Source organism: Bacillus sp. 2B09 (assembly GCF_003946835.1).
Taxonomy (GTDB): domain Bacteria; phylum Bacillota; class Bacilli; order Bacillales; family Bacillaceae; genus Bacillus; species Bacillus altitudinis.
Genome location: NZ_RPSG01000011.1, coordinates 1 through 94,141, shown reverse-complemented (window position 1 = coordinate 94,141; position 94,141 = coordinate 1). Strand labels below are relative to the sequence as shown.

Annotated in this window: 87 protein-coding genes, 7 tRNA genes, 1 rRNA gene and 1 riboswitch; of the genes, 25 read left to right on the top strand and 70 right to left on the bottom strand. The window is 41.0% G+C overall.

Annotated features, from left to right (window positions below):
* Nucleotides 1-253 precede the first annotated feature (253 nt).
* Nucleotides 254-874: a hypothetical protein gene (locus tag EBQ12_RS17410; protein ID WP_125590887.1), complete on the top strand. Its 621-nt coding sequence runs from the start codon at nucleotides 254-256 to the stop codon at nucleotides 872-874.
* Nucleotides 875-1,220: 346 nt separating this feature from the next.
* On the opposite strand, the gene EBQ12_RS17405 is transcribed toward EBQ12_RS17410, so the two are convergent.
* Together EBQ12_RS17405 and EBQ12_RS17400 are read right to left on the bottom strand one after the other, a co-directional pair.
* A complete protein-coding gene (locus EBQ12_RS17405; RefSeq protein WP_007498435.1) occupies nucleotides 1,221-1,703 on the bottom strand; it encodes a DUF2059 domain-containing protein in 483 nt (160 codons plus the stop codon).
* Nucleotides 1,704-1,810: 107 nt separating this feature from the next.
* Nucleotides 1,811-4,477 (bottom strand): S8 family peptidase, encoded by a 2,667-nt coding sequence (locus EBQ12_RS17400; RefSeq protein ID WP_125590885.1) that lies wholly within the window; start codon nucleotides 4,475-4,477, stop codon nucleotides 1,811-1,813.
* Nucleotides 4,478-4,719: 242 nt separating this feature from the next.
* Here EBQ12_RS17400 and EBQ12_RS17395 point away from each other — a divergent pair, with 242 nt between their 5' ends.
* From EBQ12_RS17395 to EBQ12_RS17370, 6 genes are read left to right on the top strand one after another with little or no spacing between them, the layout of a single operon-like run.
* Nucleotides 4,720-5,178, top strand: coding sequence for a PTS sugar transporter subunit IIA (locus EBQ12_RS17395; RefSeq protein ID WP_024719036.1), 459 nt, complete (start codon nucleotides 4,720-4,722; stop codon nucleotides 5,176-5,178).
* A complete protein-coding gene (locus EBQ12_RS17390) occupies nucleotides 5,175-5,504 on the top strand; it encodes a PTS fructose transporter subunit IIB (RefSeq protein WP_007498438.1) in 330 nt (109 codons plus the stop codon). Before EBQ12_RS17395 ends, EBQ12_RS17390 begins: the two co-directional genes overlap by 4 nt.
* A gap of 36 nt (nucleotides 5,505-5,540) precedes the next feature.
* Nucleotides 5,541-6,659, top strand: coding sequence for a PTS fructose transporter subunit IIC (locus EBQ12_RS17385; RefSeq protein ID WP_017358746.1), 1,119 nt, complete (start codon nucleotides 5,541-5,543; stop codon nucleotides 6,657-6,659).
* Nucleotides 6,660-6,687: 28 nt separating this feature from the next.
* The gene (gene mngB / locus EBQ12_RS17380) at nucleotides 6,688-9,351 is read left to right on the top strand and encodes a mannosylglycerate hydrolase (protein ID WP_125590883.1); all 2,664 of its coding nucleotides are present in this window, start codon (nucleotides 6,688-6,690) and stop codon (nucleotides 9,349-9,351) included.
* 57 nt (nucleotides 9,352-9,408) lie between these two features.
* Nucleotides 9,409-10,293: an ROK family protein gene (locus tag EBQ12_RS17375; RefSeq protein ID WP_125590881.1), complete on the top strand. Its 885-nt coding sequence runs from the start codon at nucleotides 9,409-9,411 to the stop codon at nucleotides 10,291-10,293.
* Nucleotides 10,290-12,209, top strand: a complete 1,920-nt coding sequence (locus EBQ12_RS17370; RefSeq protein WP_125590879.1) for a PRD domain-containing protein — start codon at nucleotides 10,290-10,292, stop codon at nucleotides 12,207-12,209. The genes EBQ12_RS17375 and EBQ12_RS17370 overlap by 4 nt, the downstream gene beginning before the upstream one ends.
* 61 nt (nucleotides 12,210-12,270) lie before the next feature.
* Here the strand turns inward: EBQ12_RS17370 and arr are convergent, their stop codons facing one another.
* Nucleotides 12,271-12,687: an NAD(+)--rifampin ADP-ribosyltransferase gene (gene arr, locus EBQ12_RS17365; RefSeq protein ID WP_017358742.1), complete on the bottom strand. Its 417-nt coding sequence runs from the start codon at nucleotides 12,685-12,687 to the stop codon at nucleotides 12,271-12,273.
* 294 nt (nucleotides 12,688-12,981) lie between these two features.
* Here arr and EBQ12_RS17360 point away from each other — a divergent pair, with 294 nt between their 5' ends.
* Complete coding sequence (locus EBQ12_RS17360; protein ID WP_125590877.1) at nucleotides 12,982-13,299, top strand: hypothetical protein; 318 nt, start codon at nucleotides 12,982-12,984, stop codon at nucleotides 13,297-13,299.
* A gap of 22 nt (nucleotides 13,300-13,321) precedes the next feature.
* On the opposite strand, the gene EBQ12_RS17355 is transcribed toward EBQ12_RS17360, so the two are convergent.
* The 3 genes from EBQ12_RS17355 to licT all read right to left on the bottom strand — a co-directional run bounded on the left by EBQ12_RS17355 (nucleotide 13,322) and on the right by licT (nucleotide 17,695).
* On the bottom strand, nucleotides 13,322-14,743 hold the full coding sequence (locus EBQ12_RS17355) for a glycoside hydrolase family 1 protein (RefSeq protein WP_125590875.1): 1,422 nt from the start codon (nucleotides 14,741-14,743) through the stop codon (nucleotides 13,322-13,324).
* 19 nt (nucleotides 14,744-14,762) lie between these two features.
* Nucleotides 14,763-16,622 (bottom strand): beta-glucoside-specific PTS transporter subunit IIABC, encoded by a 1,860-nt coding sequence (locus EBQ12_RS17350; protein ID WP_007498453.1) that lies wholly within the window; start codon nucleotides 16,620-16,622, stop codon nucleotides 14,763-14,765.
* Nucleotides 16,623-16,858: 236 nt separating this feature from the next.
* Nucleotides 16,859-17,695 (bottom strand): BglG family transcription antiterminator LicT, encoded by an 837-nt coding sequence (licT, locus tag EBQ12_RS17345; RefSeq protein WP_008343858.1) that lies wholly within the window; start codon nucleotides 17,693-17,695, stop codon nucleotides 16,859-16,861.
* Nucleotides 17,696-17,880: 185 nt separating this feature from the next.
* Here licT and EBQ12_RS17340 point away from each other — a divergent pair, with 185 nt between their 5' ends.
* The gene (locus tag EBQ12_RS17340; protein WP_008343859.1) at nucleotides 17,881-18,081 is read left to right on the top strand and encodes a hypothetical protein; all 201 of its coding nucleotides are present in this window, start codon (nucleotides 17,881-17,883) and stop codon (nucleotides 18,079-18,081) included.
* 34 nt (nucleotides 18,082-18,115) lie between these two features.
* On the opposite strand, the gene EBQ12_RS17335 is transcribed toward EBQ12_RS17340, so the two are convergent.
* Both EBQ12_RS17335 and trhO read right to left on the bottom strand, forming a co-directional pair.
* On the bottom strand, nucleotides 18,116-19,735 hold the full coding sequence (locus EBQ12_RS17335) for an APC family permease (RefSeq protein WP_008343861.1): 1,620 nt from the start codon (nucleotides 19,733-19,735) through the stop codon (nucleotides 18,116-18,118).
* A gap of 343 nt (nucleotides 19,736-20,078) precedes the next feature.
* Nucleotides 20,079-21,047: an oxygen-dependent tRNA uridine(34) hydroxylase TrhO gene (gene trhO / locus EBQ12_RS17330; RefSeq protein ID WP_007498459.1), complete on the bottom strand. Its 969-nt coding sequence runs from the start codon at nucleotides 21,045-21,047 to the stop codon at nucleotides 20,079-20,081.
* 199 nt (nucleotides 21,048-21,246) lie between these two features.
* Between trhO and EBQ12_RS17325 the strand changes: the two genes are divergently transcribed.
* Nucleotides 21,247-22,329, top strand: a complete 1,083-nt coding sequence (locus tag EBQ12_RS17325; RefSeq protein WP_125590873.1) for an iron-containing alcohol dehydrogenase family protein — start codon at nucleotides 21,247-21,249, stop codon at nucleotides 22,327-22,329.
* A 51-nt stretch (nucleotides 22,330-22,380) separates the two neighbouring features.
* Here the strand turns inward: EBQ12_RS17325 and EBQ12_RS17320 are convergent, their stop codons facing one another.
* From EBQ12_RS17320 to EBQ12_RS17305, 3 genes are all read right to left on the bottom strand, one after another.
* Nucleotides 22,381-23,208 carry an aldo/keto reductase gene (locus tag EBQ12_RS17320; protein WP_125590871.1) on the bottom strand — a complete coding sequence of 276 codons (828 nt, stop codon included), beginning with the start codon at nucleotides 23,206-23,208 and terminating at the stop codon, nucleotides 22,381-22,383.
* Nucleotides 23,209-23,389: 181 nt separating this feature from the next.
* On the bottom strand, nucleotides 23,390-23,851 hold the full coding sequence (locus EBQ12_RS17315) for a 2-thiouracil desulfurase family protein (protein WP_017366522.1): 462 nt from the start codon (nucleotides 23,849-23,851) through the stop codon (nucleotides 23,390-23,392).
* A gap of 348 nt (nucleotides 23,852-24,199) precedes the next feature.
* Nucleotides 24,200-24,658: a MarR family transcriptional regulator gene (locus EBQ12_RS17305; protein WP_125590869.1), complete on the bottom strand. Its 459-nt coding sequence runs from the start codon at nucleotides 24,656-24,658 to the stop codon at nucleotides 24,200-24,202.
* Nucleotides 24,659-24,865: 207 nt separating this feature from the next.
* Here EBQ12_RS17305 and EBQ12_RS17300 point away from each other — a divergent pair, with 207 nt between their 5' ends.
* On the top strand, nucleotides 24,866-25,633 hold the full coding sequence (locus EBQ12_RS17300) for a GNAT family N-acetyltransferase (RefSeq protein ID WP_125590867.1): 768 nt from the start codon (nucleotides 24,866-24,868) through the stop codon (nucleotides 25,631-25,633).
* A 137-nt stretch (nucleotides 25,634-25,770) separates the two neighbouring features.
* Nucleotides 25,771-26,148 (top strand): hotdog domain-containing protein, encoded by a 378-nt coding sequence (locus tag EBQ12_RS17295; protein WP_108611540.1) that lies wholly within the window; start codon nucleotides 25,771-25,773, stop codon nucleotides 26,146-26,148.
* 42 nt (nucleotides 26,149-26,190) lie between these two features.
* Here the strand turns inward: EBQ12_RS17295 and EBQ12_RS17290 are convergent, their stop codons facing one another.
* Nucleotides 26,191-27,363: an MFS transporter gene (locus EBQ12_RS17290; protein ID WP_017358727.1), complete on the bottom strand. Its 1,173-nt coding sequence runs from the start codon at nucleotides 27,361-27,363 to the stop codon at nucleotides 26,191-26,193.
* A 77-nt stretch (nucleotides 27,364-27,440) separates the two neighbouring features.
* A riboswitch (purine riboswitch) is annotated at nucleotides 27,441-27,540 on the bottom strand.
* A gap of 401 nt (nucleotides 27,541-27,941) precedes the next feature.
* On the opposite strand from EBQ12_RS17290, the gene proS reads away from it, so the two are divergent.
* The gene (gene proS / locus EBQ12_RS17285; RefSeq protein ID WP_125590865.1) at nucleotides 27,942-29,375 is read left to right on the top strand and encodes a proline--tRNA ligase; all 1,434 of its coding nucleotides are present in this window, start codon (nucleotides 27,942-27,944) and stop codon (nucleotides 29,373-29,375) included.
* Between the two features lie 175 nt (nucleotides 29,376-29,550).
* Entirely contained in the window at nucleotides 29,551-29,727 is a 177-nt protein-coding gene (locus EBQ12_RS19415) for a hypothetical protein (RefSeq protein WP_017358723.1), read from the top strand.
* Between the two features lie 52 nt (nucleotides 29,728-29,779).
* Here the strand turns inward: EBQ12_RS19415 and EBQ12_RS17280 are convergent, their stop codons facing one another.
* The 10 genes from EBQ12_RS17280 to EBQ12_RS17235 all read right to left on the bottom strand — a co-directional run bounded on the left by EBQ12_RS17280 (nucleotide 29,780) and on the right by EBQ12_RS17235 (nucleotide 35,299).
* On the bottom strand, nucleotides 29,780-30,556 hold the full coding sequence (locus tag EBQ12_RS17280; RefSeq protein WP_125590863.1) for a sulfite exporter TauE/SafE family protein: 777 nt from the start codon (nucleotides 30,554-30,556) through the stop codon (nucleotides 29,780-29,782).
* 58 nt (nucleotides 30,557-30,614) lie between these two features.
* On the bottom strand, nucleotides 30,615-30,845 hold the full coding sequence (locus tag EBQ12_RS17275) for a sulfurtransferase TusA family protein (protein ID WP_008343881.1): 231 nt from the start codon (nucleotides 30,843-30,845) through the stop codon (nucleotides 30,615-30,617).
* 34 nt (nucleotides 30,846-30,879) lie between these two features.
* Nucleotides 30,880-32,007: an MBL fold metallo-hydrolase gene (locus tag EBQ12_RS17270; RefSeq protein ID WP_108611541.1), complete on the bottom strand. Its 1,128-nt coding sequence runs from the start codon at nucleotides 32,005-32,007 to the stop codon at nucleotides 30,880-30,882.
* 15 nt (nucleotides 32,008-32,022) lie between these two features.
* Nucleotides 32,023-32,580 (bottom strand): sulfurtransferase TusA family protein, encoded by a 558-nt coding sequence (locus EBQ12_RS17265; RefSeq protein WP_008343883.1) that lies wholly within the window; start codon nucleotides 32,578-32,580, stop codon nucleotides 32,023-32,025.
* Nucleotides 32,581-32,632: 52 nt separating this feature from the next.
* Nucleotides 32,633-32,989, bottom strand: coding sequence for a rhodanese-like domain-containing protein (locus EBQ12_RS17260; protein WP_035703001.1), 357 nt, complete (start codon nucleotides 32,987-32,989; stop codon nucleotides 32,633-32,635).
* 14 nt (nucleotides 32,990-33,003) lie between these two features.
* A complete protein-coding gene (locus EBQ12_RS17255; protein WP_073415251.1) occupies nucleotides 33,004-33,486 on the bottom strand; it encodes a DsrE/DsrF/DrsH-like family protein in 483 nt (160 codons plus the stop codon).
* 125 nt (nucleotides 33,487-33,611) lie between these two features.
* On the bottom strand, nucleotides 33,612-33,872 hold the full coding sequence (locus EBQ12_RS17250) for a metal-sensitive transcriptional regulator (RefSeq protein WP_003217059.1): 261 nt from the start codon (nucleotides 33,870-33,872) through the stop codon (nucleotides 33,612-33,614).
* 122 nt (nucleotides 33,873-33,994) lie between these two features.
* Nucleotides 33,995-34,459 carry a DMT family transporter gene (locus EBQ12_RS17245; protein WP_035390624.1) on the bottom strand — a complete coding sequence of 155 codons (465 nt, stop codon included), beginning with the start codon at nucleotides 34,457-34,459 and terminating at the stop codon, nucleotides 33,995-33,997.
* Nucleotides 34,460-34,472: 13 nt separating this feature from the next.
* Nucleotides 34,473-34,901 carry a DMT family transporter gene (locus EBQ12_RS17240; protein WP_035390625.1) on the bottom strand — a complete coding sequence of 143 codons (429 nt, stop codon included), beginning with the start codon at nucleotides 34,899-34,901 and terminating at the stop codon, nucleotides 34,473-34,475.
* An 83-nt stretch (nucleotides 34,902-34,984) separates the two neighbouring features.
* On the bottom strand, nucleotides 34,985-35,299 hold the full coding sequence (locus EBQ12_RS17235; RefSeq protein ID WP_008343888.1) for an ArsR/SmtB family transcription factor: 315 nt from the start codon (nucleotides 35,297-35,299) through the stop codon (nucleotides 34,985-34,987).
* 193 nt (nucleotides 35,300-35,492) lie between these two features.
* On the opposite strand from EBQ12_RS17235, the gene EBQ12_RS17230 reads away from it, so the two are divergent.
* The 5 genes from EBQ12_RS17230 (at nucleotide 35,493) to EBQ12_RS17210 (ending at nucleotide 42,110) form a co-directional block, all read left to right on the top strand.
* On the top strand, nucleotides 35,493-36,473 hold the full coding sequence (locus tag EBQ12_RS17230) for a DUF4917 family protein (protein WP_125590861.1): 981 nt from the start codon (nucleotides 35,493-35,495) through the stop codon (nucleotides 36,471-36,473).
* 123 nt (nucleotides 36,474-36,596) lie between these two features.
* Nucleotides 36,597-38,660 carry a DUF255 domain-containing protein gene (locus tag EBQ12_RS19655; protein ID WP_125590859.1) on the top strand — a complete coding sequence of 688 codons (2,064 nt, stop codon included), beginning with the start codon at nucleotides 36,597-36,599 and terminating at the stop codon, nucleotides 38,658-38,660.
* 152 nt (nucleotides 38,661-38,812) lie between these two features.
* The gene (locus EBQ12_RS17220) at nucleotides 38,813-39,583 is read left to right on the top strand and encodes a SurA N-terminal domain-containing protein (RefSeq protein WP_017358711.1); all 771 of its coding nucleotides are present in this window, start codon (nucleotides 38,813-38,815) and stop codon (nucleotides 39,581-39,583) included.
* A gap of 218 nt (nucleotides 39,584-39,801) precedes the next feature.
* Nucleotides 39,802-41,136: a glycerol-3-phosphate transporter gene (gene glpT, locus EBQ12_RS17215; RefSeq protein ID WP_125590857.1), complete on the top strand. Its 1,335-nt coding sequence runs from the start codon at nucleotides 39,802-39,804 to the stop codon at nucleotides 41,134-41,136.
* 92 nt (nucleotides 41,137-41,228) lie between these two features.
* Nucleotides 41,229-42,110 (top strand): glycerophosphodiester phosphodiesterase, encoded by an 882-nt coding sequence (locus EBQ12_RS17210; RefSeq protein ID WP_125590855.1) that lies wholly within the window; start codon nucleotides 41,229-41,231, stop codon nucleotides 42,108-42,110.
* A gap of 40 nt (nucleotides 42,111-42,150) precedes the next feature.
* Here the strand turns inward: EBQ12_RS17210 and EBQ12_RS17205 are convergent, their stop codons facing one another.
* From EBQ12_RS17205 to EBQ12_RS17000, 42 genes are all read right to left on the bottom strand, one after another.
* Nucleotides 42,151-43,539: an amino acid permease gene (locus EBQ12_RS17205; protein WP_125590854.1), complete on the bottom strand. Its 1,389-nt coding sequence runs from the start codon at nucleotides 43,537-43,539 to the stop codon at nucleotides 42,151-42,153.
* Between the two features lie 219 nt (nucleotides 43,540-43,758).
* Nucleotides 43,759-44,517, bottom strand: a complete 759-nt coding sequence (locus EBQ12_RS17200; protein WP_048002341.1) for a DUF4097 family beta strand repeat-containing protein — start codon at nucleotides 44,515-44,517, stop codon at nucleotides 43,759-43,761.
* Between the two features lie 27 nt (nucleotides 44,518-44,544).
* Nucleotides 44,545-45,216 (bottom strand): bacitracin ABC transporter permease, encoded by a 672-nt coding sequence (locus EBQ12_RS17195; protein WP_125590852.1) that lies wholly within the window; start codon nucleotides 45,214-45,216, stop codon nucleotides 44,545-44,547.
* A 28-nt stretch (nucleotides 45,217-45,244) separates the two neighbouring features.
* Complete coding sequence (locus EBQ12_RS17190) at nucleotides 45,245-45,877, bottom strand: TetR/AcrR family transcriptional regulator (protein WP_046342507.1); 633 nt, start codon at nucleotides 45,875-45,877, stop codon at nucleotides 45,245-45,247.
* 127 nt (nucleotides 45,878-46,004) lie between these two features.
* Entirely contained in the window at nucleotides 46,005-46,895 is an 891-nt protein-coding gene (locus EBQ12_RS17185) for a helix-turn-helix domain-containing protein (RefSeq protein WP_125590850.1), read from the bottom strand.
* A gap of 93 nt (nucleotides 46,896-46,988) precedes the next feature.
* A complete protein-coding gene (locus EBQ12_RS17180) occupies nucleotides 46,989-47,933 on the bottom strand; it encodes an alpha/beta fold hydrolase (protein ID WP_125590848.1) in 945 nt (314 codons plus the stop codon).
* A gap of 55 nt (nucleotides 47,934-47,988) precedes the next feature.
* Nucleotides 47,989-48,288 (bottom strand): hypothetical protein, encoded by a 300-nt coding sequence (locus tag EBQ12_RS17175; RefSeq protein ID WP_017366494.1) that lies wholly within the window; start codon nucleotides 48,286-48,288, stop codon nucleotides 47,989-47,991.
* Nucleotides 48,285-48,503: a helix-turn-helix transcriptional regulator gene (locus tag EBQ12_RS17170; RefSeq protein ID WP_017358703.1), complete on the bottom strand. Its 219-nt coding sequence runs from the start codon at nucleotides 48,501-48,503 to the stop codon at nucleotides 48,285-48,287. The genes EBQ12_RS17175 and EBQ12_RS17170 overlap by 4 nt, the downstream gene beginning before the upstream one ends.
* A gap of 184 nt (nucleotides 48,504-48,687) precedes the next feature.
* On the bottom strand, nucleotides 48,688-49,293 hold the full coding sequence (locus tag EBQ12_RS17165) for an ABC-2 transporter permease (RefSeq protein ID WP_008343909.1): 606 nt from the start codon (nucleotides 49,291-49,293) through the stop codon (nucleotides 48,688-48,690).
* Entirely contained in the window at nucleotides 49,277-50,152 is an 876-nt protein-coding gene (locus EBQ12_RS17160) for an ABC transporter ATP-binding protein (protein ID WP_125590846.1), read from the bottom strand. Before EBQ12_RS17160 ends, EBQ12_RS17165 begins: the two co-directional genes overlap by 17 nt.
* Before the next feature lie 5 nt (nucleotides 50,153-50,157).
* On the bottom strand, nucleotides 50,158-50,529 hold the full coding sequence (locus EBQ12_RS17155) for a GntR family transcriptional regulator (RefSeq protein ID WP_008343911.1): 372 nt from the start codon (nucleotides 50,527-50,529) through the stop codon (nucleotides 50,158-50,160).
* A 173-nt stretch (nucleotides 50,530-50,702) separates the two neighbouring features.
* The gene (locus EBQ12_RS17150) at nucleotides 50,703-51,830 is read right to left on the bottom strand and encodes a DUF418 domain-containing protein (RefSeq protein ID WP_125590844.1); all 1,128 of its coding nucleotides are present in this window, start codon (nucleotides 51,828-51,830) and stop codon (nucleotides 50,703-50,705) included.
* 152 nt (nucleotides 51,831-51,982) lie between these two features.
* Nucleotides 51,983-52,174: a hypothetical protein gene (locus EBQ12_RS17145; protein ID WP_125590842.1), complete on the bottom strand. Its 192-nt coding sequence runs from the start codon at nucleotides 52,172-52,174 to the stop codon at nucleotides 51,983-51,985.
* 23 nt (nucleotides 52,175-52,197) lie between these two features.
* Nucleotides 52,198-52,617, bottom strand: coding sequence for a TlpA family protein disulfide reductase (locus tag EBQ12_RS17140; protein WP_017366487.1), 420 nt, complete (start codon nucleotides 52,615-52,617; stop codon nucleotides 52,198-52,200).
* Nucleotides 52,617-53,132 carry a HEAT repeat domain-containing protein gene (locus tag EBQ12_RS17135; protein ID WP_008343915.1) on the bottom strand — a complete coding sequence of 172 codons (516 nt, stop codon included), beginning with the start codon at nucleotides 53,130-53,132 and terminating at the stop codon, nucleotides 52,617-52,619. The genes EBQ12_RS17140 and EBQ12_RS17135 overlap by 1 nt, the downstream gene beginning before the upstream one ends.
* Before the next feature lie 18 nt (nucleotides 53,133-53,150).
* Nucleotides 53,151-54,572, bottom strand: a complete 1,422-nt coding sequence (gene skfF, locus EBQ12_RS17130; protein WP_125590840.1) for a sporulation killing factor system integral membrane protein — start codon at nucleotides 54,570-54,572, stop codon at nucleotides 53,151-53,153.
* Nucleotides 54,565-55,287: an ABC transporter ATP-binding protein gene (locus EBQ12_RS17125; protein ID WP_125590838.1), complete on the bottom strand. Its 723-nt coding sequence runs from the start codon at nucleotides 55,285-55,287 to the stop codon at nucleotides 54,565-54,567. The genes skfF and EBQ12_RS17125 overlap by 8 nt, the downstream gene beginning before the upstream one ends.
* Before the next feature lie 17 nt (nucleotides 55,288-55,304).
* Complete coding sequence (locus EBQ12_RS17120) at nucleotides 55,305-56,795, bottom strand: CPBP family intramembrane glutamic endopeptidase (protein ID WP_057078687.1); 1,491 nt, start codon at nucleotides 56,793-56,795, stop codon at nucleotides 55,305-55,307.
* Entirely contained in the window at nucleotides 56,788-58,023 is a 1,236-nt protein-coding gene (gene skfB / locus EBQ12_RS17115) for a sporulation killing factor system radical SAM maturase (protein ID WP_008343919.1), read from the bottom strand. Before skfB ends, EBQ12_RS17120 begins: the two co-directional genes overlap by 8 nt.
* Before the next feature lie 64 nt (nucleotides 58,024-58,087).
* Nucleotides 58,088-58,255, bottom strand: a complete 168-nt coding sequence (skfA, locus tag EBQ12_RS17110; protein ID WP_017366484.1) for a sporulation killing factor — start codon at nucleotides 58,253-58,255, stop codon at nucleotides 58,088-58,090.
* 251 nt (nucleotides 58,256-58,506) lie between these two features.
* Nucleotides 58,507-58,905, bottom strand: coding sequence for a RidA family protein (locus tag EBQ12_RS17105; protein ID WP_125590836.1), 399 nt, complete (start codon nucleotides 58,903-58,905; stop codon nucleotides 58,507-58,509).
* 126 nt (nucleotides 58,906-59,031) lie between these two features.
* Nucleotides 59,032-59,544 (bottom strand): PadR family transcriptional regulator, encoded by a 513-nt coding sequence (locus EBQ12_RS17100; protein WP_007498534.1) that lies wholly within the window; start codon nucleotides 59,542-59,544, stop codon nucleotides 59,032-59,034.
* A 5-nt stretch (nucleotides 59,545-59,549) separates the two neighbouring features.
* Nucleotides 59,550-62,015 carry an ABC transporter permease gene (locus tag EBQ12_RS17095; RefSeq protein WP_125590834.1) on the bottom strand — a complete coding sequence of 822 codons (2,466 nt, stop codon included), beginning with the start codon at nucleotides 62,013-62,015 and terminating at the stop codon, nucleotides 59,550-59,552.
* Nucleotides 61,984-62,703: an ABC transporter ATP-binding protein gene (locus EBQ12_RS17090; protein ID WP_125590832.1), complete on the bottom strand. Its 720-nt coding sequence runs from the start codon at nucleotides 62,701-62,703 to the stop codon at nucleotides 61,984-61,986. The genes EBQ12_RS17095 and EBQ12_RS17090 overlap by 32 nt, the downstream gene beginning before the upstream one ends.
* A gap of 155 nt (nucleotides 62,704-62,858) precedes the next feature.
* Nucleotides 62,859-63,623 carry an ABC transporter permease gene (locus tag EBQ12_RS17085; RefSeq protein ID WP_050826855.1) on the bottom strand — a complete coding sequence of 255 codons (765 nt, stop codon included), beginning with the start codon at nucleotides 63,621-63,623 and terminating at the stop codon, nucleotides 62,859-62,861.
* A complete protein-coding gene (locus tag EBQ12_RS17080) occupies nucleotides 63,620-64,537 on the bottom strand; it encodes an ATP-binding cassette domain-containing protein (RefSeq protein WP_125590830.1) in 918 nt (305 codons plus the stop codon). Before EBQ12_RS17080 ends, EBQ12_RS17085 begins: the two co-directional genes overlap by 4 nt.
* A gap of 14 nt (nucleotides 64,538-64,551) precedes the next feature.
* Nucleotides 64,552-64,743, bottom strand: a complete 192-nt coding sequence (locus EBQ12_RS17075; RefSeq protein WP_125590828.1) for a PLD nuclease N-terminal domain-containing protein — start codon at nucleotides 64,741-64,743, stop codon at nucleotides 64,552-64,554.
* Nucleotides 64,744-65,128: 385 nt separating this feature from the next.
* On the bottom strand, nucleotides 65,129-66,805 hold the full coding sequence (locus EBQ12_RS17070; RefSeq protein WP_057078697.1) for a TRM11 family methyltransferase: 1,677 nt from the start codon (nucleotides 66,803-66,805) through the stop codon (nucleotides 65,129-65,131).
* A 196-nt stretch (nucleotides 66,806-67,001) separates the two neighbouring features.
* Nucleotides 67,002-69,365: a hypothetical protein gene (locus tag EBQ12_RS17065; protein WP_057078699.1), complete on the bottom strand. Its 2,364-nt coding sequence runs from the start codon at nucleotides 69,363-69,365 to the stop codon at nucleotides 67,002-67,004.
* A 1-nt stretch (nucleotide 69,366) separates the two neighbouring features.
* Nucleotides 69,367-71,922 (bottom strand): ATP-binding protein, encoded by a 2,556-nt coding sequence (locus tag EBQ12_RS17060; protein ID WP_164511665.1) that lies wholly within the window; start codon nucleotides 71,920-71,922, stop codon nucleotides 69,367-69,369.
* Between the two features lie 171 nt (nucleotides 71,923-72,093).
* Nucleotides 72,094-73,896 (bottom strand): glutamine--fructose-6-phosphate transaminase (isomerizing), encoded by a 1,803-nt coding sequence (gene glmS, locus EBQ12_RS17055; RefSeq protein WP_125590824.1) that lies wholly within the window; start codon nucleotides 73,894-73,896, stop codon nucleotides 72,094-72,096.
* A gap of 578 nt (nucleotides 73,897-74,474) precedes the next feature.
* Entirely contained in the window at nucleotides 74,475-75,821 is a 1,347-nt protein-coding gene (glmM, locus tag EBQ12_RS17050; RefSeq protein ID WP_007498543.1) for a phosphoglucosamine mutase, read from the bottom strand.
* Nucleotides 75,822-75,846: 25 nt separating this feature from the next.
* Nucleotides 75,847-77,253 (bottom strand): CdaR family protein, encoded by a 1,407-nt coding sequence (locus EBQ12_RS17045; RefSeq protein ID WP_125590822.1) that lies wholly within the window; start codon nucleotides 77,251-77,253, stop codon nucleotides 75,847-75,849.
* A complete protein-coding gene (cdaA, locus tag EBQ12_RS17040) occupies nucleotides 77,246-78,067 on the bottom strand; it encodes a diadenylate cyclase CdaA (protein WP_008344027.1) in 822 nt (273 codons plus the stop codon). The genes EBQ12_RS17045 and cdaA overlap by 8 nt, the downstream gene beginning before the upstream one ends.
* Before the next feature lie 204 nt (nucleotides 78,068-78,271).
* Nucleotides 78,272-78,898, bottom strand: coding sequence for an anti-sigma-W factor RsiW (gene rsiW, locus EBQ12_RS17035; RefSeq protein ID WP_008344028.1), 627 nt, complete (start codon nucleotides 78,896-78,898; stop codon nucleotides 78,272-78,274).
* A gap of 14 nt (nucleotides 78,899-78,912) precedes the next feature.
* Entirely contained in the window at nucleotides 78,913-79,476 is a 564-nt protein-coding gene (sigW, locus tag EBQ12_RS17030; protein ID WP_007498553.1) for an RNA polymerase sigma factor SigW, read from the bottom strand.
* A gap of 184 nt (nucleotides 79,477-79,660) precedes the next feature.
* Complete coding sequence (rocF, locus tag EBQ12_RS17025) at nucleotides 79,661-80,572, bottom strand: arginase (protein WP_048001374.1); 912 nt, start codon at nucleotides 80,570-80,572, stop codon at nucleotides 79,661-79,663.
* A gap of 137 nt (nucleotides 80,573-80,709) precedes the next feature.
* A tRNA-Gln gene (locus EBQ12_RS17020) sits at nucleotides 80,710-80,781 on the bottom strand.
* A 4-nt stretch (nucleotides 80,782-80,785) separates the two neighbouring features.
* Nucleotides 80,786-80,870, bottom strand: a tRNA-Tyr gene (locus tag EBQ12_RS17015).
* Nucleotides 80,871-80,898: 28 nt separating this feature from the next.
* Nucleotides 80,899-80,971 (bottom strand) — tRNA-Thr (locus EBQ12_RS17010).
* 3 nt (nucleotides 80,972-80,974) lie between these two features.
* Nucleotides 80,975-81,050 (bottom strand) — tRNA-Val (locus EBQ12_RS17005).
* Between the two features lie 6 nt (nucleotides 81,051-81,056).
* Nucleotides 81,057-81,131: transfer RNA gene (locus tag EBQ12_RS17000), tRNA-Glu, on the bottom strand.
* Nucleotides 81,132-81,351: 220 nt separating this feature from the next.
* Between EBQ12_RS17000 and murQ the strand changes: the two genes are divergently transcribed.
* Genes murQ through EBQ12_RS16970 form a run of 6 tightly spaced genes read left to right on the top strand, consistent with a single transcriptional unit; the run spans nucleotide 81,352 to nucleotide 89,081 of the window.
* Nucleotides 81,352-82,263: an N-acetylmuramic acid 6-phosphate etherase gene (murQ, locus tag EBQ12_RS16995; RefSeq protein ID WP_125590819.1), complete on the top strand. Its 912-nt coding sequence runs from the start codon at nucleotides 81,352-81,354 to the stop codon at nucleotides 82,261-82,263.
* A gap of 12 nt (nucleotides 82,264-82,275) precedes the next feature.
* The gene (locus EBQ12_RS16990) at nucleotides 82,276-83,145 is read left to right on the top strand and encodes a MurR/RpiR family transcriptional regulator (RefSeq protein WP_017366475.1); all 870 of its coding nucleotides are present in this window, start codon (nucleotides 82,276-82,278) and stop codon (nucleotides 83,143-83,145) included.
* A complete protein-coding gene (locus EBQ12_RS16985) occupies nucleotides 83,142-84,521 on the top strand; it encodes a PTS transporter subunit EIIC (RefSeq protein WP_008344031.1) in 1,380 nt (459 codons plus the stop codon). The genes EBQ12_RS16990 and EBQ12_RS16985 overlap by 4 nt, the downstream gene beginning before the upstream one ends.
* Before the next feature lie 12 nt (nucleotides 84,522-84,533).
* Nucleotides 84,534-85,889, top strand: a complete 1,356-nt coding sequence (gene pbp4b, locus EBQ12_RS16980; protein ID WP_125590817.1) for a penicillin binding protein PBP4B — start codon at nucleotides 84,534-84,536, stop codon at nucleotides 85,887-85,889.
* Between the two features lie 13 nt (nucleotides 85,890-85,902).
* A complete protein-coding gene (locus EBQ12_RS16975; protein ID WP_125590815.1) occupies nucleotides 85,903-87,822 on the top strand; it encodes a glycoside hydrolase family 3 protein in 1,920 nt (639 codons plus the stop codon).
* Between the two features lie 50 nt (nucleotides 87,823-87,872).
* Entirely contained in the window at nucleotides 87,873-89,081 is a 1,209-nt protein-coding gene (locus EBQ12_RS16970) for an exo-beta-N-acetylmuramidase NamZ family protein (protein WP_430384054.1), read from the top strand.
* Nucleotides 89,082-89,119: 38 nt separating this feature from the next.
* Here the strand turns inward: EBQ12_RS16970 and EBQ12_RS16965 are convergent, their stop codons facing one another.
* The 6 genes from EBQ12_RS16965 to rrf all read right to left on the bottom strand — a co-directional run bounded on the left by EBQ12_RS16965 (nucleotide 89,120) and on the right by rrf (nucleotide 94,132).
* On the bottom strand, nucleotides 89,120-90,085 hold the full coding sequence (locus EBQ12_RS16965) for a bile acid:sodium symporter family protein (RefSeq protein ID WP_035390705.1): 966 nt from the start codon (nucleotides 90,083-90,085) through the stop codon (nucleotides 89,120-89,122).
* Between the two features lie 61 nt (nucleotides 90,086-90,146).
* Nucleotides 90,147-91,586, bottom strand: coding sequence for a SulP family inorganic anion transporter (locus EBQ12_RS16960; protein ID WP_125590810.1), 1,440 nt, complete (start codon nucleotides 91,584-91,586; stop codon nucleotides 90,147-90,149).
* A gap of 328 nt (nucleotides 91,587-91,914) precedes the next feature.
* Complete coding sequence (gene hag / locus EBQ12_RS16955; protein WP_017358869.1) at nucleotides 91,915-92,880, bottom strand: flagellin Hag; 966 nt, start codon at nucleotides 92,878-92,880, stop codon at nucleotides 91,915-91,917.
* Between the two features lie 944 nt (nucleotides 92,881-93,824).
* Nucleotides 93,825-93,897, bottom strand: a tRNA-Thr gene (locus EBQ12_RS16950).
* Nucleotide 93,898: 1 nt separating this feature from the next.
* A tRNA-Asn gene (locus EBQ12_RS16945) sits at nucleotides 93,899-93,973 on the bottom strand.
* A 43-nt stretch (nucleotides 93,974-94,016) separates the two neighbouring features.
* Nucleotides 94,017-94,132 (bottom strand): 5S ribosomal RNA (rrf, locus tag EBQ12_RS16940).
* Nucleotides 94,133-94,141: the final 9 nt, after the last annotated feature.

Genomic DNA, 94,141 nt, shown 5'->3' with positions numbered 1-94,141 from the left:
ACCTAGCAAAGCTATAGGATAGGTGTGTGGGAGGCCTTTTTCATGTTTTTCCTTCAATCTCATCTATCATAATGATGGTGAAAATAAAAAAGATTGTAGAAAAACATGAGTTTCTCTACAATCTGAAAACCTGGTGTATAGCACCAGGTTTTTTGTTTGTTCCAAAAAAGGATATCACTAGCAAAACAAAGACATTTTGGTATATGATAGGAATCTATGATTTTCAGGACGAATCAAGGGAGCTGTTTTTAATATGGAAATGACCATTACAAGAGCATTAAGTGAACTGAAAATGTTAGATAAAAGAATCAGCCGAACGATTGATGAAGCCGTACTCGGTGGCTTGGTCATCGGGAAACATATACAGAACGGATTTCAAAATCAAGAAGAAGTAGAAAAAAAGGCAAAAGCAGATGACCAATCGATTCAAGCATTAATCAAACGCCGAAATGCCATTAAATCAGCCATCGTTGTGTCGAATGCTACGACAACGATTGAGGTGGCGGGTGTTAGCATGACCGTAGCAGAAGCCATTGAACGCAAGACATCCATAGATTACGATATTCGTTATTTACGAAAATTAAAAAAGGTCTACACAGAGCTGGTTGACCGGTCAGAACAAATCAATGAAGATGTGAAAAAGAGACTGGATCAACATTTAGAAACACTATTTGGGAAAGACGGAAAAACACAAGCCGCTGCCAACCAAGAGATCGTCAAGTCATTCCTAGCTGAAAATGAGGCGGCGATCATTGACCCTCTTCGTCTTCGAGTGAAGATTGAACAGCTTTCGAAAGAGATTGAAGATTTCCAAATGGAAGTGGATTTCTCCTTATCAGAAAGCAATACCTTGACAAAAATACAGATCGACTAGTCGATTTTGTTAGTGAGCCGAAAATCGATAGGACTAAACACCTCCGAGGGAAAGGTCATTCCCTCCTCATCTGATGATCATCTTAGGATGATCCATGATAAAAGCTCAAAGCTGAACGTTCAAAGCTGAAAGCTCAAGTATTCAAAGTTCTTACCCATCAAAGCTCAAGATGTAAAGCTCAATGCTCGATCGAATCTGGGAGAAACGGCTCATGAGTGTTTGTTTATCGACTCTTTCGGTTGCCGCCCAGCAGGTTTGCTAACAAAAAGAAAAGGATGTCACTAGCTGACATCCTTTTTTTCTATGAAAACGACAGGAATTTCGCCAAGTCGCCTCTTCTAGCAGATTAGTAACGTGATGTATATGCCAAATGGTACACACTTGTCACATTTGAAGATAGCGTGATGTCGTTTGAAGTGAAAGTCACTGGAACGATATCGTAGTAATGTGTAGACCAGCCTGCATTATTGTATGTACGGTAGCCTGCACCTGCAGGAACTTGAATCGTTAGTGAAAATTGTCCATTCTCGTCTGTTGTGCCTGTCGCTGTTTGAGCATATGATTTGATTGCTGCTTCAAAATAAAGCTGAATTGGCTGATTCGCCATGAGTTGACCACTTGTGTCCTTTAATGTTCCTTTAAAAGTAGCTGGATAATATGAACCTACACGATATTTACTGCCAGAACCGTAATTGACCATACCACCGTCTGCTGCTGTGACGCCTGTTACTTGTACGGATGCTGGTACTGCTCCTGTTTCCTCTGCATGTGCAAAGCTTGGGAAAACGAGAAGCAATGATAGAAAGAAAGCAAACATGATTTTTTTCATCGATAAATCCTCCTTTTTTTTCCTACTATATTACTATCGACAGTTATTGTCATTTTTCCAGCAAAAAACATAAACTTCCCTTTTTATTCAAAAGGGAAGCTGCAAGACTATTTTTTCACAACAACTTTCACTGCTTTACTTTCTCTTTTTCTCACATCTGAAGCCGTCACATACAAGACGGTTTTGGCTTTTTGCGGCTTGATTTTAGCCGTAAATGCGCCTTTGCTATTGGTTTTGACCGTTTGAATGACTTTCTTTGATTTGTTCTTCACCTTGATTGTCAAGCCTGCACCCGCAGTTCCTTTGACCGTTTTACTTTTCACTGTTACTCGATTCACCTTTGGCTTAGCTGGTGCTTTGCCCTTTTTCACGACCGTTTTGAGCGAAGTCGCAGCCTTCCCTTTTGATATCTTGATGTGAAGCACTTTATTTTTGTTTTGATGCTTGATCTTCACACTAAAGGTTCCCTTTTTGCTTGCCGTGCCTTTTCCAAGCAGGGTTTTGCCTCTATACACAGAAATGGCAGCGCCGGCTTTCGCCTTTCCTGTCACCTTTTGATGCTGATCTTCTACTTTGTTAACTGATGCGTTTAATTCAACAGCACTTAACGCGGCAAAAGCATTGAGTCTGCCATGTCCTGTCATCCAATCGATACCCGGAATTTTCGGATCGACAACAGGCTCGTCATTTTCATCATAGAAAACGTCATCTGTTCCATCAACAGCTTTAAATGAAATATCATCCGCTGTATTTTGTAAAATATTTCTCACTTGATTTGGTTTCAGGGTTGGATTTTTAGAAAGCAGTAATCCTGCTGCTGCTGCAACATACGGTGTAGCCATTGATGTCCCGCTCAGGTATGAAACATTCCCATCAGGCATTAAGCTTGGGATATCAGACCCTGGTGCAGACATGCTTAATCCTTTCCCATAGCTTGAGAATTCAGCGGCAATATCCATGCGATTGCTTGCACCAACTGCCATGGCGTACTTGGAAGTCGCAGGATAACCCATTTCTGGAATGCCATCGTTTCCGCTCGCCACTACCACTAATACGTTTTTTTGTGCAGCATAGTTCATCGCATATTCAATGACCTTGCTGTAGTAGCCGCCAAGGCTCATGTTAATGACCTTTGCACCTTTGTCCACTGCATGTTTAATGCCAAGAGCAATATGCTCTGTATCTCCATATCCATACGCATCCAGCACTTTGACTGGGATGATTCCTGTATGTTGATTCAGCCCTGCCATGGAGTAATGATTATCGGCTTTTGCTGCAATGATACCTGCCACATGGGTACCGTGGCCATTGTCATCAATTGCATCTTTATTACGGCCAATCAGATTGGCACCTAAGTCTGTACGAACCGTTCCGCTTAAATCAGACAAACGGCTGTCGACACCTGTATCCACAACAGCGATTAACGTTTGCTTCATTTTGCTTGTACCAATCAATGTATTCATTTGTTCAAACTTCACATCAGCGCCTTTTTTCCCACTGTTTTGGGCGCTGTTTTTCAGCGGCCACTGGTAACCATACTGCGCGTCATTGCTGAGCGCACGATACGTTTGTACAGGCTCTGCAAATTCAACATTCGGCATACTAGAAAGCTTTCTCGCCGTGCTTTTGATCACAGCTTTGCCTGCTTTCAGCGTTTTGCCTGCTGATTCTTTCCCTGCCGGTACATCATAAACATACATTCCTTTAAATAAAGGATTTACTGACTGAGATGTCACACGGTTTTCTTGAATTCCGTAGCTTTTCATTTTCTTTTTTGCGGATTGAAGCGTTTGTCCATCCTTTAATTTAAAGATGATTTTGTTTGTGTTGACCTTTTCTTCTGGAACAAGCTTTTGTTTCTCTAATACATAACCGATCGATTTTCCTTCAAGCTGATCGATTCCTACTTTTTGCCCCACTGCTTCTAATTCCTTTTTTAAATAGGCTGGACTTGCCTCTTTGAGCATATCAAAAAGGGAACGGATCGCCTGTTGCTCTTTCTCTGTGACGATATGACCGCTGAATGCACCATTTTTCTCTACGTCATTCAGCAATGATTTTAATGTCAGCAAATGATTGTACACCGTTTGCTGCTTTTTTTGATTGTTGATGAGTTTAGATTTGAGAAACGGCTTTGTTTTTTGTAGCAGACGTGTCAGCTTCTGACCATCGGCTGTTTCATTGAATCGTTTGTCTTCGATCGTACGAATGGATTGAAGAATTTCACGTCCATGCTTTTTCTCAATAATGATGATCGTTGGCTCTTCTTCTTCAGGGAAAATCGGTTCAGATGGCGGAAGATTCGCACCTTTATACCCGATTGTATATGCTGCATCCTCTTCCTCATCACGGCTGTCTTCCTCTGAACCTAAATACAGCACTTTGACATAGTAAGGACCTGACCATGCATGCGGGAAGTTGATTTCTGTCTCTCCACTTGCTGTGTCCACACGATATCTCGAATAAGTGTCATCCTTTATCGCTCTATCCTTACTTGGGTAGACCGATACAGATAACACTTGTTTGCTTTTGACAGAAATTTGCATATGTGTATGTTTTGCCACATCATCTGCAGATGGCGTAATTTGGTACCATGATTCTTCTTTTTCATTCTGTAATGTACCTGAGATGACTTCACCATCTTTCAACCCAATGGCTTCATTGACACTTGTGCCTTTACTAACAGCTGATGCCTCGTACCCAGGTAATGCAGCCATACATAGAATGATGGCCATGAGTACAACTACACAGGATTTGACCTGCTTTTTAAACATGAAAAGACCCCCTTATCTTTTACAATACCTTGGAAGAATATCACAGAATCCCTTTTAGTAGAATCTATTTTTGACATAATTAAACTCGTTTTAAGCTAGGATTTGAGATATTCAGATGGCTAGTCTAATCGCTTCATAAACTTTTTGCCATTTCAAACGGAAAATGATGCTATTTAACCATATCGAAAAGTACATTACAATCAAATTGTAAGCGCTTAACAAACAAGAGAGAAGGGATCAGCTTGTTCCAAAAAGATCATGTTTTTACACAAGTAAACGGTCGATCAAAGAATGAGATTTTACAATACATTTCCGAGAAAGCTGAAGACCTTCACATTACAAACGATCAGTCAGGGTTATTAACAGATTTGTTGAAACGCGAAGACGAAGTCTCAACAGGACTTCAGCAAGGTTTTGCGATTCCTCATACAAAAAGCTCTGCTGTTCAAACGGCTTCACTTCTCTTTTTAGAACTTGAACAACCCATTGAATGGGGAAGCTTCGACGATTTGCCAACAAGTTATTTATTTACACTGCTCGTTCCACTTGAAGAGGCCAATGTCACACACCTCAAATTACTGTCTGGCATTGCCACAAGTTTAATGGAGCCTGCTTTCATCGAAAAGATTCAACCCGGTCAAACAGCAGACTATTATTACGAAGTCATTGAACAACAATTGAAAGAGGGGATTACACAATGAAAATTGTCGGTGTCACTTCATGCCCAGCAGGGTTAGCTCATACACCAATGGCAGCAAAAGCATTAGAGAATGCGGGTAAACAGCTTGGACACGAGATTAAAATCGAGCAACAAGGAATTATGGGACAGGTGAATGGCATTACAGCAGAGGAAGCCAAGCAGGCAGACCTTTGCATCATTGCCTCCAATCAGCACATTAACGACGCTGAACGCTTCTCAGGTATTCCTACTGTTCGTGTCGAAATCGGACGCGCCCTAAAAAATGCCGAGCAAATCATCACAAAAGCCGTTGCGCTGGTTGAAAAGAAAAAATCTGAATCCCAATAAACAAGAGCAATGCCATATAGAAAGGAGCAAAGCAGAATGAAAGCAAAATTAAAAGTCATTGAAGGCCATCTCATGACCGGTATTTCTTATATTCTTCCGGTGATCATTGGAGCTTCACTTATCGTTGGTTTAGCCAAACTAGTCGGGTTAGGTTTTGGTGTGTCAGATTTAAACGCCTATAAAGATGCAGGCGGGATTTTACATGGTGCCTATTTGATGGAACAGGTTGGCTGGACAGGCATTGGCTTAATGAACGTACTGCTCGCTGGCTTTATTGCCTATTCGATTGCGGATAAATCAGGTCTTGCGGCCGGCTTTATCGGCGGAGCTCTTGCCAGCTCAACAAATGCTGGTTTTATCGGCGCCGTCATTGCAGGTTTCTTTGCCGGGTATGTCGCTCTCTTTGTGAAAAGAAAAATTCAAATTCAAGGCTCTGCAGCTGGACTCGTCCCTCTGCTCATCTTACCGCTCATTACTGTTGGCTTAACCGGACTTCTCATGTCCGTTCTGCTGGGCGGTCCATTAGGGGCTTTGAACACCGCATTAATTGAATGGATCAAAGGCATGGTTGCAGATGGAACAAGTACACTCGCACTTGCTCTCATTCTAGGTGCCATGATTGGCTTTGATCTTGGCGGCCCAGTGAATAAATCAGCTTGGATGGCTGGTAACGCGCTCTTCCTATCAGGTGTCTATCTTCCTGCCATTCTCGTCAATATCGCGATTGTCATTCCTCCGCTTGGATACGGGCTTGCGACATTGATTCGAAAACGCAACTTCTCTCCTACGTTTAGAGAAGCCGGACGAGGCGGTCTTGTGATGGGGATTATCGGGATTACAGAAGGAGCCATTCCCTTTACACTCGTCAATCCTTTGAAATTGATTCCGCTGAATGTCGTCGCTTGTGCTGCTGGAAGCGGGGTTGCTGCCTTATTAGGTGTCCATGACATCATGCCGCCAATTGGCGGACTCTACGGATTCTTCTCAGTAGGAAACTGGTGGGCATATTTAATCGGCGCGCTAACTGGCGCACTTGTTATTGGAATTGGTGCCAACCTACTTGTGAACTTCTCTGAGAAAAAAGAACCCCAAAAGCCAGAACATGATCAGAAGCAGAAAGAAGAAGATGATTTTGACCTTGTGCTAGAAGGATAATTTGAACAAAGAAAGGTGTCGTTACACAATGACTGTCAATGTACATGTGATTCCACATACTCACTGGGACCGGGAATGGTATTTTACCACCTCCCGCTCCCGTATCTACTTAATGAAAAGCGTAATGGACATATTGGACACCCTCGAAACAGATGAACGATTCCATTACTTCATGCTCGATGCGCAAGCATCCTTGCTAGATGATTACTTAAAATGGCGCCCCGAGGATGAAAATCGAATCAAACAGCTCGTCACAGCAAAACGCCTCATCATCGGTCCGTGGTATACACAAACGGATCAGCTCGTGATTTCTGGGGAATCGATTGTACGGAATCTGCAATATGGGATTGAGCGCTGTCAGCAGTTTGGACATGTCATGAAGGTCGGTTATGTCCCTGATTCCTTCGGTCAATCTGCACAAATGCCTCAAATTTATCAAGGCTTTGGAATTGTCGATACAGCCTTTTGGCGCGGCGTTTCTGATCATATGACGAATCACACAGAATTTAATTGGCGCGGGGCGGATGGCAGTGAAGTGTTTGCAGTGAATCTGCCATTTGGCTACTACTACGGAGGAAATATTCCTGAGAAGGATGAAGACCTGCAAGCCTTTCTTTCTGAAAAAATCGGGGCGCTGCAAGCAAAAGCTACGACAAAGAATGTCTATTTCCCAAATGGCTTTGACCAAGCGCCTATTCGTAAAAACCTGCCTGACTTATTAGAAAAAGCCAATGAAATAGATGAGCATAACTATCAAATCAGCAGTTTAGAAGACTACATTGCAGCAGTGAAAAAAGAGCGAACTTCTTTTGAGACATTAGAAGGAGAGCTCATTCATGCCAAGCATATGCGAATTCATAAGTCCATTTTTTCAACAAGAGCAGATTTGAAAATCTTAAACAATCAAATTGAAAACTATCTTGTTAATGTGATGGAGCCGATCCTTACAATCAGCTATTCACTCGGACATGACTATCCGCATGACACGGTGCGTGATATTTGGTACCTCATGTTTGAAAATGCAGCGCATGATAGCATTGGCGGCTGTAACAGTGATACGACGAATCAAGATGTCTTCTTCCGCTATAAACAGGCAAAGGAAATCGCCGAGAATCTTGTGGACTTACACATGCGTCTCATCGCCATCCGGCTGCAAACTGAGCAAGAAATCACGTTCACTTTATTTAATACACTGCCTTCAAAGCGCTCTGAAGTCATTGAAGTCGAAACCTTTATCACAGAACGTCCATTTACACTAAAAGACGTTGATGGACGAACTCTTCACTACACAGTCAAAAGCAAAACCGATGTGACAGATTATGTCTTAGCACAGCAGATTTCACTTAACCCAAGCAAAGAAGTGTACATGCCAAAGCAAGTATGGAAAGCTGTTTTACTCATTGAAGCAGTCGACTTACCATCCGTTGGTTATACACAAGTTAGCATGGTTTTCGATGAATCTAGTGAATCCATTTTGGAAAAAACAGAAGGTCGTGTCATTGAAAATACGTTTTACCGCATTACAGCAAATGACAATGGGTCATTAGAAATTACGGATAAACAGACTGGACGAACGTTCTCTGAGCAAATGATCTTTGAAGACAACGGAGATGATGGGGATTCTTATAACTATTCACCACCGCGTGAGGATCTTTATGTATCATCTAAAGATATCTCATCAGCAGACATCACCGTATCTAAAAGCAGTTTACAGGAAGAGCTCATCATCAAGCTTCAATTGACTGTCCCATATGATTTAGAGGAACGCTCGGAGCAAAAGGTGACGACTTCCCTCCCGATCACAGCGAAGGTGGCTTTAAATAAAGATGAAGCGGTCATCCGTTTTCATGTGAATGTGGACAATCATGCGCTAGACCACCGTCTACGGGTACTCTTTGATACAGGTATTGCATCAAACGTATCACTCAGCGATCAACAGTTTGGCACCATCGAACGTCCAACGGAGCTGACGCAAGAGCTAGAATGGTGGAACAATGAACATTGGGAAGAAAAACCGATTACCATTGAACCCATGCAATCATTTGTTGCACTTCGCGATGAAGCATATGGTGTCTCTCTTTTAACGGACTGCGTCAGAGAATACCAAATCACAGGCGCGGACTACACAACCATTGCTTACACACTCTTCCGCTGTTTCGGAAAAATGGGGAAAGAAAACCTTCTTTACCGTCCCGGCCGGGCTTCTGGAGAAAAAATCGTGGAAACACCTGATGCCCAGCTTCAAGGATCGCTATCATTCTCCTTTGGCATGCACTATAGCCAAGAAGCGGTGAGTGAAGGACACTTGGCTCAGCTTGCTAAACGTTACACCACCCCGGTTCAGTGCTACGAGCGGGCAGACTTTTTAAACGGTCGTTTAATTTTCTCTTTCCGAGATGAAAAAGAAGACTTACAATCTACTTATAGCCTGCTTGACATTGAGACAGACGGGGCCGTTCTAAGCGCTTTGAAAAAAGAAGAGCATGGAACAGGCATTGTCATTCGTCTCTTCAATCCATATTTAACACGTCAAACAGCCGCTTCAATCAATAGTTCATCTCTACAACATGGAGAAACAGCGAATTTAGGCGAAACACCTGAAGGACATATACTGAAAGCACAACATGGATCATTACACATTGAACCGCTCACACCTTGTCAGGTACAAACCTACATTGTAAAGAAAAAATGAACATGTAGGGGCGGGATCCATTTGGATTCCGCCTCTCTTTAATGGAGGGCATTGATCATGCGAATTGGAGGCATCGAAGCAGGCGGTACAAAATTTGTCTGCGGCTACGGAACAACAGACGGAACGATTGAACATATGACTTCCTTTGCAACAGGGAACCCAGAAGAAACATGCCGGCAAGTGATCGAATACTTTACAGAGCATCCAGTTGATGCGATTGGCATAGGCGCATTCGGACCTATCGATGTAAAAGAACACAGCCCCAGCTATGGAACGATTCTCGAAACACCCAAAACAGCTTGGCGCCAATTTCCATTACTCTCAACCTTAAAACAAGCACTCGGTCTCCCTATGAAGCTTGATACGGATGTGAACTGTGCGGCGCTCGGTGAAGCTCGTTTTTCAATGGAAACAGACAGACCAAATTCCTTGATCTATATCACGGTTGGGACGGGAATCGGTGGCGGTGCCTATATTGAAAACCGCCTCATTCACGGACTGCTTCATCCAGAAATGGGACATATCACCGTTCAGCGCCACCCTCATGACACCTATGGGGGCTGCTGCTCGATCCACCATGATTGTTTAGAGGGACTAGCATCTGGACCTGCCATAGAAGGCCGCTATCATACATTGGCACAAATGCTGCCAGAGGAGCATCCAGCCTGGTCACTTCAAGCTTATTATCTCGGGCAAATGACCGCAAATTTATTACTCACCCTTTCACCAGAACGCATTATATTTGGTGGAGGTGTCATGAAACAGCCGGCCTTGCTGCCGCTCATCCTTGAAGAAACAGACAAACGTCTTCATGGTTACTTACAATTACCAAAGCCATTAAATGAAATCGTCACAAAGCCTTCCTTTGACGGATTATCTGGTTTAATGGGAGCCATTGCCCTTGGAGCTGATGCCTTAAAGGAACAAGGAGCGGCGCAATGATGATGACGGCAGATACTCGAACCTACCAGCTCATTCAGCGGCTATTTGAAACGAAAGGGTTCGTGAAACTGGAGGAGCTCACTGCCTCTTTTCGCTTATCTGACCGCTCCATCCGCAATTTAATCAAAGAAGCAAACGAGCTGTTAACACAAGCTGGAGCCATGATCAAGACCATCCGCGGGAAAGGGTATACACTCTTAACAAGTGACCAAGACGCTTTCCTGCTTTGGCTTCATCAGCAAAAGCTTCCTGCCCGCTCTCTCGTACCCGTCATGCCAGAAGAGCGCATACGATTTATGATGAGAAAATTATTGCTTCAATCAGACTACTTAAAAATTGATCAATTAGCAGAAGAATTGTTCATCAGCCGTATGACGGTCAGCAGTGATTTAAAAAAAGGACGGGAGCTGTTAGCCCGTTACGGTATGACCCTTGTCTCAAAGCCTGGATTTGGCTTAAAAGTAGACGGAGACGAATTGCAAAAAAGGACGTGCTACGCAGACTTACTGCTTGAAGAAGAACCCGCCCTATCTCATATAACTGAGCGGGAACAGCTTCATTTCCCTGACATTTCACTTGAAACCATTCGATCCATTGTGCTGACAAATCTATATCAAGAATCACTGCTCATTAAAGATATTGCCCTAAAGAATTTAGTGATTCACTTAGCGATTGCCATTCAGCAAACGCAAAAAAAACAGCGGATACCCGCCAGTACCACTCACACAAAAAGACCGCCAGTGTTAACAAGAATCGCTCAAAAGATCACTCATCAAATAAGTGACACGTTTCACGTCACCTTATCAGAGGATGAAACAGATTACTTGGTGATGCATCTCTTAGCGAATCAAACGTGGAAAGAAATCGATGAGCACCAAATGACAGAAGAAGTGCGTCAGGCGGTGACACAATTTCTCCAGCACATTGAAAAAACAAGCGGTCATCGTTTTGTAGATGACGATATCCTGCGTCAAGATTTGATGCTGCATATGAAGCCATTATTAAATCGAATTCAATACGGCGTGTCTTTACAAAATCCGCTTTTGCATGAGATCAAAACTTCTTATCCTTATCCGTTTGATTTGGCTGTCAGCGGACTCAATGCCTTACAGCTGGTGCGAACGCCAAATGAAGATGAGGCGGCATATGTTGCCTTACATATTGCTGCTTCATTTGAAAGAAGTCATCTTGACACCTCACAAAAAAAGAGGGCCATTATTGTATGCGGGTCTGGACTAGGAACGGCACGGCTGCTTGAAATTAAATTGAAGGCGGCCTTTCAACATGAGCTTGAGATTGTTGAGCTTTATTCTTATCAGGATTACGCTTTTAGCACCACTTTGCCATGTGATGTGATTATTACAACCGTACCTCTCGCACCAAAAGGGAAACCAATCATTCAAGTGAATGCTTTTTTTGAACATCATGATGTCCAGCGTGTGAGTGAGGTCATTCACCTGTTAAACGGACACGGTTCCCCTTCGCAGGAGCTGATGGCTTTTTTCCAAGAACGATTGACCTTGTTGGATGTGAACCTTTCAAGCAAAGAAGAGGTATTAGATACGCTTTGCAGCCGGCTGGAGGCGCATCAGCTTGTTTCATCTTCTTTTCGTTCCTCCGTGCTGGAGCGGGAGCAAATGTCATCAACTTATCTTGGCAAGGGGATTGCGATGCCTCACCCGCTCATCACAAATGAAGGCACCTCCTGCGTGGCAATTGCACGATTGAAACAGCCAATTGATTGGCAGGGAGATCAAGTATCTCTGATTTTCTTGTTAGCCATTCAGAAAGATGACGCTGCCTGCATGAATCAATTTTTTGAACAAGCTGTCGATTTATTAGACAGTCCCGACCGCCTTCACTCCTTGACACATGCAAGAACATTTGATGAGCTGATGCATGTCCTGTTTCAATAGCACATAAGGCCGCCCAAGTGAAATCGGGCGGCCTTTTATTCATCTATTCCTTACATACGAATCAATCGTATATGACATTTTTTCCTTCTTCCCTTAACTTTTTTAACGACGTCAGCATATGATTAATTTCTTCATTGGAGTGTCTTTCCCAAGCGCCTAATTCTGCGACAATTTTCAAAGGGGATGTCGATCGATAAGAACGGGTCGGATTCCCTGGAAACTTTTGATCCGTCAAATTCGGATCATCTTCAAACTCGCCTGTCGGTTCTACAACATAAATTCTCTCTTTGGAATCAGACCGGGCTAATTCAGCTCCCCATTTGGCTGCGTTTAATGTTCCGGTGAAATAGATGTGGTTCGATTGTTTATCCTGATAATTGGATAAATGCAACGGTTCAAGCAGGTCCCCAATCTTCAATTCTGCTTTCGTCCCATGAAAAAACGGCCCAGGATCTAAAACATCTTTCTTGTCATTCATACAGCCACATCCCTTATCGTTTTTGACTTGCGTATAACAGTATACGGGCTGATGCGGGCGGAAAACAGTCTATAAATGAGATGAAATTCGGGGTATAATGATAGTAGAGAGTAAGATGTGATCGGTAAACTCCAGCAAGTTGAAAAAACAGCAAGCATACATACAAAGCAGTCTTCTTGAAAGAGATAAAAAGCTGTTAGACGCCATAAAAGCCAAAGAGACTTTTGACGTTTTATGTGGTTGGCGTGTTGGCACATAATCAATTAAATTCTTCAGGAAGGGTGTAATGAGATAATGAAAGATAGAGATAAGATTTGCCATATATATGCACAAAAAAGTTGGCATATGGATTCTTATATTATTGGTAATCGTGAGGGTTTAATTGAATTAAAGAGTGCTATTGACCAAGCATTGAAAAGTAATGTTGGTCAAGCTGAATTGTTTCCATCAGATTTAGAGGATTATACAACTTACGTTGCTTTAGTTGATGATAAAGAAGAGTTGGATTCACTTATTATGCCTTACACTGATGAGGATAATGATGATGAAAAATTGATACATCCAGTTGATATAGTTACAAGTCATGAAGAGAAAAAAACCCCTAAAAATTAGGGGTTTTTTGAGTGTGAAATTGTTACTTCCCGATGTTCTCTCCATTTTGCTCGATTAATGTTTCATACCAATAAGAGCTCTTTTTCCGAATTCTCTTCAGGTCTTTCAGGTCAAATTCATCACGGTTGACGTAGATAAAACCGTAGCGTTTTGAGCAGCCTTGGTGTGTACTGATTAAGTCGATGGCTGACCACGGGCAGTACCCGAATACCTCAACCCCGTCAGTGATCGCCCATTTGATTTGTTCAATATGTTTTTCTAAATAATCAATTCGATAATCATCCTGAATCGATCCATCCGCTTCTAACTTGTCAAAAGCGCCTAGCCCGTTTTCCGTAATAATAAGAGGCAGCTGATAGCGGTCGTAAATCTCACGCATCGTTGATCGGAAACCGGTAGGGTCAATCTCCCAGCCAAATGCATTTTTACTTAAGAACGGGTTGTTCCCGCCTTTGTAGACGCCATCTTCACCAGATTTTAAATGCTGATCTCCGCCGCGAGCAAATTCATCATTGCCATCTCCTTTACTCGCTTCAACCGTTTGAGATGTGTAGTAGTTAAAGGCAATGAAGTCTGGTTTTGCACTTTTCAAAATATCCATATCTCCCTCTTCAATCACAGGAAGAATGTCTTTTTCCTTCATGTATGCCCATGCAAGGTTGTTATAACGACCGAATACAGCCATATCCAGATATAGCCAGTTGCGGATCGCATTGTAATTAGCCGCTGCAATGATATCCTCAGGTTTTGGAGATGCCGGGTAAATTAGGGCAATGTTTGGCGCTGGTCCGATTTTCGCCTCAGGCAGCAAACGATGACAAAGCGTCATGGCTTTCGCCTGTGCCACAAGCATATGGTGGTTCTGCTGATATAGTTCTTTTTTCGGATTTTCTAAATTTGGATCCAGTGTACCTAATGCTGATCCATGTAAGATCATCATGTTTTGTTCATTAATCGTCAGCCAATATTTTACCTTCTCGCCATACTCCTGGAACAAAACCTCCGCATAACGTTCAAACGCATCGACTGTCGAACGATTTGACCAGCCGCCTTTCACTTGAAGCGCATGAGGTAAATCAAAGTGATACATCGTCACAATTGGTTCAATGTCATAGCGGCGCAATTCATCAATGAGAGAATGGTAGAAGTCAATTCCCTTTTGATTGATCTCCCCTTCTCCATCTGGAATGATACGTGTCCATGCAATGGAGAAACGATAAGCCTTCAAGCCCATTTCTGCAAACATCTTCACGTCCTCTTTATATCGATGATAGTGATCGCTGGCTACCTTAAAATCCGTTGTTCCTTCAGGATAGCTTTCTCTCATATCAATGACTGAAGGTCCCTTGCCATCCTCGTTCCATGCACCTTCTACTTGATAGGCGGAAGTCGATCCGCCCCAGAAAAAGTCTTTTGGAAATGGTGCTAGTGTTGAATATCTCATGATTATGTCCTCCCTTTTCTTAAACTAAGTGTAAAAATGATTGTCCTGGTGTCACTTGTTTTTCTTCTATCTCAATGATATCGCTAAATTCACCGGAATTGGTAATAATCACAGGTGTTGTGACAGAAAGTCCTGCTGCTTGAATGGCCTCAATATCAAACTCCGCAAGCAGTTCACCTTCTGTAATCGTTTGACCCTGCTCAACCTTCGGCGTAAAATGTCGGCCCCCAAGTTGTACAGTATCCAGTCCAATATGAATGAGTACTTCTGCTCCACTTTCAGAGGTGAGACCGTATGCATGTCCTGTTGGAAATACCGTTGTCACGACTCCAGTTACTGGTGCAAACAGCTTGCCTTCTGATGGAATAATGGCTGCACCCTTACCTAATGCGCCAGATGAGAAGGCTTTATCCTGCACCTCTTCTAGCTTGATGACTTCGCCAGATAAAGGACTTTTCACATGAGCTGCTTTGACACCATGTTCATTTTCAGATGCTGGTGCAGAACTAGCTGCAGGAGCATCTTCTTCATCCACAGGATCTTTGAATCCAATCAAATAGGTTAAGACGATTGAAAGGACAAATGAAACGGAAATTCCGATTAAGAATCCTGTAAATCCTTGACCATAGAAGATCGGAAGTGTCAGTAAACTCGGAAGACCTGACGCGATCGCAATACTTTGTGAATAACCGATAATGGCACCACCGACACCGGCAGAGATCACCGCTGCAATAAATGGTTTTTTCAAACGAAGTGTGACGCCGTATACAGCAGGTTCTGTAATTCCAAATACAGCAGAAACCGCTGTCGATCCAGCTAATGATTTCAGCTTTTTGTTCTTTGTTTTCAGCATAACACCGATTGAAGCACCGGCTTGTGAAAATACAGCTGGCGCAGTGGCCGGCTTAATATGATCTTTTCCATGAACCGCAATATTATTTAAAATGACTGGCACAAGCCCCCAATGGATACCGAAGATGACAAGAACCTGCCATGCCATCGCAATTAAAGCACCGGCAAGTGTAGGGCTAAAGGAGAATACTTTCAGCAGGACGGCTGCAATTCCGTTCCCTGCATACACACCAAATGGTCCAAATACGATCAGTGTCAGTGGAACGACCGTGACCAGTAAAATCAGTGGTGTAATAAAGTTTTTCACACTTTCATGAATGACTTTGTTAAAGAAACGTTCGATATATCCCATCACAAACACTGCCAAAATAATCGGGATAACCGTTGATGTATAAGACATTAAGACAACTGGAATGCCGAAGAACGACACATCTCCGCCGCCTTTTGTGAGCTCTTGAATAGTCGGATAGATCAGTGCACCTGCAATCGTCACAGCGACAAATGGATTCGCTTTAAACTTCCTAGCAGAAGTGAATGCGAGCAGCAGCGGCAGGAAGTAGAACAAGCTGTCTGATGCGGCAAATAAAATTTGATACGACGTATCTTCAGGAGATAACCATTTTGCATTGATACAGATGCCTAGAAGTCCTTTTAAAATACCGGCACCCGCCATGACACCTAGAAGCGGTGTGAAAATTCCAGAAACAATGTCGACGAATTTTCCAAAAAGACTTGTACTTTCTTCACTTGATCTAGCAGATGAAGAAGTGGAATCCTCTAATAGATTCGTAAACTCCCCAATCTCTCGATATACCTCTGGTACGGTGTTGCCAATGACCACCTGAAACTGGCCGCCGCTTTCCATGACAGTCACCACACCATTTAATTTTTCAATGGCTGCTTTATCTGCTTTTGATCTGTCATTTAGTGTGAAGCGAAGTCTTGTGGCACAGTGAACCAATGAATGAACATTTTTCTCTGTACCGATATGTTTGATAATGTCTTCTGCTAATTGACGATGACTCATACAAAAACCCCCTTTTTTTCAAAAAAATACGTTTTTAGGCAAAATAAAAACCTAAACGGGCACCAAAAATAGTCGCAACTTGCTATTGCGCTTTTTCAGTGAACGTTTAGGTTTTGCCTGCCGAACAGTCACAATCCTCTAAGACGATCATTGTGAAACCGTATTCTTTTATGTTTATGAGCAAATAGTACCACTCACTTTTTGTGATGTCAACGCTTTCTTTTAAAATTCTATCTTTATTTTTCTCGTTTGATGAGTCGATTCAAATGAATTGATAGATAGAGCATCTCCTCTGATGTCAGATCGCGATGATACGTTTGATACACATATTCCGCGATTTTCTTTGCGCATTCGTACGCCTTCGGATATTTCACTTTAATCAGCTGATATAAATCTTGATCTTCACTGACGAGTAACGTTTCGTTGATGAGACGCTGTACGAAAAAGCGTAAATGTGTGAGAAAACGATAAAAGTTGAGCGAGTCTTCATCAAATTCCATGTTTAGATGATATTTCACAATGGTCAGTATGGCATTCACTTCTTTTGTGATATTGACCGTTGTATTCATGTCTTCATTGAGCTCTGCATTAATAATATGCATGGCAATAAAGCCCGCTTCATCTTCAGGCAGTTCAATATGAAGACGATCTTCAATCATCTCAAGGCATTCCTTCGCCACGAGAAACTCATCTTTGTATAAACGTTTAATCTCCCAAATCAGCGAATTCTCAATCAAGTGGTTTTTCTTTAATCGTTCGATGGCGTAATGAATATGGTCTGCCAGCGATACATGCAGACTTTCGTTTAATCTTCGGTTCAGCTTTGTATGTGCGTATTGGATCATTTCCTCGGTCACCTTGACGACATCATACGGAACCTCTTGAAGCAGCATTTTCATCCGCTCATGTACGGAATGATCCTCTAAGCGGAACACTTTATCAATTAACGCCTCGTCCACCGGGTCGCCGGGACGTCTTTGAAAAGCGATGCCTCTGCCCATGACGACGATTTCTTTTCCTTGTTCATCTATCACACTAATGACATTATTGTTTAGAACCTTTTGAATCTGCATCTCCAAACACCTCCGTCTATAACCAGCCATCTACACTCAAAATATGCTCTCATCTTAACACAACTGTCAAATCACTTGGCGTTTTTATCTGACTTTTGAAATAGATTTCACGATATTTTTACTTCTTTCTTGCTGGTCTGATCCTCCCTCGGCCTGCATACAATACCCCGAGGAGGTGACCTTCGATGAAGGCTTTTTTCTGGTCAGCATCTTTTTTATTCATGTTCATTCTGACTCTCTTTATTCTAGGTATTGTTTTTTGGCTTAGTGGACAAGGCTTAGATCAGCTATGGAGATATGCGCTTATCTGTCTTGTGACAGCCACCGTTCTACACGGCGTTACCACTTGGCTAAAGCAGCATGTCATGGATCATCCATCCAAATAAAAAGGCTGCCCTCAGTATTCAGGCAGCCCTTCCGTTATTCCTTAGATGAGGCGGCTTCTTTCTGAGAAGCACGCAGTTCATCATTGATTTTTTTCGCATCTTCTAAAAACTCTGTTTCAAATCCACTTTTGAGTGCCCACATATAAAATAACAACGCCACAACTGCAATAAGTGCCATATCCCAACCATAATGAATGACGTTATACCCGCCAAATTTATCACTGCCGAGACAGGAAATCGTCATCATCACAAGCAAATACACAACCATCCAAGCACCTGCTTTAAAGTGACGGCCAAAGCCCTTCCACTTCGCTTTTGCTTGATAGTAAAAATAGATTGGCAGACCGATGAGAATAATGAACAGCACCTGACCCGTCAGCGGCCATCTCGCCCAGTACAGTGTCAATGATGCAAAGACAAAACCAAGCGGGGCAATGATGCTGAGTCCTTTAATTCGCAGTGGACGATATAAATCTGTGCCCGTCTTTCTCAGCGTCATCACTGTCACAGGTCCTGTCAAATAGGAAATCAGGGTCGCCACAGAAATAATTTCAGCGAGAACCCCCCAGCCTCTAAACAAAAACAGAAAGATGAACGATACACCCAAATTAAAAAACATCGCTGGACGAGGCACACCGTAAATTGGGTGCAGACGGCCAAGTACACTCGGCATGTACTTGTTTTTTTCCATCCCATAAATCATACGAGACGTCGTCGCCGTATACGTAATCCCTGTGCCAGAAGGAGAAACGAACGCATCTGCATATAAAATAAGGACAAGCCAGTTAATCCCTAGCGCAATGGCAAGGTCAGCAAATGGCGAGTTGAAATTCAAATGCCCCCAGCCATTCACAATCATTGATGGATCGACAGCGCCAATAAAAGCGATTTGCAGCAGCACATAAATGACCGTTGCAATCAAAATCGATCCAACAATGGCGATTGGAATCGAACGCCCTGGATTTTTCGCTTCTCCTGCCATATTAATCGGGCTTTGGAAGCCATTAAAAGCAAACACAATCCCCGATGTTGCCACAGCTGTGAGCACACTCGCCCAGCCGTTCGGCGCAATACTTGTTCCAGAAGTAAAATTCTCACTATGAAAACCTACGAATAAGAGCGCACCAATTGTTAATCCTGGAATGACGATTTTAAAAATCGTAATGAATGTATTCGCCTTTGAAAACAACCCAACTGTCCAATAATTGAGCAGAAAATAAATCACCAGCAGCACACTTGCCACCATGAGCCCCTCAGTCGTCAAAACCCCTTTTGTGACCAAATGGCTTGTCCACTTTGCCCACTCCCAAGGCCATGAGCTCATGTATTGAACGGAGGCAACTGCCTCAACAGGAATCACTGAGACAATGGCGATCCAGTTTGCCCAAGCGGCGATAAATCCAATAAAAGAGCCATGTGAATATTGCGTATATTTGACCATTCCGCCTGCCTCTGGAAACATCGACCCGAGTTCACTATAAGACAATGCGATAAATAAAATAACAACCATCCCGATCAACCATGACAAAATAGCAGCAGGGCCGGCGATTTGAGCAGCCCGCCACGCACCAAAGAGCCATCCTGAACCAATGATTGAGCCAAGACCTACCATCATTAAAGCGAAAGTTCCCATCCTACGATGCAAATGATTCATGTTCATAACACCTTTCGATTAAAATACAGAGCATGTGTCGAGCAAGCGCCTTTCTTTTATAGCAGCTCACCTTTCATTCCATTGGCAAATACTTTCTTATCTGAACTTTTATCTTTGTTCATTTTTTTGCCTGTTATATTATCTCTCAATTCTCCATTTTCTGAAATAGTCGAACATGCTTATTTCAAAAGAAAGCGCTTTTTCAACTGTTCAATCTATTAGACTGATTAACTACCTTTACCCTTATTTTGAAAAAAACAAAACAAAAAAGAAAGAGGAAATGACTTCCTCTTCCCTCTGAACACGTATCATTCAAAGAAAAAAGGATAAAAGGGAAACCCTCTTATCCTTGTGAGATTGCTTGTTCTTTTTCAATGACAGCTAGTCTTTCTTGAACTTCTTCTTCAGACAAATTATGTTGTTTCACATAAAGGTTACGTTCGCTTGTGCGGCATTCATGGCTGCAGCTGCGCATATATTTATGCTCGCTTTCTTCTGTTGCAATCATTTTGCGGTTACATGCAGGGTTCGCACAGTTCACATAACGCTCGCAAGGTTCGCCAGTGAAGAAATCTTTTCCGACCACGACGTGCTCTGTTTGATTGACTGGAACCGTTAGGCGGTTATCAAACACATAACACTGACCGTCCCAAAGCTTTCCTTGAACTTCCGGGTCTTTTCCGTACGTGACAATTCCACCGTCAAGCTGGGATACATCTTCAAAGCCTTCACGCTTTAACCATCCTGAGAATTTCTCACAGCGTACGCCGCCTGTGCAATACGTCAGAATTTTTTTCCCTTCAAGAATCTCTTTGTTGTCACGAATCCACTCAGGTAATTCACGGAATGTCTCAATGTCAGGGCGCACAGCACCTCTGAAGTGACCGACATCAAACTCATAATCATTACGTGCATCAATCACGACCGTATCAGGTGATTGCATTTGCTCGTAAAATTCAACTGGGCTGAGATGTTTCCCCGTTAATTCTAGCGGATTCACATCATCTTCAAGACTTAAATTCACCAATTCATTTCGATGACGGACGTGCATTTTCTTAAACGCATGACCATCCGCTTCGTCAATTTTAATTGGCATGGACGCAAAGCGTGGATCTTCTTTCAATGCTTGCATGTACTTGTCCGTTTGCTCAATGGTACCAGAAACGGTTCCGTTTATGCCTTCAGATGAAACAAGAATACGACCTAACAAACCAAGTTCCTTACAGAATGCTAGATGCTCTGCTGTAAACGTTTCTGGATCCTCAATGGGGACATATTGATAGTAAAGTAATACACGATATTGTTTTTCCATATATATAAACACCTCTTAAATTTAATCAAAACATACCATTTTATATCATACAGGAAATACATACCTTAAGGCAATGTCAGCAGTTCAATTCCATAAAACGGAAGGGTCTATGGTCTCATATTGTCCGATTATTTGACAGAACTTTCTGTAAAATGAGATGATTTAAGAACTAGATGATTTTGTAAAGGAGCATAAGTCCATGATCCAGCCAGAAGAGATCGTCAGAAGCGGTCCTAACCAGTTTATTTCTCAAAAGGGGATTTATCATGAAATCGAGTCACTTGTTACTCCCTTTCAGTCACCAGCTATAGTGACAGGATATGACTCATATCAAGCCTTTTCACAGTACACAAAGCTTCCATCCGAGTGGCCTGTTGTTCAGCATAAAGGTTACAGTTCACCAAATGCGATCACACGAATTGCGGAAGAACTCAAGAGTTCAGATGTGATCATCGGGATCGGTGGCGGCACGATTTTAGATACAGCGAAGTCTGTTGCCGACGCTCTCCAAATTGAAGTGATCATGGTGCCGACGATTCCTGGGACATGTGCGGCTTCTACACCGCTCAGCGTCATTTATGATGACAAGGGAAATTTTATGAGGGTCGACTATCATAAGCGGTCCAGCTATCTCACGTTAATTGATCATACTTTTTTGATTTCATCTCCTCTTTCCTACCTCCAAAGCGGAATTGGGGATACACTGGCAAAATGGTATGAAGCGGAAGCCATTATTCGTAACACAAAAGGCACCTTGCCGCTCATGGTACATGCTGCATTAAAGCAGGCAGTGTACGTTCGTGACATTCTTCTGACTCATAGTGAAGAAGCCGTTAGCAGCTTAAAAACAGGTCAGCTTTCTCAAGCCTTTGCAGATGTAATAGATACGATCATTACGTTAGCCGGAACAGTCGGCGGCTATGGAGGACGTTATGGCAGAATGGCAGGAGCCCATGCCGTTCATAATGGATTAACATTTATTGATGAAACACATCATGTGTTACATGGACAAAAAGTGGCCTATGGCATTCTCGTCCAGCTTGCCGCAGAAAACCGTATGACGGAAGTAGAAGAATTACTTGAGCTCTATCAAACACTCGGATTACCTAGAACGATGCGTGATCTTGGCATCACAGCTCAGCTAGAGGAAGCAGCACATACAGTGGCAAACCATGCTGCACGTAAAGATGAAACCTTTTGTTTGATTGGAGACTATACGAAAGAGCAAATTGTCGACGCCATTCAAATCATTGAGACTTATCAGCCTCAAAAGACGGTCTGAACATAGGGGCAAATAAAAAAGCACAGGCATCCCGCCCGTGCTTTACTTATATTAAAAATCGAAGTTATCTGGGTCTGGACCCGTGCGCTCATCTTCATTGAGCTGATCAATGACACTCATTTCATGGGCGGATAACTCGAAATCAAATACGTTTGTGTTTTCGATGATTCGGCTCTTCGTCACAGATTTCGGAATGGTGATAATGCCATGCTGCAAGTCCCAGCGAAGAATGACTTGCGCCACTGACTTCTCATGTTTTTTCGCAATATCTTGAAGCACCGGATGGTTAAGAAGTTTCCCGCTACCTAATGGCGACCATGCTTCTATATGAATGCCTTTTGCCTTGCAGTAGTCACGTAAAGGCTCCTGCGTCAGCTTCGGATGCAGCTCAATTTGATTGACCATTGGTACCACTTCTGCCTCTTCTAATAAATCTTCTAAATGGTGCTGATGGAAGTTACACACGCCAATTGCCTTAACACGCCCATCCTTATACAGCTTCTCTAGCGCTTTCCACGTTTCTTTATATTTGCCTTCAACCGGCCAATGGATTAAATAAAGATCCAATACATCCAGACCTAGTTTGTTCATACTCGTTTCAAAGGCTTCAAGCGTTGACTCATATCCTTGATCACTATTCCAGACTTTTGTCGTAATGAACAGATCATCGCGAGAGATGCCTGATTGCTGAATGGCTTTGCCAACACCTTCTTCATTTTGATAGGCCGCTGCTGTATCTATACTGCGATAGCCCGCTTCAAGTGCGTCTTTGACTGCATTTACAGCCTCATCCCCATCTTTTACTTGCCATACACCAAAGCCAAGCTTCGGCATTTTCACTCCGTTTGCTAATGTGACTGTATCTGTTAATCCACTCATCAAACAAACCTCCGCTTCATTTTTGCTTACCATGCACTATACCCGAATGTGCGAAAGATCATGCATGAAAATAGACCATGCAAGGGCTACTATGATCTAATTTCATTTTGTCCCATACTAACAATACAAAATTTTTATGTGAATATATTTGTTTTTATATTAAATAGATTTCTACTTATCCCTATACAAACAGCGAGGTCCAATCATCCTCCTCAGAGAATACTTGAATCTCATGCTGTTTCAGCAAGGCAGACGTCACACCGTCCCCAGCCTTTGTCTTCCCGTTAAACTCTCCCCGATAGATCATCCGGCTTCCGCAAGAAGGACTGTACTCTTTTAACACGACGGATGTTGCGCCAAGAGTCTGAACCTGCTTAAGCGTGTCTTGTGCACCTTTTACATACATCTCTGTCACATCTGTTCCATGAACATCAACTACAGAAGCCTGCCCTCGTAAGACATCATGACCATCTCCACCAATAATTTCTGCGGGAGGTCTTGGTGTAGAGAAACCGCCAAGCAGCTCAGGGCAAACTGTTACCGCCTTTCCTTCCTGCACAAGCTCCTCGATACGTTGATCTAATCGATGGCTGCCATTATAACGGACCTTTAATCCCGCAAGACAAGCGCTGACAACGATCATGTATGTTCCTCATTTCTATGTATTGAACGTTTTTTGCTGACTTTAAAATAAATCCATAAAGGCAAACAGAGTATCGTGTACATCAGAAAGGGCAGAGCACAATACAAAACAGCCGCCCACATGGACCCTTCAACTCCTGTCACTCCAAAAAAATAAACAAATAATAGCAAGCTGACAAACAATCCGACGAACGGCATGATAAAAATAGATTTTTTGAAATTTTCCATCATCTCTTTCACCAACACGGCTCCCTCCCTCAAACATCATCACGAATAACGTCAATATATGTTAATTTTACCATAAAAAAACCGAAAGCATCTAGTTTATAGAAAGCTTTCGGTCCGTTTTTTATATCTTTTCCTTCCAAGTCTTTAAGAAGCGCTCGATAACCTGTAGCTCGCCTTCATTAAATTCATGGAGGAATTCTAAATAGGAGGAGACTGCCTGTTCATGAAGCTCATCATGCAGTGCCGCCAGCTGTGTACCTTCCTCTGTCAGTGAATAATAGACGGATTTCTTGTCACCTTGCCGGTGGCAATAGTCGACCATGCCTTTTTCGATGAGCTTTTTCACAGCCTTTGTAATGGCGGGTTTTGATAGTTTTAGTTGTTGTGAAAGAAATGTATTATTGGATTCGTTAGGGTTTGCTTGAATCATAGATAAAATATGAAGCTGTGTAAGTGTCCAATCTTGCTTGAGTGTATCAGTCGTGGTAATCAGTGGATCTGTTGGATCGTTCCGTTTCTTTTCCCTATGCATAATCAAATCTTGAATCGCTTTTAAGACAATCTGCTCTTTTGTTTCCATCTGAACCTCCACTCTTAACTGGTTAATAAAATGGTACTAATAATCAATAAAGGAGTCAAAAGAAATGTGGAGATGAGGAAAAGAACGGGTCATCAGACCTGATAAATAAAAGAACTTTTTTACTAGATTACAAGAGACGGCACAATTTCCTTTTCTTTGCTATCATTTATGATAGGTAACCCTCAATCAAAAAAAGAAGGTGAGAGAATGAAAACAGAGCAGCAAATGGCCATTCGCCAGTTAGAAGAAAAAATAAATTTGTTTTCTTCTGTTGTCAACGGATCGTTCCTATCAACAGAAGATTTCGTTCTATCAAACACGCATATATCAACTGACACGTTCAATTTATTATTACCGATTTCAGCGCACATACAAGATCAACAAAAAGTGGAAGCTGCCATCGAACAAATGCAGCAACAGCAGCTAACATTCAGCACATGGATCACTCAAAGCCTGCTCCACCCCGATTGGTCGAATATCATGCAGAAATATGGGCTTCAAGAAGTGGAACGCAATACCATCATGATGCTTGAACATACAAACGACATCGATCAAAGGACCTCTCAATCGCTTACGATCAAGGAAGTGACTGACGATCAAACTTTTCTCGATTATCAACATTTATTTATCGAACTTTTCGAAGGATCACCTGAGGCAATCGCTTTAAACAGCTATTTCCAGCGCTTTTCGATTGAACGATTACACCCGAGTACCCGCATGTTCGTTGGATATGAACTCAACAAACCGGTCACAACGGGCTTATTGATTGAAACAGCAGAAAGCTACGGTATTTATGATGTCATCACAAAGGCAGAACACCGCGGAAGAGGACTTGGCAGTGACATGTTTCATTACCTTCTGACCCAGACAGATAACAAACAAAAGTGTGTGATGTTACAAGCCTCAAATGACGGCAAACATATCTATCAGCGTGCCGGATTTCAACCAATTGGAGAAATGGTTGTTTTTGAATAGAAGATGACATTTTTCCTGACTTATCAAGGGCAAAGAAAGGTAGCCTGTCTCTTCTTTGCCTCCAACATCTCACCATAAAAATGAATGTACATTCATTCACTCCTTTGGTACATTTAAAAAAAGGAGCTGAAAAACAGATGGTTCGACCAGGCGATCAATTTCAAACAAGCAAAACCTATACGCATGAAGATGTGATTCAATTTGGCGAGATGACAGGTGATCTTGGCAAACATCATACCGAGCTAGACGATCAAGGCAGGCTCATGGTACACGGCTTTCTCACAGCAAGTCTAGCCACGAAGCTTGGCGGTCAGTTTCATTTTATCGGTCAAGAGATGACATGTACCTTCATACGCCCTGTTTATACAGGTGACACCATTACCTGTCAGATGGCCGTCACCAAGGTAGAACCCCTTGAAAAATACCATCGTGTCCACCTTTTTTCCCGTTATATCAACCAGCATGGAAAAGAAGTCATTACTGGTAAAAGCGAAGGTGTGGTTTTAAAAAAATAAAAAGCTGCCTATGATGAGGCAGCTAAACGATCTAATTCTCTTCTATTCAGCATGATGCTGACGATCCATATAAAGCGGCGGTCTCTTTAATGAAATCACTGCACAGCTAAAGGCAATCAGCACAAAAACAGCACCGAATTTAGCCAAATCAACAGATGAACCGGTCATTGTAAACATGACGCCACCCACTGCTGATCCAATGGAAATCCCAATTTGCAAAGCGGATGTATTTAAACTTTGCTGAATATCAGATGTCACAGGGTCTGTTTGAATCAAATAGCTCTGCAAAGCAGGTGTCAGTGCCCAGCTAAGAGCACCCCATAGGACAACCATCACCATAAAGAGCATAAACACTCCCGCTGTATAAGGAAGGATAAACATCACAATGGCAAACGCCATGGTCACAAGCAAAATGGCTTTTCCTGATCCTAGTTTGTCACTCAGCCAGCCGCCAAACCCATTCCCGCCAATCGACGCAAGTCCGAAGACCAAATAACAAATACTAATCCAAAACGGAGTCATATGCAGAACTTCCATCAAAAATGGCGTGAAATAAGAATACAGCATATAATGACCAGCAAGCATGAACAAACTAATCAAATGTGCACTGAAAATTTTCGGATGCCCTAAAGAACGAATTTGTTCTTTAAGCGGCGTGACTTTTTCAACAGGCATTTTCTCCAATAGAAAATAAATGAGTACCATAGATATGGCTGACAGAATACTGATTCCTAAAAACATCACTCTCCAGCCAAAGCTCTCTGTAATAAAAATACCGATCGGTACACCGAGAACAAGTGATGAGCTAATCCCAATAAAAATCAGACCTAATGCTTTCGCTCGATGCGCTGGTTCCACCAGCTTGGCGGTAATCGTCAATGATAGTACCACAACAAGCGCTGTACTCATGGCAATCAAGACCCTAGAGATCATGACAAGGGCAAAGGTGGAACTAAAATATGTGAATACATTGCCTAATGTAAAGACCAATAATGCGATTAAATAAAGACGCTTTCGTTCGATTTTGGCTGTGACGGTCAGTAGCACCGGTGCTGAAATAGCATACACAATCGCAAATACCGTGATCAGCTGCCCAGCTGTCGCAAGAGACACATTGAGATCCTCTGCTAAACTTGGCAGAATGCCCCCGACCACAAGCTCAACTAATCCAACCGCAAAAGTAGAAACAGCTAATAAATAAACTCTCCAGTTCATGTCTAACATCCCTTCTCTATATCATGGCTTTCACTTTTGATACAGGGTGCAGACAAACAAAAAAACCCTGATTACAAAAAAGGAAAGCGCGCTTTTGTAATCAGGATTTATCGGATCCTGGTAGAAACCCTCAAACCATATTATTGAGGTTATACAAGTCTATTTTTTTCTTCAAATATATTAGCATAGCCTTCCATAACGTGCAAGCTGCAAAAACAGAAAATGTCTGCCAATGGCTCAGCAACATAAACGACCTCAGAAGGGCATGAAATGAACTTGCGGACCAACTTGCTTTCTCCCCCATTTACAGGTAAACTGATGAAAAATCAACGAACAAGAATCAACGTAGATCTGGAATAGTAGCTTGAACCGATCTTTACCAGAGAGGGAACGGTGCTGAGAAGTTCCTACTGACATCTTCAAGTGAACCTGCCGATTTAGTTCTGTTTCATACAGCGGTTCATACCGTTATCATGATCGAGTGTAAAGCTGTGCTTTAAATTAGGGTGGTACCACCAGGAATGGTCCCTAACTTAAAGCACAGCTTTTTTGTTTTTTTTAAAAGGAGGAAAAAGACGATGTCAAAGAAACAATTTGTTGAGAAAATTACAAGCATGGAAGACGACTTTGCCCAGTGGTATACAGATGTTGTCACAAAGGCGCGTCTCGTCGATTATTCAAGCGTTAGAGGCAGTATGATCATTCAGCCATACGGTTTTAAAATTTGGGAGAATATTCGCGACGAACTTGATCGTCAAATCAAAGAAACGGGTCACGAGAATGTCTATATGCCGCTCTTTATCCCAGAAAGCCTTCTCCAGCAAGAAAAGGATCATATCGAAGGCTTTGCTCCTGAAGTGGCGTGGGTGACACACGGCGGTGATTCGGAATTACAAGAAAGACTCTGCGTCAGACCAACATCTGAGGTGCTGTTCGCTGAGCATTATAAAAACATCATTCACTCCTATCGTGATTTACCAAAGCTATATAACCAATGGGCCAATGTCGTCCGCTGGGAAAAGACAACACGTCCATTCCTTAGAACCCTTGAATTCCTCTGGCAGGAAGGGCACACTTGTCATGAGACAGAGCAAGAAGCGATTGAAGAAACAGAAAAAATGCTCCATGTCTATGCGTCTATTTGTGAAGAGCTTCTAGCGATCCCTGTCATTAAAGGAAGAAAAACAGAGAAAGAAAAATTCGCTGGCGCCCGCTTCACCTATACGGTTGAAAGCTTGATGCATGACGGAAAAGCCCTGCAAACCGCCACTTCTCACTTCTTCGGCAACGGATTTGCCAAGGCGTTTGGCATTGAATTTTTAAATCGAGAAGGAAAATTAGAGCATGTCCAGCAAACATCATGGGGCTTCACCACAAGAATCATTGGCGCTATGATCATGGTGCATGGCGATGACAGAGGACTAGTCCTGCCGCCAAACATTGCGCCAACCCAAGTACGTGTTGTGCCAATTGCTTCCCATAAAGAAGGTGTCCTCGATCATGCCTATGAATTAAAGGATCGACTCGCCCGCATCGCACGCGCTGACATCGATGCAAGTGATAAACAGCCTGGCTGGAAATTCAACGAATGTGAAATGCAGGGCATCCCATTACGCGTAGAAGTAGGACCAAAGGATATGGAAAAAGGCCAGATCATGCTCGCAAGACGAGACACAGGTGAAAAGCAAGCCGTCACATTAGATGCACTTGAACAAACCATCACGTCCACGCTTGAAGACATTCAGCAGACGATGTACGAAAAAGCAAAAGAACGATTACATGAAAAAACATCAAACGCCCACACAATCGAAGACATCGAGCAGCTTCTTGCCGAAGAAAACAGGTTGATCAAAGCCATGTGGTGCGGCGATGAAGACTGTGAAAACGACATCAAAGAGAGAACAGGGGCGACATCACGCTGTATCCCGTTTGAACAAGAATCCGTTTCTGACACATGTGTCTGCTGCGGGAAACCTGCTTCTGATATGGTGTTCTGGGCAAAAGCCTACTAATCATATTTCAAATTGTTGACAAAGAATGCAAGGGTTTGTCTATACACTGAAGCATCTTATACGATGCTTCTTTTATGTTAAAAAGAGCCAAATATCCATTGACCTCCTTCACACAATCCCCTATAATTCATATTAATATAATCGGTTTTTAAGACTTTAACTGGAGTGGTGATCTATGAAGCGCTGGCTCTCAATATTTAACGAACGTTGTCCAAAATGTAAAACAGCATTAGATGTCTCAAAGTCCAATGCCTTGCAAGGCAAAGTCGTGAAAACATGCCCAAATCTTCATTATCAAAAAGAGTACCACCCTGCACTTGAAACGTATATCGAGCACGATGACATGAAATAAAAAAGACCAACACATGGAAAAGAGCCCTTGCTCTTAGTTGTTGGTCTTTTTTTTATAATAAATCCAGCCAGATTTTAATTGCTGTAGCTGTAATCATCACGGCAAGCGCCCATTGCAAATAAACGGCATTGATTTTCTGACCAATTTTCGCCCCAATCGGCGCAGCAATCAGACTGGCCGCCATTAAGACAAGAGCAGGCATGAACATGACTTGACCAGTCAGCACTTTCCCAGCCGATGCGCCGATCGCAGAGAGAAACGTAATCGCCAGAGACGAGGCAATCGTCATCCGCACAGGGATTTTGAGAATCGATAGCATCACCGGCACTAAAATAAAGGCACCGCCTGCACCTAATACACCCGATACACTTCCAATCACAAAGGCAATACCAGCCGCCAGTCCTTTATGAAAGGTCACCTCTCCATCCGCTTCTGCCCGCTGACCTTTTTTCGGAACAAGCATTAAAATGACAGCGACAATGGCAAGAAGACCATAGACTACATTGATGCCTTTCTCTGGAAGGAAATGTGATAAATAGCTGCCTAATAAACTCCCTGCCAATATACTACTCCCCATATATAAAATTAATGGTCGATGTAAAAATCCGCTTTTTCGATACGCCAGCACACCGCCGAGTGTCGAAAATAGTACTTGAATGGCACCAATCCCTGAAACCTCGTGAGCCGATAATGTCATCACTCCGACAAGAGGCGGGATATAAAGCAGCATGGGATAGTTGATCACCGATCCTCCTATTCCGACCATTCCTGATAAGAAGGAACCAATAAATCCGATGATAAATAAAGTAATGAAAAATGCAAAATCCACGCTGGTCTCCTCCTTTGCAAAAGGAAAAGGGGCTCCCTCATAGATACCCCTCTCCCCTTTAGGACCCTTTTCTCACCCAGAACTTCAGCACATGCCCTTCATCTGTCTGTGTGATCAATTCATGTCCGCTTGACTTAGCCCATGCAGCCAAATCAGCTTTGGCTCCTTTATCTGTTGCATGTATTTCTAATACTTGACCTTCAGCCAAGTCATTCATTTTTTTCTTCGTCCGAATAATTGGCATCGGGCATGCAAGCCCGGTTACGTCTAAAATGTGATCTGATGTCATCTGATCATCCCTCGCTTCTTTATTTTATTGAACATTATCGAATCGCACAACGGTTTGGACCAATTTCCATGTCTCGCTGTGCTTCCTCGTCTGGATGCAGCTTCCCCATATTGGTAGACCGAATGTCTTGATAAGCGTTTGGCTGTGCAGGGAGATCCTGCGTGACCATTTGTCTAAATACGTCTTCATCTTCAATGTTCAGCCCGTGATTTTCTTCAAACAAAGCGCCTAGCTCCTTCCAAACGCTGCCGTCTTCATTAAGCTCCTCCACGATCATAAAATGTGCAGGTAGCACAATCAATTCTGCCGAAAGCGCCGTATATCGTGTATAAAGGGTTTCCCTCAAATCACCTACCCAGTCCTCCGCCATACCGGCTAGATCCGGTCGTCCGATTGAATCAATGAACAAAATATCACCTGAAAGGAGATAACGGTCGTCTACGATAAAAGAGGTTGAACCAATCGTATGGCCTGGTGAATAAAGGGCGTGAATATCAATCTCCGCCGCTCCAATCGTCACACGCTGCCCTTCTTCAAGGTGATTGTACGCAAATGTCACCTCTTCGGCGTCTTTTGGCGGTAGCCAGTAGATGGCGCCAGTCTGTTCAGCCAGCTTTTTCCCGCCAGATATATGGTCCGCATGAAGGTGCGTATCAAACACATGCGTCACTGTGACATGATGCTTTTTAGCAAATTGCGTATAGACCTCCGTCATTCTAGCTGCATCAATAATCGCAGCTTCCCCATTCGACATGATCATATAGGACAAGCAACCCTTGCCCATTCGCACAAATTGGTACAACTCTCCACCGCCAGTTAAATCACCGATCTTCACTGGCTCTAAATGCTCACTCCATGCCTTCATGCCGCCTTGCAAATAATGGACCGTTCTGCCTGCCTCTGACAGCATCTCTGCCACCATAATAGAGGAGCCTTCTTTCGCACAAACGACCAGTACATCTAGGTCATCCGGTATGTTCTCCACCATATCCTCTACGCCATCAAGAAGCTCAAAGTAAGGCACATTTAAATATTCAACGGCTTTCCCTTCAATTTTCCAGTCCTGCACATCTGTTTCGTTTCGTACATCCAACAAAAAGATCGGCTCTTTGTTGATGATCTTTTTTGTTAACTGTTCTGCTGTCATTGCTTTTACAGTCATCGGTTCATTCAGCTCCTATTTTTCAATCTCTCCTGTCCAGCTGTTCATGCCTGGCACTACATTGATCAATTGATGAAATCCTTTTTCTTTTAACTTTTGAGCGGCTAATTCACTTCTTCTGCCTGAATGACAGATGAGGTAAATGAGCGTCTCTCGGTTCAATTCTTCAGCACGTTGTTCCACCTCGCCAAGAGGAATGTGAACAGCTCCTGGAATATGGCCCGCTTCATATTCATCTGGCTCTCGTACATCTAAAATAAACAATGACTGATCTTCTTTTACCTTCTGTTGAAACATGTTCAACGACATTTCCGAAATCATTGACTGCTCTTCCTGTTTCGCTCCGCCTTTACGAATCAAATGATGAAGCACCTGTCCTTCTACTTTTGTGCCTAAAAATTCATGACCGGCGCTTTTTGACCAAGCTGCTAAATCCGCTGTAGACCCTTTGTCAGTTGCTTGCACTTCAAGCACATCTCCTGGCAAGAGCTCATTCATTTGTTTTTTCGTTTTGACAATGGGCATTGGGCATGCCAATCCTTTTGCATCTAGAATTGCTGTTGGTTGCTGCATTGTTTTTCCTCCTTTTATAGGGGTGGGGGTATATTACAAAGCCTATTGATACCTATAATCGCCAAGCATTCATGCCACCCTTGATATTCGTAATGTGGGTAAATCCCTGTTTTTTTAACAATTTAGCCGCCTGCATACTTCTCATCCCGCTTTGGCAGATCACATACACTTCTTTGTCTTTCTCAAGCTCATGCGCTCGATTCCTTAACTGTGGTAAGGGGATATTTTGAAAGCCTTTTATATGATTTGTTTGAAATTCTAAAGGTGATCGCACGTCTATCAGCTGTTGATGCCGACTATGCAATTTAGGCTTCAGATGAGCTGCGTCCATTTGTTTCACACCCCGTACGGGAAGAAAACGGCTCACAAGCAAAGCGATCACCATGATGAGCAAAAGCATTTGAATCATGTATGGACACCCCCCTAGATAAATAAGTTCACATTCCCGATTTCTGCCTCTGCTAAATACGCTGCCACACCGGCATATTGAATGTCTGCTAGTAATTCATCCTCCTGCAGCCCTAAAAGATCCATCGTCATCGTACAGGCCACGAGGTTGATCTCTTGTTCCTTCGCCATATCAATGAGCTGCGGCAGGGTCATGGCATTGTGTTTGTTGATCACATGCTTGATCATCTTCGGCCCCATTCCTGCAAAATTCATCTTTGACAGCCCCATTCGATCAGCGCCGCGCGGCATCATTTTGCCAAACATTTTTTCTAAAAATCCCTTCTTCAGTGGCACCATCTCTTCCTGACGCAAGGCATTCAGCCCCCAAAAAGTATGAAAAATCGTCACCTCGTGATCATAAGCTGCTGCGCCATTTGCAATAATGTAAGCGGCCATCGCTTTATCATAATCTCCACTAAATAAAACAATTGTTGTTCGTTTTTTCTGTTCCTCCATCATGATCCTCCTTATATAAATTACCCATGGGGGTATATTAAAAACAAAAAATATATACACATACCGGTAAGGGTATATTATAACAAGTAAAAAAATTCGTCAACCTCCAAAGGCTGAGGAATTTCTTACCGGCTTTTCACCAAGAGTTCAACCGCTTCTTTGACAAGCCCCTCTGTATCCTTGCCTTGTTCAAGACTTTCACGGACACATTGTTCAAGGTTTGTACTCACAATCACACCCATCGCCCGATCAATGGCATTGCGTGATGCAGATAGCTGCGTCACCACCTCACGGCAATCCTTTCCCTGCTCCATCATGGCAAGAACCCCTTTAATCTGCCCTTCAATCCGGCGAAGACGATTCTTCATCTGCTGATTATACTCCACGTTTAACACTCCTTTCTCTTTTCCCTATGATCAAATAGTATACCCTGACAGGTATTTAGTCAAACATGATGAATCATTACAAAAGAGCTACTGAGAGCAAATGTCGCAGCAGCCCGTTCTCTTTAAGCACTCGCTTCCTCTCTAGAGCGCTTATTTCCTTTGTAAATAAAATAAAGAGCGATCAGCATAAAGAACAATGCCAATATGCGTTTGAGATCAAGTGAAATCATTAGGCTATGGAACCAGCCAAAATGATCGATGACCATTCCAATGACAAGCTGCCCAGCAATCCCCGCAATATTCGCAGCAATGACACCGATTTTTGGAACAGCGACCACTGTCAGGATTAAATAAGCCGTTCCAAGAAAAGCCGCACTCAACTGCCACTTTGGTGCATGCAAGAGATTCAACAGATGTCCGCTCCCAAAGAATAAAATCAGAATGGTCAAAAACATCGTACCCGTTAAAAAGGTCAAAAAGGTCGTTTCAATCGTACCTGCTCTCCTGCTAAACGTACCGTTTATGGAAGATTGCGCACTTAACGTAATGCCTCCGATGAAAGTAAATAAAATTAACAATAATGCCATATCGAGTTTCCTCCTAATGAATAAGAATAAGGGCAATGATCATCGAAATGACCGCAAATACCTTCTCTTTGTTTACTCTCGTTCTCTGACTCCCAAGCCAGCCAAAATGCTCAATCACCATACTCATCATCAGCTGACCAATAATGACAGCAACCATCGTTACCCCCACACCAACGAATGGAACACTCACCACAATTGACGTTAAATACACAACCCCCATCGCTCCGCCAAGTAGCGACCATTTTGGTGCCTTCAACGTATAGGAAAGGTCACCTTTGCCAACAAAGAGCCACAATAAACCCATAATAATTGAACCGACAAAAAAGTTATAAAAACTCGTTTCTAACTGTCCAATTGACTTCCCAAGCTCCGCATAGATGGCTCCTTCAAAACTAAGTGCCGCACCGGCTAATAGTGCAAGCACATAAAAAATTAAACGCATCATCAAATCTCCTTTGATTCAAATATTTATATATCTAGATAAACAGATATATAGAGTAGAAAAAAACAGAAATCACACATCCTTTAGATCTCTGTTTTCATATATTGTCCGATCTGTTGGATAAATTCTTCATTTCGTCTATAGTATGTCCATTGTCCATGCCGTACCGATTCAAGCAGACCAGCCTTTTGCATCAAATGTAAGTAGCTAGAGACCGTTGATTGAGAAATTTGCGCCTTTTCTTGAATATCTCCAACACAAACGCCCCCCTTATAACTAACCTCCTTCGGTAAATGAGCGCCTTGCTTAGGAAAATGCTTCTCAGGTTCCTTGAGCCACTTTAAAATATTCAACCTTGTTTCATTCGATAATGCCTTAAACACATCAATAGGTTCCATGGCAGACATTGTATATCTAGAAATACCGATATGTCAAGTTGTGCTGTTTTGGAAGAAAATAAATCAGAAAATTATTAATAAGAGCTTTATGTTAAAATTCTCGCTATTAGTTTATATGAAATTTTTGGGAATAATTGAAATACTTCTGTTACAATAATAATAAAATTGGCTTCAAAGAAGAGGAGAGTTATCGATGATTGAAAGCTTTCAAGATTTATACGAAACTAAAAGAATAAAAACTGATCACTTACTTATTGGGAATGGTTTTTCAATAGGCATTTGGCAGGACTTTAATTATAAATCACTATATGATAACCAAAAGGAGTCACTCAAAAAACAAGATAGATTATTATTTAGTGAATTAGAAACAACAAACTTTGAGTATGTCTTAGAGAACTTAAAGCGAGCTATAAGTATAAATAAAATATTCAATCATAATAATAAAGAACTTTCGTACAGTTATGAAAATGTTAAACAGGCATTAATAAATGGAGTTGCAAATGTTCACCCCAATAATTTTGATAGACAGTTATATAGTAAAATAGGAGCTAATCATACGTTTAATATATTTAAAAAGAGTATCTTCACAACTAATTATGATCTTATACCTTATTGGTTACATATTAAATTGTCTAAAAAAGAAAGGGCAATCAATGATTTTTTCAGATTGAATGGATTAGATTTCTTAAATTTTGCACCTTCAAAAAATACCAAGTCCTTAAACTTATATTATTTACATGGCGGACTACACATATTTGTTAATAAGGTAGACTTAATTGAAAAAGTTAAAAAAAATAATCAGAACTACCTAATTGATGCAGTCATTGATTCTATGGAAAATAATAATATACCGCTCTATGTTTCAGAGGGCAATTGGGAAGATAAGTTAGAGCAAATTCAGTCAAATAAATATTTAAGGTTTTGTCACGAAGCACTATCAGAAATAGACGGACATCTAACTATTTATGGACATGATTTAAGTGAATCTGCGGACAAACATATAGTAGATGCGATTAACAAATCTAAAGTTGAAGTTATCGCGTATGGTATTTATGAATTAGATAAAAAAGAGTCAATTTCCGAAAGAATTAGAGCGTATTTCCCTGAAAGGAAAATACATTTTTTTGACTCAAACAGTTTTGACAAATCAGTTGAAATTTTAGCTAATATTTAGCTCGATAAAGTAGTTTTAAATTTTATTCCAGAGTTAAAATAATTAAAAACGGTTATAAATGATGTAAATGTACACCTTTTATATCAACAGCACCTTAAATAGTAATGCGAAAGCAGGTGACCCATGCCAAACAACCAAACACCCAACCCACTCATCAATGAAAAATCCCCGTACCTCCTTCAACACGCCCACAACCCAGTTCACTGGTACCCGTGGGGGCAAGAAGCCTTCGACAAAGCGAAACGTGAAAATAAACCGGTGCTTGTCAGCATCGGCTATGCCACTTGCCACTGGTGCCACGTCATGGCACACGAAAGCTTTGAAGATCAACAAGTCGCTGACATCCTAAACGAGCATTTCATTTCAATCAAGGTCGATCGTGAGGAGCGTCCAGACATTGACTCGATGTATATGTCCGTTTGTCAGATGATGACGGGACAAGGAGGCTGGCCGCTCAACGTGTTTGTCACGCCTGATCAAAAGCCTTTTTATGCGGGGACATACTTTCCAAAAAGAAGTGCTTACGGCCGTCCCGGCTTCATTGAAGCACTGACGCAATTGCTGGATGCGTATCACAACGATCGTGATCATATTGAATCATTGGCAGAAAAGGCAACAAATAATTTACGGATCAAGGCAGCAGGGCAGACAGAAAATACGCTCACTCAGGAGTCGATTCACAAAGCCTATTATCAGCTCATGAGCAGCTTTGATACACTGTATGGCGGCTTCGGTTCTGCGCCTAAATTTCCTGCGCCTCATATGCTCACGTTTCTCATGCGCTATTTTGAATGGACAGGGCAAGAAAATGCGTTATATGCTGTCACAAAAACGTTAAACGGCATGGCAAACGGCGGTATTTATGATCATATTGGTTCTGGATTTACTCGATATTCAACCGATGAAAAATGGCTTGTGCCGCATTTCGAAAAGATGCTGTATGATAACGCCTTGCTGATAGATGCCTACACCGAAGCCTATCAAATCACTCAACACCCTGAGTACGAAAAGCTTGTCCAAGGCCTCATTCAATTTATCAAACGAGACATGATGAATCGTGACGGCTCTTTTTATTCGGCAATCGATGCCGATTCAGAAGGAAAGGAAGGGCAATATTACGTTTGGACAAAAAAGGAGATCATGACCCATTTAGGCGATGACCTCGGCACTTTATTTTGTGCGGTCTACCACATCACAGAGGAAGGAAATTTTGAAGGACAGAACATCCCTCATACCATTTCCACCTCATTTGATGACATCAAGGCAGCATATTCAATCGACGACCAAACCCTTTATTCTAAACTGCAATCCGCTCGAAACATCTTACTCACTGTAAGACAGCAGCGACCTGCACCGCTGATCGATGACAAGGTACTCACATCGTGGAATGCGCTGATGATCTCCGCACTTGCCAAAGCAGGGAGTGTCTTTCATGAAAAAGAGGCTATCCGCATAGCAAAACAGGCAATGTCTTTTCTAGAAACACACCTCGTCCAGCAGGAACGGCTCATGGTCCGCTACAGGGAAGGGGACGTAAAGCATCTAGGCTTTATCGAGGATTATGCGCACATGCTCACAGCGTATATGTCTTTATACGAAGCGACCTTTGACCTAGATTGGCTGACAAAAGCCAGAGCCGTTGGTGAAAATATGTTTGAACTATTTTGGGATGAGCAAATCGGGGGCTTTTTCTTCTCAGGCTCAGATGCAGAAGCGCTTATTGTTCGTGAAAAAGAAGTATACGACGGGGCCATGCCGTCTGGTAACAGCACTGCACTCCAACAGCTTCTGAAACTAAGCAGAATGATTGGACGTCAAGACTGGATCGAAACACTAGAGAAGATGTTCAGCGCCTTTTACGTAGATGTCTCTTCCTATCCAAGCGGACATACCGCCTTTTTACAAGGACTATTGAGCCAATATGCCGCAAAACGAGAAATCATTATTCTTGGGAAAAAGGGCGACCCGCAAAAAGAACAGCTTCTACAAGCATTGCAAAAACGATTCATGCCATTTGATCTCATTTTAACTGCCGAAACAGGGCAAGAATTAGCAAGGCTCGCACCTTTTGCAAAAGATTACAAAACGATCAACGACAGTACGACAGTCTATATTTGTGAGAACTACAGTTGCCGCCAGCCGATCACCAATCTCGACGAAGCGATGGAACAATTATTTCAAATTTGAGCTGTCATATGATGACTATGAGAAGACAAAATGAGGACAAACAGATAAAAAAAATGTCAATCCGCTAACAATTCGTCTGTACGGTTTTATTTTTCCTCTAAAACGGTTAGAATGCGCACTAGATGTTCTCATACCGAAGGGAGAGAAAATAATTGAAAAAAGTATCATATACACTCATTGCTTGTCTGTTATCAGTGGGGCTTGCAGCCTGCTCATCAAACGATGCGAAACAGGATAAGCAAAACGATTCAGCCAACAGCAAGGAAACAACACAGGCTGACCAAAAAGAGCAGCAAAAGCAAATGGAAGAGATGCAAAAGAAATTAGACGCACAAAAAATTGATGATCAAAAGGTCGTTGCGACCGTCAACAAAGATAAAATCACAGGAAGTGAATACAATAGCGCCTTATCGACCATTCAAGGTCAGCTTCAGCAGTCAGGACAAGACCCAACATCTAAAGAAGGCGCAAAAGCTGTCAAAAAGCAAACCATTGATGCGCTAGTAGGTCAAGAGCTCATCCTGCAAGATGCTGAGAAGAAGGGCTATAAAGCCTCTGACAAGCAAGTCGATAAGCAGCTAAAAGAAGAAAAGAAACAATTTAAAGACAATGCTCAATTTGAAGAAGCACTCAAAAAGAGCGGACTGACAATGGATCAGCTGAAAAGTGATATTGCCGACAGCATCAAATACAGCCAATATGTCGACAAAGAAATTAAATCAGCCTCTGTGTCTGAAAAAGACGTCAAAGCGTACTATGACCAATACGCCGAACAAATGAAAAAACAAAAACAAAAAGCACCTGATTTCAAAGACGTCAAATCACAAATCAAGAAGCAGTTAGAATCTCAAGAAAAGCAAAAAGAAGTACAAAAAGAAATTGATCAACTAAAGAAATCTGCAAAAATTGATGTATCGATTTAACCACTATTAAAAATCCGCCATTGTGCGGATTTTTTTCATCACTTCATGAACTGTTTTTCCAAAATAATGACAAAAGCCTCATCATAAACATCTACTCCATCCGATATGATGGGAGTACAAAAGAAAGCGTTATCAATTCTTTTGTCTCTGAAAAAGTACAAGATCAAAGACAGACCTCGTACTTTTGTTTCAGTCATATCTACAAGAGGAGGATGTTTATGTTCAAATGGTTTAAACCAGCTCCGCATATCGACAGGCTCGATGATGCCAAAACAGACGAAACCTATAAACGGCTGCGGCTGCAAGTCTTTTTGGGAATCTTTATCGGATATGCGGGCTACTATTTGCTGCGCAAAAATTTCGCATTTGCCATCCCTTATTTACAGGAAGAGGGGTTCACAAAAAGTGAATTAGGCTTTGTACTAGCGGCCGTTTCCATCGCTTATGGCTTTAGTAAATTCATTATGGGGATGATCTCAGACCGATGTAACCCAAGATACTTTTTAGCCGCTGGACTCTTTCTATCAGCTCTTATCAATATTCTATTTGTCTCATTTCCATGGGTGACATCCAGTGTATGGATCATGTTTTTATTCATGTTCTTAAACGGCTGGTTTCAAGGAATGGGGTGGCCGCCATGCGGACGAACGATGGCGCATTGGTTTTCGGTGAGTGAACGTGGAACGAAAATGTCGATTTGGAACGTCGCTCACAATATCGGTGGAGGAATTCTTGCACCGCTTATTACATTAGGAATTGTTTTGTTTGCGACGTGGAAAAGTATCTTTTTCTTCCCTGCCATCATCGCCATTATCGTCTCCTTCGTCATCATTCTTCTCGTACGGGACACCCCGCAATCCGCTGGTCTTCCGCCAATTGAAGAATACCGAAATGACTATCCGGCACAACAATATGAAGATCAAGAAAAAGAATTAACCGTAAAAGAGATTTTGTTTAAATATGTACTCAACAACAAATTCCTTTGGTATATCGCCATTGCCAACGTCTTTGTGTACTTTGTCCGTTATGGGGTCGTAGACTGGGCACCTACCTATTTAACAGAAGCAAAAGGATTCTCACCAGAGCATTCACGCTGGTCTTATTTCCTTTATGAATATGCAGGCATCCCTGGTACATTATTGTGCGGGTGGATTAGTGACCGCTTCTTTAGAAGCCGCCGCGCACCTGCTGGCGTCCTCTTTATGATTGGCGTATTAATTGCGGTTCTTGTGTACTGGTTAAACCCTGCTGGCAATCCAATGGTTGATAACATTGCCCTCATCAGCATCGGGTTTTTAATTTACGGACCCGTCATGCTCATTGGACTGCAAGCCATTGATCTCGCTCCGAAAAAAGCCGCTGGCACTGCTGCCGGGCTGACAGGATTCTTTGGATATATTGGTGGCTCTGCTTTTGCTAATGCCATGATGGGTGTCGTCGTCGATCACTATGACTGGACAGGAGGTTTCATTTTACTAATTGGTTCTTGTATCCTTGCGATTGTGTTCCTCGCCATGACATGGAATACAGGAAAGCGCGTAGAGCAAGCTTAATGAAAATCACATAAAAGATTCATCTCCGCCCAACATGCCCTTTACATCTATTTCTTATGATGGAGGCAGTTACCGTAAAAGGAGGATAAAATATGAAGAAAAGTAGATTACTTGCTTTCGTGTTACTCTCTTTTGCTTTACTGTCTTTTGGTTGGGTGCCGACCACCATATCGGCACATGAACATCTTTTATCTCCAGATCGCATTTTAACCGTTGCACACCGCGGAGCATCAGGGTATGCCCCAGAGCATACCCTAGCTTCCTACAAGCTCGCCACAAAGATGAATGCAGATTACCTCGAACTCGACCTTCAAATGACAAAGGATGGACACCTCATCGTCATGCACGATGAAACGGTTGACCGGACGACAAACGGAACAGGCTGGGTCAAAGACCTCACACTTGCCGAAATCAAACAGCTCGATGCCGGTGCATGGTTTAACGAAGCCAACCCCGACAAACAAAATACCCACTATATTGGACAGCAAGTCCTCACATTAGATGAGGTATTACGCTACTTCGGTAAACGAGAAAATTATTATATTGAAACCAAAAAACCAGACATCTATCCACAAATGGAAGAAAAGCTATTGGCCGTCTTAAAGAAACATCATCTTCTTGGAAAACATACGAGAAAAGGGCAGGTCATCATCCAATCTTTCAGCCAAGAAAGTCTATTAAAATTGCAGAAACTCGCCCCTCGGCTTCCAAAAGTACAGCTTTTAGACAGGGCGCAAATGACATCTATTACAGATGATCAGCTCGACTTCATCAAATCGTATGCAGTGGGGGTCGGACCGAATTTTAGAGCTTTGACACTTGAAAATGTACAGCAGGTCAGAAGCCACGGACTCCTCCTTCACCCATATACAGTAAACAGTGAAGCAGACATGACACGTCTTCTGCAATACGGCGTCACCGGTCTTTTCACCAACTTTCCAGATGTCTTTCAGCGTGTCAAAGCTTCTCTGTAAACGACAAAAGCCTTGCGGGTCCACTCCGCAAGGCTTTTGATTATTTCATCGTTTGATCAGAAGAAGCTGTTTCAATCGGTTTTCGTTTACCAATTCCAAATACAAAAAAGCTAAGCGCTACTAAAATCAAGAACCCAATTGCCACAATAAGAGAAATTCGTGTATCCTGATTAATCAGCATAAACACAAGCACCATCAGCAAGAATCCGATTGTCAAATAGTTAGAAAATGGCGCAAGCGGTAGCTTAAACGGATGCTGATCAAGCGCTGCCCCCTTCGCTTTTCTGAAGCCAATGTGACTAATCAAAATGACAAACCAAGGCACCATACCAGGAAGGACACTCGCGCTATACACATAAACGAAAATGTTTGGCGGAGAAACGTAATTTAAGACCACCCCAACCGCTAAACCAATCAGCACAGCAAATGTCCCAAAATACGGTACACCATTCTTCGAAATTTTTGTAAAGAAAGCAGGTGCCTGTCCATTCACACCTAATGTATAAAGCATACGTCCCGCACTGAAGATTCCACTATTACAGCCGGACATCGCTGCTGTAATGACAACAAAGTTAATAATACCTGCTGCTGCCGTAATTCCAATTTTCGCAAACGTCGCCACAAATGGACTGCCGAGCGTATTCAGCTGATCCCACGGATACACCGTCACGATGACAAAGATCGCACCGATATAGAAAATCAAAATACGCCAGATGATGCTTTTGATGGCATTTGTCAGCGTCTTTTGCGGATTTTGCGCCTCACCTGCAGTAATCCCAATGAGCTCTACCCCTTGATAGGCAGCAATCACTAGGGACAATGCAAACAAGAAACCGCTAAATCCACCTGTAAAGAATCCGCCATGCGCCCAAAGGTTAGACAAACCAATCGCTGTTCCACCATTGCCAAACCCAAAGAAAATAATGCCTAAACCTGCAATGATCATTAAAATAATCGTCACAATCTTGATCATCGCAAACCAGAATTCAAACTCACCGAATGACTTAACCGAAATCAAGTTGGCCGCACCTAAAATGATCATGGCGATTAATCCGGGAATCCACGCCGGTAACTCCGGGAACCAATATTTCATATAAGCGCCTACAGCGATAATCTCAGACATTCCAACAATGACCCACTGGAACCAGTTACTCCAAGCTGTCATATACCCCGCAAGCGGATGAATATATTGATGCCCAAATGTAGCAAACGATCCCGTACTCGGTTCAAGATACAACATTTCTCCCATCGCACGCATAATAAAAAAGATAAAAATACCACACACTGCGTACGCTAGAAGAACCGATGGACCTGTCCATTGAATGGCTTTAGCTGACCCCATAAATAAGCCAACACCAATTGTGCCGCCAAGCGCGATCATTTGAATATGACGAGCACTTAACCCTCTCTTTAATTCCTTTTGAGCCACTTCTATTCCCCCTCATCAACAAACAACATAAAAAATAAAAAATCAGAATTTTCATTCTGATTCAAAATCTTCAATCTTTCGATGTATATTATCATAATAAATCTACCCTTAAAAAACAATTGTTTTTTTGAGGAAAACAATATTAGCAAAATATTCTGACATAAGAAGATATTCAAATTATTTTATATTGATATATCGAATTAGAGGATCAACATCACTTCAATGACCATCACTTAATAGAAAAGAACCGCCCCTTATATCCACCTCAAAGCTTTTCCCTCCATTTTTATAAATCATTTTCTCCTGATCATCAATACATGGAAAGTCAATGTGAAAAGTACCTGATCTTTTCTTCACATAACAAATAAATCCATCATTTTCCGGAATCGCCACTTTGACAGATGATCCAGTTGACGTCGATTTGAGCGAATGTAGCATGGCCTTTGAATGTATCTGTACCCTTCTGCCTATTAAATTCAGATCAATATCTGAAAAAGCACCTACCATCTCCACTTTTGACGAAGTAGTACGCAGGCTCAATGTCTGCGTGTTGAGCTGTTGACTAGAGATAAGTCCACCCACTGTCTGCAAGCGCAGATGCTTGATTTCTCCCGTAAACATGGACTTTCCAGAAATCAATTGGCATTCAGCCTCCTTCACCTTCAGTCCATCCAAGAATAGATTTGCTCCTTTACAATGAATAGACAAGGACTGTAACTGTGCCTGAGGGAGATAAATCTCCAAATTCGTTTGATGAAGATGAAGCCCCAAGCTGATCGCTCGTTTTCTTTTATCTTGAATGACTAGCCTGCCTTCCTGCACTTGATGATGCAGTAAATACCGATGGGGAAAAACGTGATTGGTGGTCTGCTTCATCAATACATAAGGATGTTCATGGTGATAAAGGCGAACATCTCCCACCAGCCAGTTTAACGAAAGTTCCGTTATTGCTTCTTCAATTTGAACCGTATGCTTCACATGCCTCCATCCTTTTCCCATCATGAATTACCTCGTTTGCAGCCGGCCGATGCGGCTCCATAATTCCAAGATCACAATGAGAATTGCCGAGATCATCACTCCTGACAGGACGAGGTTCAATTGATCATTTCCATAAATGGCCAGCGATACATTTCCTAAAACAGCACATAAAACAATTGCAGTCAGGACGGTCATCAAAACAGATTTCTTCCTCAACCCGATTCTCATCGCCATCAAACCAATCGCTTGAACACAAACAATCAACATAAAGAATGTTTTCATCAATTGAAACAGAGCACCTGCCGTCAGCGTATCATGAACAATAGGGAAGAACATTTCAGACACACTAAACACAACAAATGAAGGAACGATGCTGCACATCATCGCAAATGTTGAAAGGCACACCATCCATATCATATGAGAAAGGAATCTCACTGAATTGGATGTGCGTTCCTGATCAACAGTCTTGCCTATACGCCAATACAGCATAGCCGTGATGATAGAAAAAAAGATCATCCATACTGTACTCGTTAACAAATAAATATTCGTATATTGCTGAAAACCCGGTTCGCGTTCAATTTTTGCAGCAAACGCAATAAAATAGATGAATACTAGCAGCACAATACTCGCGATAAAACTAGCTTGAATATACTGCTTCATGTGGCCTTTTCTTAGCTCAACCTTCATAAAATGAATCATACGTCATCCTCCTATCAGTTGGCATTCTTTATCTTTCGGGCAGATCATACCCGCCAATTTCAGCATAGTGCGCTGTCACCTTTTGAATAAATAGATCACTCACAATATCCACGCCAAGACCCTTCATCATCTGCTTTAAAAAACACAAACGCTGGACCGTTTCTTCATGATTGCGTACAAACAATGTGGGATTCAACCATATATTCACAAGAAGCAAAAATACTTCTGCCACTTCACCAGGAAACTTAGTTTCCATCGAACCATCCTCAATCCCTTCAATGATTAACTGTTTGATTCTCAAAGCATCCTGATTGACACCTGTCTTCATGCCTTCAATCACAAATTGCGGATTTTTCATCTGATCAACCAAGATCCCATCAATCGAATGAGACTGAGGGTCTGCCACAAGCTGCTCCAGGATAAGCTGCAGCTTCTCTTTCGCATGAGCTGCCTCCGTATGCTCAATTAACTCCTCAAGCTTCTCGGTTGCATAACGAAACTGCCGATCCATCACGCCGCGTAATATTTCATCCTTCGATTTAAAATGATGATAAATAGCCCCTTTAGACATATTCAACTCATGAATAATATCTTGCAAACTTGTCTTTTCAAATCCCTTTTCCTGAAACAACTTTGTCGACACATCCAAAATTTGCTGCATCGTCTTTTCTGGATACTTATTTCGCGCCAGTTCAAACGCCCCCTTTTACATACCGACCGTCGGTATGTTTATTTATATTTTTCATTATAAACGGTTCATGCAGATTTGTATACAAAAAAAAGACCGCTCACACGGTCTTCTCAAGCTCAAAATGCAAATTCATCGGCACATCTGGCAAAGCCGAGGCCTCCTCCATATTCGTCGTAGGTGTTTTCTCATCCACTTCCTCAAATCGAAAACCGTCAGCCCAGACTGTTCCATGTCCGCTGAGTAGCACTCCAAAATGAATGGATTCACTGCGCGTAGGAATATCTAATACGATGGCATATTGATTCCATTCCGTAGAATCTGTCACAGGTCGATTCTGCATATTATCAAACTGCACCGTATCACCCTTTCCGTCATCTACCCGCATCCAAATTCCTGCTGAAGATACATTCTCTGTTTTCAAGAAAGCAGAGAGCTTCAACCGCTTGCCTACATACTCTTTTGCTTGAAACCCCTGCATCATTGTCGCAAACTGTCCTTCTTGTACGCCTTCTTTAGATGATAAAACACCTGATTGCTTTCCCGTATGGAACTCTGCTGTATCAACACCCATCTCATACATATGCGGATGTGAACCACTCAAACCCCAGCCAGGTACTGCTTCATGTAATGTCATCGAATCTTCCTCCTTTTTCATTTGCATGTCTCTCATCATCGACCTGTACATTCCGGGAGGTAAGGAATACAGATGCTTAAAAGCACGCGTAAAGGCTTCCTGCGATTGGAATTGTAACGAAAAAGCGATGTCTAAAATCCCCTGATCCGTATACAAAAGAAGCTGTGCAGCGGTAGCCAATCTTCGTTTCCGCACATATTCCCCCATCGACAGCCCGGTTTCTCGTTTAAACACACGCAGCAAATGAAATTGTGAATATCCTACTTTCTCATGCACCTGTTTCAGCGACAGCTCATCCATCAAATGCGACTCCAAATAAGAAATCACCTCTTGCGTCACCCGACTATACATCATCTCCCTCACCTCTTCTTGATCATAAAACAAATCAGTTCACTCGTTTTGATCAAAATTGCGATGTTTCATCTGTCCAGCTGAGGAGGAAAAACGCTAACGTGAGCGCTCGTTGTTCGATAGAAACTCCCTCACATCATCTGCGATTTCTTTTGATTTCGTATGATGCAAATAATGCCCGCCTTTGAAAGTAACGACTTTTCCGTGGTCTACATGTTTCAGCAGCTCTTCATGCATTGGTTTCCAGTTTGGTGTTTCTTTCTCCGTTTGATCCGCTAGATAGAAAGCAACAGGGAGTTTCTTAGGGAAATGTAGACGTTGAGCGTTTTTAAAATTGTTTCTAAAGTTTTCTGCCTCACTCGCTTGGCTTTCATCCAAGAAATTTCGGAAAGTCAGCATTTTAATCTGAGCTTTCGTTTGATCATCTACTTTAGGCATCACCAGTTGATCTGGATTCATTTTCACTATCAATCTGTAAAAGCCGGATTGATGAAGCAGCTGTAAGCTGGAGACTGGCAATTCATCCGTTTCCTGTTTAGGAACACTCGTATCAATTCCAACAAAGGCTTGGACTTCTTTTTCATATTGATTCACATATTCTAATCCATAAATGCCAGCAATCGAATGACCCATCAGCGTATATTTTTTAATGTTGAGTTTTTGCAAACATTCATGAATCTCATCCACAATGTTTTGACTTGTCCTTACTTTATCTGTGTCGTCACTTAAACCATAACCAAACGGTTCAATCACAACAACTCTATAATCTGGCGATAACTCCTTGACTAACGGTTCAAAATCCAGCACTGGTGAAGCAGTTCCATAGCCTGGGAGAAGGACAATCGTTTCTTTCCCATCGCCTTGAATGAGCACATTCATCTGCTTCCCATCCACCAAGACCTTTTGCCCATAAGCTTCTATTTTCCCCTGTTCTCTTTCATTACTAATTAGATTCACAACATAAACACTGGCTACAAATACAACCAAGACAGTCAGAATGGTACATAGAGCAATCAGCATTATTTTCAGTAATTTTTTCAATATTTTTTCTTCCCTTCATGATGAAGTACCCTAGCTTGCATCCGCAGATGAAAGATTAGTATTTTCTTTCACAATAGATAATGCCAATGGTATTTGCGCAAACACTTGATACATACATAAACGTAATCGCTATATAAAACCATTCCGTTGGAGATGATAATTCATGAACAAAAGCTTGAATGACAGCCACCAATATATAGGCTAATGCCACACCTACAATTGAAAAACTTCCAGCTTTCGCTAAAATAAATTGACCCCGTTCATCCTGTTTATATTCACGGCTTTTCTTAAATTGAAAGACCGTACTTAAGATAGAAAGGATAATCAGAGAATAAAGTATGATCGTTGTCATCATCGCTGTTGTTCCTCCTTGTCGACCTCTTGAAAAACGTCATATAAATCAACTTCAAATGTTCTCGCAATTTGAAATGCTAGTTTTAAAGACAAAGAATATTTACCATTCTCAATCGCTGCCACAGTTTGACGAGTCACACCTAACTTCTCTGCCAAATCCTTTTGTGTCCAGTCTTTTTCTGCCCGTAATACTTTCATTCTATTTTTAATTTCCATTTCAGATTCCTTTCTTAAAGGATGTTTTATTTAACATAATGTTAAAAATAATTAACATTATGTTAAATAACAATAACCTGTTTTCTTCTGTATGTCAATTTCACCGGATACAAAAAAGAATCATCCATTTTGAAAGGCCTACCTCAAAATGAATGATTCTCTATAAATGATGTGATCATCTGATTTAAAACACTTTCCTCTGGTAAATCGCAGTAGAAAGTCCCCAAGACAGCAAGTAGATGAGCATAATCAGTACAGTTGACCCCGTATATACAATAGGGATCGATAAATTCATGATAAAATCAGTGATCCCACTGAATTGCTCTGCTAAATAGAGAACAACAGGCGGTCCCATAGCAGATAATACGATAAAGCCAATGATCACTGCCGTTGTGATATAACCAGGCTTTAAGATATAAAACAATGGAAACGTACATGCTGCGAACAATAAAAACAACCCGCTGCCAATCGCAATATCTGACAGCGAAAACAGCTTCCCAAACACAAATAATGCAGCACTTGTCAGCACGATCGCAATACTCATATAGAAAATGGCGCCAAGATAACGTGATGCGATAATTTCTTTACGTGTATAGGGCAAGGAATTTAATAGAATATTCGTTTCTGCCTTCTCATCATAAGCATATGTGTTAAATGGAATGAAGACACTAGCGACTAGAAACGTTAATACTGGATGGACATCCATGAAAATGAAAAATAAGATAAACGGAATAAAAATAAGTAACTGCTTCTTTTGCAAAATCACATCACGCTTAATTAAATGAAACATGCGCAACCCCGCCTTTCAAATAAAACATGATATCCTCAAGCGACGCCGGTTCAATCACAACAGCATCCCCAAAAATAAGTTTCACCTCATCAATCCGATCTGTTAATGCTTCAAATCCGGCTGCCGTACGCTGAATATGGATAAACGCCTTTTCTGTGTCTCGATCCAGCAAATCCAGGCTCCCCTTCACCAGCGCATAATTCTCCGCCACCTCATGAATCGACTGTTGAAAGACCAATCTTCCATTTTGTATAAACGCAATATAATCCGCGATGCGATCTAAATCAGTCGTCATATGTGTTGAGAAAAAAATCGTTCGATTCCCATCAATCATCAATTCTTGTAACGTACTGAGCAGCTCTCTTCTAAAGACCGGATCTAGCCCAGCAGTTGGTTCATCCATGATAATCAGCTCGGCATGATGCGACAGCGCAATCGCAAGTGACGCCTTCATCTGCATCCCTTTTGAAAATGTTTTAATCGCTTTATTCAGCGGCAGACCAAACTGTTCAATATATTGAGAAAAAAGCTGGTCATCCCAGCGTTTATAGGCAGGTGCCACAATTCGTTTGATGTCTTTTAAATTCAATCCTGGGAAAAAAACGTTAGCATCGTAAACAAAGCCAATTCGTTCCTTAATCTCTTTTTCATGCGTGCGATAATCTAATCCAAAAATTTTAATCTCACCAGAATCTGGTTTTAACAAATTCATGATCATTTTAATCGTGGTCGACTTACCGGCTCCATTTTCTCCAATAAACCCAGTAACAAAGCCCTTTTTGACCTGTAAATCAAGATTCTGCACAGAAAAGTCTTTGAACCGTTTTGATACTCCTTTGAATTCAATCACGTGCTCCACTCATCTCACTCCTCATACAAGAACTTTAATAACTGCTGCAATTCATCAAAAGATAAGCCTAATTCCTTGCCGTTTGTAACAACCGCTCCAAGCTGTTCCTCAATCACCTTCAATTTTTTCTCTCTCATGACCTCTAGGTTTTGCTCGGCAACAAATGATCCCTTACCGACAATCGAATAAATAAATCCTGCCTTCTCTAACTCTTCATATGCACGTTTTGTTGTGATGACGCTGATTTGTAAATCCTTCGCCAGCTTTCGGATAGACGGCAGTCCCGCACCTTCTGCAAGCTCACCCGTTAAGATCAACGATTTGATTTGCGTCGTAATTTGCTCATAGATAGGCTCCTTAGAATGGTTAGAAATCGTAATTTGCATATAAAAACCTCTTTTTTCTGTACTGGTATTCGCAATGAAATATTGTATATACACCATATATACATTATATACACACTGAAAAAATATTCAACTCCTTTTATGAACTTTTTTGAATGCGATCCAACTAAAAAACCGCACAGCTCTTCAGCCATGCGGTTCCTCAACAAATCAATTTATCTCCAATATACCCATTTTCCAATAAGCCATTCCACAGGCCCTCTTCTCCACTTTTTCAAATAGAGATAGCTGATGAACAGCTGAGCTGTGTAAAGTCCAACAGCAAGTAGCAGTCCAAACATTGAGCCCATTTGTCCGAATAACCCAAGTCCGTAAGAATAGAAAATCGTTGTACAAATAATAGATTGAGCCAAATAGTTTGATAAAGACAATCGGCCAAGTCCTGCAAGCAGACGTTTCAACCCTTGTGCAGCCTTTGAATAGTAAAAGACAATAAAAGCTTGAATATAACCGATCGTCAGGACATAGGCTCCTAACGTCAACACCATTTCACTCCAAGGAGCATCACTGAACGTCGCACATTTTAGCGCGAGCCCGATCAAAATCATCCAGATCCAGCCTTTACGATACGCCATCCCTCGATCTTCTTCTGTCAGATGACCTTTTTTCCCGATGGACATGCCAAGCAGTGCAAATGGCCCCACCATGATCGTACCGAATAGAAAACCTAAGATCGGCATCAACGTAATGGTCACGATCGCCATAATAATGGTCACAATCATCATATCGTCTTCAATCGTCACCCGGCTCAATAAAATCTCACCGTATGCACCCTTCGCATACACATCAGTTAACAAATCATCATTTCCATAAACAAAGGTCATCAGATATGGTAAAACCACTAATGACAAAGCACCTAACACACCTGACCAAATCAGCATTGTTTTGATCCGGCTGCTTAAAAACATCATCAAGAAAAACGTACATGCTCCATAATATAAGAGAATATCACCATTCCAAATGAATATGTAATGCAGCATCCCAAGCACAATGAGACCAAAGCCGCGGCGGACGACGATAGCATTCGTATTCAACCCCTTTGCCTTTGTGGATTCAATCAACTTGATAAAAGAATACCCAAACAAAAAGGAGAAAATCGGATAAAATGACCCCTGGAACAAGATCTCCGTCACATATACCCCAAACTCCTGTCCCCATATGCTCGGATCAAACATCTTCTCAAAATCATAATCATATTGAAAATTAAGCATATTCACAATCAAAATACCTAATAAACTAAAACCACGTAAACTATCAATAAACTCAACCCTAGATCCCTTCAACACGACAGCTCCTTCGGAAAATATAAAAATAAAGCATATTTATCCTACCACACTTTTAAAAAATTGGATCTCATCCCCATGTGAAAAATCATGTTTTAAGGTAAATTTAATAAAAAAACCTAGAATTTATATTCTAGGTAACCTACTTATGATTAATGACTCTTTTCATCCTTCCAAAGCACACGCTTCACATAAAACAAAATCCCCAATCCAAACAAAATCAACGGCAACTCCCAGTCTGCAGAAACCGGCAGCCATGTCAACATCATGAGAATCAGCAAAACAGCTCCCACACCTGCATAAAAGACCATCGTTTTTTTTAATTCTTGGTTTGATTGAAACAAAACGCTCTCCTCCATAACTCTAATTATGATCGTTTTTCTAGTTTTTTTAATATCTTTTCCCAGCCGGTATCTCCCATTTTCCGATCAATTAATTGTCCCTCTTTATCTATGAGGCAAAAACTTGGCAATCCTTGAATTTTATATTTTGTGACAATCTCATAATCTTGATCCAACACAATGGGAGCAATGAGATTCTTTTCCTCCGCATATTTCGAAACAACCTCTATCGATTTTTCTTCTTCCGTATATGGAACATGGACACAGGTTAAATGGATACTCAACTGATCCACACTATGTAGAATGTGGTCGGTTAATTCTTCACAATGCGGACAGTTAACTGACCAAAAATAAAGAAGCTGAGTATGCCCTTCAGGTAAACACCGCTGATGTGAAGAATGAATCCAAGGAAGGTGCTCAGGCCATTTAAGTATTTGCGTTTCCACTACTCATCCCCCTTTTCTTTTAATTGAAAAGCGATGATTTTTCCTAGTGCCTCTTCTGCGGCAAAAGGGGCCACATTTCCTGATGGATTCTCTTGTTCCTGTTTTAGGCACTCGTACATATTTTTTTCGATTTTTGATGGGTCAATCCAAGAGATACACCACGATGCCCAAAAACAAGTAGGACCCTCATAACGCTTTGCCAAAGACAGAAGAAATGGCAAACTAGGCTGACCAATTCTCATGAGTGAGATCGCAGCCGCCATTCTTGTCTCCTCTTCTTCACTTTCTAACAGTTTAGCAAGAGCTTCTGCTGCATCCCCTGCATCTGCTCCAAATTCACCAAGAACCGCTGCTGCAATATTCCGCAAAGAACCCTCTTCTTTTAAGGCTTCAACAAGCACTGGCACTGCCTCTTTTCCTGATTTCCTTAATTCCCCCATGGCTTGAACGATTGTTACTTCATTCGTATTGACTAAACGTTGAACCGATTGGGATAGCTTATCTTCTGGTTTCATGACAATCAACTCCTCTTTTTAATGAGTCCCACGGCATCGATAACAAATCACATAACATACACATCCAGCAAATACACATGTCATCGTTGTAAACCAGCCCTCAGTGAACAGATGAATCCCAATGATGACCGCAGCACTTATGACAGATCCGATGAGCAATGATCGATAATAGATGCCCAAAGAAAGACTCGCTTCTCGTCTCAAAGGCTGCGTAAAGGCAAAGAGCCGTATGGTCAAAAACCAAATATAAACCCCTACCCCATAAATGGCCCAATACAATACATCATGAATCTCTAACAAGATAAGAGAAATCAAGTAGACACCATACAACCAAAAGGTTTGAAACACTTCCAATAGAAGAATTTTTTGATATAAAGCACCCGGAAAAAGATACAGCAATCCCGTTTGCCCGTGTCTTACAATCCCCGCGTAATATGAACTGAGAAGGACAGATGCACCAATGACCAGAAAGAATAGAGTCAACCAATTTGAAAAATAAGAACTGACGACATAGTAAGTACCGATCAACAGCATGGTAGATAACAGATGGAAGGTAGCATACTTTTTGATCATCAATATTTCTAGCCAAAGGAAAGCCCAGATGCCCGTTAATGATGAAAGCCCCCACCACGTCTTGCTTTTCTTTGGACTTATTGGATTTACATGAACCTGTTTCCCCTCAAATTCCTCCCAAAATGCCGCCTCTTTGACTAACGACTCCATCATCTCTATACGATGACTCGACCTGTACATCATCATGAAAGATAAAATCATCATTCCAAGTAATATCAATACAGAAATGAATGAAAACTCCACTATCATGCGTCCGACTTGATACATAAAAGAAGCAGATATCTCCATCATTGACGACTGTTTCAATATCAATTGATTCATAATAAGCAATGAAAGACAACCAAACATCAGTATAAAACCAATGAAGAGCACTCGCTTATATACTTGAATGGTTCTTGCACAAGATACCGCAATCATCCATGTTTCGATCATACATAACAGCGCTGTTAACAGGAGTGATTTACCAAGTAGAAAAAAGTACTGCTTCGTTAAACAAAGAAGGAGGATATCAGCCATCACAGCAGAAACAATGAGAAGAGCACATCGCCAAAAAATGTGATATACCCATACACTCATCACAACCGTCCATAAGGAAGCACCACTTCCATACAACCACATGATATCGTTCATCTGACTAGGCAATCGATTCGAAAACAAACCAAAGCCAGTATAAAGAACAAATAAAACGACAATGAACCATCCAGCTGTACTCGCATTCCAATCGCCCATACTTGAGACTGCGCTCAGCTGAAAACCAATGGCAGCCATCATAAGCAGCAAGATCAAAAAGGGCATTTTCTTTTCTTGATTTTTACTGATCAAGCGCCTTTGGGATTTCATCCATAAAAGGGAAAGCGTGTTATTCACTAGACCACTCCCCTAGAAGTTGAATGACTTCTGCCCGCCACTTCATTTGTTCTTCCTGCCGCTTAGGAACAGCGATACTTTTCATGATGGCACCGTCTCGAATCAATATCACCCTACTAGCCGTATCAAGAACAAACTCTAGACTATGAGTGGACACAAGAACCGAACCACCTTGAAGGCTCTTCTGTATCAGCCAATCTGACAGCCATTGTTTTGAAGGAATGTCTAATCCAATAGTCGGCTCATCTAAAATAAAAAGGGAGGCATCTTGCACAATGGCCCCTGCTAAGACGACACGCTGTTTTTGACCTCTTGAAAGCCTTCCGCACAATTCGTTCATCTTCATTTCGATATGTACTTCTTTCAACGCCTCAAATACCTTTTCTTTGATCTGTTTTAAACCTTTATGATAGCCTCTTGCACGGAATTGAACATGTTCAGCAACCGTTAAATCTGGGTACAAATATGGCTGATCTGGAATAAGAGCTACTTGTTTTTGGACATGGGAATGACCAGGAGGAAATCCCTCTATGAGTATTTCCCCTTGATCAGGTTGATAGAGACCTGTTAAACATCGAATGGTTGTCGTCTTCCCCGCACCATTAGGCCCAAGCAGCGCCACAACCTCCCCTGCTTCAACGGAAAATGAAAGACCCTCTATCCCATCACCATTGCTATATCGTTTGCTTACATTCTGAACCTCCATGAATGGCATCAAATCTCTCCCTTTTATTAGAGTGATGTATGCTGAGGCTTTTTGGTATGTAGATATCTTTGAAGTTTAAATTGCCATAAGGGCATACAAACGAGCACAAAATTGTGAATAAAATGTGCCGCCAGTACACAAATAAATCCATAATGCATAAAAAGAAAACCAAGAAAACATCCAAAAACAAAAAGATGCGCCCAGCGAATCCATCTTGGATCATACCCAGTGACCTGATGCATAATTGCCCATAAAAAAGATGATATTAAAATGGACAATATCGCATTCCCACTAAACCAAAATATAAGAGAAATCATTAAGAGTCGGTATATTACTTCTTCCCCTATAGAACTTTGCAGACTCATATTAAGCCCTTGTCTTAAAGTAAATCCAGATAAAAACATACTTCTATTTGATAGTTCCGGAGAAATACGTAATTTATTCATTCTCTCTAAAAGGTAAAAGACCAGTGATGTGATGCCTAGACTAATTAACCCAGCGCTAAGACCAATAAAAGTTTGCCCAACGATTTCATCTAAAAATTTCATTTCTAATTCATTCGCAAGAGCGCCTCCTGCCAATGAACATATAAATACTACAAATCCTGTCAATAATCCTGCAAACAAAGTAGAGAGTATACCAAGTAATTTAACAGTTTGAACACTCATCCTAGCATCGTAAGCATTTACTATCGTTAACTGTATATCCTCTTTAATTGTGAGAGATTGCACTAGTACAATCATGAAACCCAGCATAAGACTTAATGTGAGGTGAATTTGAACATTCATTAAAACTAAAACTAATATAGCCATGATCATCGCAGCAGCTGATCCTAACATACCTGAAAGACCAAAAGTAGACTCAACTTGTTCATCTCTTATTACTTTATTCATCTGATCCGTTAAAATCTCTGTATCTGTGCCGATATAAGTGATCACACCAGATTGCATTTCAACTGTTACCTTAAGTCGGATATCTTCCTTTTCAGCAAGATACCAATATGTTTTAATTTCACGAAAATCCTCTTCTTTTGAACCAGAACCAGTTGGTTTTGTCTTAGCCCATAACCCCTTTGAAGAACAAGTCAATTGATCTTTTAAACCTTCTAGTGAAATCTGACCGTCTTTTTTAGATAATGAAGTTTGCCTTACATCTGCATAAAAAAAGGTCACTTCCCGTTTAGCGTTTACTCCTATCACGAATGATTGGTTTTGGTGAACAAAACGAACACGCCAAGACTCAACCAATCCCATTTCATGAAGTATATGTCGATTTTTTTTAAGTAAACCTAAATGATGTAACTTATTCACTGTTTCATGATCATACCAATAGACTGAATATACCTCCCAAGCTTCCACGTCTATGCCCACAAACTCTCTAATAAAATCGATACCAACTTTTCTTGCCTCAATTTTATCTAAAAGGTTTGATTCTATTGTTGAAACTCTATACTTCGCAAACAGGAAGAGCCCTATCACTCCAAGACCTGACCACAAAATAAAAGTCATACTATTCATGAGCGATGCCTGCTCTCATTTCATTTTCAAAGGGGAGATCTGGCTCAGATAGTTCAACTTTCCCTATACATTTACAGTTTTTCGCTTCACATTTCAATTTCAATAGACGTGTTGGTGAACCAATATCAGAAAAAGAATCCGTTAGAATGTGACCTAAAGGAATATCCTCTAATTGACAAGGTGTTACATAACCGTCTGCCCTTATATACCAAGCCAAATAACCCGGTGTACAAAAATCAGTTGTAAAAGAACTCTCTTCATGCTCCCAATCAATTATATTCAAATGGTGTCCCCACTTAGAACGTGCCTGCTGTAACTGGCTTTGAACACGCTGCTCAAACGAAGTTTCTAGCGCTTTAAAATTCTTTGTAGCACGTCCTACGGATAATGTCTTACCAGCACGGAAAATGGAGGCATTTGCTTTTGCACAATGATCAACAACCTCTGCTACTTGATCAGCGTTCATTTCATTGATGGTCATTGCAACAATTACAGGAACATTCACTTCTGTTAACCGCTGGATGGTTTCCATACTTTCCTGAAAAGCACCTTTCCTTCCCCTTAAGGAATTGTGAGTGTCGCTCGTACCGTCAATACTAATTTGTACAGATACATTTCCTAGATGACTGAGTAATTCCACTTCTTCTTGTCTCCAGTTTAAGCCATTGCTAAAAACGTTTACGTTCGTAAATAATGAACTCGCAACCATCACAATTTCTTTGAAACCTTTTATGAGTTTGGCTTCGCCCCCTGTTAAAGTGACATCAGCCACACCTTGCGCAGCTAGTTTTTGCATCACATTAATCCACTGGGAACATGTTAATTCTTCAGGATAGGGCTTACCGGAACTAGCATAACAAAAGGAACAACCTAAGTTACAAGCGTTTGTTAATTGGAGAGTACAGCTAATTGGCAAATAGGACTGTAAAGATCCTGTAAATTGAATAGGTTGATTCAATAACCCTTGTGTCCAAGCTTCTGTAAAAGGATGGGCACTCAATTCTTCACGCAACTGATCAGCTGTTAGCTCTTCCTTTTTAACGATTTCCCAGATACGAGCAGTTTTGCTCACGTCTTTATTCTTAGATAATAAAAATGCAAGCTGAGCCCCTCTTCCACTCAATCTAAAATAATACATTGATTTTCTATCTATCATGACTGCGCCATGAGGCTGCAAATGAATCGCTAGTTCAGGTAAATCATATTCTGCTAGTTGATTACTTGACATAAATAGACACCCCTTTTATAGAATAAGGAGCTAGCAATATATGCTTAACTCCCTATGTTATTCATTAAATAGCTCTCATTGCAGGATGTGGCAGTGCACAAACTCGTGTCATTGCAATACTTTTTGAGGCCCAGCACCCCATACATCCAGCCGCCTTAACAATTGAAGTACCACCTGGACGCTTAAGGCTTTTTTTACTCACAGATTCCCACTCTTTTTGGTTTCTTGTCATAAGTAAAACCTCCTCTTAAAATTTGCATAGTGTCAATAGACCCAATCTCCATGCACCCTGATATTACCATATGAAAAATGTCGAAGTAAGGGGAATTGTGTAAAATATTCTAAAAATATACTTAAAAGGTTTTTATATCAATAAATTAGAGAGAACTAAATATAAAAAAGATTGGATATGAAAACCCAATCTTTTAGCCCATACTTCCCTTATGCAAAAATTTTTCATTATCTATCTCATCAAGATAATCATTAAATCAAGTCCATATCCCGACAAGCCCATGCATCCACCTCGACCTTTAAAGCAGGTGAAGCCAAAGCCACCACATAAATCATCGTCATACAAGGCAGGTGATCCCCTAAAAACTGACCCATGATTCGTTTTCTACTCTCGGCATCAAACTCCCCTACTAAATAAAACACAAGCTTCGTTATATCTTCCACTTTCATATCTGCCGCTTCTACATTGCGTTTTACATTCTCTAACGCTAGCTCGAGCTGTTCCATCGGGCTCTCTGGGATGGTCCCATCGACTTCCATCCCCACTTGCCCTGATAAGGTTAACCACCGCTGCGGCCCTGTTGTCTCTATTTGATGGATGTACGGTGCAACTGGTGCGTGAATGGTCTCAGGATTACGTGATGTTTTCATTGATCAAACCCCTTTTCTGAAAATACAATCAATTTCCACCTATCATACCAAACTTTCTTCCCATCCTATCTGCATATGCTCCGAACGAAGCCAAAAAAAAGACCTTTCTTCAAAAGAAAGACCTCTCTAAAATGATGACCCGCTCCGATGCTCAATTTGATGAATCCAATTCAAATCCGCCTCTAAATGAAGCAGCGTGCCAGAAATCAATAAGTACCGACTCTCATCACCTTGCACAAGACATTCCGTTTTTAGCTTCGTGAGTTCCATCACATCTTTCATGATGACGGCTTTCTGCTGCTGAAGCATTTCTTTTTCTTGATGAAATCTGATTTTCCGTGCACAGCCCCATTTAAAGTGAAAATCATCCTTTGCAGCATGATATGGAACAGGTGCCAACAGCCATGATTCCAGCTCTTGTCTGCCTTCTTCCGTCACGTCGTACAGCTTTCGATCTTGGTCATCTATTCCCACTGCTGTCACCAATTGATCACGAATTAACCGATCAAGCGTCGTGTAGATTTGACCAGGGTTGATTTTTCCTTTTATTCCGAGCAATGACTCCAGCTCTAGCTTTAATTCATATCCATGATGTTGCTGCTGACAGAGCGATGTTAAAATTCCGTATTTCACTGACATATGATTTAACCTTCTTTGAGAGATGATATCATCTCTATTTTACTCGCTGTCGCACTAGAAATCCACGAAGCCGCTAAACTGAGTGCAATTCCTGCGATCACTGCCAGCAGTAGATGCACAGGCGGCAATTGGAATGAAACAAATCCACCCAGCCAATCAGATTGGCTTGAGACATATAGAAGAATCACACCAAATAAAATGCCGCCAATCACACCTGTTAACCCAATGAGCACACCTTCTCCGATGATCATTTTTCTCACCTGCTGCTTTGTCAGCCCCAGCGCCCGCATGGTGCCAATCTCAGATGTGCGTTCAAGCGTGTTCATCAGTAGTGTATTGGCTGTTCCAATGCTCGCGAGCCCCATAATGAAAATGAGCATCATAGAAATTAACTCGTTCATACCAGTTAAAGCCGATGTCGTTGATTCAATCTCATCCCCTACTGTTTTCACCTTTGAAAGCCGCTGCCCAAAGTCTTCCCATAGCTGATCTCGTAAAGACTCACCGGCACCTTTGTCTTTTAACGTAAGCAGGATATCAAGGGGCTGCGTCCACCCTAAATCCTCTTGTAAAAATGTCTGATCGACAAATGCCACATAACCCGAATGATGAGAAGTCTTGACCACATCAATGATTTGTAACTGCTGCCGGCCAGAAGGTGCATTGAGATACACACTCTCTCCAATACGCCCACCCCATTCATCAAACGCACGCTCTCCTAACACGATAGAAGGCGTTTCTGATAATCGTTGATACAAATCGCCTTTATTGTCACCTTCTATAAAAGACGGTCCCTTTTCCTCTACGCCGATCAGAGAAAATTGTCTTTTCTCTCCATGGGCCGTTTCCCATGTCAAAGGAGCCGCTTCCATCATCGGTTCCACCCATTCAACAGCCTCATAGGATGACAGCTTTTCTTGATCCGCTTTCGTCCATGGCGCTTCAGAAGTAACCCTGAGATCACCGCCGTACGTTTGACGAATCTCTCTTTCGTAGCCGTCTGGAGCCGATTCAATGACCGCACTTAAAAGCAAGATCACAGCAATCCCAACAGCTAGAATCGCCGCCGTATTGGCATTTCGATTCAGTTGCTGCGTGACATGCTGCGAGGATAGATGGCCCGGGTAACCAAAGACAAACTTCAAAAGAGGCGCCAACAACCGGTTCAAAAAGAGCAGAAAAAATGGGAATAACAGAACCATGCTGGCTAAAATGCCAAGATAAGCAGCCGGATGATCCACCCATACAAATGAAAGCAAGCCTATCCCTATCACCGCTCTAATGACCGATTGTTTTTTCAGTGTAGAAGTTTGGGTAGTGGATTTTAAAGTCAGTAGCACAGACGTTTTCCCTGCATGATAGATCGGAAATAACGAAAACAGCACAGGGAACACAATACCAATGATCAATGAAATTACAACAGGCACTTGCCAATCTAACGAATACACCATATCAAAAGCGAACACACCAAGCAGTGTTTGCATGAACACATCTCCAAGCCAAACGCCAATCGGCACTCCAATGGCTGTTCCAATACATGCCAAGATCAAAACCTCAATCAACATCAGCTTTGAAACAGAGCCCTGCGTATAACCAAAGCTCTTCATAATCGCAAATTCCTTTTTCCGTTCCATCACACTCGTATAAATCATATTAAACACAATAAAACCACTCATAAACATCGACAGCCCTGCGATGAGGTAAAAGAACGTGTACAACCCGCCAATGTCATTACTTTGCCGGTCATCCGCCACCACAGGCTGGACAAAAACATCGGCATCCTTGAACTCTCTCTGTAAAGATTGAAAGAGCTGCTCTCCGCCATCATTCGTCTGAAATCTCATATAAGAAAGCTGATGATCGAGTCCCGTCCAGCCTCTCAATAAATCAAGCGGCGCCATCACACGAAAACTCGATGATTCTGCACTCTTCCAGTCACTCGGACTTGAAAGCAGCTGTGTATATTCCACAATGGCAGATACCTTCGCTTCGCCCAAATCAGAAAAACGAATGGTATCTCCCACTTTTTTATTCAGCAGCTTCGCCACAACATCTGGTATGACCAACCCCTGATTATCCAAACGCCCTTCAATCACAGGCAGCTTCAGTAAAGAGCTCGTTTGATCTTGTACTCCGGTAATTCGCACCGCCCGTTGGTTAAGAGAGTGATCACCTTCTACATCAAAAAACGTCTGTTTATCCAGCGCTAATAATGATCCTGTCACATCAGGATGCTTTAAAATGGAGGAGATCTGTTCCTCATCATACGTATGATCATCACTCAACACCCAATAATCTGCATCAGCGACATACATTTGCTCATAGTAATGAAACACATCATTTGTCGTTCGATCGGCAATGAGCATCGACGTGACAAAAGCAATTCCCACCATGATGCCTAAGACAGAAATGGCGAACCGCTTTTTATGCTGAATCATGTTACGCCATGAAATTCGCCACATACTGAGCATAATCATCATCCTTTCTAGATATCACTTGATCAATAACACCGTCTTTAAAAAGGATGATTCGATCCGCAAATCCTGCTGCGAAAATATCATGCGTCACCATGATAATCGTCTGCTTGCTTTCTCGATTGAACTTGCACATTAACGCCAAAATATCCTCCGCTCTATGCCGGTCCAAGTTCCCCGTCGGCTCATCTGCTAACAGCACTGACGGCTGATTGACTAGAGCTCTTGCAATCGCTACACGCTGCTGCTGCCCGCCGCTCAGCAAACTAGCCCGTTTCCGCCCAAGTCCATTCAAGCCAACAACCTCTAACAGCTCTACAACCGTCTGTTGATTCTCCTTTGTTAAACGTCCATCTGCATGCAGCGGAAACGCCACATTTTCTTCGACAGTTAATGTAGGTAGCAACTGATAATTTTGAAACACAAACCCTATCTGTTTTCGGCGAAAAATCGTTCTCTCTTTCTCATTCATCTCACTCAACTGATGCTCATCTATCAAAATCTCTCCATCAGTAGGCAGATCAAGCCCGCCTAACAGCTGAAGTAATGTACTTTTTCCAGAACCACTCGGTCCCATCACCGCTACAAACTCCCCTTCTTCTACCGTCAAATCAACGCCCCTCAGCACCTCAGTCCGCTCCTGGCCTTGAAAGAATTCCTTCTTCACATTCTCGATCTGAATCATCTGCAAACTCCTCCCATCCCTTTACGGAGTAATTATATACTAAGTATATATTATTTCAACATTTAAATCATGATAATATGTATTCACATCTTATTTATTACTTACTAAATACATAAAAAACCCTTTAGATTTTCATATCTAAAGGGTACATCATGCTATAATTCTTGTTTTCTAAAAAGAAACCATCCGATGAGAAAAAAGAAACCAATCAATACCGATACACCTAGAAAGCTTGTGAGTGCCTGATCCGAATAAGTCCCTCTATGAATCATCTCCTCAGCCGCACTTGTGACGCCTTTAGGTGCAAACTTCCCTAATGTATTCTCATAAAACGAAGGAACGGTAAACAGGATGAGATTGATCAAAAGGGAAACGCCGCCCGCAGTCACTGAGCGCTTAAAAAACGCCGATGCACAAATGGTCGATACTACAATAAGCAGTAAGTTTGGATAATACAAAAACGTTCCTTTTAACACATCGCCCCAAGCCACATGCCCAAATTGAATGTCTACATAATAAACGGAAGCTAGAACCGCCACTACCAAACTAAACAAAGTTAAACAGGCATAGGCACATATTTTTGAGGCATAATAACTCATTCGACTGATCGGTTTCACCATAATCATCGCCGTCACCCCAGAGGCACGCTCTCCAGCAATCGTCCCCATCACGATCATAATGAGGATAAACACGCCGAGTGAATCAAATTTACTCAATGCACTAGCTAAAGCCTCTCCAGCACTAGGCTCTGGTATATAAAATGTCGACCCTTCAGGTAAATTAGCGGATTTCGATAAAAGGTCCGGCAGCATTTTGAGCGTAATAGGCTGTGTAATCATTAAAATCGTAAAAATGATCGGCACAAATAAGATTTTATAACTAGTGAATAACTCCCTAAATTCCTTTTTCAACATCATCATGCCGTCACAACCTTCATGAAAATATCTTCAAGCGTTAGCTTAGATAGTCGATAATGGAGAAGAACACCGCCAGTTTCAGTAATGAGAGCCGGCAGTTCCTTCAATGCCGTTTGTTGATCTTTGACTCGCACCTGATAAGCGTCTCCTGTCTCCATGCATTCCTCCACCCAATCCCGCTCCTTTAACAAAGCCATTAGTTTCGTATTCTGTTGTTTTAATTGGAATTCAATCACGGGCTGGATATAGTCTTCTTTGAGCTGTTTCATCGAAGAGGACATCTCAATTTTGCCGCTGTCGATCATGATAATATGATCCGCCACCCGCTCAATATCATCTAAAATATGGGTCGACATAAAAATCAGCATCTCATGCTTTAGACGCTCAATCAAAGTCAGGACGTCTTTTCTCCCCATGGGATCAAGTGCAGACACAGGTTCATCTAAGATGAGGACCTTCGGGCTATTGATCAGCGCCTGTGCAATGGCAAGCCTCTGCTTCATGCCTCCACTATAGCTGCCAATGGCACGATCCTTCGCCTCATACACACGGCAAAGCTTCAACAGCTCCTCTGTTTTGGAACGAATGATGTTTTTCTCTAAATGAAATAACCCGCCAACCCAATGCATCCATTCCTGCCCCGTCATATCCTGATAAAATGCAGGATGCTGAGGACAGTACCCAATCACCTGACTGATTTGATCCATGTCCTTTGTGACATCAAAACCTGCCACCTTCACAACGCCAGACGTAGGACGAGCAAGCCCCGTCAAAATCCGTATCGTCGTTGTCTTCCCCGCTCCATTGGCTCCTAAAAAGCCAACACATCCAACCTCCCCAACAGAAAAAGAAACCTCTTTTAACACTTCATGCCGTCCATACGATTTCGTCAGCCCGTGACACTCCAACATATTCAAGCGAATTCCCCCTACTAAGATTGTTTACGACCAAAAATGAAATACGCAATAGGACCAGCACTCGCCACAAACACAATCACCAAAGCCCAAACCCACTTCACCTCTCCCCTGATTCTCGACGGAACTCTTTTCAACAAATCAAACAAACCAATCACCATTAAAATTGCTTGTAGCAAAATAAGAGGTAAAATCATCTTCATATCCATCCACGCCACTCCCTTTTCAAACGTCAATTTGTTTTGGTATTACTTCTTTTGACGACATGAAAAGGAGATTCGTTCAATAAAAAAAGCCCAGTGAAAGTGCATTCACTGGGCTTGCTACTTATGCTCATATTTGATTAAACAAACGAGCATCGATTTTACATCACTCCTTTTCGACAACTGAATACATCAATTTCTCATTTCATCTAAACTGTCTTCAAGTTCGTACAAGATCACACTCTAAACATCCTCCGCTTCATTGAAAGCAGTCATATCTCTTAATATTTGCATTAAATAGAAGTGAAATTCTTTTATATGTTAAACATTTTATGAACAACTCACATGGTTTTATCACTTAAAATAAGTTAAAATTTATTCTTATTTCTTATTATTTTTTTTTAACTATGAGAATGTGTTCTTGCATCATTGTTTTTATTTTATCATTTCGATTTACGGTTGAGTTTATATGATGCGGGAGCCTTTTAAAGGAATATTCTCTAGTTAAATTAGTGATTTTTTGATAACCCAGATGTTCAAACCAATCATTTAAAACATCTTTCATATTAATATTAATTTTTCCTAGGACTGTTCTGTGACCGACAATCCATGCCTGAATCCCCTCATGATTAAGAACTCTATCAGTAGTTTCTATAACTTGATATAGATCTTCAAAGAAATTCAAAACTTCCCCTTTTCTATTTGGTACAGCTTTTAATTTTCGGTTGATTGTCTCAGATACACCTTTTAATTTTACCTTTAAAAACTCTATATTATCTAAATCATCCATAAAATCACCATTAAGTAACTCTCCAAAGAAATTTTCAGTCTTTTGAATACTTAATTTCTTAACTTCTTTCCTAGATAGATTTGTTTCCTTATTATAATTCCTATAAAAACTCAGCCTAACCCTTTCTCTCAATAAAGCAAATATTCTCTCATCAAGTCTATCGAGAGACAACCTTCTTCCTAATTCAAGCTGCTCTCTGAAATTATTTAATTCAAATTTCATTTCATTTAATTGTTTAACATCTTCAGCTATGACATCGTCCATTTTATTCACTAAACGCTGAAGAGTAATAGAACGAGTCAAAATAATGTCTATCCCCGTATCATTTTCAGATTTTTTGCCTCCTAATAAGTATTCATCACAATTATCTGAGTATACTTTAATATCTAGATATTTATTTAAAAGATCGGAAATCCACTGTAATGAAAGTCTTGAAAATTGACCGTAAGCTACGGTACTTCTAGAATCACCATATGGTGGAGATGTTAAAATTAGATCTACTTTTTGTCCTTCCATAAAATTCAGGTTCTTGGCATTGCTTAATTCGATTTGGATATTACTTGTATCTTTATAAGCTCTATTAACTTGTTTTAACATCTCCAAAAGGCCCAATAAGTTATCAGAAAATACGTCAACTGCATTCACATTAAATTTTTCAATATCACTTGGTGACATTTTATAAAGCTTGAACTCACTATTTCTGCTCAATGAACAATACCTTATGCATGAACTAAAGGAATTAAGCAATATCAATGCGTAATTTTCAATATTTTTTTTCCCTTTACTTTTTAAAAATTGATCTATTTTTTCTTTGATATATGATAACTCTCGAATATTTTGTTCTTTAAACCAATAATCTATGTTATTAAAAGTACTAAGTTTAATAACCATCTCTTTTTCATATCCAGATTGTAAATCTCTCGCAAATTTCTTTAAGGTTTTGATTATATAATCTGAATTAGGAAGTGTAATTACTTTGGTTCGTGCAATTAAAATAGCTAATGGATTTAAATCCGATCCAAAAAAATCTAAACCTAAATATTTTGACTCTAGTGCGGTAGTTCCACTCCCCACAAACGGGTCTAAGACACTTTTTATATGATAGCGATTCTTAATATAATTTAATAATTCAAATACCATATCTGGTACTGCTTTGGCGGGATAAGCATGTGTATTACTTTTTGAGGGAAAGAATGAAGCGTAGTTGTTTTCCCCCGAATAATTTAAGTTCAAATCTCTCCAAAAATAATCGTCTTGTTTATAAATATCTTGTGCCATTGCTTCACCTCATTTTTATTTTATGCCAGGATTAAACCGTGTGTTTTAACAAACACACGGTTATCGTTATATTAATTAAATTTAAGAATACTGTTATATACTTTTTTATTTTTAATAGTTTATCACAACTTTGAGCAATTCAATAAATTCCAATCTAATAATAACACAAAGAATCATTTTGTGGTTAGAATTTTTTTTATATAATCTCAATATGAGATTGAATTGGATCTAAAGTATATGAGAATTTAAATTTTTTATCTTCTTTCTCTTCAAGATTAAAATTAATATCCAGAATAGTTTTATCTTCAATACTTATAGATAAATGTCCATCTCTAAACTTATCCAATTTAAAATTTATAATTTCATTTATCTCTTCATTATTATAAAAGTTAAATAGCTTGTTATTTTTGATAAAATCTTTATTTTTTCTCATTTTATATAATAGTTCAGAAAAAATAGGTACTGCATGTTCAATTTCATCTTTTTTTATTTTAATACTCTCTGTTATAAAGGAAATAGCCTCTGCTCCTTCACAAATTAAAAGATCAGCTGGTAATATAATTGTTTTTTCAGAGTTGTCAATACAAATATAGGATTTTGGATTATTCCTAATCTTCTCTTCTATTTCTTTAGAAACTTCTCCAACTATTAAATCAGCTATTACCTTTTCGTATATCTGTTTAATATCCTCAGAACGCGCCACTGTTATATGTGTTGAAACATCAATCAGATCATTATCACCGTTTAGATATACATTTGGATTTTTATACAGCACTTTATATTTTGTATGCCTGAAAGGTAGCGCATAGTCACCTGGTAACGCCAATCTCGAACTATATGCACTATATTCCATCATTATATTTGTCGTGTATAACTCGTCTAATCTACATATTCTTTTAACTGGATAAAAAATTTCATTACTGTTTATTTCTAATCTTGGAAAACTTCCAAAAGAATTCCTATATTGATTGCTTTTAAGGTGATAATCTTCTAAAATGCTTTTAATTTCATCTTTTTTTTCACTATCTATGTTAAGTATATAATTACGAATGTCTTCAAAACTACTTGTTATGTCTGTGTATTGTTTATACATTTTTTTTAGATCATTTAATACCTCCTCCAATCTTTTACGCTGTCCTATCAAATATCTATGAGAATTATTTAAGAGACCTGAATCTAATTGTTTTAATTCAACTAATGCCTTTCCTTCATTATTAAGTGAACATAAATCCAATATATTAAAATCAATTGAAATTGCTTCTTTGTGTAAAATATAATAAGTTTCTGTGTGCTTATAATATTCAAGTTTACTATGCGCTGCGGTATCTGGCTTTTCGTTTGTAATTCTTAACAGAGTCCCTTTTTGTAAATTTCTACCTCCTTGATCCCCTCTAATTTGTATATCACACGCTTGAGAAATGAGAAGATACTCCTGATTATCAATACAAAAAATATCTCCAAAACCAATAGGGTAATAATGTCTATTAACAAAAGTATTATACTTCTCTCTATTCCTAAATTTTATAACTTCATCAAAATTTGTAATTGAAGAGACGTCTATATCTTTACATAATTTATCATAACTATCAACTACTTTAGTTATATTGTCAATATTTTCATATATTTGATTGTTCATATCATATTTTGTAATTGCCATTAAGATTCTAGTGAGTGTATCAATTATGGAAGCTCCTTCTTGAGTGCTAAATTTTAAAATTATTTTATTTATAGTAGATTGTTCTATATTTTTAAATGTAGCAGAAGCTCCCTTAATACCACTACTGATTGTATCTGTTAAAAAATTTGTTATTTTAAAAGTGTAGTTACGTCTCAATCCATGTGAAATTGTTTCAACAAACTCAATTGATCGTTCTGAATCAATTAAATCTTTTTCAATTAACCAAATTAAATTCTTATTTTCGGATAATCTTTCATTTGAAGTTTCCAAATAACTATTAAATTGAACTTCACCTTCTATATCGTTAGTATTTTGTGTTGCTAAAATCCCAATATTCCACTGATACTCAGAAGAACAAAATTCTTCTAATAAATCAAAACCTTCATTACCTTGGTTGCCAAATTCCCTATCGATAAGCCAAAGTACTTTTCGTTCTTCAGAAGGGTCCCAAATATTTTTAATTCCGTTTTTTAAAAATTCTTTTGCTTCTTGTATAGTTCCAAAAGTTTTATATTCTTCCACCGCTTTTTTTGTGTGTAATTCTTTTAGAAAACGTAATAAATTATCTTTTTGGCTTGTTAGTATTGTATTTTTAAAAGAATTTTTATCAAAAAGAGTTGATTTTTCCCTCTCCGTTAATTTCAAAAACCATTTTTCAATATACTCTTCTCTTATGTGCTCTGGAAATGAATAAACTTGTGAGATATCGATTTTAGAATCAATTTCTGATATTTTTTCTTTATAATCCATTAAATTTTCTTTAATTTTTTCTAATAGTATAACTTCGTCAACTTCATTCAAATCTTCTTCCATATAACAATCGTCCACACTTACAATATACTTTATATTATTATTATTAAATAATTTTACTATAGACTCCATCTCATTTCTCCTCATGCACTAAACTTTTTCTTAAATCTATTTCAAATTTATATAGCTTACCAAAAATATTTCTCTCTCTCATTAATCTAATTTTGCAATTGTGATAATCTAAAATTTGAGAAACTATGTAAAGTCCCAGCCCTCTTCCATTCTCTTTATTTGAAATGAAGGGATCAAAAATTTCATTTGCTATATTTTCATCGATCCCAATACCGTTATCCCATACATGTATTTTCCCGTTTTCTTTTACCTCTAAGAAAAATTGTAGTTCTTTAATCTTCCCTATTCTTTTAGCATGTAGTAGCCAGTGTTCTGAGTTCAAGTATAAATTATCTAAAACTTGGTTTATCATTCCGACACTTACATTTAATAAAAAATCATCTTGGTGAATAATAATTATAGATATGTCGTTTTTTTGCGCTCTTTCTATATAAAATTCATGGTGTTTTTCCAAAAGGTCACTTATTTTCACTCTATCTTTTTTAGTTCTAACATTTCTAAAGTTTGGAGATAGATGGCTCAATTGCTTTCTCATTCCATCTGTTGAATATCGGACATATTCAAAATATTGTTGAATTTTTTTATCAGGTTCATAATTTTTTTTGTAGTATGAAATTACATTGGCTGTATTCTTTTTTGTGTTATTTATTAAAGTATATAGTTCATGAGTCAACGTCTCACTCAATATTCCCAAACCAGCAAGCTCAGCTAATTCTTGCATTCGACCAATCATCACACTATAATCTTCTTCTATAGTAAATAAATGACCTTTGATAACTTGTATTTCCTGCAGGTAATATTCTGCTTCTTTTAAAACTAACTCAGTTATTTTAATATTCTCATTTAATTTAGAAATTAACTGTTCTAATAAAAATTTCTCTTGATCATCAATACTCTTTATATTGTTTAGAGCTGTATTTACTTGGGAAATAATATTCGTTGATTGAGCAGTTTTTGTACTTAAATCCTCAATATTTTTTGTTATTTTTTGGGACTTATCTGAGATTCTTCTAAGACTTTCAACAGCAATTTCATGATCACTCACTAACGGATCTGCTCTGTTAATATCATGACTAATCATATTAATATACTTTATAAAACCCCTTCTCAATTTTGATATATGATTATTAATTTTCTTCAATATAAACTTATTAATTATATAGAAATTGTTGTAATACTCATCCTCTATTAAACCTTCTCGATTTGTTGTTTCTCTTAATTTATAGCTTTCTTTCCCCAAGAGTTGAATAAATCCGATCACAGTTTCATTTTTCAAATCGTAATATGAGCCCTGTGTACTCTGGCTTTTATTAAGAGCAAGCCAGTCTCCACCATCGCCATACCCATAAGGTAATATTGCAAAATCATCTCTAAATACCTTTATTCCATAATTATTTTTTATGAAATTTTTAAAATCAACTTGACCTTTAATTACTTTGAAATTTAGTTTTGCTACTTGTCCCTTTAAATAATTCTCATCAAAAGAATATGAATAAATTTCACCACTATATTTTCCAGGATGCATAAATTTACCGTCTTTATGCAATTCAAAACCACTTAAATCATCAAAAGAGAATTCCTCACTAAACAATATTGAAAACAGATCATTTTCTATTATTTTATATTTATTCATTTTTTCTTTGTTAGTTAAAAGAAACTCCTTCAGATGATCGTCACTGATATCGAAATTGTTATTTTTAGAAAGGAAAAATTCTAATTTAAATTTCCCTTCTAATTTTATATGCTCATCTGTAACAGTAAAATTGAATTTAGAGATTGCTCCATCTAATATTTCTTGAGATATTTTTGAGAAATCTAAATTTCTCTCTCCAATTTTTGCAAACACATAAAAATTACTCTCTTTCTTAAAAGGTGAAACAGTTTGAGATAATTCTCTTTCTAACTCATTAATGTTCTCTTCTTCATTCCATAGATTTGGATTTACTAAGTCTCTAATTATTATTTTTGTGTATCCTTTTTCTAAATTTTCTTCAACCTTTTTTTCTGTACATATAACTTTAACATTCTCTAAAGTAGTATTTTTTTGAAAATCTCCCCATGGAATAGTTACTGTATATTCTATATCTGATTTTTCTTTCTTTGTAACCATAATCATCATTCTACCTAACTTTTGAACAGCTAACCTACCTAATCCTTTATCACCTAAGGGCATTCTTTCATACTTTTTAGTTACTTTTTTGTCTTTTTTCATTTGCTTTTTTGCAGAATTTGAAAGAGTAAGCCACCCATTTATGATGTCTCTTTTATCCATTCCACATCCTTCATCTTTAATAATTATTTCTCCAAATGAAATTTTCCCATTAAATTCTGTAATATATTCGGGATTTACTGTTAATTCTACATATGCTGAGTCTGCATCATAAGCATTTTTAACTAACTCAGATAACGCTGTTACTTCACTTCTGATTAATTCTTCTCCGAGCTTATATATCAATGAAGTATGAACTTTAAACTTTAAATCTTCAAGATTTGATTGATTAGTATCAGGATCCTCGTAATACTCACTCTCAAAAATATTTAATTGCTCATTCGACATTTTTTCACCTCGTATAAACATTATTTGTGAAACTTATCTTTTACTTTTAAGATTAACTATGAATTAAAAAAACACACAACCGATTACATTAATTGTAATCTAGATCATGTGTTTTTTAAACATAATTATAATTTATTAAAGAAATTTATCCTCATATAAAATTGGGATGGATTACTCCACCGTCACACTCTTCGCAAGGTTACGTGGTTTATCCACATCACACCCGCGGTGAAGGGCTGCGTAGTAAGCGATTAGCTGTAATGGAACAACAGATGCAAGTGGTGCAAGTGCTGGGTGTACAGCTGGAAGGACGAAACGATCGCCTTCGTCTTCTAGGCCTTTTAGTGAGATGACACATGGGTTTGCGCCGCGTGCAACGACTTCTTTGACGTTACCGCGAATGCTGAGGTTTACGTGCTCTTGCGTGGCAAGGGCAATGACCGGTGTGCCTTCTTCAATTAAAGCAATCGTGCCGTGTTTGAGTTCTCCGCCAGCAAAACCTTCTGCTTGGATGTAAGAGATCTCTTTTAGTTTGAGTGAACCTTCAAGGCACACATAATAGTCAAGTCCTCTTCCGATAAAGAATGCGTTACGTGTCACTGTGAAGAAGTCACGAGCGATTTGTTCCATTTCATCCTTTTGATCGACAAGGGCTTCCATTGCGTTTGCTACAATCCCAAGCTCTTTCACAAGATCAAAGTCAAGAGATTGACCATTTAATTCAGCTGCAACGGATGCAAGGATCGCAAGAACAGCGATTTGCGCTGTGTAAGCTTTTGTTGAAGCCACTGCGATTTCTGGTCCTGCATGAAGAAGCAATGTGAAGTCTGCTTCACGAGAAAGTGTAGATCCTGGTACGTTTGTGATCGTTAATGCTTTATGACCAAGTTCTTTGACTTGAACAAGTACAGCACGGCTGTCCGCAGTTTCCCCAGATTGAGAAAGGAAGATGAACAACGGCTTTTTCGATAGAAGCGGCATGTTGTAAGAGAATTCACTTGCTACATGGACTTCTACAGGTACTTTCGCCCAGTCTTCAATGTATTGTTTACCAACAAGTCCAGCATGGTAGCTCGTTCCGCAAGCCACGATGTAAATGCGGTCTGCTTCTGCTACTGCGCTTGCGATATCGCCAGCGACTGACAGCTTGCCGTTTTCGTCTTGATATTCTTGGATGATTTTGCGCATCACTAGCGGCTGTTCATCCGTTTCTTTTAACATGTAGTGAGGATATGTGCCTTTCTCAATGTCGCTTGCATCCAGCTCAGCGATATAAGAAGGACGTGTCATGATATCACCGTCAAGGTTTTTGATGATCACCTCATCTTTAGTGACAATGACCATTTCTTTATCCATTAATTCCGCATATTCGTTTGTTACTTGAAGCATCGCCATTGCGTCAGAAGCCACAACGTTGAAATCTTCGCCGAAACCAACCAATAATGGGCTTTTGTTTTTCGCCACATAGATTGTTTCTTTGTTTTCGTTATCGAAAAGGGCAATTGCGTAAGAGCCTTTTAGTTGAAGAAGCGTTTGACGGAAAGCTTCCTCTGTCTCAAGACCTCTATTCACAAATTGTTCGATGACTTGAACAACAACCTCTGTATCTGTGTCGCTTTTTAGTGTGACGTCTTGTAAATATTCGCGTGTCAATTGTACATAGTTCTCGATGACACCGTTATGAACAAGCGTAAAACGGCCAGAAGCACTTTGATGCGGATGCGCATTTAGATGGCTTGGTACACCGTGTGTTGCCCAGCGTGTATGTCCAATTCCTGCTGAAGATGCCACGTTTGCATCAACGACTTCACGAAGCTCAGCGATACGTCCTTTTTCTTTGAACACATGCACGCCATCTTCGTTTGCCACAGCGATACCTGCTGAGTCATACCCACGGTACTCAAGCTTCTCTAAACCTTTTAATAAGATTTCCTTCGCATCATTCTGACCAATATAACCTACGATTCCACACATAAATATTCTTCCTCCCGATCATGTGAAAGGGACAAAGAAAGCCTACTAAAATAGAAGGGACATTTCTTCGTCCCTCTCTACATGTTTAATTTGGGAGATCATGTGTATTCCCTTTGTACAAAGAGTCACCTCTTTGCTTTAAAGAAACACTTACGGCTGTGATCTCTATATTTGATCAGCCGGGAGGCATCCGCCGAAAAATTCGATAACCTCCATCCTCGTCAACTAAGCATCTGTCGTTCGATCGCTTAGTTCGGGCGCTATAATTATAAGAGTGGCTGAACATCTACCCTGCCTTTCCTGCTAGAATAAAAATCCAGTAACACAAGGATGATTGTACTATAAGGTCTGACCTCCGTCAATCACAATTTAGCGGGTGATCCCTTTCATGTGAGAAAGTGAGACCTCCCTACACTATATGCGATGAGGCTTGTCACGTTCTACCTTTGATGTGCTCTCTTATGTATGAAAGCAAGCAGCAAATTGCCCTCGCTTATATCATTCGTACTAGACCAGCCTCTTATGACGTTTATTCGAAAAAAAAAGCAAACCGCTGCTTAGCGATTTGCTTTAATCAATTACTCAATACCCATTTCTTCTTTGACAACAGCCGTAATGCGAGCCACGTATTCATCACACAACTCTTTTGTTTTCGCCTCTGCCATGACACGTACAAGCGGCTCTGTTCCAGATGGACGAACCAGGATGCGTCCGTCACCGTTCATCTCTTTTTCAACCTCTTGGATCACAGCTTTTACTTTTTCATTTTCTTCCACTTTATACTTATCAGATACCTTCACATTCACTAGAAGTTGCGGGAATTTCTCCATTTCAGCTGCAAGCTCTGACAATGTTTTTCCTGTTGCTTTGAGTGTATTCACCAGCATGATCGCTGAAAGCATGCCGTCACCTGTCGTATTATAATCAAGGAAAATCAAGTGGCCTGACTGCTCGCCTCCGACATTATAGCCATCCTTTTTCATCGCTTCGACCACATAGCGGTCACCAACAGCGGTTTGAATGCTCTTAATGCCTTGCTTCTCAAGCGCTTTATAGAAACCAAGGTTACTCATGACCGTTGACACGACCGTGTCATCCTTTAATCGGCCTTCACCCTTTAGATAACGTGCGCATATGTACATAATTTGATCGCCGTCTACAATATCACCTTTTTCATCGACTGCAATTAAGCGGTCGCCGTCGCCATCAAACGCAAGACCAATATCGGCTCCTTTTTCTTTCACAAAAGCAGAAAGTGCCTCTGGATGAGTAGAACCTACGCCATCGTTGATATTCAATCCGTTTGGTGATGTTCCCATTGTTGACACATCTGCATCTAAATCTGCAAATAAATGTGTTGCAAGAGAAGATGTTGCACCATGTGCACAATCAAGCGCTACGTGAATGCCTGTGAAATCCTCGTCCGCTGTCTGCTTCAAGAATTGCAAGTACTTCTGACCGCCTTCAAAGTAGTCATTCACGGTTCCAAGATCGGCTCCCACTGGACGTGGCAATTCATCAACTGGCTGATCCATTAGCTGCTCAATTTCATTTTCCTGTTCATCTGACAGTTTAAAACCATCACCACCGAAAAATTTAATTCCGTTGTCTTGAACTGGGTTATGCGAAGCTGAAATCATGACACCTGCTTCTGCATCCATTGCCTTCGTTAAATAAGACACACCAGGTGTTGAGATCACACCTAAACGCATGACTTCAGCCCCAATTGAAAGTAAGCCTGCTACGAGTGCTCCTTCTAACATATGACCAGATACACGCGTGTCTCGTCCAACGAGTACCTTTGGACGTTCTTTATCCTTCGTGAGCACATAGCCGCCAAATCTCCCAATTTTAAATGCGAGCTCTGGCGTTAATTCGCTATTAGCCACACCCCTTACACCATCAGTTCCAAAGTACTTGCCCATGTTTCAATCGCTCCTTTTTTACCATTCAAGAGGACGCTGCGTCCTCTTTGTTATCTTCTTTGACCCGCTGTCTTTGACTTGATTCTTTTTTTGCTTTATCTTGTGTTGATTCCTTTTGACTCTTCTCTTCCTGATCATCATCGGATGATTGATCTTTCCGATCATTCGTAGAAGCCGGCTGATCTTCTGTATCAGTAGAAGTCAGTTTCACTTTGACCTTCGATCTAGATAATGTCCACGTCACATTTTGAGGGCCATTCACTTGTACTTTGACCTCATGTGTTCCTTCGTTTAAGTCCCCGACATTGATATAGGCTTCAATATCTGAAGCCTTTAGTTTATCAATTGCACTCTTTGAACCTTTTGCTGTTAGTGTGAGACGCCCAGAAGACGGACTCACAAATTCAGAGCTAAGATCCTTGCTCAGACCCACGACAGAAATTGGGACATTATCGATCTTTTTTTCTTCAGCTGTTGCAACCTTCACTTTGATTTTAACAGTTTCAGGTGATACCTTTTTCACACCATCTGGCAGTGGAATGTCGGCATCAATCTCTGTATCATCTTTAATCTTGCTTAGGTCGAGCTTAACACCGTCAATAAAATCAAGCGCATCCAACACCTTTTGAGAACCGTAGACTGTAACCTCACTTGGGCTTGTCTCGATGCTTGAGATACTGATCCCATCTGGCAAGCTGCCCGTCCGCTCAATCTTAAACGGAACTTTCTTGCTTGGACTCGTAATCGGGACCGTAATATCTACCACAGACGGACTCACTTCGACTGGTAGCTCATTCCCGCTGCTATCATACACAGTGAGCTTCGCTTCTTTCTCAATTTGCTGATCAACATCCTCTAAGTTCACAAATGCTTTAATGACAGAAATTTTGTCGATTACGTCTTTTGAGCCAGTAACCGTGACATTTTTCGGATTCACAATAGGCTGCTCTGGTGAATAGCCGTCTTTGATTTTATTTTGATTATAAAATTCAGTTTCAACAGGAAATTCAGCTGTCGTTTTTTCTTGTATCGTCACAGTCGTCACAGACGGATTAATCGTTAACGTGATTCCTTTCGATACATCTCTTGCCTTCAATTCGACTTTATGTGTACCTGTCGTCAGGTTTTGCATATCTGCGTAAATTTCAAAATTTTTCGTTTGTCTTGCTGTTTTCACAGCACTAGTTGATCCTTTAATCGTGACATTGACTGTCTGCGGCACACCAGTGACTACATACTTTTCGTCGTCATAATATGCTTTAACAGGAATGTCCGTTAAGGTTGCTTCGTCTGTTGTCGATGTTGGGAAAAAGGATTCACCGATTTTTTTCGGCGTGGGCGCTTGCGCTGAATTGACTGCACCATACAGCAATAAAGCGAAGACCAATGCAAGAAACTTAACGGCCCAGCGATTATTCAAAATCTTATCCATTTTTCTTGCCCCTCCAATACCATTTGGTCGAGGAAGCATCTTTGCTGTTCTTACTAAACTCAGCAATCAGCATTTCTTCAAGCGCTTCTTCTGTCAATTCTCGATGGAGATCACCATTTCTTGCGACACTAATGCCGCCTGTCTCCTCGGAGACAATAACGGTTAAACTGTCCGTTACTTCACTAATACCAACTGCCGCGCGGTGACGTGTACCGAGCTCCTTAGAGATAAAAGGACTTTCAGACAGCGGTAAATAACACGCTGCAGCTGCAATCTCATCACGCTTCATAATCACAGCGCCGTCATGAAGCGGTGTATTCGGAATGAAGATATTAATCAGCAGCTCAGAACTGACCTTTGCATTTAAAGGAATTCCGGTCTCTATGTAATCATTCATTCCAGTATCGCGCTCAATCGTTAACAGCGCGCCTATTCTACGTTTTGCCATATAGTTAATTGCTTTTGTAATTGCCTCGATCGTTTTCTGCTGCTGTTCCTCTACAGGTGTTCCGCTTCTAGAGAAGAAACGGCCGCGCCCAAGCTGCTCAAGCGCTCTCCTTAGCTCTGGCTGAAAAATAATAATGATCGCAAGGAACCCCCACGTAATCGCTTGATCCATCAGCCATTGAAGTGTGTTAAGACCGAGATACGCACTTCCCATCCTGACGAGAACAATGACGACAATTCCCTTTAAAAGCTGAACCGCTTTTGTTCCGCGGATGACCATCATTAATTTATATATCACATACCAAACAACGAGAATATCAACAGCATTACCGAGGTACTGCAAAAAAGGAATATCCCCTAAAGCCATTTCCTCGTCCTCCAGAATTTTCAGTTATTCTTCGTTCGATTCATTTTTTATAAAAAAAGAGCCTATGTGTAAGTACATAGCGTGGCTATTATACCACATTTTGTTTCAGCAAGGAAAATAGTTGCCATATCTGGCTGGCATTCAAGTCTGTCCATCAATAGAAAAAGAGCAGTCCCCTTAGAGACTGCTCTCAAACTGTTTGATTTACTTTTGCTCCTCTGGTCCAATGACCCGCATCACGTCTTGTGCTGTAGACTTCATTTTGTACCAAACCCAATCAAACACTTCATTAATTTCATTGATTTGACCAGTGACTTGTCCGGCAGAAGCAGTCAGCTGTTCTCCATTGACGACTGTTACGTTCCCATCAACCTTGCCTTCTACAATCAGCTTGCCATTTTTCACAGTGACGTCACCTTTAACGGTTTCCCCTTTAGGTACCGTCACTGTATCATTTTCAACCACGAGATTCGGCTGCTTTGACACACTGAAATTATGATCCGTATTCCAGCTTGTAAACAGACTGCCTCCCATCAATATGACAAAGAGGGCAGCGGCGACCATTAGCGGATGAGCTTTGATCCATCTTTGAATCGACACACGCTTTTTCTCCTTTGGAAGACCTGCCATCACCTTTGCAGTGAAATCAGATGGTGCTTCTATATGAGATGTACTCTGCACGAGCGCGATGGATTTCTCAATTTGTTGAAAATGAGTACGGCATTCCTCACACGATTGCAGATGGCTCTTTAATTCTTTTTCATCTTCGGGCTCAATGTCCCCGTCTAAATACTGATGCATAAGCAGGACGATTTTTTCCTGACAGCTCATCAAAATCACCTCACTCAAAGGTCTCTCAACTGTTTCCGGAGAGCCTCTCTACCCCTGTGTATTCTCGTTTTCACCGTACCAACTGGTATATTCAGAATCTCACTAATTTCTTTTAACGAGAGTTCATCAATATACTTTAATACGATGACCGAGCGATATTTATCGGGTAATCTTAAAATTTTTTGCTGAATGGTGCTCGATAATTCAAGCGACACCACCTCGTCCTCTGGCAAAATGCCGTCAGCCGCAATTTGAGAATACATATTCAGTCCTTCTGTCCCTGCCACCTCTGCATCTAAATAATAATCCGGCTTTTTTTTACGAATACGGTCGATGGTCAGGTTGGTTGCAATGCGGTACAGCCACGTGGAAAACTTACGATTCACATCAAAGCTCTCAATATTCACATAGGCACGAATAAACGCCTCCTGCGCAATATCTTCTGCTTCATGTGCATTCCCAAGCATACGATAGCACAGCTGATAAATTTTGTCTTTATACAGGTCTACGATGTCTGCAAATGCGTTCTGGTCGCCTTTTTTCACTTGCTTAATTCTCTTTTTAATCATTGTTTCCATAGTATATTCAACCTCTGCCTTCACCGGTCTTTATGTATACGAACCTCGTTCCAAAAGGTTTCATTCTCCTCTAAAAAATAGTGTAACAAATTTTTGACAGCATGTTACGCTTATCAGCCGGTAAAAACCTTAACATATCCTTAAATTTCCCCAAAATTAAAAAAGAACGGGAACAAGTCCCGCTCTATAATAGCTTTTCACCCATTAAAGAACCAATTAATGCAACTGCCGCTTCTGCTGTTTTATTTTTCTCATCTAATACCGGATTCACCTCAACAAACTCAGCAGATGTCAAAATCCCTGCTTCCTCTAAAAGCTCCATTGCAAGATGACTCTCTCTATAACTGATGCCGCCAGCAACCGGCGTTCCCACGCCAGGGCACTCCGCTGGATCAAGGCCGTCTAAATCAAGCGACAAATGAACACCATCTGTTCTTTCTTTTAAATACGCAATGGCTTCCTCCATTACTCTCGTCATCCCTAATCGATCAATTTCATGCATCGTATACACTTTAATGCCTTTTTCTCTAATCAATGCCCGCTCTCCTTCATCTAAAGAACGAGCACCAATCAAGATCACATTCTCAGGCTTTACTTTTGGCGCATAACCGCCAATATTCGTTAGATCAGCATGCCCAAGACCGAGACTGACAGCAAGTGGCATCCCATGAATATTCCCAGAAGGAGAGGTTTCCTCTGTATTTAAATCACCGTGTGCATCATACCAAATGACACCCAAATTTTCATAATGCTTGGCTACACCGGCTAGTGTACCAATTGCAATGCTATGATCCCCGCCTAAAATCAGCGGAAACGAACCTGACTGCACAATACTGCTAACCTTTTCAGCAAGAAGCTGGTTCGCGCCAGCATTCTCCGTTAAGTTTTTCAGTTTTTCACTTGTATAGAGACCTTTCTCATCATCTCTTTGCTCAACGGGAATATCCCCTAGATCCTCGACATCAAATGAAAGCGATTCCAATTTTTCTTTTACACCAGCACAGCGAATAGCACTCGGCCCCATATCGACGCCCCTTCTCATTTGACCGAGATCCATCGGCACCCCAACAATCGTGACCTTCTTTTGATCTCCCATATGTACATCCCCTTTCCGTTCATGCTTATATTTTACTTTCTCGGTACCTTTTGACTCAACTCAACAATATTTTGAATAGTTATACATTCCAATCGTCAAAATAAAAAAAAGACACCTTTTTAAAAAAGGTGTCTTAACTGGGCTAGCTGGATTCGAACCAACGCATGACGGAGTCAAAGTCCGTTGCCTTACCGCTTGGCTATAGCCCAAAAATGGTGGAGGGGGGCGGATTCGAACCGCCGAACCCGGAGGGAGCGGATTTACAGTCCGCCGCGTTTAGCCACTTCGCTACCCCTCCACATATGGAATTGATAAAAGAAAAACAGTGCCGGCAAGAGGACTTGAACCCCCAACCTACTGATTACAAGTCAGTTGCTCTACCAGTTGAGCTACACCGGCATATGGTGGAGGATGACGGGCTCGAACCGCCGACCCTCTGCTTGTAAGGCAGATGCTCTCCCAGCTGAGCTAATCCTCCACATCATGGTGACCCGTACGGGATTCGAACCCGTGTTACCGCCGTGAAAGGGCGGTGTCTTAACCGCTTGACCAACGGGCCAGTTTGTCAAGTTTACTGTTTCCGTGAAGCTGACAAAAGTTATTATATACAGGTTGTCCCCCTTTTGTAAAGGGGATTTTTATTTTTTTTATTTTCTAACTATTCAACCCTCATCAGCACAACATTTTGACTGAAATATAATTTCAGTATTTAAATATAATATTGAAATTTCATGTCATACTCAATATACTGAAAATGAAGAAATAAGGAGGTATGTCACATGCAGCCATCTCAACTGCGTTCTTTGACAACAGAATCAAGAAACCCTAACACCATGAGAATTTCACAAGCAAGCCCGCTAGAAATACTCCAAATGATAAATGCGGAAGATATGAAGGTCGCTGAAGCCGTCAACCGTGTCCTTCCAGACGTAAAGACAGCAAGTGACTTGGTCTTTGAATCCATCTCGAATGGGGGCAGACTCATTTATCTAGGCGCTGGAACAAGCGGCAGAATTGGGGTAATGGATGCGGTCGAATGTCCACCTACCTATAGCATTTCACCTGATGTCATCGTAGGCATCATGGCCGGTGGCGACTCTGCCTTTTCACATGCAGCAGAAGATGTGGAAGACAGTGAAGAAGCTGGTCAAAAAGATTTAGAACACATCCACCTCACATCAAAAGATACAGTTGTCGGCATCGCGGCGAGCGGTAGAACACCCTATATCATTGGCGCTTTAAACTATGCTAGAACCATTGGAGCAAAAACAGTAGCCCTCAGCTGCAATGAACAAGCAGAGATTAGCGAACTAGCAGACTGCGCCATTGAAGTCGTCGTAGGACCAGAAGCCATCACTGGGTCAACACGAATGAAAGCCGCATCCGCTCATAAAATGATTTTAAATATGCTTTCCACCTCTGTCATGATCAGACAAGGCAAAGTATATGAAAACCTGATGGTAGATGTAAAAGTAAGCAATCATAAACTAAAAGAACGCGCCATCACCATCATTCAGCATGTGACCAATGCTCCCTACGAACAAGCCGTAAAAGCCCTTGAAGCAGCCGATTTAGAAGTTAAAACAGCCATCGTCATGCTCCAAACCAAAACAGATAAAAAGACAGCCAAAGACCTGCTCAACAAAGCAGATGGTCACATCGACAAAGCCATCTTACGTCATCAATCTTAAAGGAGGAAACTCATGTCAGCAGGCGGACTCACCTTACTACACACAATGAAATCAAAGCTTCCCCAATCTGAAAAAATCATTGCAGACTATATCCTTGCCCATCCTGACAAACTCATTAAAAGCACAGTGCATGAAATCAGTCAGGCTGCCGGTGCAAGCAGCTCTGCCGTCATCCGTCTCTGTAAGTCTCTCGGGCTGGATGGCTATCACGATTTGAAAATGCGGATCGCTGGAGACTTAATGCACACTGATAAACAAGGCTACCGGGATATCGAACAAGATGAACCACTTCAATCCATTATTCAAAAGACAGCAGGAAACACCATTCAATCGATCAAAGATACAGCCTCTATTTTAAATGTAGAAGCTTTAGAAAAAGCTGTGCAACTGCTGCTGAATGCAAACCAAATCCATTTTATCGGTGTGGGTGCATCTGGCATCGTCGCAGCTGATGCCCAGCAGAAATTTCTCAGAATCAATTATGCAGCCACCGCCTTCACTGACATGCACATCGCATCTACGGTCATCGCAAATGCTGGAAAGAATGACATTGTGTTCGGTATATCCTTCTCAGGAGAAACATTAGACATCATCCAAGCGCTTCAGCTCGCCAAAGAAAATGAAGTAAAAACCATTGCTTTAACGCACCCAGGTCATACAAGCGTTTCTGCATTGTGTGATGTCCATCTATCAACGTCCGGTTCCAATGAAGCACCTTTTCGCAGTGCTGCCACTTCCTCTAGAATGGCACAGCTCTATTTAATCGATGTCTTGTTCCTCAGTTTAGCCTCCCGTCAATATGAACAGACAGCACAATATATTGACAAAACAAGGCATGCCATCCGCTCCATGAAACGAAAAACAAAGGGGGATTCAACATGAGTCATCAAAAGAAATATCAGCAGTTGGCGAAAGAAATCCTTTCACTCTGTGGTGGTTCTGAAAACATCTCTTCCCACACACATTGTATGACACGTCTCCGAATTACACCCATTGATCGTGAAAAAGTGCAAACCACCGCGATCAAAGAACTCGATGGCGTCATTGGCGTCGTCGAAGCGGAAACACTGCAAATCATTTTAGGCACAGGTGTTGTCAACCAAGTATCAAGTGCATTTGAACAGCTGCTCAATGCCTCAGGTTCATATGATTTAAACAACGAAGCACAGAAAAACAAACAAGCCATTTCACAAAAGAACCGCACACCATTCAAGCTGTTCTTACGGCGGATCGCCAGCATTTTCATTCCCATTATTCCAGCACTCGTTGCATCGGGTCTTATAACGGGTATTACAAAAGCGGTCGTGCAAGCAGGCTGGCTCGATGAAAAATCTCAAGCTGCGATTATCCTAACCGTTATAGGCTCAGGCTTGTTTGCTTATCTCGGTATATTAGTAGGAACAAACGCCGCAAAAGAATTTGGTGGCTCTCCTGCATTAGGCGCATTAGCAGGTATTCTCATCATTAACCCAGCTGCCGCTGATATTATGTTATTTGGCACTAATATTCTACCAGGCAGAGGCGGACTCATCGGTGTTCTTCTTGCAGCTATTTTTATGGCACTTGTTGAGACACGGATCAGGCGCTTCGTCCCGCAATCACTCGATATCATCGTCACACCAACCATCACACTACTCATTACAGGCATTTTCACGTACGTTATCTTCATGCCAGTCGGCGGATTTATATCTGATGCCATCACCTCTGGACTTACTTATCTATTAAACATTGGCGGTATTTTTGCCGGATTTGTTCTTGGTGCGACCTTCCTTCCTCTTGTTGTCACTGGACTTCACCAAGGCCTAACACCTATTCATATGGAACTGATTAATTCAATTGGAGATGACCCGCTTCTGCCAATCCTCGCTATGGGAGGCGCAGGACAGGTCGGTGCTGCCTTTGCCATTTATATGAAAACAAAAAAGAAAAAGCTGAAAAGAGCCATTGCAGGCGGACTTCCTTCAGGAATGCTTGGAATTGGAGAACCGCTCATTTTCGGTGTCACACTCCCGCTCGGAAGACCCTTCCTCACCGCTTGTCTCGGCGCTGGAATCGGCGGAGCATTTCAAGCCTATTTCCAAATCGCCACTAAAGCAATCGGGGTATCAGGTCTCCCATTAACCTTTATCGTTCACACACATCAAATGCTACTTTACTTAATAGGACTCTTTATTGCATATGTCGCTGGATTTATCTTCACATACTTATTTGGATTTCATGATGATATGGCTGTTGAATTCGAGGAAAATAAGCAATAGGAGGTCTAGCTCTTGAAGAAATATTTTCTCATCATCACAAGTCTGTTCATACTCCTTGGGTTACCAGTACAAACATTTGCAACTAGCTCCCATCCTGTATCGTCTTTGTCTAAAACAGCACCTGAAGAATATCCCGTCTTAAAAAAAGCAAAACGACCGGAACAAGTAGGTTTTTCTTCTAGGCAGCTTAGGAAGGTTGATCACATGATTCAAAACGATATCAAAGCAGGATTTCCAGGAGCAGCACTCATCATTATCAAGGATGGTCAGATCGTCCATCAAAAAGCCTATGGCTACAGACAAAAATATAAAGGGACAACAGAACTCAAATTCTATAAGAAAATGAAAAAGAACACACTGTTCGATTTGGCATCCAATACAAAAATGTATGCCACCAACTATGCCCTGCAAAAGCTAGTATATGAACAAAAACTAGATGTAAATGAAAAAATACAAACCATCCTGCCTGACTTTCAAGATGAACCAGATGCAAAGGTAACCGGCAAAGATCAGCTTCGAGTCAAGGATCTTCTAACCCATTCTGCCGGACTGCCTTCCAGTGTTTTATTTTATAGCAAAGAGCAAGCGGGCTCTTTTTTCTCTCAAGATAGACAAACAACCATGAAATGGCTACCAAAGGTGCCTCTGCAATACAAGCCAGGCACTCAGCATATTTATAGTGATATTGATTACATGCTGTTAGGCATGATCATTGAGAAAAAAACCGGTATGCCACTTGATCAATATGTAGAGTCGACGATTTATCGACCGCTTGGTCTAAAACATACCATGTTCAATCCGCTGAAAAAGGGATTCAAGCCAAAGCATTTTGCAGCAACCGAGCGTCTAGGCAATACAAGAGATGGTGTCATTGATTTTGAAAACATTCGCAGGTATACCTTGCTAGGTGAAGTCCACGATGAGAAAGCCTATTACTCAATGGCAGGTGTCTCCGGACATGCCGGACTTTTCTCTAATACATCAGATATGGCCGTACTGCTTCAGCTGATGCTCAATAAAGGAGGCTATGGGAAAACAACCATCTTTGACCAAGCTTCTATCGATCTCTTTACGGAATCATCAGACACGAACCCAACTTACGGGCTAGGCTGGCGGAAAAACGGCAATACTGACATGGAATGGATGTTTGGGAAGTACGCAAGTAAAGAAGCGTATGGACACACAGGCTGGACCGGAACGATGACATTGATTGATCCAAAACACAATCTAGGCGTCGTCTTGCTGACAAATAAAAAACATTCACCCGTCATTTCACCTGAAGTCAACCCAAATCAATTTGAAGGTGACCTTTTCCCAACTGGTACTTATGGAAGCATCATGACCGCAATCTACGAATCTTTTAAGTAAAAGGAGGAATTCGATGTTAAAAGCTCTGTTCCCCGCTGCACTCGTTTTGGCCCTGCTCACCTCTTCCATTCCAACGGAAAAGGTGAGCTCCGCCCCTCTCCCAACTGCCAAACAAATGGTTCAGGACATGTCCTTGGATGAAAAAATTGGCCAAATGCTCATGCCAGACTTTCGCAATTGGCAAGCAGAAGGTGAATCCGCTCCTACAGGCTTCACAAAAATGAATAAAGAAGTTTCTCACCTTGTAGAGAAATATCATTTAGGCGGTGTCATCTTATTTGCAGAAAATGTCGTTGATACGAAACAAACCGTCAAACTCACACATGAATTTCAAAAAGCATCACCCAACATTCCTTTACTCATTTCCATTGATCAAGAAGGCGGAATCGTCACAAGACTACAAAAGGGAACACATTTCCCAGGAAATATGTCGATTGGTGCCTCTAGAAGTAAGAAAAATGCATATGACACAGGAAAAATCATCGGCAAAGAATTAAACGCTCTAGGTATCAATACAAACTTCTCTCCTGTTCTTGATGTGAATAATAACCCGAATAACCCCGTCATTGGTGTCCGTTCCTTTAGCTCTGACCCCGAACTTGTCACGAGACTTGGTCTGCAAACCATGAAAGGACTTCAAAAGGAAAAGACCATTTCCACATTAAAGCATTTCCCGGGACATGGTGATACAGCTGTTGATAGTCACTACGGACTTCCGCTTGTCGAACATGATCTAGATCGTCTTAAAAAGGTGGAGCTGTATCCGTTTCAACAAGCAATCAACGCAGGGGCAGATATGGTCATGACCGCTCATGTTCAATTCCCAGCCATTGATGACACAACGTATAAAAGCAAAAAAAATGGCGAGGACATTATGGTTCCAGCAACCTTATCAAAAAAAGTCATCACAAACTTATTAAAAGAAGACATGGGCTTTCAAGGAGTGGTTGTAACAGACGCCCTCAATATGAAAGCGATTGCAGATAACTTCGGACAGGAAGAAGCTGTGGTAATGGCTATTAAAGCAGGCGTCGACATTGCCCTCATGCCAGCACCTGTCACGTCCTTAAAGACAGAAAAAAACCTAGAGAATGTGTTCAATGCTTTAAAAAGAGCAGTTCTCACAAAAGAAATCCCGATATCTCAGATCAATCAATCTGTCGAAAAAATCCTTCAATTAAAGATCAAACGCGGCATCATTTCCGCCAATAAATCAGTAAGCCTTGAGAAGAAAATCAAAAAAGCCACACAGCTCGTTGGTCAAAAGTCGCACCGAAAAGCAGAACAAAAAATGGCACGTGAAGGAATCACTCTCCTTAAAAACAACGACAAAACCTTGCCTTTTAAGCCTAAAAAGAATGACAAAATCGTACTCATGGCACCATACGAAGATCAAACAAAAGCAATGTCCGTCACAATTGAATCACTAATCAAACAAAAAAAGATCAAACCTGTGCGTATCCAATCATACGCATTTGCAGATAAGAGCTTCTCCAAAGAAACAGCCAAACTCATTCAAAATGCTGACTATGTCATTACCGGCTCTTACGTTGTCCAAAATGACCCGGCTGTGAATGATGGCGTCATTGATGACGGTGTACAGGATCCGAAAAAATGGGCAACGGCCTTCCCTCGTGCTGTCATGAATGAAGCAGCAGCACAAAACAAAAAATTGGTCATCATGAGTCTTAGAAACCCATATGATGCTGCAAATTTCGAGGAAGCCGACGCCTTACTGGCTGTGTACGGTTTTAAAGGCTACTCAAATGGACAATTCAATCAACCCAATATTCCTGCGGGACTAGAAGTGATTTTTGGAGCGGCCTCACCTAAAGGAAAATTGCCCGTCGCTATCCCATCAGTCACTCATCCTAATCAAACCCTTTACCCATTTGGCTATGGACTCAATTTAAAAGGCAAACAGATCAAATAGGAGGGATTCTCTTGAAAAAGACAGCAAGCTTGATACTCGCTAGCATTCTCATGATCAGCACATTGACCGCCGCCTCCCCCGCAGATTCAGAACGAACAGATACAAAAGGAAAAAAAGCAACAGTCAAAACAGGTATCGAAACATTACTCTCAAGTAACCTCTCTTGGCTTAAAGGGAAAAAAGTAGGGCTTATTACGAATCCTACAGGCATTGATGCAAACATGAAAAGCAGTGTCGATCTGCTATTTGAACACCCCGATATCAAACTGACTGCCTTGTATGGGCCTGAACATGGCGTCCGTGGTGATGCACAAGCAGGAGAAGGCGTCGAATCGTATATTGATGAAAAAACAGGCCTGCCTGTTTACTCTCTTTATGGTAAAACAAGAAAGCCAACTCCTGAAATGCTCAAAAATGTAGATGTCCTGCTATTTGATATTCAAGACGTTGGTACTCGTTATTACACCTATATTTACACGATGGCCTATGCAATGGAAGCAGCTAAGGAAAACAACATTCCATTTGTTGTCTTAGATCGTCCAAACCCAATAGGCGGGCTAAAAGTAGAAGGACCTGTATTAGAGCCAGAACACGCCTCTTTTGTAGGTCTCTATCCCATCCCATTAAGACATGGGATGACAACTGGAGAACTTGCATACATGTTTAACAAAGAATTTCATATCAACGCTGATGTAAAAGTGATCAAAATGAAACATTGGAAACGATCCATGACGTTCGATGACACGAAGCTGCCGTTCGTCCTCCCTTCACCTAATATGCCGACCGTTGATAGTACCTTTGTTTACCCAGCAACAGGATTAATCGAAGGCACAAACGTTTCTGAAGGCAGAGGAACGACAAAACCGTTCGAACTCATTGGCGCTCCATATATCAATAGCAATGAGCTAGCAGATCATTTAAATGGGTTAAAACTAAAAGGCGTTCAATTTAGACCTGTCTCATTTACCCCTACCTTTTCAAAACATGCCGGGACTTTGTCTCACGGGGTACAGCTTTATGTCACAGACCGAAAATCATTCGAAGCAGTCAAAACAGGTCTATCCATCATCAAAGCAATACATGACACGTATCCTAATGACTTTCAATTCCTACAAACAGGCAGCTTTGATAAACTCATCGGGAATAGCTGGATCAAAGAAGAAATCAATAAAGGCACTTCCATCAAACACATCATGAAACAATACCACCATGATCTAAAGACATTCGAAAAGAAACGGAAGAAATACCTCATCTATTAATCGCAAAAAAGCCTCCACCTTAAAGGATGGAGGTTTTTTCATGATAAAGACTTAGTCACAGCAGGTACTTTCAGCTCGAAACGATGAAGTAAAAAGCCAAACAAGGCTGCAAGCACTTGCTGAAACAGCATGCCAATCACGACAGGAACAGCAACAGCAGGCGGGAAAAAGCTAATGGCAAGCACAGCACCCGCGCTAATGTTCCGCATACCGCCCGTATACACAATCGCCACAATTTCTCCTTGGGTACATTTCATCGCCTTTCCAATCAACCACGCAAACGCATACCCACTCATCGCAATGAAAAAGACAGTCGCTGCTTTGCTAAAAAACGCAGCATCCAGTTCACGCAAATATGGGGCGACAACAGAACTGTTAATCGATACGACAACAAACAAGCCTAATTTTGAAAAAGGAGCCAAGGTCTGACTCATTGCTTTTGTCACCGATGGCTTTGCATACTGACGAACGAGCATCCCTAAAATAGAGGGCAACACCACCATACCGAATAGTCCTTTCATGATCGCCACCATGTCCATATGGACCTGTGTACCAACGAAGATTGACAAGCTGACTGGCACAATCAATGGCGAAAGCAATGTATCAATTAATATGATAGATAACGTTAACCCCACATTCCCTTTATACATTGCTGCCCATATTAAACTAGACACACCTGTCGGAATCACCATCGCAAGCGTCAAACCGGTGATCGTCATAGAATCACCCGCAAATATCAAATGCCCCGCCGACCATGCATAAAGGGGCATCAGCACATGCAAAATCATAAACGATAAAATCAAAGGCAATGGATGCATCACCGTATGTTTTAAAGCTGAAAAAGTAGATGACAAGCTCCCTGAAAATGTCATCACAGCAAACACCCAAGGCACCAAAAAGGTGAAATCTTTTAAATACGCCGCCAATAATACACCAAGTAGCACGCTGACAGGCGTAATGAGCGGCATCATCCGGCCGAGCACCTGATTCAAACGGACAAGCATGCCGGCCACCTCCATCCTTCACTTTCTTCCTTGTTCTATTGTAACAAACAGAAAAGTCTTTTTAAGATCCGATCACTTGTTTCATAAGTTTTTGACTAGACGTATCCATTCCAACTACGTCCACCTCTACACCAGCTGTACAATATTTTTCCTTCACACGTTCAATTGCGGCCACACCTGATTCGTCCCATATACGCGCTTCAGACAAATCAATCACAACCGTGTTCAAGTCGTTTCCATGATGGAAGGCTTGAATCAATTCAGTCACGGAAGCAAAGAAAATTTGACCCTTAATTCGGTAAACCCATGTACCAGCTTGGCTTTCTGTAGAGGTAATATGCAGTTTTGATATTTTAGCCACAAAGAATACGGCACTAAGCAGCACCCCTGCAAAAACACCCTTGGATAAATCATGAGTGAACACCACCGTCACGACCGTGACAAGCATCACAAGAGAATCTGTTTTTGGGTTCTTTTTCAGCTGCTGGAATGAACTCCAATCAAAGGTACCAATAGAAACCATGATCATGACAGCAACAAGAGCAGCCATTGGAATTTGAACAACCACATCACCAAGCACAAAAATCAATACCATTAAAAATGCACCAGCCACAAAGGTAGAAAGCCGGCCTCGTCCCCCTGCCTTTGTATTAATCACAGATTGACCAATCATCGCACAGCCAGCCATACCGCCAAAAAATCCTGCCACCACATTGGCAATTCCTTGGCCTCTCGCTTCCTTATTTTTACGACTAGACGTTTCCGTCATATCATCTACAATTTGTGCTGTTAATAAAGATTCAAGTAAACCAACCATCGCAAGTGCTAAGGAATAAGGAAAAATGATAGCAAGTGTTTCCCAGCTAAACGGTACATTGGGAATAAGAAAAGTTGGCAAAGAGCTAGGAAGCTCTCCCATGTCTCCAACCGTTCTGACATCAATATGCCCAAATACAGCAATCATCGTCATCACAATAATTGCAATAAGTGGAGAGGGAATAACTTTTGTGACCATCGGCAATACATAAATGATCAACAATGCTCCACCTGTCATGACATACATAACCATGGATTCCCCAACGAAATGCGGCAGCTGTGCCATGAAGATCATAATTGCCAACGCATTGACAAAACCAACCATCACAGACCTCGGAATAAATTTCATCAAACGAGAAACACGGCACAATCCAAACACAATTTGAATCAAGCCTGTTAAAATCGTAGCTGCGAACAAATACTGCAATCCATGATCTGCAATCAAATTGACCATGACCAGCGCCATAGCCCCAGTAGCGGCAGAGATCATACCTGGCCGTCCACCAACAAACGAAATCACAATCGCAATACAAAACGAAGCATACAAACCGACCTTAGGATCAACGCCCGCAATAATCGAAAACGCAATCGCCTCAGGAATTAAAGCCAGAGCCACTAAAATACCTGCCAGCACATCCTGACGCACATGTCCAAACCATTCTTGCTTTACAAATAAATCTTTCAAACCATCTACTCCTTTTTATATACATACCGCACACGGAAAAGAAGATCATTCAAACCTGGAGATGAGGAAAGGAAAATAAACAATGCTTCACTTTCGGGGAAAAAGAGGAACGTACAGAGTCTTTTGTTAGAGAGGATTATCATCACTTTAGTAAGAATATAAGAAAGGAACTAAGGAATCAAGCACAAAAAGAAGGAATGTGTAGAAAATTGATACAAAGCTTACTTACCAATCGATTTATTCCATTCATGAGTCTATTTGTCACTGAGCATGTCCAACATTTAAAACAAACAACAAAAGCCCCTATATAAAAGGGGCTTTTGGTTGATTAACGTAATAATTGAAGTACGTTTTGCGGCTGTTGATTCGCTTGTGCAAGCATAGCTTGAGACGCTTGAGAAAGAATGTTGTTCTTTGTGAACTCACTCATTTCTTTCGCCATGTCAACGTCACGAATACGAGACTCAGCAGCAGTTAAGTTTTCAGCAGATGCACCCAAGTTGTTAATCGTGTGCTCTAGACGGTTTTGTACTGCACCAAGTTTTCCACGTTGAGCAGATACTTGGTTAATAGCTGCATCAACAATACTTAGTTGAGTATCAAAACCAACATCAGTAGCATCTGCTGCATTATCAGCAAACTTTCTTACATCGATGTCTTTAATTGCTTGATTCGCTACAATTCCATTAGCACCTTTCACTCCCAATGCATCTGTACTCATTTTATCAATATGAACTGAGATTTGTTGAGTTGCATTAGCACCGATTTGGAACACTAAAGCATTACCACTTGCTGGAACTGCAGGTGTACCTGTATCTGGATCATCTGGATCTGTCGGCGGAATTGCTGGTGTTCCTGGGGTTCCTTTAAACGAACCATCTAATAATTTTTTACCGTTAAACTCTGTACGATTTGAAATTCCATCTACTTCTTCTTGTAAAGCTTTAATTTCATCTTGGATAGATTGAAGGTCAGACTCTTTATCCTGTGTACCAGTATTTCCAGCTTGAACGACTAGTTCACGAACACGTTGAAGGATTGAGTGAGTTTCAGTCAATGCCCCCTCAGCTGTTTGGATAAGAGAGATACCGTCCTGTGCGTTTTTTGAAGCCATTTCTAATCCGCGGATTTGTCCACGCATTTTTTCAGAGATTGCAAGACCTGCTGCGTCATCTCCTGCACGGTTGATTTTAAGACCAGAAGAAAGCTTCTCCATGTTCTTTTGGCTCGCACCGTTGTTAGCAGATAGACGGTTCAGTGTGTTAAGTGCCGCGATATTGTGGTTAATTCTCATTTCCTATTACCTCCATGTAATTTTTTTCGAGCTTGTCTACAAAGTCCATTTAGATGAGAAGCTCTTCCTTAGAATTTCCGATTTCTAAGGCATGTGTACAGTAATAATGCAGATCACCTTTTGGCTCTCTAACTTTACTACCATATGTAACAACAGTTATGGCAATAATCATGAAATCTCCTTCTATTAATGCTCACCATAACAAAGAGTATTGTGTTACCTACTATAGACAGACCTACCACATATTTTAGTTTGTGGAAATTGTTTATTTCACAAATTCGACACATTTAAAATGCATAAAAGGAAAATGAAATTCTATCAACTACGTTTTCAGGAGGAGAAACATAATTAGTGTAAAATTGTGTGGAAACAATACTTTTTCATATACCTAGAATCACTCGATAAAGTAACAGAGAAAAGAAAAAGGATTTTGAGATAAGGATTCACTTCAAAAAAAGAACGTTGAAAAATAACATCAAAAAAGCCCCTGTTCTCTATGATCAGAGGCTTTACCTTTTTCACTTTTTCAATGCTTTTTGAAGAGCTGCTTTTATCTTCGAACCGTTCCATCTTTTATGTGGCACAACGTTGACCAATGGAATGCCTTGCTCTGTCATCAACTAGACGAATTAGCATTGTACGTTCTCAACTACCTTTTTATATTTAAATAAATAGTGGGAGCGATTCGCAAAAAAGCACGATATAAGAAAATTCATTTGCATGATATGCGTCACACTCATGCTACTATGCTAATAAATCAAATCGGCAAAATATCTGGGTTTAATATCAAATCTGTCTATCATCGTTTAGGTTATGCAGAAGCTATATCAAACTTATTGCAAATTCGATAATGCGTCCCCATTGCGTCCCCCAGCAATTAAAAAAGACATAAAAAAAAGCCTTCTCATCATCGAGAAACCTTGTCAGAACAATATTTAGAGGAAAGCTTCCAAGCGGGCTCGAACCGCTGACCTCTTCCTTACCATGGAAGTGCTCTACCTACTGAGCTATGGAAGCATGGCTCCGCAGGTAGGACTCGAACCTACGACCGATCGGTTAACAGCCGATAGCTCTACCACTGAGCTACTGCGGAATGGATAAAGTAACTTCTTCCATTGGAAGGATATAAACAAAAAGCTTGGCGGCGTCCTACTCTCACAGGGGGAAACCCCCAACTACCATCGGCGCTGAAGAGCTTAACTTCCGTGTTCGGTATGGGAACGGGTGTGACCTCTTCGCTATCGCCACCAAACCTGATGGA

Bases quoted from the DNA above. Each gene is read 5' to 3' on its own strand.
- rsiW (WP_008344028.1), bottom strand. From the start codon at position 78,898: ATGAGCTGTCAGGAAAAAATCGTCCTGCTTATGCATCAGTATTTAGAC.
- EBQ12_RS17410 (WP_125590887.1), top strand. From the start codon at position 254: ATGGAAATGACCATTACAAGAGCATTAAGTGAACTGAAAATGTTAGAT.
- EBQ12_RS17335 (WP_008343861.1), bottom strand. From the start codon at position 19,735: ATGAATCATTTGCATCGTAGGATGGGAACTTTCGCTTTAATGATGGTA.
- EBQ12_RS17095 (WP_125590834.1), bottom strand. From the start codon at position 62,015: ATGCTCAGTATGTGGCGAATTTCATGGCGTAACATGATTCAGCATAAA.
- skfB (WP_008343919.1), bottom strand. From the start codon at position 58,023: ATGTCAAGTAATCAACTAGCAGAATATGATTTACCTGAACTAGCGATT.
- licT (WP_008343858.1), bottom strand. From the start codon at position 17,695: ATGCAGATTCAAAAGGTTCTAAACAATAATGTCATTAGTGTGATAGAT.
- EBQ12_RS17045 (WP_125590822.1), bottom strand. From the start codon at position 77,253: ATGGATAAGATTTTGAATAATCGCTGGGCCGTTAAGTTTCTTGCATTG.
- proS (WP_125590865.1), top strand. From the start codon at position 27,942: ATGTCAAAGAAACAATTTGTTGAGAAAATTACAAGCATGGAAGACGAC.
- EBQ12_RS17195 (WP_125590852.1), bottom strand. From the start codon at position 45,216: ATGATTCATTTTATGAAGGTTGAGCTAAGAAAAGGCCACATGAAGCAG.
- EBQ12_RS17185 (WP_125590850.1), bottom strand. From the start codon at position 46,895: ATGATGTATAGTCGGGTGACGCAAGAGGTGATTTCTTATTTGGAGTCG.
- glpT (WP_125590857.1), top strand. From the start codon at position 39,802: ATGTTCAAATGGTTTAAACCAGCTCCGCATATCGACAGGCTCGATGAT.
- EBQ12_RS17385 (WP_017358746.1), top strand. From the start codon at position 5,541: ATGAAAGCAAAATTAAAAGTCATTGAAGGCCATCTCATGACCGGTATT.
- EBQ12_RS17295 (WP_108611540.1), top strand. From the start codon at position 25,771: ATGGTTCGACCAGGCGATCAATTTCAAACAAGCAAAACCTATACGCAT.
- EBQ12_RS17120 (WP_057078687.1), bottom strand. From the start codon at position 56,795: ATGAATAGTATGACTTTTATTTTGTGGTCAGGTCTTGGAGTGATAGGG.
- glmS (WP_125590824.1), bottom strand. From the start codon at position 73,896: ATGTGTGGAATCGTAGGTTATATTGGTCAGAATGATGCGAAGGAAATC.
- mngB (WP_125590883.1), top strand. From the start codon at position 6,688: ATGACTGTCAATGTACATGTGATTCCACATACTCACTGGGACCGGGAA.
- arr (WP_017358742.1), bottom strand. From the start codon at position 12,687: ATGAATGACAAGAAAGATGTTTTAGATCCTGGGCCGTTTTTTCATGGG.
- EBQ12_RS17085 (WP_050826855.1), bottom strand. From the start codon at position 63,623: ATGATGATGTTGAAAAAGGAATTTAGGGAGTTATTCACTAGTTATAAA.
- EBQ12_RS17240 (WP_035390625.1), bottom strand. From the start codon at position 34,901: ATGCGTTTAATTTTTTATGTGCTTGCACTATTAGCCGGTGCGGCACTT.
- EBQ12_RS17235 (WP_008343888.1), bottom strand. From the start codon at position 35,299: ATGGAACCTATTGATGTGTTTAAGGCATTATCGAATGAAACAAGGTTG.
- EBQ12_RS17155 (WP_008343911.1), bottom strand. From the start codon at position 50,529: ATGCAAATTACGATTTCTAACCATTCTAAGGAGCCTATCTATGAGCAA.
- EBQ12_RS17060 (WP_164511665.1), bottom strand. From the start codon at position 71,922: ATGTCGAATGAGCAATTAAATATTTTTGAGAGTGAGTATTACGAGGAT.
- EBQ12_RS16970 (WP_430384054.1), top strand. From the start codon at position 87,873: ATGATCAGCACATTGACCGCCGCCTCCCCCGCAGATTCAGAACGAACA.
- EBQ12_RS17305 (WP_125590869.1), bottom strand. From the start codon at position 24,658: ATGGAAACAAAAGAGCAGATTGTCTTAAAAGCGATTCAAGATTTGATT.
- EBQ12_RS19415 (WP_017358723.1), top strand. From the start codon at position 29,551: ATGAAGCGCTGGCTCTCAATATTTAACGAACGTTGTCCAAAATGTAAA.
- EBQ12_RS17090 (WP_125590832.1), bottom strand. From the start codon at position 62,703: ATGATTCAGATCGAGAATGTGAAGAAGGAATTCTTTCAAGGCCAGGAG.
- EBQ12_RS17390 (WP_007498438.1), top strand. From the start codon at position 5,175: ATGAAAATTGTCGGTGTCACTTCATGCCCAGCAGGGTTAGCTCATACA.
- EBQ12_RS17370 (WP_125590879.1), top strand. From the start codon at position 10,290: ATGATGATGACGGCAGATACTCGAACCTACCAGCTCATTCAGCGGCTA.
- EBQ12_RS17190 (WP_046342507.1), bottom strand. From the start codon at position 45,877: ATGCAGCAAATTTTGGATGTGTCGACAAAGTTGTTTCAGGAAAAGGGA.
- EBQ12_RS17355 (WP_125590875.1), bottom strand. From the start codon at position 14,743: ATGAGATATTCAACACTAGCACCATTTCCAAAAGACTTTTTCTGGGGC.
- EBQ12_RS17165 (WP_008343909.1), bottom strand. From the start codon at position 49,293: ATGTTTCATTTAATTAAGCGTGATGTGATTTTGCAAAAGAAGCAGTTA.
- EBQ12_RS17320 (WP_125590871.1), bottom strand. From the start codon at position 23,208: ATGAGTGGATTAACAGATACAGTCACATTAGCAAACGGAGTGAAAATG.
- EBQ12_RS17135 (WP_008343915.1), bottom strand. From the start codon at position 53,132: ATGAAACCAGAAGATAAGCTATCCCAATCGGTTCAACGTTTAGTCAAT.
- EBQ12_RS17325 (WP_125590873.1), top strand. From the start codon at position 21,247: ATGATCCAGCCAGAAGAGATCGTCAGAAGCGGTCCTAACCAGTTTATT.
- EBQ12_RS19655 (WP_125590859.1), top strand. From the start codon at position 36,597: ATGCCAAACAACCAAACACCCAACCCACTCATCAATGAAAAATCCCCG.
- sigW (WP_007498553.1), bottom strand. From the start codon at position 79,476: ATGGAAACAATGATTAAAAAGAGAATTAAGCAAGTGAAAAAAGGCGAC.
- EBQ12_RS17105 (WP_125590836.1), bottom strand. From the start codon at position 58,905: ATGAAAACATCACGTAATCCTGAGACCATTCACGCACCAGTTGCACCG.
- EBQ12_RS17100 (WP_007498534.1), bottom strand. From the start codon at position 59,544: ATGTCAGTGAAATACGGAATTTTAACATCGCTCTGTCAGCAGCAACAT.
- EBQ12_RS16975 (WP_125590815.1), top strand. From the start codon at position 85,903: ATGTTAAAAGCTCTGTTCCCCGCTGCACTCGTTTTGGCCCTGCTCACC.
- EBQ12_RS17255 (WP_073415251.1), bottom strand. From the start codon at position 33,486: ATGGAGGAACAGAAAAAACGAACAACAATTGTTTTATTTAGTGGAGAT.
- skfA (WP_017366484.1), bottom strand. From the start codon at position 58,255: ATGACAAGAAACCAAAAAGAGTGGGAATCTGTGAGTAAAAAAAGCCTT.
- trhO (WP_007498459.1), bottom strand. From the start codon at position 21,047: ATGGAAAAACAATATCGTGTATTACTTTACTATCAATATGTCCCCATT.
- EBQ12_RS17230 (WP_125590861.1), top strand. From the start codon at position 35,493: ATGATTGAAAGCTTTCAAGATTTATACGAAACTAAAAGAATAAAAACT.
- EBQ12_RS17175 (WP_017366494.1), bottom strand. From the start codon at position 48,288: ATGATGACAACGATCATACTTTATTCTCTGATTATCCTTTCTATCTTA.
- murQ (WP_125590819.1), top strand. From the start codon at position 81,352: ATGCAGCCATCTCAACTGCGTTCTTTGACAACAGAATCAAGAAACCCT.
- EBQ12_RS17300 (WP_125590867.1), top strand. From the start codon at position 24,866: ATGAAAACAGAGCAGCAAATGGCCATTCGCCAGTTAGAAGAAAAAATA.
- EBQ12_RS17270 (WP_108611541.1), bottom strand. From the start codon at position 32,007: ATGACTGTAAAAGCAATGACAGCAGAACAGTTAACAAAAAAGATCATC.
- EBQ12_RS17125 (WP_125590838.1), bottom strand. From the start codon at position 55,287: ATGCCATTCATGGAGGTTCAGAATGTAAGCAAACGATATAGCAATGGT.
- cdaA (WP_008344027.1), bottom strand. From the start codon at position 78,067: ATGGCTTTAGGGGATATTCCTTTTTTGCAGTACCTCGGTAATGCTGTT.
- EBQ12_RS16990 (WP_017366475.1), top strand. From the start codon at position 82,276: ATGTCAGCAGGCGGACTCACCTTACTACACACAATGAAATCAAAGCTT.
- EBQ12_RS17350 (WP_007498453.1), bottom strand. From the start codon at position 16,622: ATGAGTCATCGTCAATTAGCAGAAGACATTATCAAACATATCGGTACA.
- EBQ12_RS17260 (WP_035703001.1), bottom strand. From the start codon at position 32,989: ATGATTCAAATGCTTTTGCTCATCATGGTGATCGCTTTGCTTGTGAGC.
- EBQ12_RS17290 (WP_017358727.1), bottom strand. From the start codon at position 27,363: ATGAACTGGAGAGTTTATTTATTAGCTGTTTCTACTTTTGCGGTTGGA.
- EBQ12_RS17065 (WP_057078699.1), bottom strand. From the start codon at position 69,365: ATGGAGTCTATAGTAAAATTATTTAATAATAATAATATAAAGTATATT.
- EBQ12_RS17340 (WP_008343859.1), top strand. From the start codon at position 17,881: ATGAAGGCTTTTTTCTGGTCAGCATCTTTTTTATTCATGTTCATTCTG.
- EBQ12_RS16965 (WP_035390705.1), bottom strand. From the start codon at position 90,085: ATGCTTGTCCGTTTGAATCAGGTGCTCGGCCGGATGATGCCGCTCATT.
- EBQ12_RS17275 (WP_008343881.1), bottom strand. From the start codon at position 30,845: ATGACATCAGATCACATTTTAGACGTAACCGGGCTTGCATGCCCGATG.
- EBQ12_RS17400 (WP_125590885.1), bottom strand. From the start codon at position 4,477: ATGTTTAAAAAGCAGGTCAAATCCTGTGTAGTTGTACTCATGGCCATC.
- EBQ12_RS16985 (WP_008344031.1), top strand. From the start codon at position 83,142: ATGAGTCATCAAAAGAAATATCAGCAGTTGGCGAAAGAAATCCTTTCA.
- EBQ12_RS17210 (WP_125590855.1), top strand. From the start codon at position 41,229: ATGAAGAAAAGTAGATTACTTGCTTTCGTGTTACTCTCTTTTGCTTTA.
- EBQ12_RS17265 (WP_008343883.1), bottom strand. From the start codon at position 32,580: ATGCAGCAACCAACAGCAATTCTAGATGCAAAAGGATTGGCATGCCCA.
- EBQ12_RS17075 (WP_125590828.1), bottom strand. From the start codon at position 64,743: ATGGATATGAAGATGATTTTACCTCTTATTTTGCTACAAGCAATTTTA.
- EBQ12_RS17245 (WP_035390624.1), bottom strand. From the start codon at position 34,459: ATGGCATTATTGTTAATTTTATTTACTTTCATCGGAGGCATTACGTTA.
- EBQ12_RS17170 (WP_017358703.1), bottom strand. From the start codon at position 48,503: ATGGAAATTAAAAATAGAATGAAAGTATTACGGGCAGAAAAAGACTGG.
- EBQ12_RS17360 (WP_125590877.1), top strand. From the start codon at position 12,982: ATGAAAGATAGAGATAAGATTTGCCATATATATGCACAAAAAAGTTGG.
- hag (WP_017358869.1), bottom strand. From the start codon at position 92,880: ATGAGAATTAACCACAATATCGCGGCACTTAACACACTGAACCGTCTA.
- glmM (WP_007498543.1), bottom strand. From the start codon at position 75,821: ATGGGCAAGTACTTTGGAACTGATGGTGTAAGGGGTGTGGCTAATAGC.
- EBQ12_RS17315 (WP_017366522.1), bottom strand. From the start codon at position 23,851: ATGATCGTTGTCAGCGCTTGTCTTGCGGGATTAAAGGTCCGTTATAAT.
- EBQ12_RS17375 (WP_125590881.1), top strand. From the start codon at position 9,409: ATGCGAATTGGAGGCATCGAAGCAGGCGGTACAAAATTTGTCTGCGGC.
- EBQ12_RS17070 (WP_057078697.1), bottom strand. From the start codon at position 66,805: ATGGCACAAGATATTTATAAACAAGACGATTATTTTTGGAGAGATTTG.
- EBQ12_RS17405 (WP_007498435.1), bottom strand. From the start codon at position 1,703: ATGAAAAAAATCATGTTTGCTTTCTTTCTATCATTGCTTCTCGTTTTC.
- rocF (WP_048001374.1), bottom strand. From the start codon at position 80,572: ATGGGAGATCAAAAGAAGGTCACGATTGTTGGGGTGCCGATGGATCTC.